Annotated in this window: 102 protein-coding genes, 1 tRNA gene and 1 pseudogene; 42 read left to right on the top strand and 62 right to left on the bottom strand. The window is 61.9% G+C overall.

Annotated elements, in window-relative coordinates:
- Positions 1-484 precede the first annotated feature (484 nt).
- Positions 485-949 carry a hypothetical protein gene (locus K3180_RS09815; RefSeq protein ID WP_221540395.1) on the top strand — a complete coding sequence of 155 codons (465 nt, stop codon included), beginning with the start codon at positions 485-487 and terminating at the stop codon, positions 947-949.
- A gap of 53 nt (positions 950-1,002) precedes the next feature.
- On the opposite strand, the gene K3180_RS09810 is transcribed toward K3180_RS09815, so the two are convergent.
- From K3180_RS09810 to K3180_RS09780, 7 genes are all read right to left on the bottom strand, one after another.
- Entirely contained in the window at positions 1,003-1,824 is an 822-nt protein-coding gene (locus K3180_RS09810; RefSeq protein ID WP_221540393.1) for a TrmH family RNA methyltransferase, read from the bottom strand.
- Between the two features lies 1 nt (position 1,825).
- Positions 1,826-2,104, bottom strand: coding sequence for an HPr family phosphocarrier protein (locus K3180_RS09805; RefSeq protein ID WP_221540391.1), 279 nt, complete (start codon positions 2,102-2,104; stop codon positions 1,826-1,828).
- Positions 2,101-2,526, bottom strand: a complete 426-nt coding sequence (locus tag K3180_RS09800; protein ID WP_221540417.1) for a PTS sugar transporter subunit IIA — start codon at positions 2,524-2,526, stop codon at positions 2,101-2,103. Before K3180_RS09800 ends, K3180_RS09805 begins: the two co-directional genes overlap by 4 nt.
- A gap of 72 nt (positions 2,527-2,598) precedes the next feature.
- Complete coding sequence (gene rapZ / locus K3180_RS09795; RefSeq protein ID WP_221540389.1) at positions 2,599-3,495, bottom strand: RNase adapter RapZ; 897 nt, start codon at positions 3,493-3,495, stop codon at positions 2,599-2,601.
- Positions 3,492-3,950 carry an HPr kinase/phosphorylase gene (locus K3180_RS09790; RefSeq protein WP_221540388.1) on the bottom strand — a complete coding sequence of 153 codons (459 nt, stop codon included), beginning with the start codon at positions 3,948-3,950 and terminating at the stop codon, positions 3,492-3,494. Before K3180_RS09790 ends, rapZ begins: the two co-directional genes overlap by 4 nt.
- Entirely contained in the window at positions 3,947-5,515 is a 1,569-nt protein-coding gene (locus K3180_RS09785; RefSeq protein WP_221540386.1) for a sensor histidine kinase, read from the bottom strand. The genes K3180_RS09790 and K3180_RS09785 overlap by 4 nt, the downstream gene beginning before the upstream one ends.
- Complete coding sequence (locus tag K3180_RS09780; RefSeq protein ID WP_221540385.1) at positions 5,508-6,257, bottom strand: response regulator transcription factor; 750 nt, start codon at positions 6,255-6,257, stop codon at positions 5,508-5,510. Before K3180_RS09780 ends, K3180_RS09785 begins: the two co-directional genes overlap by 8 nt.
- A gap of 183 nt (positions 6,258-6,440) precedes the next feature.
- Here K3180_RS09780 and K3180_RS09775 point away from each other — a divergent pair, with 183 nt between their 5' ends.
- The 4 genes from K3180_RS09775 (at position 6,441) to K3180_RS09760 (ending at position 9,911) form a co-directional block, all read left to right on the top strand.
- A complete protein-coding gene (locus K3180_RS09775; RefSeq protein ID WP_221540414.1) occupies positions 6,441-8,030 on the top strand; it encodes a phosphoenolpyruvate carboxykinase in 1,590 nt (529 codons plus the stop codon).
- A gap of 136 nt (positions 8,031-8,166) precedes the next feature.
- Positions 8,167-8,487, top strand: coding sequence for a hypothetical protein (locus tag K3180_RS09770; RefSeq protein ID WP_221540383.1), 321 nt, complete (start codon positions 8,167-8,169; stop codon positions 8,485-8,487).
- A 13-nt stretch (positions 8,488-8,500) separates the two neighbouring features.
- Positions 8,501-9,022, top strand: coding sequence for a DUF937 domain-containing protein (locus K3180_RS09765; RefSeq protein WP_221540381.1), 522 nt, complete (start codon positions 8,501-8,503; stop codon positions 9,020-9,022).
- Positions 9,023-9,080: 58 nt separating this feature from the next.
- Positions 9,081-9,911 carry a glutaminyl-peptide cyclotransferase gene (locus K3180_RS09760; protein WP_247710463.1) on the top strand — a complete coding sequence of 277 codons (831 nt, stop codon included), beginning with the start codon at positions 9,081-9,083 and terminating at the stop codon, positions 9,909-9,911.
- A gap of 6 nt (positions 9,912-9,917) precedes the next feature.
- On the opposite strand, the gene K3180_RS09755 is transcribed toward K3180_RS09760, so the two are convergent.
- The 4 genes from K3180_RS09755 to K3180_RS09745 all read right to left on the bottom strand — a co-directional run bounded on the left by K3180_RS09755 (position 9,918) and on the right by K3180_RS09745 (position 13,801).
- Positions 9,918-11,045, bottom strand: a complete 1,128-nt coding sequence (locus tag K3180_RS09755; protein ID WP_247710462.1) for a tetratricopeptide repeat protein — start codon at positions 11,043-11,045, stop codon at positions 9,918-9,920.
- A gap of 32 nt (positions 11,046-11,077) precedes the next feature.
- The gene (locus K3180_RS12935; protein ID WP_247710461.1) at positions 11,078-11,485 is read right to left on the bottom strand and encodes a hypothetical protein; all 408 of its coding nucleotides are present in this window, start codon (positions 11,483-11,485) and stop codon (positions 11,078-11,080) included.
- Positions 11,486-11,554: 69 nt separating this feature from the next.
- A complete protein-coding gene (locus K3180_RS09750) occupies positions 11,555-13,393 on the bottom strand; it encodes a DUF885 domain-containing protein (protein WP_221540380.1) in 1,839 nt (612 codons plus the stop codon).
- Positions 13,394-13,429: 36 nt separating this feature from the next.
- Complete coding sequence (locus tag K3180_RS09745) at positions 13,430-13,801, bottom strand: DUF3597 domain-containing protein (protein ID WP_221540377.1); 372 nt, start codon at positions 13,799-13,801, stop codon at positions 13,430-13,432.
- Between the two features lie 120 nt (positions 13,802-13,921).
- Between K3180_RS09745 and K3180_RS09740 the strand changes: the two genes are divergently transcribed.
- On the top strand, positions 13,922-14,131 hold the full coding sequence (locus K3180_RS09740) for a hypothetical protein (RefSeq protein ID WP_221540376.1): 210 nt from the start codon (positions 13,922-13,924) through the stop codon (positions 14,129-14,131).
- Positions 14,132-14,150: 19 nt separating this feature from the next.
- On the opposite strand, the gene K3180_RS09735 is transcribed toward K3180_RS09740, so the two are convergent.
- Both K3180_RS09735 and K3180_RS09730 read right to left on the bottom strand, forming a co-directional pair.
- Positions 14,151-14,828 carry an energy transducer TonB gene (locus tag K3180_RS09735; protein WP_221540374.1) on the bottom strand — a complete coding sequence of 226 codons (678 nt, stop codon included), beginning with the start codon at positions 14,826-14,828 and terminating at the stop codon, positions 14,151-14,153.
- A 161-nt stretch (positions 14,829-14,989) separates the two neighbouring features.
- Positions 14,990-15,646 carry an alpha/beta hydrolase gene (locus tag K3180_RS09730; protein WP_160727370.1) on the bottom strand — a complete coding sequence of 219 codons (657 nt, stop codon included), beginning with the start codon at positions 15,644-15,646 and terminating at the stop codon, positions 14,990-14,992.
- A 180-nt stretch (positions 15,647-15,826) separates the two neighbouring features.
- On the opposite strand from K3180_RS09730, the gene K3180_RS09725 reads away from it, so the two are divergent.
- From K3180_RS09725 to K3180_RS09715, 3 genes are all read left to right on the top strand, one after another.
- The gene (locus K3180_RS09725; RefSeq protein WP_247710460.1) at positions 15,827-16,819 is read left to right on the top strand and encodes a cysteine desulfurase family protein; all 993 of its coding nucleotides are present in this window, start codon (positions 15,827-15,829) and stop codon (positions 16,817-16,819) included.
- A 337-nt stretch (positions 16,820-17,156) separates the two neighbouring features.
- Positions 17,157-18,251: a cysteine desulfurase family protein gene (locus tag K3180_RS09720; protein ID WP_221540372.1), complete on the top strand. Its 1,095-nt coding sequence runs from the start codon at positions 17,157-17,159 to the stop codon at positions 18,249-18,251.
- Positions 18,248-18,574, top strand: coding sequence for a 2Fe-2S iron-sulfur cluster-binding protein (locus K3180_RS09715; protein ID WP_221540370.1), 327 nt, complete (start codon positions 18,248-18,250; stop codon positions 18,572-18,574). Before K3180_RS09720 ends, K3180_RS09715 begins: the two co-directional genes overlap by 4 nt.
- A gap of 77 nt (positions 18,575-18,651) precedes the next feature.
- Here K3180_RS09715 and K3180_RS09710 read toward each other — a convergent pair whose 3' ends face one another.
- Positions 18,652-19,722 (bottom strand): sensor histidine kinase, encoded by a 1,071-nt coding sequence (locus tag K3180_RS09710; protein ID WP_221540368.1) that lies wholly within the window; start codon positions 19,720-19,722, stop codon positions 18,652-18,654.
- 169 nt (positions 19,723-19,891) lie between these two features.
- Positions 19,892-20,239 (bottom strand): hypothetical protein, encoded by a 348-nt coding sequence (locus K3180_RS09705; protein WP_221540367.1) that lies wholly within the window; start codon positions 20,237-20,239, stop codon positions 19,892-19,894.
- Positions 20,240-20,929: 690 nt separating this feature from the next.
- Between K3180_RS09705 and K3180_RS09700 the strand changes: the two genes are divergently transcribed.
- Together K3180_RS09700 and K3180_RS09695 are read left to right on the top strand one after the other, a co-directional pair.
- Positions 20,930-21,172, top strand: coding sequence for a cold-shock protein (locus K3180_RS09700; protein WP_221540365.1), 243 nt, complete (start codon positions 20,930-20,932; stop codon positions 21,170-21,172).
- A gap of 82 nt (positions 21,173-21,254) precedes the next feature.
- Positions 21,255-21,677, top strand: coding sequence for a hypothetical protein (locus tag K3180_RS09695; RefSeq protein WP_221540364.1), 423 nt, complete (start codon positions 21,255-21,257; stop codon positions 21,675-21,677).
- Positions 21,678-21,816: 139 nt separating this feature from the next.
- Here the strand turns inward: K3180_RS09695 and K3180_RS09690 are convergent, their stop codons facing one another.
- Positions 21,817-22,383, bottom strand: coding sequence for a type 1 glutamine amidotransferase domain-containing protein (locus K3180_RS09690; protein WP_221540362.1), 567 nt, complete (start codon positions 22,381-22,383; stop codon positions 21,817-21,819).
- A 101-nt stretch (positions 22,384-22,484) separates the two neighbouring features.
- On the opposite strand from K3180_RS09690, the gene parC reads away from it, so the two are divergent.
- Positions 22,485-24,782, top strand: coding sequence for a DNA topoisomerase IV subunit A (parC, locus tag K3180_RS09685; protein ID WP_221540360.1), 2,298 nt, complete (start codon positions 22,485-22,487; stop codon positions 24,780-24,782).
- Between the two features lie 77 nt (positions 24,783-24,859).
- On the opposite strand, the gene K3180_RS09680 is transcribed toward parC, so the two are convergent.
- The 6 genes from K3180_RS09680 to K3180_RS09655 form a co-directional block, all read right to left on the bottom strand.
- Positions 24,860-25,408, bottom strand: a complete 549-nt coding sequence (locus K3180_RS09680) for a hypothetical protein (RefSeq protein WP_221540358.1) — start codon at positions 25,406-25,408, stop codon at positions 24,860-24,862.
- 255 nt (positions 25,409-25,663) lie between these two features.
- On the bottom strand, positions 25,664-26,839 hold the full coding sequence (locus K3180_RS09675) for a CCA tRNA nucleotidyltransferase (RefSeq protein WP_221540357.1): 1,176 nt from the start codon (positions 26,837-26,839) through the stop codon (positions 25,664-25,666).
- Positions 26,840-26,955: 116 nt separating this feature from the next.
- Positions 26,956-27,549 (bottom strand): CoA pyrophosphatase, encoded by a 594-nt coding sequence (locus K3180_RS09670; RefSeq protein ID WP_221540356.1) that lies wholly within the window; start codon positions 27,547-27,549, stop codon positions 26,956-26,958.
- On the bottom strand, positions 27,546-28,094 hold the full coding sequence (locus K3180_RS09665; RefSeq protein ID WP_221540354.1) for a DUF1285 domain-containing protein: 549 nt from the start codon (positions 28,092-28,094) through the stop codon (positions 27,546-27,548). The genes K3180_RS09670 and K3180_RS09665 overlap by 4 nt, the downstream gene beginning before the upstream one ends.
- A 28-nt stretch (positions 28,095-28,122) precedes the next feature.
- Positions 28,123-28,668, bottom strand: coding sequence for a GNAT family N-acetyltransferase (locus K3180_RS09660; protein WP_221540353.1), 546 nt, complete (start codon positions 28,666-28,668; stop codon positions 28,123-28,125).
- 49 nt (positions 28,669-28,717) lie between these two features.
- Complete coding sequence (locus K3180_RS09655) at positions 28,718-29,902, bottom strand: PQQ-dependent sugar dehydrogenase (RefSeq protein WP_221540351.1); 1,185 nt, start codon at positions 29,900-29,902, stop codon at positions 28,718-28,720.
- Between K3180_RS09655 and K3180_RS09650 the strand changes: the two genes are divergently transcribed.
- From K3180_RS09650 to folP, 3 genes are all read left to right on the top strand, one after another.
- The gene (locus K3180_RS09650; RefSeq protein ID WP_221540348.1) at positions 29,901-30,524 is read left to right on the top strand and encodes a ribonuclease HII; all 624 of its coding nucleotides are present in this window, start codon (positions 29,901-29,903) and stop codon (positions 30,522-30,524) included. The two genes, K3180_RS09655 and K3180_RS09650, sit on opposite strands and share 2 nt — an antisense overlap.
- A gap of 183 nt (positions 30,525-30,707) precedes the next feature.
- On the top strand, positions 30,708-31,844 hold the full coding sequence (locus K3180_RS09645) for a site-specific DNA-methyltransferase (protein ID WP_282098555.1): 1,137 nt from the start codon (positions 30,708-30,710) through the stop codon (positions 31,842-31,844).
- A gap of 329 nt (positions 31,845-32,173) precedes the next feature.
- Positions 32,174-33,286 carry a dihydropteroate synthase gene (folP, locus tag K3180_RS09640; RefSeq protein ID WP_221540346.1) on the top strand — a complete coding sequence of 371 codons (1,113 nt, stop codon included), beginning with the start codon at positions 32,174-32,176 and terminating at the stop codon, positions 33,284-33,286.
- On the opposite strand, the gene K3180_RS09635 is transcribed toward folP, so the two are convergent.
- On the bottom strand, positions 33,283-34,062 hold the full coding sequence (locus tag K3180_RS09635; protein WP_221540344.1) for an SDR family oxidoreductase: 780 nt from the start codon (positions 34,060-34,062) through the stop codon (positions 33,283-33,285). The two genes, folP and K3180_RS09635, sit on opposite strands and share 4 nt — an antisense overlap.
- A 130-nt stretch (positions 34,063-34,192) precedes the next feature.
- Positions 34,193-35,608, bottom strand: a complete 1,416-nt coding sequence (locus tag K3180_RS09630) for a sigma-54-dependent transcriptional regulator (protein WP_221540342.1) — start codon at positions 35,606-35,608, stop codon at positions 34,193-34,195.
- A gap of 201 nt (positions 35,609-35,809) precedes the next feature.
- Here K3180_RS09630 and K3180_RS09625 point away from each other — a divergent pair, with 201 nt between their 5' ends.
- The 15 genes from K3180_RS09625 to K3180_RS09555 all read left to right on the top strand — a co-directional run bounded on the left by K3180_RS09625 (position 35,810) and on the right by K3180_RS09555 (position 49,225).
- The gene (locus K3180_RS09625; protein ID WP_221540340.1) at positions 35,810-35,935 is read left to right on the top strand and encodes an aa3-type cytochrome c oxidase subunit IV; all 126 of its coding nucleotides are present in this window, start codon (positions 35,810-35,812) and stop codon (positions 35,933-35,935) included.
- A gap of 12 nt (positions 35,936-35,947) precedes the next feature.
- The gene (locus K3180_RS09620; RefSeq protein WP_221540338.1) at positions 35,948-37,072 is read left to right on the top strand and encodes a Re/Si-specific NAD(P)(+) transhydrogenase subunit alpha; all 1,125 of its coding nucleotides are present in this window, start codon (positions 35,948-35,950) and stop codon (positions 37,070-37,072) included.
- A 24-nt stretch (positions 37,073-37,096) separates the two neighbouring features.
- Complete coding sequence (locus K3180_RS09615) at positions 37,097-37,381, top strand: NAD(P) transhydrogenase subunit alpha part 2 (protein WP_160727349.1); 285 nt, start codon at positions 37,097-37,099, stop codon at positions 37,379-37,381.
- 98 nt (positions 37,382-37,479) lie between these two features.
- Positions 37,480-38,922, top strand: coding sequence for an NAD(P)(+) transhydrogenase (Re/Si-specific) subunit beta (locus tag K3180_RS09610; protein ID WP_221540337.1), 1,443 nt, complete (start codon positions 37,480-37,482; stop codon positions 38,920-38,922).
- Between the two features lie 3 nt (positions 38,923-38,925).
- Positions 38,926-39,267 carry a hypothetical protein gene (locus K3180_RS09605; RefSeq protein WP_221540334.1) on the top strand — a complete coding sequence of 114 codons (342 nt, stop codon included), beginning with the start codon at positions 38,926-38,928 and terminating at the stop codon, positions 39,265-39,267.
- Positions 39,268-39,321: 54 nt separating this feature from the next.
- Entirely contained in the window at positions 39,322-40,524 is a 1,203-nt protein-coding gene (locus K3180_RS09600) for a parallel beta-helix domain-containing protein (RefSeq protein WP_221540333.1), read from the top strand.
- The gene (locus K3180_RS09595; protein ID WP_221540331.1) at positions 40,521-41,534 is read left to right on the top strand and encodes an SO2930 family diheme c-type cytochrome; all 1,014 of its coding nucleotides are present in this window, start codon (positions 40,521-40,523) and stop codon (positions 41,532-41,534) included. Before K3180_RS09600 ends, K3180_RS09595 begins: the two co-directional genes overlap by 4 nt.
- A complete protein-coding gene (locus K3180_RS09590; RefSeq protein ID WP_221540329.1) occupies positions 41,531-42,538 on the top strand; it encodes an alpha/beta fold hydrolase in 1,008 nt (335 codons plus the stop codon). The genes K3180_RS09595 and K3180_RS09590 overlap by 4 nt, the downstream gene beginning before the upstream one ends.
- A 46-nt stretch (positions 42,539-42,584) precedes the next feature.
- On the top strand, positions 42,585-43,274 hold the full coding sequence (locus K3180_RS09585; RefSeq protein ID WP_221540327.1) for an aspartate/glutamate racemase family protein: 690 nt from the start codon (positions 42,585-42,587) through the stop codon (positions 43,272-43,274).
- 135 nt (positions 43,275-43,409) lie between these two features.
- Positions 43,410-44,537 (top strand): S8 family serine peptidase, encoded by a 1,128-nt coding sequence (locus K3180_RS09580; protein ID WP_247710459.1) that lies wholly within the window; start codon positions 43,410-43,412, stop codon positions 44,535-44,537.
- A gap of 156 nt (positions 44,538-44,693) precedes the next feature.
- Entirely contained in the window at positions 44,694-45,854 is a 1,161-nt protein-coding gene (locus K3180_RS09575) for a deoxyguanosinetriphosphate triphosphohydrolase (RefSeq protein ID WP_221540325.1), read from the top strand.
- Positions 45,847-46,542 (top strand): NAD(P)H-binding protein, encoded by a 696-nt coding sequence (locus tag K3180_RS09570; RefSeq protein ID WP_221540323.1) that lies wholly within the window; start codon positions 45,847-45,849, stop codon positions 46,540-46,542. Before K3180_RS09575 ends, K3180_RS09570 begins: the two co-directional genes overlap by 8 nt.
- A gap of 12 nt (positions 46,543-46,554) precedes the next feature.
- Positions 46,555-47,007 carry an abscisic acid-deficient protein Aba4 family protein gene (locus tag K3180_RS09565; RefSeq protein WP_221540321.1) on the top strand — a complete coding sequence of 151 codons (453 nt, stop codon included), beginning with the start codon at positions 46,555-46,557 and terminating at the stop codon, positions 47,005-47,007.
- A 77-nt stretch (positions 47,008-47,084) separates the two neighbouring features.
- Complete coding sequence (locus K3180_RS09560) at positions 47,085-48,635, top strand: fatty acid--CoA ligase (protein WP_221540319.1); 1,551 nt, start codon at positions 47,085-47,087, stop codon at positions 48,633-48,635.
- Positions 48,632-49,225 (top strand): DUF938 domain-containing protein, encoded by a 594-nt coding sequence (locus K3180_RS09555; protein WP_221540316.1) that lies wholly within the window; start codon positions 48,632-48,634, stop codon positions 49,223-49,225. The genes K3180_RS09560 and K3180_RS09555 overlap by 4 nt, the downstream gene beginning before the upstream one ends.
- Positions 49,226-49,283: 58 nt before the next feature.
- Here K3180_RS09555 and K3180_RS09550 read toward each other — a convergent pair whose 3' ends face one another.
- Both K3180_RS09550 and K3180_RS09545 read right to left on the bottom strand, forming a co-directional pair.
- Entirely contained in the window at positions 49,284-49,433 is a 150-nt protein-coding gene (locus tag K3180_RS09550) for an entericidin A/B family lipoprotein (protein ID WP_221540314.1), read from the bottom strand.
- Between the two features lie 3 nt (positions 49,434-49,436).
- Positions 49,437-49,568, bottom strand: a complete 132-nt coding sequence (locus tag K3180_RS09545) for an entericidin A/B family lipoprotein (protein ID WP_221540313.1) — start codon at positions 49,566-49,568, stop codon at positions 49,437-49,439.
- Between the two features lie 122 nt (positions 49,569-49,690).
- Between K3180_RS09545 and K3180_RS09540 the strand changes: the two genes are divergently transcribed.
- On the top strand, positions 49,691-49,915 hold the full coding sequence (locus tag K3180_RS09540; RefSeq protein ID WP_247710458.1) for a hypothetical protein: 225 nt from the start codon (positions 49,691-49,693) through the stop codon (positions 49,913-49,915).
- A gap of 4 nt (positions 49,916-49,919) precedes the next feature.
- On the opposite strand, the gene K3180_RS09535 is transcribed toward K3180_RS09540, so the two are convergent.
- Positions 49,920-51,443 carry a TadA family conjugal transfer-associated ATPase gene (locus tag K3180_RS09535; protein ID WP_221540310.1) on the bottom strand — a complete coding sequence of 508 codons (1,524 nt, stop codon included), beginning with the start codon at positions 51,441-51,443 and terminating at the stop codon, positions 49,920-49,922.
- 351 nt (positions 51,444-51,794) lie between these two features.
- On the opposite strand from K3180_RS09535, the gene K3180_RS09530 reads away from it, so the two are divergent.
- From K3180_RS09530 to K3180_RS09520, 3 genes are all read left to right on the top strand, one after another.
- The gene (locus tag K3180_RS09530; protein ID WP_221540308.1) at positions 51,795-52,697 is read left to right on the top strand and encodes a DMT family transporter; all 903 of its coding nucleotides are present in this window, start codon (positions 51,795-51,797) and stop codon (positions 52,695-52,697) included.
- 56 nt (positions 52,698-52,753) lie between these two features.
- A complete protein-coding gene (glmS, locus tag K3180_RS09525; protein WP_221540306.1) occupies positions 52,754-54,577 on the top strand; it encodes a glutamine--fructose-6-phosphate transaminase (isomerizing) in 1,824 nt (607 codons plus the stop codon).
- A gap of 171 nt (positions 54,578-54,748) precedes the next feature.
- On the top strand, positions 54,749-57,064 hold the full coding sequence (locus tag K3180_RS09520) for a putative bifunctional diguanylate cyclase/phosphodiesterase (RefSeq protein ID WP_221540401.1): 2,316 nt from the start codon (positions 54,749-54,751) through the stop codon (positions 57,062-57,064).
- A gap of 5 nt (positions 57,065-57,069) precedes the next feature.
- On the opposite strand, the gene purQ is transcribed toward K3180_RS09520, so the two are convergent.
- The 3 genes from purQ to K3180_RS09505 form a co-directional block, all read right to left on the bottom strand.
- A complete protein-coding gene (gene purQ / locus K3180_RS09515; RefSeq protein ID WP_221540305.1) occupies positions 57,070-57,747 on the bottom strand; it encodes a phosphoribosylformylglycinamidine synthase subunit PurQ in 678 nt (225 codons plus the stop codon).
- Positions 57,747-57,980, bottom strand: coding sequence for a phosphoribosylformylglycinamidine synthase subunit PurS (purS, locus tag K3180_RS09510; protein WP_221540303.1), 234 nt, complete (start codon positions 57,978-57,980; stop codon positions 57,747-57,749). The genes purQ and purS overlap by 1 nt, the downstream gene beginning before the upstream one ends.
- A gap of 202 nt (positions 57,981-58,182) precedes the next feature.
- A complete protein-coding gene (locus K3180_RS09505; protein ID WP_221540301.1) occupies positions 58,183-61,059 on the bottom strand; it encodes a M16 family metallopeptidase in 2,877 nt (958 codons plus the stop codon).
- A 162-nt stretch (positions 61,060-61,221) separates the two neighbouring features.
- Between K3180_RS09505 and K3180_RS09500 the strand changes: the two genes are divergently transcribed.
- Positions 61,222-62,103, top strand: a complete 882-nt coding sequence (locus K3180_RS09500) for a diacylglycerol/lipid kinase family protein (RefSeq protein ID WP_221540298.1) — start codon at positions 61,222-61,224, stop codon at positions 62,101-62,103.
- Here K3180_RS09500 and purC read toward each other — a convergent pair whose 3' ends face one another.
- The 7 genes from purC to infA form a co-directional block, all read right to left on the bottom strand.
- Positions 62,104-62,910, bottom strand: a complete 807-nt coding sequence (purC, locus tag K3180_RS09495) for a phosphoribosylaminoimidazolesuccinocarboxamide synthase (protein ID WP_221540297.1) — start codon at positions 62,908-62,910, stop codon at positions 62,104-62,106.
- Between the two features lie 110 nt (positions 62,911-63,020).
- Positions 63,021-64,343, bottom strand: coding sequence for a cation:proton antiporter (locus K3180_RS09490; RefSeq protein WP_221540295.1), 1,323 nt, complete (start codon positions 64,341-64,343; stop codon positions 63,021-63,023).
- Positions 64,344-64,418: 75 nt separating this feature from the next.
- Positions 64,419-64,494: transfer RNA gene (locus K3180_RS09485), tRNA-Phe, on the bottom strand.
- A gap of 88 nt (positions 64,495-64,582) precedes the next feature.
- Positions 64,583-64,762: a DNA gyrase inhibitor YacG gene (locus K3180_RS09480; protein WP_221540294.1), complete on the bottom strand. Its 180-nt coding sequence runs from the start codon at positions 64,760-64,762 to the stop codon at positions 64,583-64,585.
- Positions 64,755-65,702 (bottom strand): Rne/Rng family ribonuclease, encoded by a 948-nt coding sequence (locus tag K3180_RS09475; protein WP_221540292.1) that lies wholly within the window; start codon positions 65,700-65,702, stop codon positions 64,755-64,757. Before K3180_RS09475 ends, K3180_RS09480 begins: the two co-directional genes overlap by 8 nt.
- Complete coding sequence (locus K3180_RS09470; protein WP_221540289.1) at positions 65,695-66,270, bottom strand: Maf family protein; 576 nt, start codon at positions 66,268-66,270, stop codon at positions 65,695-65,697. Before K3180_RS09470 ends, K3180_RS09475 begins: the two co-directional genes overlap by 8 nt.
- Before the next feature lie 6 nt (positions 66,271-66,276).
- Positions 66,277-66,534, bottom strand: coding sequence for a translation initiation factor IF-1 (infA, locus tag K3180_RS09465; protein WP_006833527.1), 258 nt, complete (start codon positions 66,532-66,534; stop codon positions 66,277-66,279).
- A 205-nt stretch (positions 66,535-66,739) separates the two neighbouring features.
- Between infA and K3180_RS09460 the strand changes: the two genes are divergently transcribed.
- Entirely contained in the window at positions 66,740-69,487 is a 2,748-nt protein-coding gene (locus K3180_RS09460) for a TonB-dependent receptor plug domain-containing protein (protein WP_221540288.1), read from the top strand.
- Here K3180_RS09460 and K3180_RS09455 read toward each other — a convergent pair.
- Positions 69,484-70,665, bottom strand: coding sequence for a BaiN/RdsA family NAD(P)/FAD-dependent oxidoreductase (locus tag K3180_RS09455; protein WP_221540286.1), 1,182 nt, complete (start codon positions 70,663-70,665; stop codon positions 69,484-69,486). The two genes, K3180_RS09460 and K3180_RS09455, sit on opposite strands and share 4 nt — an antisense overlap.
- A 1-nt stretch (position 70,666) precedes the next feature.
- Positions 70,667-71,953, bottom strand: a complete 1,287-nt coding sequence (locus tag K3180_RS09450) for an APC family permease (protein WP_221540284.1) — start codon at positions 71,951-71,953, stop codon at positions 70,667-70,669.
- Positions 71,954-72,016: 63 nt separating this feature from the next.
- On the opposite strand from K3180_RS09450, the gene uvrC reads away from it, so the two are divergent.
- Both uvrC and K3180_RS09440 read left to right on the top strand, forming a co-directional pair.
- Positions 72,017-73,984 carry an excinuclease ABC subunit UvrC gene (gene uvrC, locus K3180_RS09445; protein ID WP_221540282.1) on the top strand — a complete coding sequence of 656 codons (1,968 nt, stop codon included), beginning with the start codon at positions 72,017-72,019 and terminating at the stop codon, positions 73,982-73,984.
- Between the two features lie 118 nt (positions 73,985-74,102).
- Positions 74,103-74,924 (top strand): universal stress protein, encoded by an 822-nt coding sequence (locus K3180_RS09440; RefSeq protein WP_221540280.1) that lies wholly within the window; start codon positions 74,103-74,105, stop codon positions 74,922-74,924.
- Here the strand turns inward: K3180_RS09440 and K3180_RS09435 are convergent.
- From K3180_RS09435 to hisG, 7 genes are all read right to left on the bottom strand, one after another.
- Positions 74,921-76,747: a DEAD/DEAH box helicase gene (locus K3180_RS09435; RefSeq protein ID WP_221540278.1), complete on the bottom strand. Its 1,827-nt coding sequence runs from the start codon at positions 76,745-76,747 to the stop codon at positions 74,921-74,923. The two genes, K3180_RS09440 and K3180_RS09435, sit on opposite strands and share 4 nt — an antisense overlap.
- A gap of 188 nt (positions 76,748-76,935) precedes the next feature.
- Positions 76,936-77,832, bottom strand: a complete 897-nt coding sequence (locus K3180_RS09430; protein WP_221540276.1) for an acyl-CoA thioesterase — start codon at positions 77,830-77,832, stop codon at positions 76,936-76,938.
- A 93-nt stretch (positions 77,833-77,925) separates the two neighbouring features.
- Positions 77,926-80,082, bottom strand: coding sequence for a sodium-translocating pyrophosphatase (locus tag K3180_RS09425; RefSeq protein WP_221540273.1), 2,157 nt, complete (start codon positions 80,080-80,082; stop codon positions 77,926-77,928).
- Between the two features lie 149 nt (positions 80,083-80,231).
- Positions 80,232-81,095: a thiamine-phosphate kinase gene (gene thiL / locus K3180_RS09420; RefSeq protein WP_221540399.1), complete on the bottom strand. Its 864-nt coding sequence runs from the start codon at positions 81,093-81,095 to the stop codon at positions 80,232-80,234.
- Positions 81,092-81,544, bottom strand: a complete 453-nt coding sequence (nusB, locus tag K3180_RS09415) for a transcription antitermination factor NusB (RefSeq protein ID WP_221540272.1) — start codon at positions 81,542-81,544, stop codon at positions 81,092-81,094. Before nusB ends, thiL begins: the two co-directional genes overlap by 4 nt.
- On the bottom strand, positions 81,541-82,830 hold the full coding sequence (hisD, locus tag K3180_RS09410; protein ID WP_221540269.1) for a histidinol dehydrogenase: 1,290 nt from the start codon (positions 82,828-82,830) through the stop codon (positions 81,541-81,543). The genes nusB and hisD overlap by 4 nt, the downstream gene beginning before the upstream one ends.
- Entirely contained in the window at positions 82,830-83,483 is a 654-nt protein-coding gene (gene hisG, locus K3180_RS09405; RefSeq protein ID WP_221540267.1) for an ATP phosphoribosyltransferase, read from the bottom strand. The genes hisD and hisG overlap by 1 nt, the downstream gene beginning before the upstream one ends.
- A 44-nt stretch (positions 83,484-83,527) precedes the next feature.
- On the opposite strand from hisG, the gene K3180_RS09400 reads away from it, so the two are divergent.
- Positions 83,528-84,595: a DUF2332 domain-containing protein gene (locus K3180_RS09400; RefSeq protein ID WP_221540265.1), complete on the top strand. Its 1,068-nt coding sequence runs from the start codon at positions 83,528-83,530 to the stop codon at positions 84,593-84,595.
- Here K3180_RS09400 and K3180_RS09395 read toward each other — a convergent pair.
- From K3180_RS09395 to K3180_RS09385, 3 genes are read right to left on the bottom strand one after another with little or no spacing between them, the layout of a single operon-like run.
- Positions 84,592-85,491, bottom strand: a complete 900-nt coding sequence (locus tag K3180_RS09395; protein ID WP_221540263.1) for an alpha/beta fold hydrolase — start codon at positions 85,489-85,491, stop codon at positions 84,592-84,594. The genes K3180_RS09400 and K3180_RS09395 overlap by 4 nt on opposite strands.
- The gene (locus K3180_RS09390) at positions 85,488-86,300 is read right to left on the bottom strand and encodes an SDR family NAD(P)-dependent oxidoreductase (protein WP_221540261.1); all 813 of its coding nucleotides are present in this window, start codon (positions 86,298-86,300) and stop codon (positions 85,488-85,490) included. The genes K3180_RS09395 and K3180_RS09390 overlap by 4 nt, the downstream gene beginning before the upstream one ends.
- 10 nt (positions 86,301-86,310) lie before the next feature.
- A complete protein-coding gene (locus K3180_RS09385; protein ID WP_221540258.1) occupies positions 86,311-87,195 on the bottom strand; it encodes a pirin family protein in 885 nt (294 codons plus the stop codon).
- A 50-nt stretch (positions 87,196-87,245) separates the two neighbouring features.
- On the opposite strand from K3180_RS09385, the gene K3180_RS09380 reads away from it, so the two are divergent.
- Positions 87,246-87,851, top strand: a complete 606-nt coding sequence (locus K3180_RS09380) for a DUF6445 family protein (RefSeq protein WP_221540257.1) — start codon at positions 87,246-87,248, stop codon at positions 87,849-87,851.
- On the opposite strand, the gene K3180_RS09375 is transcribed toward K3180_RS09380, so the two are convergent.
- Complete coding sequence (locus tag K3180_RS09375; RefSeq protein WP_221540255.1) at positions 87,848-88,120, bottom strand: BolA family protein; 273 nt, start codon at positions 88,118-88,120, stop codon at positions 87,848-87,850. The genes K3180_RS09380 and K3180_RS09375 overlap by 4 nt on opposite strands.
- Before the next feature lie 59 nt (positions 88,121-88,179).
- Here K3180_RS09375 and K3180_RS09370 point away from each other — a divergent pair, with 59 nt between their 5' ends.
- Entirely contained in the window at positions 88,180-88,770 is a 591-nt protein-coding gene (locus K3180_RS09370) for a J domain-containing protein (RefSeq protein WP_221540253.1), read from the top strand.
- Positions 88,771-88,791: 21 nt separating this feature from the next.
- On the opposite strand, the gene K3180_RS09365 is transcribed toward K3180_RS09370, so the two are convergent.
- The 11 genes and pseudogenes from K3180_RS09365 to K3180_RS09320 all read right to left on the bottom strand — a co-directional run bounded on the left by K3180_RS09365 (position 88,792) and on the right by K3180_RS09320 (position 95,122).
- Complete coding sequence (locus K3180_RS09365; RefSeq protein ID WP_221540252.1) at positions 88,792-89,541, bottom strand: DUF899 family protein; 750 nt, start codon at positions 89,539-89,541, stop codon at positions 88,792-88,794.
- 3 nt (positions 89,542-89,544) lie between these two features.
- Positions 89,545-90,009, bottom strand: coding sequence for an SRPBCC domain-containing protein (locus K3180_RS09360; protein ID WP_221540250.1), 465 nt, complete (start codon positions 90,007-90,009; stop codon positions 89,545-89,547).
- A 24-nt stretch (positions 90,010-90,033) separates the two neighbouring features.
- A complete protein-coding gene (locus tag K3180_RS09355) occupies positions 90,034-90,711 on the bottom strand; it encodes a glutathione S-transferase family protein (protein WP_247710456.1) in 678 nt (225 codons plus the stop codon).
- The gene (locus K3180_RS09350; protein ID WP_221540246.1) at positions 90,711-91,385 is read right to left on the bottom strand and encodes a dihydrofolate reductase family protein; all 675 of its coding nucleotides are present in this window, start codon (positions 91,383-91,385) and stop codon (positions 90,711-90,713) included. The genes K3180_RS09355 and K3180_RS09350 overlap by 1 nt, the downstream gene beginning before the upstream one ends.
- A 4-nt stretch (positions 91,386-91,389) precedes the next feature.
- Positions 91,390-91,869 carry a VOC family protein gene (locus K3180_RS09345; RefSeq protein ID WP_221540244.1) on the bottom strand — a complete coding sequence of 160 codons (480 nt, stop codon included), beginning with the start codon at positions 91,867-91,869 and terminating at the stop codon, positions 91,390-91,392.
- Positions 91,862-92,488 (bottom strand): glutathione S-transferase family protein, encoded by a 627-nt coding sequence (locus K3180_RS09340; RefSeq protein WP_221540242.1) that lies wholly within the window; start codon positions 92,486-92,488, stop codon positions 91,862-91,864. The genes K3180_RS09345 and K3180_RS09340 overlap by 8 nt, the downstream gene beginning before the upstream one ends.
- 3 nt (positions 92,489-92,491) lie before the next feature.
- Entirely contained in the window at positions 92,492-93,271 is a 780-nt protein-coding gene (locus K3180_RS09335) for a VOC family protein (protein ID WP_221540240.1), read from the bottom strand.
- A complete protein-coding gene (locus K3180_RS09330) occupies positions 93,264-93,917 on the bottom strand; it encodes a glutathione S-transferase family protein (protein WP_221540238.1) in 654 nt (217 codons plus the stop codon). Before K3180_RS09330 ends, K3180_RS09335 begins: the two co-directional genes overlap by 8 nt.
- An 11-nt stretch (positions 93,918-93,928) precedes the next feature.
- Positions 93,929-94,303, bottom strand: a complete 375-nt coding sequence (locus K3180_RS12930) for a DUF1428 domain-containing protein (protein WP_247710464.1) — start codon at positions 94,301-94,303, stop codon at positions 93,929-93,931.
- Positions 94,292-94,651, bottom strand: a pseudogene (locus K3180_RS12925) (DUF1428 domain-containing protein); the annotation flags it as partial. The gene K3180_RS12930 and the pseudogene K3180_RS12925, both read right to left, overlap by 12 nt.
- A gap of 36 nt (positions 94,652-94,687) precedes the next feature.
- Positions 94,688-95,122 carry a VOC family protein gene (locus K3180_RS09320; RefSeq protein ID WP_221540235.1) on the bottom strand — a complete coding sequence of 145 codons (435 nt, stop codon included), beginning with the start codon at positions 95,120-95,122 and terminating at the stop codon, positions 94,688-94,690.
- Positions 95,123-95,191: 69 nt separating this feature from the next.
- On the opposite strand from K3180_RS09320, the gene K3180_RS09315 reads away from it, so the two are divergent.
- A complete protein-coding gene (locus tag K3180_RS09315) occupies positions 95,192-95,875 on the top strand; it encodes a winged helix-turn-helix transcriptional regulator (RefSeq protein ID WP_247710454.1) in 684 nt (227 codons plus the stop codon).
- 56 nt (positions 95,876-95,931) lie between these two features.
- Here K3180_RS09315 and K3180_RS09310 read toward each other — a convergent pair whose 3' ends face one another.
- Complete coding sequence (locus K3180_RS09310; protein ID WP_221540233.1) at positions 95,932-96,267, bottom strand: hypothetical protein; 336 nt, start codon at positions 96,265-96,267, stop codon at positions 95,932-95,934.
- Positions 96,268-96,399: the final 132 nt, after the last annotated feature.

The following is a 96,399-nucleotide window of genomic DNA, read 5'->3' as shown; positions in this document are numbered from 1 at the left end:
GGATATTTGAGGATCTTAGTAGCTACTATTGATGACTTCTTGCCGGAAATCACATTTTGCCTAGACCTTTGTATGGTTTCCCTCGCGGCTCCCGCTTAAACTGGCGTGAGATTAGGAAACGGTCGACTGACTTCTTCCCGCCAATTTATTCTGAGCAGCACCTGAAACGGCGAGGTCTTATTCCTTTCATCCGCAGGCATGGGATTGAGATGGTTCCACGTAGGCCGGGACTAGTGGCCTTAGTTCCGCCAGGAAGTCCTAGCACAGACAAAAACCGACGACTGGCCGAGCATATCCTCCGCACCAATCACCTACGCTCCCTTCGGCGGCTAGCTATAAAGATCATGCGTTCTCGATAGCTTCAAGGTGACGAGTTCTCGCGATCCTCGATTCCACGCATAACGAGCAATTCCGATGTCCGGTTTCCACCCCAAACCGGACAAACGATTTTCCTACACGATGCGTTTCTGCTCCGCCATTGCAGATGCCGAAACCGCCCGCCCATCGCCGCCGCCGCCGCCCGCCGTTCTTCAACCCCGTGCCGCTGCGCACGCGCAGCGATGGGTGGAGCGTTGAGCGGCAATGCGAGTTTCTAGCGGGGCTCTATGTCACCGGATCGGTAGCTGCTGCAGCGCGCGGCGTGGGTATGTCGCGCATGAGCGCCTATCGCCTGCGCAAGCGTGACGGGGCGCAGGGCTTCGCGTATGCCTGGGACCGGGTGCTGTCGCCGCCGGGAACGGGTCATTGTCCGAAGCCGAAACCGGACGGACGGAAGGTTACGAATGCGGAGCTGTTCCGGCGGATGGAAACCGGGCTCGTCCAGCCGGTGATCTATCGCGGGAGGATGGCCGGGATCCGCCGCAAACCCGACGATTCCGCGCTTCTCCGGCTTTTGCGGCGGCACGGAAGGATCGGCTCCTGGCCCGAATTGCAGGGCCTCAGGCGGTGAGGGGAAAGTTTTTATTTTCACCCCGGTCAGCGGTCCACCGATGGTTACAGCCGCTACCCGTCGAGCGCTGCCAGCACTTCATAACCCAGAACCGCCGCCGCGACCGCTGCGTTCAGGCTGTCGGCCCGGCCCTTCATCGGCATGGTGACGCGCAGATCGCATGCCATTTCATACTCTTCGGGCAGGCCGCGGCTTTCATTGCCGACCATGACGAAGCAGGGGGCGGTATAGGGCGCGCCGCGATAGGGCTGTGCATCGCGCAGGCTCGCCGCGATGAGCTGGCCCCCATTCTCTTCGGCGCCTGCGCGCAACCAGGCTTCGAATTCGCTCCACTCCGCCTGGGCGATCCCCTGCGTAAAGACCGCGCCCATGCTGGCGCGCACCGCCTCGACACTGAAGGGGTCGGCACAATCGTCGATCAGGATCAGCCCGCCGGCACCGATGGCATCGCCGGTGCGCAGCATGGTGCCGAGATTGCCGGGATCTCGCAGTGCCTGCGCGACCAGCCAGATGTCGGCACTCGAACGGTCCAGGTTTCCGAGCGAGGTATCGAATTCGGCGAATACTCCTGCGACAGCCTGCGGATTGTCCTTGCCGGTGATCTTGGAAAGGATCTCGGGCGAGGTCTCGATCACCTCGCCCCCGCTGGCCTCGACCGAAGCTTCCAGCGCCGTGAGCAACGGATGCGGATCGCGACGGTCGGCGAGCACCAGTGTCTCCGGCACATGGCCGCATTCGCGCGCATCGGTGAGCAGTCGCAGCCCTTCGGCGAGAAACTTGCCCTCACGCTTGCGGTGCTTCTTCTCGCGCAGCGCCCGCAGCGCCTTGACCGATGGATTGGAAAAACCGGTGATGATCCGGCGATGTGCAGCCATGTCAGGGCTCCCCGAAGCCGCCCTCGACCATGGCGGACAGTTCGGCCATCACCGCATCGGCATTTTCGCCCTCGACGATGATCTCGATCGTGTCGCCTTTCGCTGCGCCCAGCATCATCAGCCCGAGGATCGAGCCGCCCGCGGCCTCGTTGCCGCCTTTGGCCACCCGTACCTTGCATCCGTTGGGGAGTTCGGCAACCGCGCCCACGAATTTGGCGCTTGCCCGGGCGTGCAGCCCGCGCTGGTTGACCACTTCGACCTGTTTGCGCGCTTCGCTCAACTTGCCTTCCGCGCGCTGTCGAGGTCCTGCCCCAGGAATTCGCTGGCGACGGTTATGTAGTTGCGTCCTGCGGTTTGCGCGGCATGGACGGCATCGACCACGTTCATGCTCTTGCGCGCTCCGGCCAGGCGGATGAGCATCGGCAGGTTGATCCCGGCGATGACTTCGATCCGTCCGGCATCGAGTAGTGAAATCGCGAGGTTCGAGGGCGTGCCCCCGAACAGGTCGGTGAGGATGATGGCACCGTCGCCCGTGTCGACAGTGGAGATCGCATCCGCGATATCCTTGCGCCGCTGTTCCATATCGTCATTGGGACCGATGCAGATGGTGGCCACACTTTCCTGGCTGCCGACGACATGCTCCATCGCGTCGATGAAGTGTTCGGCCAGTCTGCCATGGGTGACGAGGATCATTCCGATCATGCGTGAAGTGCGTCCGTTGCGCGTTCCGAAGGTTTCAGGCTCTTTAATCAACCATCGCTTGGTTTGCGAATCTCAGCTGCGCTCGAGCGGATCGGCGGGCCGGTTTCTCAAGTTCCGATGTATGACCGTGGGCGAAAATCCAGCCCCGCGCAAGACCTGGGCTGCCCGTTCCGCACTGTAAACCGAACGGTGTCTCCCCCCGGTACACCCGAAGGCAATGTTGAGATAGCCGCGATCCTGCGCTGCGTAGCGGGGCAGCAGATCGAGCAGGGTCCGCGAAATCTGTGAAAAGGCGGGGGCGAAACCGGGATCCTTCTCGATGTGAGCGGCGACGGCAGGATCGAGTCCGGTAAGCTCTCGCAATTCGGGCACCCAGTGCGGGTTGTCGAGAAACCTCATGTCGAACAACAGGTCTGCCAGCGGCGGCATTCCGCGGGCAAAGCCGAAGCTGGAAACAGTCACCGTCATGTTCCCGGCTCCACCCGTCGAAAACCGCTCCCGCAGCACCTGTTGCAACTGATTGGGAGCAAAATCGCCGGTATCGATCAGCAATTCTGCCCAGTTGCGCAGCGGCTCCAGCAATTCGCGTTCAGCCCTGATGCCTCCCGCCACGGTCCGCTCTCGTGCCATTGGGTGCGGACGGCGGGTTTCGTTATAACGACGTTCCAGCTCTTTGTCGGAGCAGTCGATAAACAGAGTGGTGAGTTCCACGTCGCTTCGGGCACCAAGGGCCTGGCATTGGTCGATGATTTCCGCCGGTACGAAACCACGGGTACGAGAATCGAATCCGATGGCAATGGGGGATTGCTGCTCCGTTTCGGCATCGACGAGACTGGAGAGCAGGCGAACCGGGAAATTGTCGATCGCTTCCCAGCCGAGATCTTCCAGCGCATGCAGCGCGGTGGTCTTGCCTGCTCCCGCCATTCCGGTGACCAGCAGGATGCGCTGGATTGATGGCGATTCGGTCACTGTGCCCCTTCTCGGTCGCCGTGTTCGCCATGCGGGACGGCCATACCGTGTTTGCCGAGCGCGAATTCCGCGCGCAGCGCCTGCGTTGCATCCCCGGGGCGGAACAGGAGGACGGGTACACCGACACCGCCCAGCGTCGTCCTGGCGAGTTCCATCGGATAGCGCGGCGCAAGGGTGGTCAGCTGGAGTACCAACGAGATCGGAGCCTCGCAGGTCGGTAGTTCGACGAGGCCCACATTACGCACCTCCAGCAGGCCGCGCGTAGTCTTGGGCGGGCAGGCCAGCGGATGGCCGTCCACCTCGTCGATGATCAGACCGTCGTCGCCGATCAGCGTTGCGCCGCGGTCGATAAGCGCGAGAGCCAGCGAGGATTTCCCCGCGCCGGACTCACCGGCGATCAGCAGCGCGCGTCCGTCGATGGCAACCGCCGTGACATTGGGCAGCCTGGTCTTCATCGAGGAGCCGCCGGTAAATCGAGCACGAAACAGGCTCCGCTCCGTCCGTCGGGGCGACCTTCGACGTGAAGCGTGCCTTCATGCGCATCGGCGATTGTACGGCCGATTGCCAGTCCGAGGCCGGAATGGTTGCCGAAATCCTCCCCCTCGGGGCGGTCGGAGTGGAAACGGTGGAACACTTTCTCTCGCTTTTCCTCCGGTATACCCGGACCTTCGTCGCAAATCGTCAGGACGCATCGCCCTTCGCGCCGGACGAGCTGCGCGTCAATAGTGCCACCTGCCGGGGAAAAGGACACCGCATTGTCGAGCAGGTTCTCGATGATCCGCTCCAGGCGGATGCCGACACCGGACACGACATGGGCCTCTCCCTTGGTGGTGATGGTAATCTTGCGACCTTCGTTTTCCCCGCGTTCCTCGCGGCTGGCGACGGTGTTTTGCAGCAATTCAGCCATATCGACCCGTTCGAATTCGGTCCGCGACATTTCAGCGTCGATGCGGCTGGCGTCGGAAATTTCGGTAACCAGCCGGTCGATTCGGCGTACATCGTGCGTGGCGATATCGAGCAGTTGAGCGCGCAGTTCGGGATCGTCCACTTTGGCCAGCGATTCGGTCGCGCTGCGCAGCGATGCCAGGGGGTTCTTGATTTCGTGTGCCACATCCGCGGCGAAGCTTTCGACCGCATCGATCCGGTGGCGCAAGGCGGCGGTCATATCGGAGACTGCGCGTGCCAGCATGCCGATCTCGTCGCGCCGGTCGGGCAGCCGGGGGACCTCGACCTGCCGGTCGCGCCCCTGGCGCACGCGCACGGCCGCTTGAACCAGTTCGCGAAGCGGGCGCACGATGGTCTGCGCGAGGAAGAAGCTGAGCAGGGTAGAAACCAGCAGGAACAGAAGCACGACCATTGCAACAGTCGTGCGCGCCTCGCGTACCGATTGCGTGATATCGACCGGATTGCGCGTGATCAGCAGCGTATCGCCGTCGAGACCGACCGGCGCAGCGGCATTGATGACATGGGTTCCGTCGGGCGCGTCGCGGAGCACGATCTGGGTGAGGCTTTCCTCGCGTGCGCGCACCAATTCGGGCCAGGCATCGACACTGTCCATCTCAGGCTGGCGATAGTCGGGCAGTGCGGGCGCGCCAACCACGCGGTCGAACCAGCGATCGGTCCGGAGTGCAAAATCGGTCTGGTCGACTTCGGAGGGCTCGGGCAGGTCGAAACTGGGAGGGGCGAGCTGGAAGCTGTCGGATTCCAGATTACCTGCGGGGCCATAGACCCGAATTCGCAGCCGCTGCTCCTTGCCGATCTGGATCAGCAGGGCTTCCTGCCGCTGCGGCGTGGCGCCTGCCAGGGCTTCAGCGGTAATCTGCGCTTCGACCAGCGCGAGCTTGAACCGTTCGTCGAGCAATTGCTTGCGATAGCTGTCGAGGTAAAGAACTCCGCCGCCCAAGAGCACGAGCGGTAGCACGTTGACGAAGAGGATACGGCTGGTGAGCGACAGCCGCCCTGACCAGCGCAGCTTTTCAAGCCGCGGATCGCCCCGGAGGACGCTCTTCGCTTTAGCCATCGCTGAAGCTGTAACCCGCGCCATAGAGCGTTTCGATTGCGGAAAACTCGCCATCGACACTCCGGAACTTGCGGCGCATCCGCTTGATGTGACTGTCCACCGTACGGTCGTCGACGAAGACGTCGTCCGGATAGGCGGCGTCCATCAACTGGTTACGGCTCTTGATGACGCCCGGATGCTGGGCCAGCGCTTCCAGCAGGAGGAACTCGGTCACGGTGAGTGAGACCGGCCTGTCATCCCAGGTCACATGGTGACGTGCCGGGTCCATGCGGAGCCGGCCGCGCTCGATAACCTCGGCGGGCTTCTCGCCCGGTTCGATCGGCATAGGTCGCCGCGCGTCGCTCCGGCGCAGAATGGCGCGAATCCGGGCCAGTAGCAGGCGCAGGCTGAAAGGCTTTGCGATGTAGTCGTCCGCGCCCATCTGCAGGCCCGCTTCCTCGTCCTGCTCGTCATCCTTGCTGGTCAAAAAGATGACCGGGAGAGGCGAATGTTCGCGAAGGCGGCGAAGCAGTTCCATCCCGTCCATCTTGGGCATCTTGATATCGAAGATGGCAAGATCGGGCGGATTGCCCAGCAGGGCGGAAAGTGCGGCTTCACCGTCGGAATAGACACGTGTGGCGTAGCCTTCCGCCTGCAGCGCAATCGATACGGTGGTAAGGATATTGCGGTCGTCGTCGACCAGTGCGATGACCGTGCGATCGTCTTCCTGCGGCGTAGCGCCCTGTCCGGCTTCACTTTCCATAAGCCAGGCGGTTAACGCAGTTCTTCGGGCAAGACAACGCGAACAGGCGTATGGAAAGTGGATTCCATCGCCGTACATTTGACCTTGCTGCAAGCTGGGACTATTGGCGACGGCGAAGGGCGCGCATTCGTATGCGCGGCGATTCCCGAGACCGAACCCGCTTCATTTGCGCTGGAGATTTCAGTGACTACCGAGCTTTCCCACTCGCTTGCCGCGCAGGGCATCGAGACTGCCGCGACCATCCACCCCAACTTGACGTCGGAAGAATTGACTGCCGCCGCGCTCGAACGGGGCGAAGGCCGCCGCGCCAAGCACGGGCCGCTGGTCGTGGAGACCGGCAAGCACACCGGCCGCAGCGCGAAGGACAAGTTCATCGTCCGCAACGCTGAAACCGAAGACACGGTATGGTGGGACAACAATGCTTCCATGACGCCGGATCATTTCGCCGCGCTGAAGGAAGACTTCATGAAAGCGGTCGCCGAAAAGGCGGAGCTGTTCGTGGCGGATCTTTTCGGCGGCTCGCAGCCCGAATATCGCGTCAATGTGCGCGTCATCAACGAGCTTGCATGGCACAACCAGTTCATCCGTACGCTGCTGGTGCGCCCGACCGCGGCGGAACTGGAAGGCTTTGTGCCCGAATATACCATTATCGACCTGCCAAGCTTCAAGGCCGATCCCGAGCGTCACGGCTGCCGCAGCGAAACCGTGATCGCGGTCAACCTGGAGGAAAAACTCATCCTCATCGGCGGCACGAAATATGCCGGCGAAATGAAGAAGAGCGTCTTCGGCATCCTCAACTACCTTCTTCCGCCCAAGGGCGTGATGCCGATGCACTGTTCGGCCAATATCGGCCCCGACGGCAAGAGCGCAGTGTTCTTCGGCCTGTCCGGCACTGGCAAGACCACGCTTTCCGCCGATGCCAGTCGCACGCTGATCGGCGATGATGAACACGGCTGGTCGGACACGGCGGTCTTCAATTTCGAAGGCGGCTGCTATGCCAAGATGATCCGCCTCAACCCCGAGGCCGAGCCGGAAATCTACGCCACCACGCGCATGGAAAATACCGTGCTGGAAAACGTGGTGATGGACGAGAATGGCGAGATCGACCTCGACGACAACAGTCTGGCCGAGAATACGCGCGGCGCCTATCCGCTGTCCTCGATACCGAACACATCGGAAGAGAACATGGGCCCGCCGCCCAGCAATGTGATCATGCTGACCGCCGATGCCTTCGGTGTGCTGCCCCCGATTGCACGCCTTACGCCCGACCAGGCCATGTACCACTTCCTTTCCGGCTACACCGCCAAGGTCGCCGGTACAGAAATCGGCGTGACCGAGCCCGAAGCGACCTTCAGCACCTGCTTCGGCGCACCTTTCATGCCGCGCCACCCGAGCGTTTATGGCAACCTGCTCAAGAAGCGCATTGCCGAAGGCGGCGTGCAGTGCTGGCTGGTCAATACCGGATGGACTGGCGGCAAGTATGGCGTTGGCCAGCGTATGCCGATCAAGGCCACCCGCGCCCTGCTCAATGCTGCGCTCGACGGTAGCCTGAACGACGCCGACTTCCGCAAGGACCCGAACTTCGGCTTCGAAGTTCCAATCAGCGTTCCCGGCGTGGACAGCGAGATTCTCGATCCGCGCGCGACCTGGGCGGACAAGGACGAATACGACCGCACCGCACACAAGCTGGTGCAGCTGTTCGTCGACAATTTCGAACCCTTCGCTGCGCATGTCGACCAGGGCGTGCGGGATGCGGCTCCCGAAGCCGCTTGACGATATAGCCTGACCATTCGGGCATAGAGTTGGAGAGGAGACCCCCGGCCGCGCTCACGAGTGCGGACCGGGGGCTTTAATTTGGAGCGGCGATGGGTCAGAAGGGGCGTGGGTTGCGATAATCAGGAGAATGACCATGAGCCTTTTCGACCAATTGCTGGGCGCCGCGCACGATCATCCCACGGTCAAGAACATGGCGGAAAAGTTGGGTATCGACGCTGCAACGGCGGAAAAGGCCATCGCTGCACTGGGCGAGGCGCATCATGAAGATGGCGATACGGTCGAGCTGGCGGCTGGCAAGACCGGGCTCGATACCGGCTTGCTGAACCAGATCGTGGGGCAGGTCGGAGGCGAAGGCTCGCTGGCACGCTTTACCCAGATTCTCGATGCCGATCACGATGGCAATCCATTCGACGACATTGCGGGCATCGCCGGCAAGTTCTTCGGAAAGAACTGAAGGAAGCCTTGAAATGAACCTCAGCCAGGTACTCCAGCAGAGCGGCGTGGTCGATTCCATGGCACGCGAACTCAATATCGATCCGGCCACTGCAAAAACGGCAACCGGAGCGCTTTTACCTGCGATCGTCGCCGGCTTCGGGCGAACCACCACGCAGGCCGCACCCGCGGGTGGTGGCCTCGGCGATATTCTCGGCAGTCTGGCCGGCGGTGCTGGCGGCGGGGTGACCGGCGGGCTGGGGGGGCTCGGCGGTATCCTGCTCGACAAGGTGCTGCAGCAGGATCCGACCCCGACCCAGCCGGGTAACGACATTCTGGGCCAGATTTTCGGCAGCAAGGACGTCAGCCGCGGCGTGGCCAGCGAGGTTTCGGCGGTTACGGGCATCGACGAGGCGCTGCTCAAGAAGATGCTGCCGATCCTGGCGATGGCGGTGGCCGGCTATATGGCCAAGCAGGCGGGTGGTGGCTCCGGCTCGCAGCAGGGTGGCCTTGGCGGAATCCTCGGCTCGATTGTCGGCGGGCTCGCGGGTCGCTGACCGAAAAGCCTGTCCGCTTAATCCTGCGCTAAGCGAAAGATTGCAAGGACCGCAGCATATGTTCGGTCGAGCTGTCTTCTCTGTCCTGTGGCTGCTGATGGTGCCTTGCGCGCCTGCAGCAGCCCAGGACACCGACTCTGCGGGCCAAGTTGAAGAAATACCCGCCTATACAGGGCCGGTGGTATTTGCCGCGCGGATCGTGGCCGAATACCCACACGATGATAGCGCCTTTACGCAGGGGCTATTGTGGCACGACGGATCTTTGTTCGAAAGCACCGGCCAGGAGGGGCAGTCGGTTGTGCGCGAGGTCGATCTCGAAACGGGCGAGGCGAAGCAGGAACGCGCCATCCCTGCCGACCAGTTCGGCGAGGGCATCGCCCTGTGGGAGGACGAGTTCGTGACCCTGACCTGGCGCAACGGAGCGATCCATCGCTGGGATGCCGATACGCTCGAGCCCGTCGCTTCCCATGAAGGCTTTCCGCTCGAAGGATGGGGGCTCACATCCTCCGAGGAAGGCCTGATTCATTCCGACGGGAGCGCCACTTTGCGCGTGCTGGACCCCGAGACCTATGAAGTGCGCCGCTCGGTCGACGTGACGCTCAACGGACGGCCCTTGCGACGCCTGAACGAACTCGAGATGATCGACGGGCTGATTTACGCCAACATCTGGATGTCGCCCTTCATTGTGGCGATAAACCCGGAAGACGGGGTGGTGAAGAAGATCGTCGATCTGCAGGACATTGTAGGCTCCGTGCCAGTTTCCGGCACGGACGCGGTGCTCAACGGCATTGCGTGGGATGCCGACAAGCGTCGCCTGTTCGTTACCGGCAAGCTCTGGCCCAGCCTATTCGAGATCAGACTGATCGAGACCGACGCAAGGGTCCGTTAGGGCATCTCAGTCCTCGGCATTGCCTGATTCACCAGGCTTCTCCGCATCTACCACAGCCTTGGTCAAGATGGTCGCACCGGGGTGCCAACTCGTGCCTTCCTCCGCCAGCTCCAGCATGTCGAGATAGTCTTGCGCCTGCTCGGAAAGCGAACCGCCGTGAGGATTGGTCGCAAGCGGTTCCAGCGTGAACTTGGCAAGTCCAATCTTTCCTTCCTCGGCGAGCATCAGGGCTGCGTTCATCGCAAGGCCTTGATCGAAGGGTGCAAGCCGTGAGGCCCATTCGAGTGCATGTCGCGCATTTTCATTGGGAGGGAGGCCACGCTCGACAAAGCTGCGGTAGTAGTAGATCAGCGGTACGGGATGATCGTTCTCGATTTTGTTGAGCGCACTGAACGCTTTCATTGCCTCGCTATATGCAGTTTCGGGATCGTCTGCATTTTCGGCCTTTCGGAACAGCGCATAGCCTTTCTGGACATAGGCATTGGGGCGCATCGGATCGATGGCGATCGCACGGTCGGCCGCCGTTATGGCCGCATCGTCGTTCCCCGCATCGTATTCCGCCTCGGCGAGCGCGGTCAGTACGCCAGGATCGTTCGGGAATCGCGCTGCAATTTCACGCGCTTCAACAACGAGTTCCAACGCCTGTTCCCGGGTAACGCCGCGTTGTGAAACGATGCGGACGTCCATCATTTCCGCCTCGCCTTCCGGAAGTTCACGCAACGATATTGGCCCATATGATATTCTTTCAGGCGGAAGCTTGATGTTGAACATCTTTCGTTGCTTGAGATAACGTTCGACTTCCTTGTCGAGCACATCGATATCGCCGAAAGCCTCCTTGGCGGCTTCAAGCGAGTTTTTCCCCTGCATCACGAGGCCCGCATACTCGTCCAACTGACCTTTGCGTTCTTCGCCGAAGATCAGATAATGATATAAAGCCCAACTCATGCCGTAGAAGGCATCGTATCCCTTCCTCCGACGCTGCTCGTATAATTCTGCATCGAGCAATTCATGCACCGAGACCTCGTCCGCATAGTGCAATTCCCCTGCACGGTGCATTGCTGGACGGCCGATCTGGACGCTGCCGTCCTTGTTGAATCCGGCCGACGCGAAGAATTCCGCCGCCCCTTCGCTCATCCATCGGGGCATCGCGTATCGCGAACTGCCAATCAGGAAGTGGTGTGCGTATTCGTGGAGCAGGATGACTGTCGAGAAGTCCGGATAACGTTACTCCGGTTGCGAATATCCTGCACGAAGGCGCGAGAGGCGCCTGCTCTCGGGACATAAAATCCAGCGATCGATTTGCTGTCCGATCCGGAGAGCTTGCGAATGTCCCGCTGGCTTCCGACCACGAAGATCGTGACGCGGTTGGAGGGACTGGGGGCCTCTACGGAGCGGCCGCTCACCAGTACCATGGCAGAATGATATTTTTCCAGATTCTCTGCGAACTCGCGAATGTCTCTTTCGCTGTCGTCGGCATAAATAACGAAGTGCTCGCTGCTCGCCTCATACCATTTCGCCTGCGCAGGCGAAGCAGCGGCGGCAATCATAGCCAGCAAAGCGACCCGCAATTTCATGTCTTACCCCCCCTTCCAGTATCCGCGTTACCTTAGCAAGCAAGGCGAATACTGGAAGGGGGAAACGGGTTAACTTCGGGTATTGTCGATATACCTGCCCACATTGCGTTCCATCACGTTCATCGGGGCATTGCCGCCGAGGACCACCGCATCGTTGAATGCCTTGAAATCATAGGCGGATCCCAGCTCGCGCTGGGCGCGTTCACGTTGGGAAACGATGCGGCTGTGGCCGAGCTTGTAACCGGTCGCCTGACCTGGCCAGCTGCAATAGCGGTCGACCTCGCTCTGGACTTCCTCGGGCTTGGACCCGTTGCGCTCGATGAAGAACTGGCGGCCTTGTTCGCGGCTCCAGCCCTTGGAGTGAAGACCGGTGTCCACCACCATGCGGCAGGCACGGAAGGCGAGGCTCTGCAGGTAGCCCAGCTGGCCGACCTCGAAGCCGTCGTATGCTCCCAGCTCGTCGGCGATCTGCTCACCATATAGCGCCCAGCCTTCGCTGAACGGGTTGAAGGCCAGGATCGAGCGGATGAGCGGCAGGCGGTTCGAATATTCGCCCTCCCAGACATGGCCCGGAATGGTCTCGTGATAGGTGAGATCGGCGAGATCGTATTTCCGATGCAGGTCGGTGCTGCGCAAATTGATCCAGAAGCGACCTGGGATCGTGCCATCCTTGCTGCCGGCCCCGCCATAGGCGCCCGGAGCCCCGGCTTCCTCGGCGGGCGGTATGCGGACGACTTCGAGATTGGGATCGACCAGCGTATTGAAGGCGCGCGGCATCTGCGCGCGGATCCATTCGATACGTTCGTCGATAAATTCCATGATCTGTTCGCGGCCCGCATCGCCTTCGGCGAATTTGTAGCGCGGGTCTTCCGACAGGGCCGTCATGCGCTGGCCCACGCTGCCGTCGGTGTAGCCGATCTTGCGCAGGATCGGGTCCATACGGGCGTGGAGCGCCTCGAGCTCTTCCAGCCCCTGCCGGTGGACTTCGTCGGCCGAGAGCGTGGTCGTGGTGCTGTTACGCAGCGCCCAGGCGTAGAATTCCTCTCCATTGGGGCGTGCCGAAATGCCCGGATCACCGGTGGCGACGGCACGTTCGGCTTTCAGTTCGGCAAGCTGGCGCGAGAGCGCCTCGGCAATCGGCCCCGTTTCGAGCGCCAGGGCACGATCGGCGTGTGCTTCCGGCAGGCCTGCTTCAGCCAGTTTGCCGCGCAGGTCGGCGGCAAAGAGTTCGCCCTTCCCGGCACTGGCGATGGTCTGCTCCATCTGCATGATCGTCTTGTCGAGCAGGAAGTCGGGCGGCACGACCCCCATTCCACGCGCTGCCCGGATGCGAGCAAGTTCGCCGTCGAATGTCGCAGGGGCCTGTTCGAGCCTTTCGATATAGCTATCGGCGTCCGAAGCATTCTCGACCATATGGGTCGACTGCATGAAGCGCGGCAGGCCAATGTATTCGCCGACGTTCTGGATCACCACATAAGGCGCCGTGCGCCAGTTGCCGACAGGGGTATCGCCATAGGGCAGGGCAAAGCCGTCCAGTGCGAGCTGGTAGGCGCTTTCGACCACTTCGATATTGGTCAGGTTTTCGCTGTCCAGACCGTCGCGAGGGAAGGCGCGCAGGCGCGCGAGATCGCTGCGGAGCGTGTCCGCATAGGCTTGCTGGCCGGCGGGCGACTGGTCTTCGAGCCGGCTGCGCAGGTAAGCGTATTGTCCGGTATCCACGCCCAGACCGGTTGCGCGTTCCGGCTCATGCTCGAGAAGGTTGTAGGCGACATCTTCCAGCAGCGCTTCCGCGCTTTGTGTCCCGGCGCTGCGAGGCATGGTGGCGCAGCCCGAGAGGGTGAGAGCGGTGGTCGCACCAAGTCCGGCGAGAACCTGGCGGCGGCTGGCTTCGAAGCTGTATCTGTTCATGCGGGATGTTTGGGCGACCCGCTTAAACCTGTCAAATCAATCGAGAAACTCGGCCGGAACCTTGCCGCCATTGGCCGACAATTCGCGCATGGTGCGCTTGTGCAGCCAGACATTGTCCTCGGCGCTGCCGGAATAATCTGCCCGGCCCAGCTCCTGTGCCAACGCTTTGCGGTTCTCGTAGCTGGAATCGACTCCGATCAGCTTCATCAGGTCGACGATCGATGTGCGCCAGTTGAGACGATCCGCGCCGGGCATGGCATCGAGGTGGTTCGCAACATCGATAACGGGCTTCGGTTTCTGTTGAGGAGCATCGACCCGCGCCTGATCGGGGCTGGGGGTTTTCGGTGCTTCCTTGACTTCATCGTCCTTACCGAAAATCGCGTTCTTGATGCTGCTGAAAATGCCCATGTATCGTACTCCCGAATGGTACTGCGCCAGAATGCCAGCCTATGGGGCAATAAACGGAAGGTCCAGTCGCAGGTTCCCGGGCATTTCCCGAATCGCCCATGCGCGGCTAGGGAGGCGGTCATGCTCGATGTCGTCCTCTCCATCGTCGTCCTTGCCGCCATCGCGCTGTTCTTCGGCGCCTTCCTGCTGTGGCGGCGCACGGGGAATATGAAGAATGCGATGCTCATGGTGATCCTGGCGCTGGTGGCGCTGGTCAACGTGGCTATCTGGACCGTGCCTGCCGCAGACGGCGAAGCCCCGCTCGAGAAAGTCGAACGGAGCTCGCCGTGACGGGTATTTAAGGCAAGGGCTATTCGGGCAACTGCCAGCGCACGGAAGAACTGTAGCTTCCCGCAACAGGCTCGCCATTGCTGCCGCGGGCCGGCTCGAACCGGGCCCGGCGTTGAACCAGGCTACAGGTCGCTTGATCAAGTTCGGAATGCCCGGTCGATCCGGTGATCCGGCAGCCTGTCACTTTCCCGGTCTGCGAGATGTCGAGCCGGAAACTTGCCACGCCGGTCAGTTCGCGACGGGCCCAGGCCGATTTGTAATCGCGATCGGACAGCCATGCACCCGGATCGTTGCGGGGCTTGGCGGAGATCGGACTGAACGAAGGCACCGGCGCAGGGGGTGCGGGTGGCTTCGTGTCTACGCGCGGCGTGTCGACAATTATCGGACGCTCGACAATCTTCTCGGTCGTTTCGTACGTTGCCTTGGGCAATTCGAAATCGATTGGCGGAGTGGGCTGGGTGATTGGAGGTTGTGAAGCCACTTCGGGTTGCTGCTGTGTCTGGGGCTCCGGTATTGGCTCCGGTTCGGGCGGTGGGGTGGGCCTTACGTCCCAAGTGTCCAAAATCTCTGGCGGTTCAACGACGCCTCCTGCCACAGACAGTCCGGTAATGACGGCTGCACCTATCGCGGCCTGCACGATGACGGCGCTGGCGAGCCCTGCGGGGGATGGACCTCGTCTCTGATCTACGAATGCCATGGTCGGCTCCTCTTCCTTGCGACTCTTATAATCAGAAATGTTACAACATAACAAATTTTAGGCAAGGTTTTTCGGATTTTGCAAAGTCGCGGGTGCATTTTGGGCAAGAAAAAGGGCCCGACATGCGGGCCCTTTAAAACATTTGCAATTACCCGATGGCCTCAGGTGATCGGGCACGCCGGATCGAGACGGAAGTCGAGATAATTGTCGACCGACTTCATCAGTTCTTCCTGCTCGTTTTCGAAGAAGTGGTTGGCACGGGGGATTTCCTCGTGATGCACAGTGATGTGCTTCTGCGTGCGCAGCTTTTCGACCAGCTTGGTCACCGCATTGGGCTGGACCACCGTATCCTGCGCGCCGTGGATGAAGATGCCCGAAGCCGGGCAGGGCGCGAGGAAGGAGAAGTCATACATGCTTGCCGGGGCGCCGATGCTGATCCACCCGCGGATTTCCGGACGGCGCATAAGCAGTTGCATGCCAATCAGCGAACCGAAGCTGACGCCAGCGATCCACGTCACCTGCGCTTCGGGATGAACCTGCTGCACCCAGTCGAGCGCGCTGGCGGCATCGGACAATTCGCCCACACCGTTGTCGAAGCTGCCCTGGCTGCGGCCTACGCCGCGGAAATTGAAGCGCAGCGTGGCGAAACCGCGGTTGACGAAGGTCTTGTACAGACGCTGCGTGATTTGCTCGTTCATCGTGCCGCCGCCTTGCGGATGCGGATGGAGGATCATCGCAACGGGCGCGCGCGGACGCGGTCCGGGAGAGAAACGGCCTTCGAGGCGGCCTTCGGGGCCGGGAAAGATCACGGTCGGCATGGGAGAGGTACCCTGGCAGAAATTTTCGGGGTGCTGGCCCCCAAGGGGGCTTGCACGAGGTTGCGCGCTATATAGGGTTTTGTCTCCGTTTCGCAATTAATTCGAGCACGTCCCGTCCCGACACGCATATATCTCGATCATGCCGCTACCACACCGCTGCGCCCAGAGGCGAGGCGCGCGATGGAAGAAGGCTTCGCGCTCTGGGCCAATCCGAGCAGTCCGCATGCCGAAGGCCGCAAGGCGCGGGCGGCGCTGGAGGATGCACGCGAGCGGGTGAAGCGCGCGCTCGGCTGGGAGGGCGAGGTGATCTTCACCTCCGGCGCGAGCGAGGCGGCGGCGCTTGCGCTGGGTCACGCGAAAGCAGGTGCGCGGCTGGTTTCAGCCGTCGAGCATGACGCGATCCTCAAGGCTGCGGTCGATGCCGAGCGTCTGCCGGTGCGGCCCGACGGTGCGCTCGATTTCGAAGTGCTGGGGGAGGCAGTGCAGCGCGAACGGCCGCTCGTCGCAGTCCAGCAGGTAAATTCCGAAACCGGAAACCTGCAGGATCTCGCCGCGATTGCGGGGCAGGTCCACGAGGCTGGGGGATTGCTGCTCGCCGATTGCGCGCAAGGCGCGGGCAGGTTTGCGCTGCCGCCGTGCGACATGGCGATCATCTCTGCGCATAAATTCGGCGGGCCGATCGGTGTTGGTGCTTTGCTCGTGAAGGATTTCGCCATGCTCGAGCCTGCGGGCGGACAGGAGCGCGGCTACAGGCGGGGTACCGAGAACCTGCCCGGTGTGCTCGGCTTGGCGGCGGCACTGGAGGCTTGTGGCGATCCTTATCTCGATAGGGCCACGCTGGAACCGCTCGAGCAATTGGCGCAGCAATGCCGCGACCTTGGCGGTACATGGCTGTCCGACCGGCTGTCCGATCCGACGCCCTATATCCGCGCCATCGCCATGCCGAAGATGAGCGGCAGCGCGCAGGTCATGCGCTTCGACATGGCGGGAATTTCCGTGTCGCAGGGCTCCGCCTGTTCGAGTGGTACGATGAAGACCAGTCACGTCATGCAGGCGATGCAGGTTGAACCCGAGGTGGCCGACCGGACCATTCGTGCCAGCTTCGGCTGGAACACCGCGCGCGCCGAAGTGGAACGCTTCTGCGAGGTATGGCTCGATCTGGCGAAACAATAATGTCCGTTCGCCCTGAGCTTGTCGAAGGGCTGCACTTTCTCCTAGCGTCGCGCTGGAAGCAAAGCAGGGCAGTGCTTCGACAAGCTCAGCACGATCGGATAAGGGGCTTTGCCCTCAAATTACCGATCTCGATGACCGAAAGAACAATTCCCTTTCCTACAAAGCCGCAACAAGGCAGGTTTTCGGCAATGCCCGATATCACCTCCCCCCCGCTGCATGCCGCAAGTGTCACCCACAACAAATGGGCGAAAAATCAAGCATTTCTGCGGATTTCGGCATACTGGAAACGCGTGACAGGGTGTAAACTTCGTCACCCGCGTACCGGGTGCCGGCGGCGATGATCTACCTCGACTATCAGGCCACCACTCCGCTTGCCCCCGAGGCGCGCGATACGATGCTGCGCTGGCTCGACGGGCCGGGCGGCACCGGCTTCGGCAATCCGCATAGCCCGCACAAGCTGGGCCGACAGGCCAAGGCGGCGGTGGAATTCGCACGCGAGCAGGTGGCGGCGCTGTTCCCGGCAGGGGGGAAGGTCATCTTCACCTCGGGCGCGACCGAGGCGATCAATCTGGCTATTCGGGGATCGGGGAAAGGCGGGACGGTCTCGGTTTCCGCTATCGAGCATGCCGCTGTGCTCGATACCGCGCGCGATGCGGGCGAATGTCATGTCCTCAATGTCGCCAAGAACGGGCAGTGCAATACGAAGCAGGACCTTCCGGCCGATACGCGTCTCGTCTGCCTGATGCAGGTCAATAACGAGATCGGTACGATCCAGCCGACTCTCGAATGGCACAGGAAAGCAAAGGAAAACAATGCACTGTATCTCTGCGATGCGGTGCAGGCCTATGGTAAGATCGAGGTGACCGGCGCGGACATGATCGCGATTTCGGCGCATAAGTTCCACGGGCCCAAGGGCGTGGGCGCGCTGTGGATTCGCGACGGGCTGGACCTTCAGGAAGTCCAGACCGGGGGCGGGCAGGAGCATGGCCTGCGATCCGGCACGCTTTCACCGGCCCTGATCGCGGGCATGGGAACAGCTGCGGCGCTTGCGAATGAAGCGCTTGATCAGGACGCTGAACACATCGAACAACTGTGGAAACGCGCCCGCGAGATTTTCGAGGATTGGGAGCTCAACGGCAGTGCCGAGGCCCGCTGGCACGGCAACCTGAACATCCGTCCGCGAGGGCCCAATGGCGGCGGGCTCGACGTGAATCGCCTGATGAGTGAATGCCGCGAAGTGATGTTCTCCGCCGGTTCGGCCTGCGCCAGTGGATCCGGCCGTACCAGCCATGTGCTCGAAGCGATCGGCCTGCCCAAGAAACTGGCGAAGACTTCGATCCGGCTGGGTTTCGGACGCTACACGACGCTCGAGGAGATCGAGGAAGCGGGCAAGGTGATCAACGAGGCGGCCAGGGCGCAGGGCAGCCTGTGAAGGTCCATTTCATCACTTCCGACGGCGGGCGCGTCGATGCCGAGGCCGAGGCGGGCGACACGCTGCTGCGCGTGGCGCAGGCTGCGGGGATGCCGCTGGAAGGGACCTGCGAAGGCCAGATGGCGTGCTCTACCTGCCACGTGGTGGTAGACAAGGACTGGTTCGCAAGGCTTGCCGAGGCCAGCGAGGAGGAGGAAGACATGCTCGACCTCGCCGCCGGCGTGCGCCGCACCAGCCGCCTGTCCTGCCAGATCGTGCTGGGCGAGGAACTGGATGGACTGACCGTCACCGTCCCCGCCGAAAGTCACGATATGAGCCGCTAGGGGTCAAGGCCGGCTAACGACCCATCGCTGCCGACTGTTTTGCGTCGTGTGATCCTGCGTGCGCGAACTTGACCCGATTATACGGCTTCAACCACCGGCATCGGTTCGACCCCGGGAGTTTCTGCGTCCTCGTGCTGGATCGAAACGTGGGTTCCCGGTTCTGCGTTCGTCATGACGATTCTCGCCTGCAACTGGCGTGCAAGCGCTTCGACTATGTTGGTCCCAAGGCCAGCTACCGCTGCCGGCTTGTCTTCGAGAGGCATACCGACGCCGTCGTCTTCGACTTCCAGTTTCCAGCTGCGCCCGTCTTTCGCGTAGCGGACTTTTATCGTTCCACCGCGATCGGCGGGATAGGCGTGCTTGAGCGAGTTGATCACCAGTTCGGTTACGATCAGACCCATGCTGACCGAGTTTGCCGAAGTGACGCTTCCATCCTCCACATCGACTTCGATGGTCAGGATATCGGGGTCCGCGATCATGGAAATCCCGATGCTGTCGCAAAGCTGCTCCAGATAGGGCCGCAGGCTGACGTCACCCGATCCGGACTGGGAAAGCTGCTTCTGGATCGCTGCGACCGACAGCACGCGGCTCTGAGCCATCTGGAGGTGGGTCCGCGTTTCGTCATTGCTGACGCGGCGGGCCGATTGCATCAGGACTGACGCGATTATCTGGAGGCTGTTCGCCACACGGTGCTGGAGTTCCTGCATCAGCATGACGTTGTTGGCGATAAGCGCTTCCTTCTCCTTCCTGGAGGCCTGAGCTTCGGTCGTGTCGATGACCGTCAGGAGAATGCGAATGCTTTGGGAGCCTTCGTATTCGAGCCGATGTGCAGATAACTCCAGACAGCGCGCATTCCCATTCTTGGGGTCGCGCAGAGCCAGTTCGTATTTCTCGATATCCGCACCGCCCGAACCCGTCGCTCGCAACAGCGACTTCAGTCGTGCGACATCCCATTCGCCATCGCCCATTTCCAGGATCGAACTGCCCGGCAGGATGGCGCAGTCGAGGCCGAAGGCGCGGCAGAACGACAGGCTGGCCGCGATGACCGTCAAGTCCTCGTCCAGCATGATCAGGGGTGTATCGGAATTTACCACCATCGCCTCGGCAAGGCTGGTCACCGGGTCGGGAGCAGAGATTGAACTGGTCATAGGTGCCCCCTTTCAAGGGCAGGCCGGCACATCGCAGATTGCGGGTAATTCCGGGTCGTTCGGCTTGGCCGAAATCTTGCCAGCGACTCATGTGCTGGCGATCAGTCCATCGTCTATATCACATCCTCGGCTTAAACCCGCACGGCATCGTCTATTTGTGAAATCATGATCAAACGGTTCGAAACTGCAGCGCGCGTTCGATCAGGCTCGCCATGTGGCTTCCCGCCTGCACCGTGAGCGGATGCTGAGTGGAACCGGATCGAGGGGCGATATAATCGGCCATTTCGCGTGCAATCGCGATCTGCTTGTCCGAACCTTCGGCCAACATTGCAATCAGGAGATTTTCGAGAGCGATGATTCTTACGCGCAGGTGGACCATCTCGGTGTTGGAGATTTCGGGAATTTCGGTGACCGTCTCAGCCGGAACCGAGGATATGGCCCCGCCTTCGTCATCCCATCTCGACAATGCTCTTTGCCGAGGATCGTTGTCGCCGTTGGCAGGATTGGAATCGGACATATCGTTCTCCTCTTCAAGGCAATGCCGACCGGTCAGTCGATAAGGTGGATCAGGACATCACCCAAAAGAGTAGCGCCAGCGCGGCGAATGTTCCGAGAACTCCGATGTAGTTGGGCTGTTCCGAGGCCGCCGTCATTTCGAAAATCCTGGCGTCCGGTCATGCGTACCCCTGGCTCTTATGCTCGCGAGTGTCGCATAGCTGCGTCCGTCGATGAGGTATGGCTCGCACATGAAGCGCTTGAATCCCGCCTGCGGATCGCGGTCGGGCTCCCTCACTCGGCCCATGGGATCGGAGCGGTGCGAGGATAAATGGGTGTCGGTCGTTTGAGACAATGACTGCCTCCCATGCGTAAGCGGGAGCGCGGGGTCTCTCAGTCGGGGTCGCTTATGATGAGATGCCGCCGATGCTTTCAAGATGGGGTTTCATCGAAGAATTTCAACGGCGGTTGGATCGGCGATCCCAATGCGCATCGACCCTTGTCTAATTTCTTTCCAATTTGACCTGAATCTGGGAAAAAATATTACGCAATTTCATTGCATCACAAATATTTATTCCCATATTCCGTTCAGCTACCAGTCGCGATCGACGGTCCCGAGGGCACTAGACCCTCCCTTCTTTCTTTTCCGCCTCTTAGCCCGCGCACAAGCGGTCGCTTTCGATTGCCTGCGCGAGACCGAAGGGAATTCATCATGACACATTTTGGCACGATCAAGAGCTACGACACCGGCAAGGGTGCCGGAACGATCACTCCCGAAAAGGGCGGCGAGCCTCTCCACTTCGCCAAGGCCGACCTCCAGCAGGAAGGCCAGACGCCCAGTTCGGGTCAGCGGTTCGGTTATGAAACCAGCCAGGTCGATGGCGGCAAGGCACGCGCCGTGAACCTCCAGATGGAGCAGGGCAAGGCCGAGCAGGCCGCAAACCAGCAGGGCTAGGTCCTGAATCTGTCGGGGACGCCAGAAACGGCGTCCCCGATTTGCCTGCCGTACCGCCGAATTTGCCAGCGCGAGGAGAATGATGATGGACCTCAATGAATTGCTGCACGCTCACCAGGTGGAAGTGATGAAAGCCAGCGGATCGGGTGACGATGCGGGCCAGAAAAATCATTACGCCAAGGTCACGCTCTATGCAGAAAAGATTCGCGAACTTCGCGAGTCGCTCCAAGGGTTGGAGCCGCGCCCACTCGCCGGATCCGGTGAAACGGTGATCTATGGAACCTATGTGGACGATCCTTCGCCCAGTCGGAAAATCGCATCGCCCGGGACTTCCGAAAGTGACGAAGTTTCTCGCGATCCGGCCGAAATGCCGTTGCCACCCGGCATGACTTCAAAAGCCCTCAGCCAATATTACGTGGGGGCCTACACCTATTCCGATTTATCTTTGGCGCTGGCCGAGCATACGCGTCAGAAGCTGGCTCCGAATACGGTTCCGCTTTCTTAGGGAGGGTTCCGCGATCCCTGCCGGCTATCGCGGCAAGCTGCCGCGCTTTCCCCCGATCCCCTGTAAATTCGGTTGCGTCTGAAAACCCCGCCACCAGGCTGTGACGGGGCTCATACTGGTATGAAACCGGAGTCCTCTGTCAGGCCGATTCAAGCTCGCGCTTGTCTGCGCTTTCTCCCAGCATCTCGATCAGCGCCTTGCTGAAGGCCGGGATGTCGTCCGGGTTGCGGCTGGTGATCAGCTTGCCGTCGATAGCGACTTCCTTGTCGACCACATTGGCGCCGGCATTCTTCAGATCGGTGCGGATCGAGGGCCAGCTGGTGACCGTCTTGCCCTTGAGCAGGTCCGCTTCGGCGAGCAGCCAGGGGGCGTGGCAGATCGCGGCGATCGGCTTGTCCGACATGCCGAATTCGCGGACGAGGGCAACGGCGCGTTCGTTCATGCGCAGGATGTCGGGGTTCATCTGGCCGCCGGGAAGCAGCAGCGCGTCGTAGCCGGAACAGTCGGTCACTTCGTCGACCGTCTTGTCGACCGATACGCTGTCACCCCAGTCCTTCTGGTCCCAACCCTTGATTTCGCCCTTCTCGAGGCTGACGACCGTCGTCTCGAAACCGGCGTCTTCCAGATTGGCCTTGGGCTTCATCAGTTCGGACTGTTCGAAGCCATCGGTGGCGAGGATCATTACGCGTTTCGTGTGGTGTGTCATGAGAGGGATGCTCCTTGATTTGGTGTTACCCTTGCAACGTGTGGGGATGACGCGCCGTTCCGCGGTGACAGCCGAGCCGTGGCTCTGATAGGGCGGACCTCATGACCACTGCCAAGACCGACGATTCCGGCGCCGATCCCTTCGATGCCATCGTCGATGCACCTTTCGATTCCGCCCTATCCGAGCGCTATCTCGTCTATGCGCTCTCCACGATCACGGCACGTTCGCTGCCCGATTTGCGCGACGGGCTGAAGCCGGTCCACCGCCGCCTGCTGTGGACCATGCGGCAGCTCAAGCTGGACCCGGCGAGCGGGTTCAAGAAATCGGCCCGCGTGGTCGGCGAGGTGATCGGTAAGTATCACCCGCATGGCGACACCGCCGCCTATGATGCGATGGTCCGCCTTGCGCAGGATTTTGCGCTGCGTTACCCGCTGGTCGAGGGGCAGGGGAACTTCGGCAATATCGACGGCGATAACGCCGCCGCCTATCGTTACACCGAGGCGCGCCTGACCAAGACCGCGATGCGGCTCATGGAGGGGCTCGACGCAGGTACGGTCGATTTCATTCCGACCTACAATAACGAGGAAGAAGAGCCCGAGGTCATGCCCGGCCTCTTCCCGAACCTGCTGGCCAATGGGGCCAGCGGGATCGCGGTGGGCATGGCGACCAATATTCCCAGCCACAATGTGGCCGAGATCGTCGATGCGACGCTGGAAGTGATCGACAATCCGCATGTCGAGCATGCGCGGCTGATGGAACTGTTCAAAGGCCCCGATTTTCCCACCGGCGGCGTCGTGCCCGAAAGCGCGGAGACGATCAGCCAGGCCTATGAAACGGGACGCGGCAGCTTCCGCGTGCGCGGGCGGTTCCATGCAGCCGAGGCCGAGAAGCCGGAGGACCGCGAGGCGGGTATCGAGCGGCTAGGCGGCGGCCAGTGGCAGCTGGTGATCTCCGAAATCCCCTACCAGGTGCAGAAGGGCAAGCTGATCGAACAGATCGCCGCCGCCATCGGCGACAAGAAACTGCCCATTCTCGAAGATGTGCGCGACGAAAGCGACACGGAGGTGCGCATCGTGCTGATCCCGCGCAGCCGCAATGTCGATCCGGAGCTGCTGAAGGAAAGCCTCTACAAGCTCACCGACATGGAAACGCGCTTCGGCCTCAACCTCAACGTGCTCGACCACTCGCGCACGCCGATGGTGATGGGGCTGAAGGAACTGCTCGACAACTGGATCGTCAGCCAGATCGGCATCCTGCAGCGCCGCAGCCAGCACCGGCTGGACCAGATCGCCCGGCGGCTGGAACTGGTCGAAGGCTATATTATCGCCTTCCTCAACCTCGACCGGGTGATCGAGATCATCCGCACGGAGGACGAACCCAAGCCACTGATGATGGAGGAGTTCAAGCTCACCGACCGGCAGGCCGAGGCGATCCTCAACATGCGGCTGCGGTCCTTGCGCAAGCTGGAGGAAATGCAGCTTCGCAACGAAAAGGACGAACTGCTCAAGGAAAAGGACGAACTCGACAAGCTGCTCGGCTCGCCCGCCCGCCAGCGCACGCGGCTGAAGCGCGACCTTAATGCGCTGCGCAAGGAATATGGCGAGGACACTGCGCTCGGAAAGCGGCGCACCACCATCGCCGAGGCCGCCCCGGCAGTCGAATTCAGCATGGACGCGATGATCGAGAAGGAGCCGGTGACGGTGATCCTGTCGCAGAAGGGCTGGATCCGCGGGGCCAAGGGGCACCTGCCGCTGGATCAGGACTTCAAGTACAAGGAAGGCGATGGACCGGCCTTCGTGATCCACGCGCAGACGACCGACAAGCTGCTGCTGGCGGCCGACAACGGGCGTTTCTTCACGCTTGGGGCGGACAAGCTGCCCGGCGCGCGCGGTTTCGGCGAACCGGTTCGCAACACGCTGGACATCGAAACCAGCGCGCAGATCATTGCCCTGGTGGTCCATGAAAAGAGCAAGCGCCTGTTGCTGGCTGCCAGCACGGGCAAGGGCTTTGCGGCGGTAACCGACGAACTGCTCGCCGAAACGCGCAAGGGCCGACAGGTGGTGAACCTGCCCGGCGACGCGATCCTGCGCGTTGTGCGCCCAATCGAGCAGGGTCACGATCATGTCGCGGTTGTGGGCGAAAACCGCAAGCTGGTGGTCTTCAACCTGGAGGAACTGCCCCAGATGTCGCGCGGGCAGGGCAACAAGCTGCAAAACTATCGCGACGGCGGCCTGTCGGATGCCACGACCTTCAAGATGGAAGAAGGACTCAGCTGGACCATGGGCGGCAAGGAAGGCCGCACGCGGACCGAAGGAGAGATGTGGCAGTGGAAGGTGGCGCGCGGCGGAGCGGGAAGATTGCCGCCGCAAGGCTTCCCGCGCGACAACAAGTTCGGCTGATACGAAAAGACCGGAGGCGCGTTGCCGCACCCCCGGTCCTTTGCGACCCTGGTTTCCCAGGGAACTCGTAAGATCTCTTATTCGCCTGCGCTGGCACCGCCACCTGCGGGCGCGGTCTGCGCCATGGCTGCTTCGATCTGCGCATTGGTGAGCAGCGCCATCAGGCCATGATCGCCCACGGCGAAATGTTCGCGCAGGAGGGTGACCTTGTCCATTTCGTCACCGCCGCGGGCGATGACGATGTTATCGCCGTCGATCTCGAGGATCGTCCCGAGCGGGGCGTGTTCGGCATCCATCGCTTCGGCACCCACGACGAGCGCGGCATCGAGCTTCGCTTCGGCTTCGGCGACCTGCGCATCCATCATGCTGTCGAGCTGCGCCTTGGTGACGGTGATGGTCGGGCCGGTTTCGCCTTCGCCATACATGTCGATCCCCAGCGGAACCTTGTGCTTGCCGGTATCGAGAATGGCCTGGCCATTTTCGACGGTGACGATCGTGCCGACGGCATTGCCTTCGGGTCCGGATACGGTGGCGCCGACGACGACCTGTTCATTGGCAAGCGCGGGGTTGGCAGCCAGAACGGCAAGGGGGGCGACGGCGGCAACGGCCAGCTTCGCGAGTTTCATGATAATCTCCAAGACACGTTAAACTTACACGTCCGCAACGCGTGGAACACGCCGCAGGCGGATCTGGTGGTTAGAGCGACAACGAGAGTGGATGTCTCGAACTAGCGCCGCGTGCCCCCTCCCGGGGAAGCGGCATGCTCTATGCCAAGAGGATTGCCGGGTGGCAACCGCTATGCCCCGTCTTATGCTGCATTGCAGCTTAAGCGTAGATGAAGGACCCGTTGTAACGGGCCTGGGCCGCGATGTTGCGGTGCATCACGGGGAGGCCAGCTCTTCCTCGAGCAATTGCATCACCCGGGCGCGATCGGGAAAGCCTTCCTCGACCCAGCGCCGCTCCACCGCCTGGAGGGTTTTTGCCACCTGCGGTCCCTTGGCGACACCCCGTTCGACGATCTCGCCGCCCTTGAGGGGCAGTTCGGGTGTTTCCCACCCAGCGAGCGCTGCAATGCCGTGTCCTTGCAGGAGCAGCCGGTCGCGTGCGCTTTCGAGGCCTTCGTAATAGGCGAGACTGGCAGGGTTATCCCCGTCCGCTTGTTTCCGTTCGGCGGCGCAGACGAGCCGCGAGCGCTGCTGGCGCGAGAGACGCAGGCGTGCTGCCACGCTTTCGGCAACGCTCGCGATTGGGGGGAGCAGGGCGGCGAGGCGGCGGACAGGATCGCCAGCGATGCCTTCGCGGCTTTCGGCCTGGACGAGCTGCTGCAGGCACTCCGTTTCGCGCGCCCTGGCCTCGGGCAAGATGACCTCGAGCACGCCCAGTTCGTTCATCAAGGCGATAGTGGGCAAGGGTTCGGGCAGAGCGAGGATCGCGAGCAGTTCCATCGCGACACGTTCGCGGCTCAGGCCCTTGAGGGTCTGCGCCAGTTCGCGGCAGGCGGTAACCGCCTCGTCATCCAGCGCGTCACCGAAACGGGCCTGGAAGCGGAAATAGCGCAGGATGCGCAGGTGATCTTCACGAATGCGCTCGGCGGCATCGCCGATGAAGCGCACGCGGCCCTTCTCGAGGTCTTCCAGCCCCTCGAAATAGTCGCTGATCTCCAGTGTCTCCGGGTGCGCATAAAGCGCGTTGATGGTGAAATCGCGCCGTGCGGCATCTTCGCGCCAGTCCTTGGCAAAGGCGACCGTGGCGCGGCGGCCGTCGGTCGAAATATCCTGCCTCAGAGTGGTGATCTCGACCGGGCCATCGGGCAGGATCGCGGTTACGGTGCCGTGATCGATACCTGTGGGCACGGTCCGGATGCCGGCGGCCCTGCAACGATCGATCACCTCGCCCGGCAGCAAGGGTGTGGCGATGTCGATATCGTGGATGTCCTTGCCGAGCAGTGTGTCGCGCACCGCGCCGCCGACATAGCGCGCGTTGTCGGTGCCCAGGGCGCCGATCAGTTGCGCGAGATCGTCGCGCTTGGTCCAGTCCGCTGAAGGTAAAGTGGCCAACCTGAATTCCGTTCGTGCTGAGCTTGTCGAAGCACTGTCCTTTCCTGCGGATGCAGCGCCTAAGTGAAGTGCGGCCCTTCGACAAGCTCAGGGCGAACGGTTCCGGAGGTTTGCCTCTAGTCGAACCACGCCAGACGCCGCGAGAGATTGATGCAGATCGCCGCGGTTACGCCCCAGATACGGTAGCCTGCGTGGTCCATTTCGTAATAGCGGCGCATCGCGCCCTTCCAGAACACCTCGTTCTCGTTCCAGCGCGCCGGGTCCATCAGGTGATCGAGCGGGGCTTCGAACCAGCTTTCCACCTCGCGCGGGTCGGGCCGGATGGGCAGGTCTGCGGGGACTGTGGCGAGGACGGGTGTGATGTCGAAGCCGGTGCCGGTCTGGTAACGATCGGTGGTGCCGATAACGCGCACTTTCTCGCGCTCGATGCCTAGCTCCTCCCAGGCTTCGCGCAGCGCCGCCTCGACTGCATCCTCGCCCTTGTCGATCTTCCCGCCGGGAAAGGCGACCTGCCCCGGATGATCGCGCATGGTGCGTGGGCGCTGGGTCAGGAGGACGGTGGGATTCTCGCGTTCGGTCACGGCGATCAGGACTGCGGCATCGGCTGTCCGGTCGAGATCGGCGAAGCGTTCGTCCGACAGCAAATCGCCGAGATCGCGCGCGTGGCCCTGCTCGAACAATTCGGTGAGACGGTCGAACAGATTGCTCATTCGGGCAGGAGCGAAAAGCTCTCCCCGCCGCTGGTCACGGTCCAGTCCTCGCCCTCAGCCAGCGCGATCCTGGCGAGTTGTTCGTAGGTCGAACGGTTCAGCCGCGCCTCGCAGCCCCGCCGGACGTGGACGTAAAGCGCAGGCTGCTCGAGATCGCCCGCCGCGCGAATGCGGTTGTCCGGTCCCGCGACCACCAATTCGTCGGTGTTGAGGCGGAAGGCCAGATCGCCGTCCTTGCGGCTCACGTCGGTGGCGATGAAACAGGCGTCCTCCACCTCGATGGAGAGCTTCTGATAGGGCACGACCAGCCAGTAGCTGCCATCTTCCTCGCGGTTGAGCAGGCCGGAAAAGGCGCGCACCATCGCGGGGCGGGTGATCGGGCTGCCGTCATGAAGCCATGTCCCGTCCGCCTGGATCTTCATGTGGCTGTCGTCGACATTGTCGGGGGACCACTGTTCTACCGGAGGCAGGCGGCGTTCGGCCACTGCCTCGGCAATCTGGGCGAGCGACATTCCGGCGAGTTCTGGGGGCGGAGTATAGACCATCGGTAGGAAGACCGATGGCAGAGCGCGGCTATTTCGCCAAGTGCTCGCTCGTCTCCGGCGTCCAGGGACCGAGCATCCCCTCGCGGGGCAGGATCGCCGGGTTCCCGGTGCGCAGCAGCAGCCGGTGGCGCTCGAACGGGCCGGGGCAATGCCAGCCGCCGGTATGTTCGGCGACAAAGCCCCAGCGGTCGTAATAATCCGGATCGCCGATCATCACCTGCGGATAGGGCGGGGCGCCGTCCTCGAACGCCGCGTCGATCGCCCCGAGGCTCGCGGCCATCAGCGCCTTGCCGAAGCCCTCACCCTGCCGGCCGGGCATCACTGCCACCGGTCCGACCATGATCAGAGGATGGGGGCGGCCCTTGGGATCGGTGAGCGCGACCGGCCAGAGCTGGATCGAGCCTGCCAAATAATCGTCCTCGTCCAGCGCGGCGAAGCTGAGGCCGGGCAGCCATTCCACGCTTTCGCGGATGCGGTAGGCGGTGCGCGCATGGCGTCCTTCGCCGAAAGCGGCGTCGAGCAATTGCTCGAGCAATGCGGGATCGACCGCGGACAGGGGAACGAGAGTCGCCATGGGCCGCGCCGCTTAGAAGCGCGGCCCATGGCTGTCGATCAATTTTGGCTTACTCGGGGCGAAGTTCCAGCAGCCGCCCGCCTTCGCCGTCTTCCAGCACCCAGAGCGCTCCATCGGGTCCTTCGACCACCTGCCGGATACGTTCGCCCATGTCATAGCGCGCGACTTCGCGGGCATTGGTGCCGTCGAAGGCGATCCGGATCAGCGCCTGCGTCTTCAGCCCGGCCACGATCAGATCGCCGTCCATGCCCGAGAACAGTTCGCCGCCGTAGAAGATCATGTTGCCCGGCGCGATTACCGGGGTCCAGCTGATGACCGGCTTGGTAAAGCCATCGTCGGCCGAATGGTCTGGAATATCGCTGCCATCGTAATTGATGCCGTTGGAGCGGACCGGCCAGCCGTAATTCGCGCCGCGCTCGACGAGGTTGAGCTCGTCACCGCCCTGCGGACCGTGTTCGATTTCCCACAGGCGTCCCTGATCGTCGAAATCCATGCTCAGGATATTGCGCGTCCCGTAGGCCCAGATTTCGTCCGACGGGCTGCCCTCGCTGGCCAGCGGATTGCCGGCGGCGGCCGAACCGTCGAGATTGAGCCGCACGATGCTGCCGAGCGTGTTCGACGTGTCCTGCGCGGGGGTCATCTTCTGCCGGTCGCCGCTGGAAACGAACATGTACTGTTCGTCGGGGCTGAAGACGATACGATGCGAATAGTGGCCGCGCCCCGTTACCTTGGGCGTCTGGCGCCAGATCACGTCGAGGCCCTGAATGGTGCAGGCATCGGCCTGGGCGCAGACGAGTTCCCCGCGCCCCACTGCCGCTCCGCGCGTATCGCCGGTTCCGGCTTCGGCCCAGCTGAGATAGATCGTCCTGCGGTCCATCGTGGCGGAACTCTCGGAAGGCAGGAAGGCGACATCGCCAAGTCCGCCCTGTCCGCCGTAATCGACCTGCGGCAAACCGCTGACGGTAATCAGCCGTTTGTTCTGCGTATCGTAGATTTTCGCGGTGCCCGGTTTTTCCGTGATGAACAGCATCGAAGTGCCGGGAATGAAGGCCGAAGCCCAGGGTTCGTCGAATGTGCCGTGTTCGGCGATGGCGAAATTTCCATCGAAATCTCCGGAGGGGCTGGGGGTCGAAGTGGCGTCCTCGCCCGATCCACCGGTGGAATAACTGCCTCCGCAGCTTGCCGCCATCAACAGCGGAGATAGAGTGGCAGCAAGGATCGATAGACGTTTCATGTTCGCTTCAACTCCCGAAAATGGACTTCGCGGCGCCCCGCTCGTGGTGGGGGTGGACGAGGCCGGGCGCGGCCCTTTGGCCGGGCCCGTAGTCGCGGCCGCCGTAGTGCTTTGCAAGCCCTGTCCCGGCGGCCTCGATGATTCGAAAAAGCTTTCGGCGGCGCGACGTTCCACGCTGGAGCCGCAAATCCAGCGCCGCTGCGCCTGGGGACTGGCAGTGGTGGGCCCGGAAGAGATCGACAGGCTCAATATTTTCGGCGCGACCATGCTTGCCATGACCCTGGCCACCCAGCGGGTGATCGAGGCGCTGAACTGCGAGCCGGTGGAGGTGCTGATCGACGGAAACCTGACTCCGGCCGGTCGCCGCAGCGAATGGCGCTGGCCGGCGCGGGCGATCGTGGGGGGTGACGGGAAGGAAGCCTGCATATCCGCCGCATCCATCCTCGCCAAGGAGTATCGCGACCGGCTGATGGTGCAGGCGGCCCTAAACCATCCGCACTACGGATGGGACCGGAACAAGGGCTATGGCTCGAAAGAACACATGGAAGCGCTGCGCGTCCACGGCCCGTCGCCGCTGCACCGCCGCAGCTTCGCGCCTGTCAGCCAGATGAATCTTATCTGAGTCCTTAACGCCACACCCCACCATCTGGAGTCCGTCTGCGGCAGGCGGACTCAACATCTGGTGGGGGACTCGTTTCGTTCTCGCATGGTTAACACCATCTTTAGAGAGCGTGCCTAAACAACTGACTTGACCCGGAATCCATTTGGACTCACCCTGTGGATAACTTCAGACGGGGGTATCGGCATGGCGGTCCTTGAGACCACGAAACTGCGCGCCAAGGCGCCGGCAAGACAGAAACAGCTTTCGGTGGAACTGCCCCTCGGGCAGATCCTCGATGGCGATTGCGTGGAAGCCATGCGCTCGATCCCCAGCGGCTCGATCGACCTCGTTTTCGCCGACCCGCCGTACAATCTCCAGCTCGGCGGCGATCTCAACCGGCCCGATGGCAGCCATGTCGATGCGGTGACCGATCACTGGGACCAGTTCGACAGCTTCAAGATCTATGACGATTTCACGCGGGACTGGCTGACCGAGGCGAAACGCATCCTCAAGCCCGACGGTGCGCTGTGGGTGATCGGCAGCTATCACAACATCTACCGCGTCGGCGCGATCCTGCAGGACCTGGGCTTCTGGATCCTGAACGACATCGTCTGGCGCAAGTCCAACCCCATGCCCAATTTCCGCGGCACCCGCTTCACCAATGCGCATGAGACTCTGCTGTGGTGTTCGCAGGGCGAGAAGGCGAAATACCACTTCAACTACCGCGCGATGAAGACCCTGAACGACGAGCTGCAGATGCGCAGCGACTGGGTCCTGCCGATCTGCAGCGGCGCGGAACGTCTGAAAGAGGGCGGGCACAAGGTTCACCCGACGCAGAAACCCGAAGCGCTGCTCTACCGCGTGCTGCTGTCGACGACGGAGCGCGGCGACGTGGTGCTCGACCCCTTCTTCGGCACCGGCACCACCGGCGCAGTGGCCAAGCGCCTGGGCCGCGAATGGATCGGCTGCGAGCGAGAAAGCGTCTATCGCGATGCCGCGTTGAAGCGGATCGAAAGGGAACTCCCCCTCGACGAAAGCGCGCTCACCACCATGCAGGCGGGCCGCAGCGCCCCCAAGGTGGCCTTCGGCGCGCTGGTAGAAAACGGCTTCATCGCTCCGGGGACAGAACTGTTCGACAAGAAACGCCGCTGGTCCGCAACTGTGCGCGCAGACGGCTCACTGGCCATCGGCAAGCAGACCGGCAGCATCCACGGCCTCGGCAAGGACCTGCAGGGCGCCCCCAGCTGCAACGGCTGGACCTTCTGGCATTACGAGACAGGCGGCGAAGTCAAACCCATCGACGCCGCGCGCCAGCTGTATCTGCTGGCGGTGGAGGACTGAGGGAAGGGCAAATCCCTGTCACCCCCGGATCCTGTTTGAGTGAGCGCGCTGTCCTACTCTGCCGCAACACGCTACCGCCAGGGCCATGACCGAAATGCTCTTCTTCCGCCTTGTGGGCGACCATCGCCGCACCCGTTTGCGCATGAAACTGTGCAAGCCGACATGCAGCCCAAGGCAAGCTGTCAGATCGGGTGCACAAGCCGACACCGTCGCGGCGCAAGCCGACGCCTATTTTCACAAGTTGACGGTTTTTCGCACAAGCCGACTGTTTTTGCCCCTGGACAGTGTAACACCCGGTCCATGTCTCGGCTTGCAATAGAGTTCCCCGTATGACCGACCGCATTTACATCCGCCCCATCGGCTTCGTCCTCGGACCGCAATCGGAACATGGCAATGCCATCCGGCTTGGCGGCGGAATGGTTTATGCCAGCCGCTTTGCGGTGGTGCTGCGGCGCGATGGCCGGATTGTCGAACGCTGGCTTGCTGCGCCCGACACGATCGGGGAGGTGCTGGGGCAACTTCCCGACGAGGTGGCGACCGATGCGGAGCAGCAATGGGCCAATCTCACGCTGGCGCATCCGGCGCTCGAGCTGGGGGAGCGCACCATCCGCCTCGACCAGCCGCAGGTGATGGGCATCCTCAACGTCACCCCCGACAGTTTCAGCGACGGCGGCGAGTTCATGGACAAACCCGATGTGCAGCGCGAACAGGCCGCGCGCATGCTTGAAGCGGGGGCTGCGATCATCGACGTGGGCGGCGAAAGCACGCGGCCGGGCGCGAAAGCGGTGTGGGAAGGCGACGAGATCGAAAGGGTCGTTCCCGCGATCGAGATGTGTGCCGCAATGGGTGCTGCGATCAGCGTGGACACGCGCAAGGCGGCGGTGATGGAAGCTGCGCTGGGTGCCGGGGCGAGCCTGGTCAACGACGTATCGGGCCTCACCTACGATCCGCGCTCTGCAGAGGTGGTCGCCAAGGCCGGCTGTCCGGTCATCCTGATGCACGCGCCCGCTAGCGGCGAGGATTTGCACGAGGGCGGAGACTATACGAACGTGGTGTTCGACGTATTCGACGAGCTTCGCAGTCGCCGCGATGCCGCGCTGGAAGCGGGGATAGAAGCGGGCCATATCCTGCTCGATCCCGGTATCGGCTTCGGCAAGAGTCTTGCCGACAACCTCTTGCTCATCAATGCCTTGCCGCTGTTCCATGCACTCGGCCATCCGCTGCTGCTCGGGGCAAGCCGCAAGCGGATGATCGGGGCTTTGTCCAACGAGGCGGGGACAGACCAGCGGCTCGGCGGCAGTGTCGCGCTGGCGCTCAAGGGGATGGATGCGGGGGCCCAGCTACACCGCGTCCACGATGTCCCCGAAACCGTCCAGGCGCGCAATGTCTGGCGGGGCTTGCGCGATGCGGCGCTGACCGATTTCGGGGATTTGCCGAACTAGCCGGGCGAAGCGGCGCTTCCCGCCAGCAATCCGCCGTCGAGCGTGAGTTCGGCGCCGGTCATATAGGCGCTTTCGGGAGAAGCGAGGTAGACGCATAGTGCGGCGACCTCTTCCACCGTGCCGAAGCGTTTGAGCGGCGTGTCCGCAACGAGCTTTGCCATCTTCACGTCGCGATCGGGCCCGTCGCCCAGCATCGGCTCCCAGATCGGGGTGAGGATGGCGGCGGGGTGGACCGAGTTGCAGCGGATTTTCCAGCCCTGCTGCGCGGCATAGAGTGCAACCGACTTGGTGTGGTTGCGCATCGCCGCCTTGCTCGCCGCATAGGCCGCCGCGCCGGGAATGCCGACAAGGCCGGATCGCGAGGACATGTTGATGATCGACCCTTCGCCTTTCGCCTTCATGGCGCGCAGGGCATAGCGGCAGCCGAGGAAGCAGCCGTCGTTGTTGACCGCATGAACCCGGTGCCATTCGGTCAGGCTGGCATTCTCCGGATCGTGCGCGGCGGGGCCGTCCTCGAAACCGGTAATGCCGGCGTTGTTGACCAGCACGTCGATGGCGGGGAAGCGCTCGGCGAAAGCGGCCCAGTCGGCTTCGCTGGAGACATCCAGCTTTGCGAACTCACAGCCAAGTTCGCTTGCCGCTTTCCTACCTTCGGCTTCGTCGATATCGGTCAGCACGACGTGCGCGCCCTCTTCGGCAAACGCGGCACAAACCGCCTTGCCGATGCCGCGGGCACCGCCCGTCACCACGCACAGCGAGTCTTTCAGTTTTTGCATATCGTAACTTTCGGGAGATTCAGGTGTGGCAGATCGGGCCGGTATGGGCCCGGGCAATCTATATCCGCCGGGGCGGTTGCCTTAGTTCACCTGACTCGCTCCTCGAATGCGTGGCAGTATTTTGCCAAGCTCAGGCCGCGTTGTCGATGCCCAGTTCGCTGAGCTTGCGATAGAGTGTCGAACGGCCGATGCCGAGGCGGCGGGCGACTTCGGTCATCTTGCCACGGTAATGGCCGATGGCGAGACGGATGATGTCGGCCTCGATTTCCTCCAGCGGGCGGATATTGCCGTCGTCTTCGTAGAGCAGCACGCCCAGGCCGCGGGCGCGGCTTTCGCCCCGGTCGGCATCGCCGAAAAGCTCGGCGAGATGCGGGAAGCTGTGCGCGGTGAGCGATTCGCGGCGTTCGTGGACGCAGGCCCGGAACAACACGGTCTGCAACTGGCGGACATTGCCCGGCCAGTCGTAGGCCTCCAGCAAGGACAGGCCGCTATCGGCGATCGAATGGTGGCTCATGCCTTCAAGCTCGCCGATTTCGGCCAGGAAATAGCGGGTCAAGGCGGGGATATCTCCCACCCGCTCGCGCAGCGGGGGCATGACGATGCGGGTGGCGGAGAGCTTCTTGTAAAGTGCTGGCGAGAACTGGCTATCTTCGACCAGCACATCCAGTGGCCTGTTCGATGAGGCGATGATCCGTATATCGATCTTGAACCCGTGCGCAGCGCCGGTCGGGCGCACGATCCCGGTATCCAGCACATCGGCAAGCCGATCCTGATGGTCTTGGGCGAGAGTGTCGATCCCGTCGAGCATCAGGGTTCCTGTGTCGCAGGCAGCCAGTGCACCTTCCTGCCGATCGAAAGCTCCGGCAAAGGCGCCTTTCTCATGGCCGAACAGAAGCGATTCCAGCGTGTTATGTTGCAGCCCCTCGCATTTCACGAGGCGCGACGGGGCCTTGTTGCGGGTCGACGAATGCTGGATCGCCTGGATCAGCATTTCCTTGCCGGTACCGCTTTCGCCCTCGACCAGAACATGGCCATGCCCGCGGGCAGCCGTGGCCGCCCTGGCCAGGGCAGTGCGAAAGTGCGTGTCGGTGCCGACCATGGCATCGAATTCGAGGATGGGCGAGAATTTCTCGGACAGCGGCTGTAATTCGTCGCGCGCCGTAGCCAGTCTCGTGGTGCTCTTGAGCGCGACGGCAAGGCGCTCCGGCGTGACGGGTTTGATAAGATAATCGTTGGCGCCGGCCCGCATGGCCTCGACTGCCAGCAGGGGAGAGGTGCTTGCCGTCAGCATGAGAACGCTGACTTCGGGTCGCTGAGATTTGACCCGGCGAATGAATTCGCAGGCATGTTCACCCGGCACGCGGCCGTCGATCAAGACTGTTTCGACCTCCAGTCCTTGCGGGGAGTCGAGCAGTTCGAGCGCAGCATCACAGCTATCTACGGCCAAGGCGTGCCAGCCTTCGCGAGCGGCGAGCGAGGAAATGACGCGGGCCTGGGCAGGCTCGTCATCGACCAGCATCAGCAGGCGTGCTTCGTCTGTCGCCATTGCGCTCTCGCTCCTTCTTGCGCGAACCGAGAATGGCAAGCGCATATCAGTGAAAACGGTAGCGCAGACTGGTAAAGGCAGGATTAACCGCGAGTCCGGCGAGAGGCGGGTGGGGGAAGCCCGAGCCAATGCCCTTGTCGATTTGCAACACGCATTATAGACCCCGCCTGCAAAACCAATCCAAGCAAGGATACTACGCATATGGATTCCGCCAACGACATGAAGGCGCACAAGAAGACCTACAGTTCCTTCATCGACATGCTCAAATGGGCCGTCCCGCTGCTGGCCGTGATCACGGCCGTCGTCGTTATCCTGATTTCCAGCTAAGCACAGGTGCCCATGCGGATCGCGGTGCTCAAGGAGCGTGCGCCCGGTGAAAGCCGGGTCGCCATCACGCCCGAAACGGTGAAGAAATTCGCTGCTCTGGGCGCCACGGTCGCGGTCGAGGAAGGGGCGGGCATTACCGCTTCCATTCCCGACGAAGCCTACCGGGAAGCAGGGGCCGAGGTGGTCCCTGCGCCCAAGGCGGTCGAAGGTGCGGACATCGTGCTCGCGGTGCAGGCGCCCGACGTCATGGCGCTGACTGGCGCGAAGCCGGGTGCCTGGGTCGCGGCGACTTTCGATCCCTTTCGCGAGAAGGACCGGGTCGAGGCTTATGCCAAGGGCGGTTTCGAGGCGTTGAGCATGGAATTCATGCCGCGCATCACCCGCGCACAGAGCATGGATGTGCTTTCCAGCCAGTCGAACCTCGCCGGCTACAAGGCGGTGCTGACCGCTGCGAACGAATATGGGCGCGCCTTCCCTATGATGATGACCGCCGCGGGCACGGTACAGGCGGCAAAGGTCTTCGTGATGGGCGTAGGCGTGGCGGGCCTGCAGGCGATCGCCACCGCCAAGCGTTTGGGCGCGCAGGTAAGCGCAACGGACGTGCGGAGCGCCACAAAGGAGCAGATCCAGTCGCTCGGGGCGAAGCCGATTTTCGTCGAGAATGTCGCAGGCATCGAGGGCGAAGGGTCGGGCGGCTATGCCACCGAAATGAGCGAGGAATACCAGAAGGCGCAGGCCGAACTGGTCAGCTCGCACATCGCCAAGCAGGACATCGTCATCACGACCGCGCTCATTCCGGGGCGGCCCGCGCCGAAGCTGATTTCGGACGCGCAGATTGCGACGATGAAGCCGGGCAGCGTGATTTTCGACCTCGCCGTTGCGCAGGGCGGCAATGTCGAAGGCTCGCAGCCCGACCAGACGGTCGAGAAGCATGGCGTGAAAATCGTCGGTTATTCGAATACCGCCGGGCACCTCGCCGCCGACGCCTCTGCGCTGTTCGCGCGCAACCTCTACAATTTTCTCTCAGCCTTCTGGGACAAGGAGCAGGGCAAGCCTGTGCTGGATGAGGAAATCGGCGATGCCGTCCGGCTTACGCAGGGCGGGAAGGTCGTGAACGAGAGGTTGACCGCGCAATAGATCCGGCCCGGGGAGGGGCCACACATGGACTTCATTTCGATCCTGTCGATTTTCGTGCTGGCCTGCTTCGTCGGTTACTACGTGGTCTGGTCGGTCACGCCTGCGCTGCACACGCCGCTGATGGCGGTGACCAATGCGATTTCGAGTGTGATCATCGTCGGCGCGCTGATCGCGGCGGCTGAGGCGGGCAGCGAAGTCGCCAAATGGCTCGGGCTGCTGGGTGTGGTGTTGGCGAGCGTCAATATCTTCGGCGGCTTCGCGGTAACCGAACGTATGCTCGCGATGTACAAGAAGAAGGAGAAGAAGTGATGGGTTCGCTATTCTCCGTCATCCCAGCGAAAGCTGGGATCGCTGCCTATTTCGCGCGGCGCTTGCCGAGAGCGACCCCAGCTTTCGCTGGGGTGACGATGTGGGCTACACCCGCACATGCGGCAACCGGCGAAGCGGTAAATCCTTGGGTCGCACTCGCCTATCTCGTGGCGGGTATTTTCTTCATTCTCGCTCTGCGCGGACTGTCCTCGCCGTCGACCAGCCGGACCGGCAACCGCTTCGGCATGGCCGGTATGCTGATTGCGGTGGTGACGACGCTGGTCACGCACGACATTGCGAATATCGTCGAGATCGGCATCGCGATTGCCATCGGTGGCCTGATCGGCTTCCTGATTGCGCGTCGCATCGCCATGACCGCAATGCCCGAACTGGTCGCGGCCTTTCACAGCCTCGTCGGCCTCGCCGCCGTTCTGGTGGGCTGGGCGGCCTATCTCAATCCGGGCGCTTTCGGCCTGCTGACACCCGAGGGAAGCATTGGCGCGGTCAGCAAGGTGGAGATGGGCCTCGGTATCGCTATCGGGGCGATCACCTTCTCCGGCTCCGTCATCGCATTCGCCAAGCTTTCGGGCCGGATGAGCGGTTCTCCGATTCTCTTGCCCATGCGGCATGTGATCAATCTGGGCACGCTCGCCGCAATCATCGTCCTTACAGCCTTGTTCGCGATTGCAGGACCTGCGCAAACCATGCCGCTGATCGTCGGGCTGACAGTTCTCGCCTTCCTTATCGGTTTCCTGCTGATCATCCCCATCGGCGGGGCGGACATGCCGGTCGTCGTGTCGATGTTGAACAGCTATTCGGGCTGGGCTGCGGCGGCGATGGGTTTCACGCTCGGCAACACCGCAATGATCATTACCGGCGCGCTGGTCGGCTCTTCGGGTGCGATCCTGAGCTACATCATGTGCCGCGCTATGAATCGCAGCTTCCTCTCCGTGATTGCAGGCGGCTTCGGCGCCGATGCGGGTTCGGGCGGCGGCGAAAGCGGTGAGCAGCGGCCCTACAAGCAGGGCAGTGCGGCCGATGCGGCCTTCATGCTGGAACAGGCGGAAAAGGTGATCATCATCCCGGGTTACGGAATGGCAGTCGCCCAGGCGCAGCACGCGCTGCGCGAAATGGCCGATCTGCTCGAGGAAAAGGGTGTGGAGGTAAAATACGCGATCCACCCGGTTGCAGGCCGTATGCCGGGGCACATGAACGTGCTGCTGGCAGAGGCGCAGGTGCCGTATGAGAATGTCTTCGAACTGGAGGACATCAATTCGGAATTCGCGCAGGCGGACGTCGCCTTCATCATCGGGGCGAACGATGTGGTCAATCCGGCGGCGAAGACCGACAAGTCCAGCCCGATCTACGGCATGCCCGTGTTCGACGTGGACAAGGCCAAGCAGGTGTTTTTCATCAAGCGTTCGATGGGCGGCGTGGGCTATGCGGGCGTCGACAATGACGTATTCTACATGGACCAGACCATGATGCTGTTGTCCGATGCAAAGAAGATGGTCGAGGAAATCGTGAAGGCGCTCGACTGAACCATGCGCAAGACACTGATTGTCATCGTTCTGCTGGCGCTCGCAGGCATCGGTCTATGGGGCGCGCTTGGCGGCTTCGAGCGGGTGACCGCGGGCCGCATCGAAAGTGCGCTGGTCGATCGCGGCGTTCCGCAACCGGTCGCCGCCTGCATGGGCACGCGCATGTCGGAGCGGCTCACGATCTCGCAGCTTCGCGAACTGGAACGCTTGGGTGAAAGGGAAGGCGAAGCAGGTCTTCCCGCCAGCACGGTCGAATTTCTCGAGCGCCTGCGCTCGGTGGAAGACCGCGAACTTATCGAAGTGGTCGGCACTTCCGCCGCGATTTGTTCCTTCTCTGCAGGCTAGGACCGCTTGCAATAGTTTGTCCGCTCGGCACTATGGGCCGGGAGGGAGAGACTCATGATCCGTACTGCCATTTCCGCCATACTTCTCGCGAGTGCTGCACCGGTGCTGGCCGAAACCCACACGATTGAACCGGGTGAGGGCGCGCAGGAGCGTCTTCAGGAAGCATTGATCCTCGCCGCTCCGGGGGACGAGATCGTGCTGGCTGCAGGCCGCTATGCTCTGACCGACGGCCTCAGCCTTGATGTAGAGGGTGTCACCATTCGCGGCGCGGGGATGGATGGCACGGTACTCGACTTTACGTCCCAGCAGGGCGCAGGCGAGGGGCTGCTGGTTACCAGCGACAATGTCACCCTGCGCGATTTCGCGCTGGAAAACCCCAAGGGCGACGGGGTCAAATCAAAGGGTGCGGACAATATCGTCTATCACCGCGTGCGCGTGACCTGGACCCGCGGGCCGCACCCGGAAAATGGGGCCTACGGTATCTATCCGGTGGAAAGCACCGGAGTGCTGGTCGACGGCGTGAAGGTGACCGGTGCCAGCGATGCGGGCATATATGTCGGCCAGTCGAACGGTATTACCGTGCGCAATTCAATCGCCGAGGCCAATGTCGCCGGGATCGAGATCGAAAACAGCCGCAATGCGCTGGTCGAGCACAATGTCGCGACGCGCAATACGGGCGGCATCCTGGTGTTCGACTTGCCCAACCTGCCGGTGATGGGCGGCGGCAATGTGGTGGTCGCAAACAATCTGGTGGTCGCGAACGACACGCCCAATTTCGCGCCGCCCGGCAATATCGTCGCGGGAGTGCTGCGGGGTACGGGTGTCATGGTGATGGCCAATGAAAGCGTGCTGATCGAGAACAATATCCTGTCCGGCAATCCGACCGCCCCGATCATGGTCATCGCCTATCCGCAGCCGTTCGAAGACGAGAATTACGATCCCGTTCCCCGCAACGTCGTGGTGGGAAGCAACCAGATCGCGCAAGGCGGTTACGATCCGCAAATCGATGGGGCCGAGGCGCTGCTGGCAGCTTTCGGCGGAGAACTGCCCCCGCTGATGTGGGATGGGCTGGGAGAAGCGGGAGTGACGCTGAAGGTTGCGTCAGGCATTTCCGGATGGACACTCAACCTTACCGAGCAGGGCAAGGGGATGGCCGGTGCCACGCCTGCGCCCCTTCAGGCTCCGCCGCCCAGCGAGCGCTTTCCAACCGAAGATATCGGAGCGCCCGCCGAATTGGAGGCGCGGCTCGGGGGATGAATGCCAGCTCCGCCCTTCTTGCCTTCGCGAGCCTTGCGTTGGCCGGATCGGTCGCAGTGCGGGCTGAGGTTTTCCAGCCGCTGCCCGCACCAGCTTCGGTCAGTGACAGTGCAGTGACGCAAGGAATGCCGCGCCTTCTGTCCGACTTCGGCTTCTTCGAGGATCCAAGTGCTCAGTTACCCACCGCTGGTGTGTCTCCTTATCGCCTGAACACGCCGCTTTATTCCGACGGGGCGGAAAAGCTGCGCTTCGTCTATGTGCCGGGGGGGCAAAAGGTCGGCGCTTCAGGTGAGGGGTTGCTTGAATTCCCTGTCGGCTCTGCGCTTATCAAGACATTCGCCTTCGAGGAGAATGGCAAGCGCCGCCTTGTCGAAACCCGCGTTCTTCTTCACCGCGCCGATGGCTGGCTGGCGCTCCCCTATCTCTGGAACGAAGAACAGACCGAGGCGACGCTGGCGGTGGCTGGTGCGCGGGTACAGGCGACGACGCCCGCGGGAGAGATGATAAGCTACCGGGTGCCGAACAAGAACCAATGCAAAGAATGCCACGGGCTGGACGGTGATGTCGTTCCCATCGGCCCAAAGGCGCGCAACCTATCAGCTGACTGGCTGGAGGCCACGCTGGGGCAGGTTCCAGATGGAGCAGACACACTACCGGTCTGGGAAAATCGTGCCTCTGCAAGCGTCGATGAGGCAGCGCGCGCCTATCTCGATGTGAATTGCGCCCACTGCCACCGGCCCGGTGCGACCGCGTCGAACAGCGGATTGGACCTGCGCTGGGAACAGGACGATCCGCATGCCATCGGCATCATGAAGCGTCCCGTTGCCGCAGGGCGAGGAGCGGGCAAGCATCTCTACGATATCGTGCCCGGCAAGCCGGACGAATCCATTCTGCTGCACCGCATGCTGAGCGACGATCCCGGTGTCGCGATGCCTGAACTCGGCAAGTCGACGGTTGACGACGAAGGCACCGAAATCGTGCGCGAGTGGATCAAGGGCATGGCCCCGTGAAATGGGTTTGGCGCGGAATGCTGGTGGCGGCGGCGATCCTCGTGATCGCCTTCCTCGTTTTTCGGGTCCCGGACACCGATCCGGCGGAAATGCGCGCCAAGTATGGCGGTAGTCCTTCGCGGTTCCTCATGCTCGAGGACGGCCGCGAGATTCACCTACGGGATGAAGGGCCCCGCGATGCGCCGGTGATCGTGCTGCTCCATGGCTCCAATGCCGATCTCCACACCTGGCAGCCGTGGACCGATCGGCTGAGGGGAGATTACCGCGTCATCCGCTTCGACCAGCGCGGCCACGGGCTTACCGGCCCGGCGCCCGACGATGACTATTCCGCCCAGGGTTTCGGCGCGGATATCGATGCGGTAACGGAGAAACTGGGCATCGAGACCTTCACCCTTGCCGGCAATTCGATGGGCGGCGGGATCGCGATGGCCTATGCGCTCGAGAAACCGTGGCGGCTGGACGCGCTCGTGCTGGTCGATGCAGGTGGGGCGCCGGTGAGACGCGAAGGCAGCGGCAATATCGCGTTCAAATTGGCGGGAATGCCTGTAATCGGCGACATCATGAGCCAGCTCCTGCCGCGTTCGCTGGTCGAGAAGAGCCTGTCGCAAAGCGTTTCGAACCAGGATGTGGTGACGGATGAGGCCGTCGACCGATACTGGGAGCTCGCCCGCTATCCGGGTAATCGCGACGCCACCCGGAAACGCTTCGGCTCGGCGCGCGCCACCTTTACCTCCGAAGAAATCGAGCGCTTGCAGATCCCCACGCTGGTGATGTGGGGAAGGGAAGATACGTTGATTCCTTATGAAGCAGGAGAATGGTACGCCGAGCACCTGCCGCGGGCGACCCTCGTTTCCTACGAGGGCATCGGCCATCTTCCGATGGAAGAGGCTGCGGAGCGGAGCGTGATCGACCTGAAGATCTGGCTTTCGGAAGCGTTGATTCCACCGCAGTTGCCTGTCGAGGAACCGCCATCCACCGAGCCCGTTGTGACTTCTGCATCATGATGGGCCGCACAGGGGCGGCATAACGGTTACAGAGGGAGCGCTACTCTTGCGCACATTGGGTCTCATCGGCGGGATGAGCTGGATTTCCACCCGCGCCTATTACGAACGCATCATCAAGTTGGTTCAAAAGCGTGCGCAGCCCATGGCCAGCGCGCCTATGTTGATCGACAGCCTGGATTATTCACGCATCGCCGGCGCCAAGAATGCCGATGACTGGGACGCCATCGCCACGATTCTGGTCGAAAGTGCCCGCAAGCTCGAGGCGGCCGGGGCCGAAGGCATCGTGATCGCTGCCAATACCATGCACAAGAGCTACGACCGCGTGGCCGAGGCGATCTCCATTCCCGTAATCCACATCGCCGACGCGGTCGGAAAGGCGATGGCCGAGGCGAATTGCCAAAGCGCGGCCCTGCTCGGTACGCGCTTTGTCATGACCGAAAGCTGGTATCGGCAGAGGCTGGTGTCTCACGGCGTTGACCTGCTTCCGCCCGACCCCAACGAGGTCGAACTGGTCGATGGCATCATCTACAAGGAACTGATGCTCGGCCGCGTGACCCGAGATGCGGAACGGGCACTCAAGACCATTATCACGATAAAGGAAAAGCAGGGCGCCAAGGCGATCGTCCTGGCCTGCACCGAACTGGAACTGGTGGTCGATACCGATGCCAACGTCCTGCCGGTCTTCGATTCCACCGATATTCATTGCCGGGCGGCAGCGGATTGGATTTTGGAATGAAACCCAACTGGCAAGTTTTGCGACTTTTTTGTAACTCTCCTGAATTATTCGGGGTATTTTAACTATCTGCGGCTTGCCGTTCGTCCTTGGTCGGGCATTCTCTCCTTCCTCAATCTCATGGGAAGGGACTGAACAATGAAAATGAACAAAGGTCGCCTCGCGACCGCGAGCCTAATCGCGATCGCGGGAGTGGTTGCCGCTGCGCCTGCCGCAGCACAGAAAATCGAAAACCAGTATGTCTGCGTTTTCAACCCCGGCCTTGTAAGCAAGGGTCAGGTGAAGGCGGAAGCCAACCGTTCGGCTCGGGCCGGTGGTGCCAATGTCAAATTCACTTACGAGCGGACGATCCGCGGCTTTGCCGTAAACGCAGCCCCGCAGGCGGTGGCCAAGATGCAGGCGAACAACCCGCGGATCGCCTACTGCGAACAGGATCAGGTCTACAGTGTCAGCGCTCCGCCCCCGGGCAAGGGACCTGGCGGCGGTGGCGACGGCGGAACCCAGCCAAGCGAGTCCACTCCTTGGGGTGTCACTCGCGTCGGTGGCGGCCAGACGGGCGCCACTGGTCGCGCACTGGTGATCGACACCGGAGTGGATTTCGACCATCCGGACCTGAATGTGGATACCAGCCTTGCCGCCAATTTCACGCGCGACAAGAATGCCGATGACGGCAATGGTCACGGCACGCATGTGGCGGGTACGATTGCGGCCATCAAAGGTAACGGAATCGGTGTCGTAGGTGTGGCGCCGGGTGTAACAGTGATCGGCATCAAGGTCCTCGACCGTCGCGGGTCGGGATCGACCAGCGGGGTTATTGCCGGAATCGAATATGCCGCGTCGATCGCAAATTCGGACGATGTAGCGAACATGTCGCTGGGTGGCGGGTTCAGCCAAGCGCTCAACGATGCGGTCATCGCTGCGGCGCAGGGCGGGCTCGAGTTTGCCTTGGCAGCAGGCAACGAAAGTACCAGTGCTACGACCAAGTCGCCGGCTTCGGCCAATCATGCGAACATCTATACCATCAGTTCCTTCGCGCAGGGCGATAACTGGTCGAGCTTCTCGAACTACGGCAATCCGCCGGTCGATTATGCAGAGCCGGGTTCGTCCATTCTCTCTACCTACAAGGATGGCGGATACGCCACGCTATCGGGGACTTCGATGGCAAGCCCGCATATGGCCGGCCTCTTGCTGCTCGGCACACCGCGGAGCGGCGGCACCGTGAACGGTGATCCGGATGGAAATCCGGACACCATCGGCATCAACTGATCGGTTGAGGTCGCATTCCTGAAAGGGCTGCGCCGCTTGAAAGCGCGCGGCCCTTTCTTTTGCCCGATGGAATGGTGCTGCCTGCCGAAAAGCTGCCGAGTTCGTGTTTCGTTCACGTTGTCGTGACAAATCGGCTCACCTAAGCCTCAGCGCTCCATGCATAGAGCTCCCTACGCTGCCGATCCTGCGCATTCGCGCGGACGCGAATTCGCCGAAAACCGCGACGGTGCGCGCGGACCCCGCAGCGAATTCCAGCGTGATCGCGACCGGATAATCCATTCGATCGCCTTCCGCCGCCTTCGGTCGAAGACCCAGGTATTCATTGCCCCCGACGGCGACCATTATCGCACGCGGCTGACACACAGTATCGAAGTCGCGCAGATCGGCCGCGTCATCGCACGCGAGTTAGGGCTCGACGAGGACCTGACCGAAGCGCTGTGCCTTGCCCACGATATCGGCCATCCACCCTTTGGCCATGCGGGGGAGAAGGCGCTGGAACAGGCCATGGAGCATGCGGGTGGTTATGATCACAACGCGCAGGGTATTCGCACGCTGGCGCGGATCGAGAGCCCCTATCCGGATCATGTAGGTCTGAATCTAACCTGGGAAACGCTCGAGGGCATGGCCAAGCACAACGGTCCCGTTGGCGCCCCGAACTGGGCCTTGGCGGAGATCGATACGGCGTATGGTCTCGATCTCGGTGAGTGGCCTTCGCTGGAAGCGCAGATCGCCGCCGTGGCCGACGATATTGCCTACGACAATCACGACATAGACGACGGACTTCGTGCCGGATTCCTCGATCTCGACGATCTGATGGAGATCGAATTTCTGGCCGACCAGTTCAGGCGGGTCGAACAGCGTTTCCCCCATGCGACGCGGGAAACTCAGTTGCGGGAGCTGGTCCGCAGCCAGATCGGCCTGATGGTCAACGATGTCATCAAGCACACACGCTCCAATGTGGCGGGGATGGACAGCATCGGTCAGGTCCGCGGCGCTGGCAGGCAACTCGCCGGCTTCTCGCCCGGGATCGCTGTGGAGGAGCGGCGTTTGAAGAAGTTCATGTACCAGCGTCTCTATTATCATCCGGAGCAAATCCAGACCGCCGAGAAGGCGCGCGACGTCGTGGCGCGACTATTCGTTGCCTACCAGCAGGATCCGGCGACTATGCCAGACGATTGGGTGGCGCGCCTGCCTGCGGACGAACCGCAAAAGAGCCGCCATATTGCCGATTTCATTGCTGGCATGACCGATCGTTTCGCGATCAACCAGTGCCGCCGTATCTATGGTCGTGCGCCCGAAGGACTTTCGAATGTCTGAGGCGCTACGCCTCTGCCTCGTTGGCGCAACCGGCCTGATCGGTGGCAAGGTGATGGAAGAATGCGTGGGGCGAGAGGATATTCGCCTGCAAGCCATCGGGCGGCGCGAGGCCAAGCTGCCGCCGGGAATTCGTATCGAATATTTTGTCGCCGATCCGTCGAAATGGGGCGAAGTCTTCGAGGCGCTGCGTCCCAAGGCGGTCATTTGCGCCTTGGGTACGACATGGAAGAAGTCGGGAGAGAACGAAGCGGCTTTTCGTGCTGTAGATCGGGAACTCGTCCTGTCGACAGCAAAGGCTGCGCTTGCCAATGGCGTGGAGCGGTTGGTCGCCGTGAGCTCCGTCGGCGCGGACACTGCCTCGAAAAACCTCTATCTGCGGGTCAAGGGGGAAACCGAGCGCGAACTTACCAGACTCAGGTTCCCGCGGCTCGACATTCTGCGGCCGGGTCTGCTGGTCGGTCAGCGCGATAACGATCGGCGTACTGCCGAACGGCTCGGGATAGCGACTGCACCGCTCGCCAATCTGTTCATGCTTGGCAAATACCGGCAGTATCGCGGGATCAAGGCGGAAATTGTCGCCAGGGCGGCAATTGCACTCGCCAAGCGCGCAGCGCGGGGAAGGTTCGTCCATGACAACGATGCTATCCGGCGTGCGGCGAACAGCCTCCCGATTTTGATCGAAGAGTAAGGAGATCGAGACGTGTGGGACATCGTTTTCTCTGCGGCCAACATCCTGGCGATTGTAATGTGGTCAGCGCTCATCTTCCTTCCACGCTGGCCGGCACTGCTTGCAGCGGTACTTTACCTCGGCATCGGTCTTTTGTGCCTGACCTATATGCTCGGTCTGGTCGGGATTTTGTCCGGATTGCTCGACCCGGTTGGCGGAGATGGTTCCGGTTTCGATTTCGGTTCGATCGAAGGCATCCGTTCGATTTTTGCGAGCGACGGCGGTGTTGCGATAGGCTGGATCCATTATCTGGCCTTCGACCTGTTCGTGGGGCTCTGGATCGTGCGAGACGCGGATGCGAAGGGCTTTTCGCGGTTGCTTCAGGCTCCAATCCTTGTCGCGACATTCATGGCGGGGCCGCTGGGACTTCTGGTATGGCTGGCAGTTCGCGAGCGCCGCGCGAGGGCCGCCGGGCGCTGGCAGTAGGAGCGTTCCGAAACCGGTTGCGCGATGCAACTGGCGTGGCATGATGTCATCGAAGCTGAAAGCAGCGGAGAGGATATATGGAAGCCACGCAGAAGCTCACATTCGATGAGCTTATCCAGCATTGGGCAGTCGAACGGCCCGATAACGTCGCGCTGGAGCAGGACGATGAAGCGCTCACCTTTGCGGAGCTTGAAGTTCGCAGCCGCAAGATCGTCTCCATGTTGGCTTCACGCGGCGTGGGCAAAGGCGATCGGATCGCGTGGCTCGGCAAGAACTCGCGCCATTATTTCGAACTTTTCTATTCGGCTGCTCGTGCCGGTGTGGTCATGGTCCCTATCGGCTGGCGTCTCGCTGCTCCCGAAATAGCCTATATTCTCGGCGATACAGGAGCGAAACTGGTCTTGCTTGGCGAGGGCTTCGGCGAGTTGGCCGGCAAGGCCTGCAAGCAGATGGAATCCCCTCCGGATATCCTTTCGACCGGTGATGCGCTCAGGGAAATCGAGAACTCCTCCGCCGGCGCGTTCGCTCCTGCTGGTCCCGACGATCCCGCCCTCCAGCTTTATACTTCGGGCACAACCGGAAATCCCAAGGGTGCCGTCCTGACGAACCGCAACCTCTTTGCGCTACGCATGCCGAGCCAGGAGGCGGACCAGCCATGGTCGCACTTCGACGAGGATGAGGCCATCCTCGTCTGCATGCCCTGCGCGCATATCGGCGGGACGGGGCTTGGCATCATGGCGATGGGTTCCGGTATCCGTGCAATTGTGCAGGAGGAATTCACGCCCGATGGCGTGCTGGATGCTTTCGAGCAGGGCATAACCCGCCTGTTTATCGTGCCGGCCGCGCTACAGATGGTCGTTCAGCATCCGCGCGCGAAGACGACCGACATGTCCGGTGTCAAATATGTTCTCTACGGGGCGGCGCCCATTCCGCTCGACCTGCTGCGAGAGGCGGTAAGAACCATCCCGGATGCCGGATTTCTTCAGTGCTACGGCATGACCGAAACGACGGGGACGATCGCAGTCCTTCCACCCGAGGATCACGATCTGGCGGGCAATCAGCGGATGAAATCGGCGGGCAAGGCCGTGCCCGGCGTCGAACTCAAGGTCGTCGGGGAAGATGGGCGAGAATTGCCCCGCGGCGAGGTGGGTGAACTGATCTGCAAGAGCCCGTCGAACATGGCGTGTTACTGGAATCTGCCCGACGCTACGCAGAGCTCGCTGAAAGATGGCTGGATGCACACGGGCGATGCTGCCCTCATGGACGAGGACGGCTACGTCTACATCCAGGACCGGATGAAGGACATGATCATCTCGGGCGGCGAGAACGTATATCCGGCACAGGTCGAAAGCGCGATCTATGGCCATCCCGCGGTAGGCGAAGTTGCGGTGATCGGAGTGCCCGACGACACCTGGGGGGAAGCGGTGAAGGCCTGCATCGTGGCCAAGGCAGGTCAGGAAGTGGATGCAGATTCGGTGATTGAGTGGACGAAGGAAAGGCTTGCCGGTTTCAAGGTGCCAAAGAGTATCGATGTGCTCGAGGTGATGCCCCGCAACGCCAGCGGCAAAATCCTCCGCAAGGATTTGCGGGCCCCTTACTGGGAAGGCCGCGAGCGACAGGTCAATTGAAGCGGACCTCGCCCTCTGCTGCTCGAAACTCTGCTCCGATCGCGGATGTTCTGGCCAAGGAGTTGCCTGAAACCGGGCTCGTGCTGGAGGTCGCCAGCGGGACTGGTGAGCATGCGGTATTCATGGCGGCGCGTTTTCCCGCGCTGCAATGGCAGCCGACCGATCGGGATCCGGCGGCTCTGGAATCGATTGCTTCGTGGGTGAGGCAAACGGGATATGCAAATCTCGCGGCCCCATTGGAGCTGGATGCGAAAGAGGGGAACTGGCCAGTGGTGCGGGCAGACGCGCTGCTATGCATCAATATGGTCCACATCAGCCCATGGGCGGCAACGCAAGGTCTGTTCGAGCGAGCCAGCCAAGTACTCACCACCGGTGCACCGCTCATCCTCTACGGCCCGTCTTTCGAAAATGGGAAAGAAGCCGTACCGTCGAATCTCGCCTTCGATACGAGTCTGCGCAGCCGTGATCCTGCATGGGGAATCCGGTATGTCAGCGAAATGGATGATTTGGCGGAACATACTGGTTTCGTCCGCACGGCCAGACACCATATGCCTGCTAACAATTTGACGCTGGTATACCGCAGAAAATAGAAACGCCCGCCGGTAAGGGCGGGCGTCTCGCCATTCTTCGCAATGTCGTGAGTTGCGCTCAGTCGATCGCATCCTCGCCCGCCTCGCCGACGGATTTAATATCTTCGCCGAGCCCCTTGACAGTGTTGCAGGCTGTCACCCCGAGTGACAATGCTGCTACCGACAGGAGCAGTGCGGATTTACGGAAGAATTCGGGTTTCTTTTTCATGGTTTAGTCGATTGCATCCTCACCGGCTTCGCCGACGGATTCGATGTCTTCGCCAACACCCTTGACCGTGTTGCAAGCGGTGGCTGCGAGACTCATCGTGGTAATTCCGAGGGCGAGCATAAGCTTCTTGATCATGTCTATATCCTTCCCGAAGGGCCCGAACATCAGGCGTTCAACGGGTTAGAACGGGTAAACAATAACCCGGTTCCCTTAACGCCAGCTTGGCAGAAGTTCCGCTGGTACCCATATCGCGCGCCATGCACGAATTCCTGACGTTTGCCAGCGAAGCAGATATGATCGCCCTGTGGGGGGCGAGTTTCCTTCTATGCGCCGGATTTGCGCTTGTGATGGAGCGGCGCCGCGCCAGGCGTGCGCAGATCGACGGGGTGGGGTGGATGCCCTGGACCGGACTTTTCCTGATCTGCGCGGTGATAGGCGGCGGCTTGCTGGCCGTTGCAATTCCGGGAATTATACGCGGTTAGCGAGCTAGAGGCAGGCTTCCAGATAGGCTTGGTCGAAGCCGAACTGGCGCGCCTTTTCCAGCGTGTAGGGGCGCAGGCCAGAGGAACGGAATTCGCCGAGAATCTTGCCGTCGTCGCTCTCGTCCAGATACTCGAACTTGAACAGTTCCTGCGTCACGATCACATCGCCTTCCATCCCGATCACCTCGGTGATGTTGGTGGTGCGGCGCGAACCGTCGCGAAGGCGCTTTACCTGAACGATGAGATCGACCGATTCGGCGATCTGGCGGCTGATGGCTTCTTTCGGGATCTTGATGTCGCCCATCAGGATCATGTTTTCCATACGGCCGAGGCACTCGCGCGGGCTGTTGGCGTGAAGCGTACACATCGAGCCATCGTGGCCGGTATTCATGGCAGCGAGAAGGTCGAAACACTCCGCGCCGCGAATTTCGCCCAGGATGATGCGGTCGGGACGCATACGCAGGGCGTTCTTCACGAGGTCGCCGATGGTGATTGCGCCTTGGCCCTCGAGGTTCGGCGGACGGGTTTCGAGCGGCAGCCAGTGCGGCTGCTGCAGGCGAAGTTCTGCCGCGTCCTCGATGGTCAGCACACGCTCGCCCGGATCGATCATCTTCGACAGGGCGTTGAGCATGGTCGTCTTACCCGAACCCGTACCGCCCGAGATGACGATGTTCATGCGGCATGCGCCCGCGATCTTCAAGGCGGTGCACATCTTGTCCGACATTGAACCGAAGTCGCGCAGCATGTCGAGCGTGATGGGCTTTTCGGAAAACTTACGAATCGAGATCGCGGTGCCGCGCAAGCTGAGCGGCGGTACGATCACGTTCACGCGGCTGCCGTCCTTGAGGCGGGCGTCGGCGAGCGGCGTGGTCTGGTCAACGCGGCGACCGACCTGGTTCACGATGCGCTGGGCGATCTGGAACAGGTGCTGCTCGTCGCGGAAACGGATTGGGGCGAGGGTCAGCTTGCCCTTCTTTTCGATGTAGGTCTGGTCCGGGCCGTTGACCATGATGTCGGACACGTCCGGATCGTTGAGCAGCTCTTCCAGCGGGCCGAAGCCTAGAAGCTCGTCGACCAAGACCTTTTCGAGCGCGAATTGCTCGCGGCGGTTGAGAGTGACCTTCAGTTCGGCCAGCACTTCCATGATGATAGGGCGGAATTCCTCCGACAACTCATCTTTCGTAAGCGTTGCTGCCGCCTCGGGATCGACGCGCTCGAGCAGGCGCGGAAGGACCTGTTCCTTGATTTTGTGGACGCTGGCCTCGAAACCACCGACTTCCGAATCGCCCGAATGGGTCGTGTTCATCCGTTCCGAAAGTCGCGCCATGGCATCGGCACTGGCAGCCGATCCACCGGTGCCGGGAGGAGGAACGCTGTCCTGCGGCAGCGGTGGGAACTGTTCGCCGCCGGCCTGCTTCTTTTCTTCCTTGTCGGGTACGCCGCCATGCATCGGCCGAGCGACACCGAATTGCGGACGCGATCCGGCGCCCATGCCAGCCGGCCCATTCTTCCGCCCGAATGCACTCATTGCCTAAACCCCCGAGGTCGTAATCGTCGTGACGCAACCCAGCTGTCTTCAAGACGGCGAATTCCGCGTATGCAAGTTTGGTGAATAAGTTGGAAACCTTGATTTTTTCCTAACCGGTCCATTCAGCACGACGAAAATGCTGCCACCTTCGTGGCGCCGCAGAAAGGCGCCGGGACTGCATAGATTATGGCATCGAACGATATACTTTGGCACGGAAGCAAAGCGGGATGTGTCCGGGCCAATCCGGTCGAGCGGCTCGTGGGCATCTAGTGTCTTTCCCCGTGGGACAATTGCTGTATGCGCAGCTCGTTCAAGGCCGCGTGATCTCAACCAGGAATTACCCACCTCGCCATGCAACATTCAGAACGTAGCGGTATCCTGATCGCGCTGTGCGGTTTCGCCCTGCTCAGCGTCGGCGATGCAGTGATCAAGACCATGTCGGGGGAATGGTCGCCTCTGGCCGTGGCGGCGTTGCGCTTTGCGCTCGGTTCCGCCGGTCTTTCGGTTCTGCTTGCCGCGAATGAGGGGAAGGCAGCTTTCCGGCCTGGTAATCCAAGGCTGCAGGCCGCGCGGGGATTCTGCCTTGCCGCCGCGTCGCTCTGTTTCTTTTCGGCCATCTTCGTAATGCCTCTGGCGACGGCAATGGCGCTTGCTTTTGTTTCGCCGGTAGTTGTCGCGCTGCTTAGCGGGCCGCTATTGGGCGAGAAGGTGCGAGCTGCGGTCTGGTTTGCATCTCTGGCAGCGCTGGTGGGTGTCGGACTGGTTCTCAGGCCGAACCTTGCCGAATTGGGGTTGGTTGCACTCCTGCCTCTGGCTTCAGCTTTCTTCTTCGCGCTGATGATAATCGCGAACCGTGCGAGTGCGGGGCAAGGCAGCGCCCTGTCGATGCAGGTCTTCGTGCAGATCGGCGCCATGCCGCTCCTGATTCTTGCCGCTGTGGGCGGGCATATTTCGGGGTTCGAGAATCTCCAGATTTCTGCGCCGGACTGGACGATCGTAGCCCGCTGCGCCGTAGTCGCTATTACAGCAAGCAGCGCCCACTGGCTGGCATATATAGGAACCCAGCGTGCGGGCGCAGCAACCATAGCGCCGACTACCTATGTCCAGATGCTGGTCGCGACCTTCCTGGGTTGGTGGTGGTTTGGCGACATTCCCGATCTGCTTACGCTGGCCGGCGCCGCGATCATAATCGGTGCGGGCTTGTTGCTGTGGTGGAGCACACCGCGGGAACCAGTGAACTTAAGTGCCGATTGATCGGCAGACGGAAGGCATTAAGTGTGCTTTCGACAGATGAATAAGGGGTCACGTGCATGTGCGGAATAATCGGTATCGTCGGCAAGGAAGCTGTAGCGGAAAGGCTGGTCGACGGACTGAGGCGCATGGAATATCGCGGCTATGACAGCGCGGGTATCTGCACGATAGAGGAGGGCAGGCTGGTCCGCCGCCGTGCCGAAGGCAAGCTCAACAATCTGGTCGTGGAGCTTGCGAACAATCCGGCGCCTGGCGATATCGGCATCGCGCATACCCGCTGGGCGACGCATGGTGCGCCGACCGCGAACAATGCCCACCCGCATGCGACGGACCATGTCGCGCTGGTCCACAATGGCATTATCGAGAACTACAAGGAATTGCGTGCCGAGCTGCGTGAAGCCGGGCGCAGGCTGGAAAGCGATACCGACAGCGAGGTGGTAGCACATCTCATTTCGCGTCTGGTGGAACAGGGAGAGACGCCGGAAAGGGCTGTCGCCAATGTTCTCCCTCGCCTTCGTGGCGCCTTTGCACTCGCAATCGTTTTTCGCGAGCACCCCGATATGGTGATCGGTGCGCGGCGCGGCTCGCCTTTGGTGGTGGGTTACGGGGATGGCGAAACCTATCTCGGCTCCGACGCGCTGGCGCTCGCGCCCCTGACGCAGCAGATTACCTATCTGGAAGAGGGCGACTGGGTCGTCGTCCGCCGCGAAGGTGCAACCATTTACGACGAGAACGGTGAAGAAGTAGAGCGCGAAATTCGCAGCTCGGGTGCTTCCGCCGCTGCAGTGGAAAAGGGCAATTATCGCCACTTCATGCAGAAAGAGATTTTCGAGCAGCCCATCGTGGTCGCGCAGACGCTCTCCTCCTATTTGCGGCAATCAGACAACTCCGTGGCCTTGCCGCAGTTCGACTTTGACATCTCGAGCGTAAAACGCGTGACGATCGTCGCTTGCGGGACGTCGTTCTATGCCGGTATGGTCGCCAAATACTGGCTCGAGCAATTCGCCCGCGTGCCGGTCGATATCGATGTGGCCTCCGAGTTTCGCTATCGCGAACCGGTTCTCGAAAACGGGGGGCTTGCCCTGTTCATCTCGCAAAGTGGCGAGACGGCAGATACACTGGCGGCGCTCCGCCATTGCAAGGAAAACGGGCAGACTATCGGTGCAGTCGTCAACGTGCCGACAAGTACCATGGCACGTGAGGCGGATCTTTTGCTTCCGACACATGCAGGGCCGGAAATCGGTGTCGCATCCACGAAGGCGTTTACCTGCCAACTTGCCGTACTGGCTGCATTCGCGGCGCACATGGCGGTGAAGAAGGGGCTGATGAGCCGCGAGGAAGAGCAGGAGGTTGTCGCGCACCTGCTCGAGGCACCCGCTGCGCTAAATGCCGCGCTCGATCATGACGAGGATATAGCCAGTATGGCGCATCTGATCGCTCCGGCGCGCGATGTCCTGTATCTCGGGCGCGGCCCGGACTATCCCTTGGCCCTGGAGGGAGCGCTGAAGCTCAAGGAAATCAGTTATATCCATGCCGAGGGCTACGCCAGCGGCGAGATGAAGCACGGGCCGATTGCGCTGATCGACGACGCTGTGCCGGTAATCGTGCTCGCGCCCTCCGGGCCACTATTCGAAAAGAGCATTTCGAATATGGAAGAGGTCCGCGCGCGCGGCGGGCAGATCGTGCTCATATCGGATGCCAAGGGGCTGCAAGAGGCAGGCGAAGGCTGCCTAGCCACTATTGAAATGCCCCGCGTCCATCCGCTGATCGCACCCCTTGTATATGCCATCCCGGTGCAATTGCTCGCGTATCATGTTGCCTGTGCGAAAGGGACCGATGTCGACCAGCCGCGCAATCTCGCAAAATCGGTCACCGTCGAATAGAAATTTCGCAGGTAAATCGGGTTCTTAGGGCCAATTCGGCCAAGTATCGCGAGCGGTTCGGACGGTGCGGAAAATCACCTGCGGTTTACGCGAGAATAACCTTTCGCGACTAAGCCGTTAATCGTGAGCGAGAACGAAATCGTGCCGTCCTCCGCGGACAGGTCGCTGAGCATGCGACAGATCATCGGGCTCGATGCGCCTGAATGCGGAGATTTCGCGCGTCTGCATGGCAGGCAATATTCGATGGTCACAAAGCGTGCGGGTACACGCATCGTCTTGCACCTGTTCGCCGCGCTGGTGGTGGGCTGGATGTGCCGTGGCGCAATCCCGGGTATATTACTTGGGATTTGGGGAGCCGTACTCGCCTCTGTTGTTGCCTTCTCCTACTTTCTCGATCGCCGCCTGGGCGATGCGGAAGAACGCGCTTTTTCGATGGAAGAGCTGCATCGCCACGCCCTGTGGTCTGCCCTCAAAGGGGGAGTCTGGTCCGTAGGTATGTGCATGGCCGTAGTCTTCGGACCCAGTGATCAGGTAGCTGCCCTATGGTCGGTGCTGGCCCTCCTCGTGATGGCGAGTGCTGTCAGCCGTTATGGTGCGCCCCTAAGCACCATCGCCTTTACTCTGACAGTGAGCGCAGGGGCCGTCGTGGCAGCCTTGGCAACTTTCAACTACGGTCTCGCCGCCATCATCATTGCCAGCGCATTCTTTGCCTGTTTCGGCGTGATCGAAACTGCACGCGTAGCACTCGGGGCTCGCGTTGCGGAGCTCGAAATGCACGAGAAGAGCGAAACCGTGTCGATGCTGCTGCGCGAATTCGAGGATGGTCAGGCTGACTGGTTGTGGCAGATCGACACGAACCGGCGCTTGCGTTCGGTCAGTCCCCGCCTCGCATTCGCGATGGGGAAAGACATCGCCGAGATCGAAGGTAAATCGTTCCTTCAGCTGATCTCGGGTGACGGCTGGAAGACGGGCCAGTTTCCTTCCAGCATTCACGAACTGGCTGATCGGCTCAAAGGAAAGGAGAGCTTCTCCAATCTTCTCGTGAAAGCGCTCGTAGATGGCCAGACCCGCTGGTGGGAAATGTCGGGAACGCCCATGTTCGACGAGGATGGCTTGTGGCTTGGCTTCCGCGGCGTGGGCTCCGATGTGACGACACAGCGCGAGAGCAGCGAAAAGATCGAATATCTCGCACGCTACGATACGCTTACCCAATTGCCCAACCGGCTGCAGATCAACGAATCCTTGTTCCAGGCTCTGGCATATGCCGGACAATGGCGCGCTCGTTGCGCGCTTCTGATGATCGACCTCGACCGGTTCAAGGCCATCAACGATTCACTTGGGCATCTGGTGGGAGACAAGATGCTGGCGCATGTCGCATCGCGCCTTAAGTCGTTGATGGGTGAAGGCGAATTGTGCGGAAGGCTGGGTGGCGACGAGTTCGCCGTGATAATCCGCGATGCAAGCGATCGCAGCCGTGTGGAATCTCTGGCGAAAGCAATCATTTCGGCACTTTCTGCGCCCTATCATATCGACAATCAGGTACTTTACGTCGGTGCCAGCGTCGGTTCGGCAATCGGCCCAAGAGACGGCAATACGGTTGAGGAACTGCTTCGAAATGCCGACCTGGCACTTTATCGGGCCAAGGATGGGGGCGGGAGCGGACATTTCGAGTACGAGCCTGCCCTGCACAGCAATGCGGAAGAGCGCCGCAAGCTCGAATTTTCCCTGCGAAGCGCGCTCGAAAAGAACGAGTTCGTCTTGCACTACCAGCCGGTGGTGGATGCCAAGACGGAAGAGATCGTCAGTTTCGAGGCGCTGATCCGCTGGAACAGCGAAGAACACGGCTTCGTCAGCCCGGCCAAGTTCATTCCGCTCGCGGAAGATACCCGCCTGATCGTTCCGATCGGTACCTGGGTCCTGCAGGAGGCCTGTCGCGAGGCTGCCTGCAACTGGCCGGAGAATGTCAAGGTCAATATCAACGTGTCGCCCGAGCAACTGGTTGAGCCTGACTTCGCGGGAACGGTTGTGCGCGCATTATCGCACAGTGGCTTGGATCCCAAGCGGCTCGAGATCGAAGTGACCGAGAGCATCTTCATGCGCGACGCCAATGTGGCACGGAAGGCACTCGAGCAGTGCATGGCTCTGGGCTGTTCGGTGGCGCTTGACGACTTCGGGACCGGCTACTCCTCGCTCGGCTATCTGCGCAAGCTGAAGTTCACCACCATCAAGGTCGATCGAACTTTCGTTCAGGGTGCGGCGCAAAACAGTCCCGAGAGCCTTGCCATTATTCGTGCAGTCGTGGCCATGGCGGACAGCCTCGATATGACGACCACTGCGGAAGGCGTCGAGAATGACGAGGAGGCGGAGATGATCCGCCGGCTTGGCTGCAATAAGATCCAGGGCTTCCACTTCGGTCGCCCCATGCCTTCGGAAGATGTGCGCAAGATCTTCCGGAACCGCGCTTCGGGTACACGCAAAATCGCCTGACCTTCTCAGGCGTTCGCAAGCGCCCTCATAGCCCCATCGAATAATGCCAGTCCGTCTGTGCCGCCATGGGCTGCATCGACAGCGCGTTCGGGGTGGGGCATCATTCCCAAAACATTGCCTGCCTTGTTGAGGATTCCGGCGATATCGCGTCGCGATCCATTACAATTCTCGACGTAGCGGAAAGCTACACGGCCTTCGCCTTCCAAGCGGTCGAGCGTGTCCTCATCGGCGAAGTAGTTGCCATCGTGATGTGCCACGGGAATGCGGATTTCCTGTCCGGCTTCATACCCTTGGGTAAAGATGGACTGCGTAGTCTCGACTTTGAGCGATACAGTCCGGCAAATGAAGTGTTGGCTGGCATTTCGCATCAAGGCGCCGGGCAGCAGCCGCGCTTCCGCAAGCACCTGGAAGCCATTGCACACGCCCAGCACCGGCACTCCCCGGCCGGCAGCGCGGACAACCTCACGCATGATCGGGCTGTTGGCCGCCATCGCACCGGAGCGGAGGTAATCGCCATAGGAAAAGCCGCCGGGCAGGGCGATAAAGTCGAGCCCCTCGGGTAGCTCGGCATCGCCATGCCATATGCGGACTGGCGCGGTGCCTGAAACCTGTTCCAGCGCCACCGCCATATCGCGGTCGCAGTTCGAACCGGGGAAGGTGATGACTGCCGAACGGAAAGCCATCAGCCGAGCTTCTCGATCTTGTAGTTCTCGATCACGGTATTCGCGAGCAGCTTCTCGCACATATCGGTGAGCGCTTCGTCACTGGTGTCATCGGCTACGTCGAGTTCGACAGTACGACCAATGCGGACATCGTCGACGCTTTGGAAGCCGAGTCCCTCCAGCGCATGATGAACTGCACGGCCCTGCGGGTCGAGCACGCCGGGTTTGAGGCTGACGAGAACGCGAATCTTCATGGGCTGCCTTTCGATTGGAACGATGCGGTCGGCATTTGCCGCGCGCCTATGCCGCGAGAGGGCTGCAAGAGCAAGCCACGAGGGAGTTCATGTCTGGCGGGAAGTACTTTGAAACCGACTTTATGAACCGCAGAATTTTTGCCGATCCGGCAAATAGAATTAGCCTGTATCGTCCTCCGGTCTTCTTCTCTTGCCAGGCAGCCTAATTGCGCTGGGCCAGCGACTGGTGCACGATCCGGATACGCAGGGCCTCGGCTTCCGTCAGGTAACGCGCAGCCGCTTCCTGCAACATCTGCGGTGTCACATTCCGCAATCGCGTCTCAAGTGTGCGATAGCGGTCGAGCCGGTCAGCCTTGAGCTGGGCTTCCGAGAGTAATCCGAGCCAGTATGGATTCTGGGTCTTCTGCTGCGCGAGATTTTCCAACATCGGGCGGCGGGCGCGATCCAGAAGGTCGGCATCGACCGGATTTTCGCGCAAGTCCTTCGCGATGGAGTCGATGGTTGCGAAGACCGTGTCGGCATCGCCGGGAGCGACGACCACCGAAGTCGAGAAGGTGCCAAAACCTTCATAGGTATCCGACATAGAAGACGAGGCGCCGGGAGAATAAGACGCGCCCAGATTCTCGCGGATCTCCTCCAGCAGTTCCAGTCGCATGACTGTTGCGAGAAGCCGCATCGTCGCTTCTTCCTGCGCATCGCCATCATCCGTCGTGGGCCAGTAGACCTGTGCCAGCGCCTGATCTTCTGCACCGGCATGAGTTAGCGTGACCGGTTCGCGCCGGGCAGTGAAACTGGCTTGCCTTGCGTCCTCGAACGGTTCCAGCACATCTGCTCGCGCTGGTAGCGCGCCAAATGTACGAGCGACCGCATCGATGATCGTGGCCTCGTCGATTTCGCCGACGACCGCGATTTCGATCGGAGCGGAGCCAAACTGATCGGAAGACAGCGCCCGCGCCTGTTCAAGAGTGACTGCCTCCAGCCTATCTTGAGAGGGAATGCCGAAGCGGGGATTATCGTCCGTCAGGACCTGAGGTAGTTCGAATTGCGAAACCGCCTGCGGGGTCGCATCGGCGCTGGCGAGGAATGGCGGCAGGAGCGCCTGCCACCGGCTCAGAGCCTCTTGGCGGAAACCCGGATCCGTGAGGTATGCTGCGGTTAGCTGAAGCTGTAGCTCGAGGTCGGTCATCGTCGTGCTGCCAGAAGTAGAGAACTTGTCTCCGCCCACATTCAATCCACTTGCTACATCACGACCTGCCATGATCCGGCGGATCTCGTCATAGCTGTGCTTTCCGAGCCCACCCTGCGCAAGCGAGGTGGAAAGGAACAGGCCGGTGCCGATTGAATCATCGGGAAGCGAAAGCAGGCCCGATCCGATGCGGATCGAATAACGCAATTTGCCTTCTTCGAAATCGGTCGACTTGAGGTTCAGACGCACTCCATTGGCGAAGCGGATCTGACGGAAATTCAAGTCCTCGACCACAGTATCCGACACCACCTCTCCCGGCGTGCCGAAATCAGTGTAACCGAAAGTCGCCATTTCGTTACTTGATGGAGCCTCCACCGGCATGGCTTGCGATGTGGCTAGTACATCGAGGATAGCCTGCTCACCGCCTTCGACTGGAGTTTTCGAACTTACATGAACCAGCGCCGGGGAAAGGGCATAGTCTTCGCGGAATACTTCGGCGACGGCTTCCGGCATGATCGTCTCGGCGATTTGCTGGAATATCTCCCAATTGGTCTGGGGCGAAACAAAGAGCCGTCCGGTCTTGGCAGTGCCGAGAATGCCGGTCGCGAGACCCGCGCTCTGACGGGTATTCTGTTGCTGTGCGGAATCCCGGAAACTGCGCGTGAAATTAGCAATCTGTTCGGCAAGTTCCGCTTGGGTAAAACCGTGCTCGATCGCGCGGCGCCATTCCTGTTCGCCGACTGACAACGCCTCTTGCCATTCGCCTTCCTTGGCCTGCAGGGTCAGTGATGCCTGATCGTACAATTCGAAGAAGTCACTTCCCGAGATTCCGCCGGAGATGATCGGGGCATCCGGTGAATTTGCGATCTGTTCGAGCCGGCGGTTGAGCATGGCGCGGCCAAGCTGCGAAAGGAGTGAGCGGCGAAAGTCTGCCGTTGTGCTGTGGGGTTCGCGATAGGGTGCAAAACGGTCGATGACAACGAGATAGGGAACGTCCGGATCGACGAAATTGGCGGCGGCTGGTCCTCTTTTCAGGTCGATCATGCCGCCATCGACGTGTTTGATCGCGGCATCGGGCAAAGTCCAGTCGGCGAACCGCTCTCGCACTTCGGCTTCCACCGCCGCGACGTCGATGTCGCCCACGATCACCAGTGCCGCATTGTCAGGCCGATAATAGCGCGCATAAAGTTCGCGGAGGCGCTGTGCAGGGGCCGCATCGATATTCTCGACCGTTTCGTCGGCGCGGAAACGCCCGGCAAAGCGCGTATCGGGCGCGATGAACTTGAGATAATCCTTGATGCGGCGAATCTGGAAATTGTTGCGCGTGCGCGTTTCGGATTGAATGACGCCGCGCTCTCGATCGACCGCATCTTCGGCAATGGTGAGTTCGCTTGCCGTTTCGCGCATCAGCATGAGCGCAGTTCCCAGCAAGTCGGCATCATTCCGCGGCAGGTCGAGCTTGTAGATCGTTTCCTCGAAACCGGTCGAGGCATTGGTGTCCGCCCCGAAGGCAAGGCCTTCGCGTTCGAGCAGCTTGATCATCTCCCCTTCGGGGACGTTGGTCGAACCATTGAAGGCCATATGTTCGATGAAGTGGGCGAGGCCAAGTTCGTCGTCCTCTTCATCGACCCAGCCAACATCGAAGCCAAAGCGAATGGCAACTGCGCTCTCCGGGGTCTGGTTACGCATGATCGCGTAGCGCATGCCGTTTTCAAGGATTCCGTACCGAACCGAAGCATCGGGTGCGATGTCGTAGATCGGCAGGCCCCAGCCGGTTTCGCTGCGCTGTTGAGCCTCGGTCTGCGCTGGCACCGCATCCTGCGCAGCGAGCGGCGCGACGAGCGCGATAAGAGGCAGCGCGGCAACCGCGCGTGCAACATTCAGTAATTTCATCTGGCGTCCCTTCATTCAGCCGCAATCGCGACCGTCCCGGATGGGAGAGTACAGATTGGGCTGCTGAGGGCAAGGACAGCTGCCCCGCAATCTGCAAAAGTCACTCCCCTTCCGATGAATTGCAGGTTCTATTTTGGCATCAGAAAGGTAGAGGCGGTGGCGATGGCTGCAATCGACCTTGTCTACAACCCGGTTTCGGGGAGCTTCGCGCAAAAGCACCTCACCTCACTCATCATGGCACTGGAGGGGGAAGGCTTCGAAGTCGTGTCGCTGCCTACAACTGCCGAAGGCGCGCGACTTTCCGGGCGTGCGGATATCATCTGTGTGCTTGGCGGCGACGGTACCTTGCGGGATGTCGTGCGGTCTCTTGGCGATAATGTGGAACGCACGCCGATATGCGTTGCTCCTTCGGGAACGATCAATCTTGTTGCAAGGGAACTGGATTATCCCCGCAAGCCTGACGACTTTGCGAAGAAGATCGCCGAAGGCTGGGCGCGCGGTGAAGAAGGATGGGCGCACGCCCCGCTCTATAGGCTGGGTGAACTTCCGATCGTGTCATGCCTCTCCATCGGCCCGGACAGCCACGCGGTCGCGCGCGTTTCGGGAGAACTGAAAAAGCGTATAGGCCGGTATGCCTATGTCATCGCCATGATGCAGCAAATGCGCGAGTGGCCGCGGGCACCGATGATCGTACGCGGGACGACGACCGAAGGGGAGGCATTCGAGGATGAAGCCGAGGCGGTCATCGTATCGAACGCGGCGCTTTATGCAGGGCCTTTCCGCATGAGCCCGGAGGCGGCGTTGCACGCCGATTCTGTCGAAGTGATTACGCTGCGGGAGGGTACCCGGTTCGGTATAATGGCGCTGAGCCTGGCTGCCATGCTCGGCCTTCCTGTCGAACGCTTTGCCAAGGCGAAAGTGCGCAGCTGCCGCCGGGTCGAGTTCGACCGTTGCGTTACCCCCGTGCAGGTTGACGGAGACCACATGCCCGACTGCGCCTACGCCATCGCGCCAAGTGGACTGACGCTGCGCTATATCGTCTGACTATTTCTTCGGCGGTTTGATCGAGGTGCGCAGGCGGGTGCGGTGCGCGCTCATGTCCAGGACTTCGCCCGGGCCGCTGTCTTCATTCTGAAGGATGCCGAGGCGGCGGGCCACTTCCTGATAGGCTTCGCTCTCGCCGCCGAGGTCCCGGCGGAAGCGATCCTTGTCCAGTTTTTCACCGGTGTTGATGTCCCACAGACGGCAGCCGTCGGGGCTGATTTCGTCGGCAAGGATTGTACGGCTGTAGTCGCCATCCCAGATGCGGCCGAATTCGAGCTTGAAATCCACCAGGCGGATATCGATCGCAGCGAACATACCGGAGAGGAAATCGTTGATGCGGATAGCCATGCTGGACATGTCCTGCATCTCTTCGTGACTGCACCAATTGAAGCAGGCGATCTCTTCTTCCGACACCTTGGGGTCGCCCAAGGCATCGTCCTTGAGGCAGTATTCGATCAGGGTGTGCGGAAGCACTTCGCCTTCCTCGATGCCGAGGCGCTTGGAAAGGGAACCGGCAGCGACATTGCGCACCACCACTTCGAGCGGGATGATTTCGACCTGTCGCACCAGCTGCTCGCGCATGTTCAGGCGGCGAATGAAATGCGTCGGAATTCCAATATGCGACAGCCGAGTGAAGACATATTCGCTGATGCGATTGTTGATCACGCCCTTGCCGTTGATCGTGCCTTTTTTCTCGGCATTGAAGGCGGTGGCATCATCCTTGAAGTATTGGATGATCGTGCCCGGCTCGGGACCCTCGTAGAGGATCTTGGCCTTGCCTTCATAGATCTGGCGGCGACGTGCCATCGGTTTCTTCCTTCGCGCAAAACACTTGCGCCCCGGCGGTGGAATCGAAGCGATCCGCACGAGGCCGGGGCGTTCGGTCGGCGCTTACCGGATGGCGGTGACGAAAGCAATCATGCGGGCGGCGGAATGGGGGTGGACTGGGCCTTGTCTTCTTCGACGGCAGGCGCATGTTCGTCCTTCAGCTTCGCGATCAGGCGGCCAAGCGTGGCACGCTGGACGAGCACGCTGAACAATACGGCTGCGAAAGTCGCCGCAAGGATCAGGTCGCGCGTTTCGCCGGGCGGAAGGGAGAGGGCGAGCGCGATCGAGATCCCGCCGCGCAGGCCGCCCCACCACAATACACGCCCAGCACCCTTGTCTTGGAGCCGTGCGGCCGGAATGGTCTTGGTCGAAACGAAAATGCCCACTGCACGTGCCATCAGGGTCAGGGGGATAGCGACTAGGCCGAAGATCAATTCGTCCACGCCGGGGATCAATACGATCATTTCCAGCCCGATCAGCAGGAACAGTACCGAATTGAGCAGTTCGTCGAGCAATTCCCAGAACTTGAGGAGGTAGTCGCGCGTCACGTCGCTCATGGCGTAGGTCACGCCGTGATTGCCGATCAGCAATCCGGCGACCGCCATGGCCAGAGGGCCGGAAATATGGAGTTGGCTGCACAGCGCATAACCGCCCATGACCACTGCGAGAGTGATCAGGACTTCGAGGGTATATTCGTCCATTCCAGCGAGTGCGCGATAACCGATGAACCCGGCAATCAATCCGACCATAATGCCGCCACCAGCCTCGATCGCAAATAGCTGTGCCCCCTCGGCAAGGGAGAAGTCGGTCCCGCTGATGGCAGCGCCCAGCAGGATGATGAATACCACGATGCCGACGCCGTCATTGAACAGGCTCTCCCCCGCAACTGCGCTCTGCAGCGATTGCGGGACGGCCTCTTCCCTGAGCACGCCAAGTACGGAAACCGGATCGGTCGGTGCGATCAGGGCACCGAAAACGAAATACCAGATCGGAGCGATGGGAAGGCCGAGCAGCATCCCGACGCCCCACATCGCGAGGCCGACCAGCACGGTCGAAATCATCACGCCGACGGTGGAGAGAAGCAGCACCGGAAGCCATGCAACCTTCAACCGGTCGAGATCCACATGCAGCGCGCCCGCGAACAGCAGGAAACTGAGCATCCCCTGTAGCAATGTTTCCGTGAAATTCATCTGCTGCAGCGTGTCGGCCACCCAGTCGTCGAGCGTGACGCCTGGAATGAGGGCATTGGCAACCATCAGGCCGATGGCGGCAAGCGCGCCCATCACAGTTAAGCCAATGACATGCGGAAGCTTGATGAAGTGATGATTGAACCAACCGAGTAAGGCAGAAGCCACAACCAGCAAGGCGGCAATATCGAAGGCGGAGAGCGCAGTCGCTGTTTCTTCGTGCATGACGTCAGCGATAGCGCGGCCCGAGGGTCAGGAGAACCCTTCGCGGAGGAGGACGTTATTCCGGAGGCTATAAAGTGGTGCCCGGGGACGGATTCGAACCGCCGACACTGCGATTTTCAGTCGCATGCTCTACCAACTGAGCTACCCGGGCTTACCTTCGCTGCGGCCTCTCGTGGGGCTCTCCAGCGGTTGGAGTGCGCGCCTATGGCGAAGCGGGGGCGGCTTGGCAAGGGGCTATTTCAGTCGTCCTGCGGCGTGACCACTTCGCTGGCGATCTCTTCCGGCAGGGCTGCACGACCGGGCACGGCGTATCCGTCTCCGAACCATTTCGCGAGGTCACGGTCGCGGCATCGATCCGAGCAGAACGGGGCATGCTTTTCGGAGCGCGGCTTCTTGCAGATGGGGCAGGATTTACTCATGCCCCATGATCTGGGCAGAAGCTGCCTCGATGGCAAGGCCGGGTTCGGTCTCTATCCGCAGCGGGCGACCCGTTCTGCGTTCGAGCTCTTCAATCCATTCGGGCTCGAGTTTGGCCTTGAGTGCGGGATGGACTGTAAGAAGCGTGATACCTGCACCCTCGACCAGTTCCGCACGGCGCAATGCCATGCGTGCCGCCATACCAGTGCGCGACGCGGCGAAGCGGTGCAGCAGGGAGGGACCTTCCAGCCGCGAGACGAGCTGCACGAAGCCGAACCCGTTCATCGCCGTGCGCTCATGCGGCCAATCCCACAGCGCCTCTCCGAGAGCGGAGTCCACTGCCTTGCGATCCGCCTTGGCTTCCAGCGTCGGAAAGTCGATCCCGATGGAGCCGCCGAGATCGAACTGCCCCAGCGCGAGTGCGAGCGGCCCGACCGCTGCCAGCGCCAGCGCGCGCGGATCGAGGTCTCCGTCGATATCGACCAAAGTCATCGCAGGGGTGACGGCAAACAGCAGCGATCCGCCGTTGAATTCCACCTCCCCCGAATTCGCGGCGAGCCAGATGTCTTCCCATGTCCCGGCGGGAAAGCGGTGCACGGCTTTTCCGCCGCTGAAGACGTCCGCTGTCTTCGTAATGGTGTCCGCGGGCCGGGCGGAAGGCAGTTTGTAGCGTCCCCGCTCGGTCATGGCGGCACGGGTCACGACGAGGTCGAGCGTGCTTCCTTCGCTTACGTTTCGGGGCAGTTTGTCGACCAGAATCTCGCGGCCCTCGGGAGAGATCGCTGTGCCCCGGACGCCGCGCTTGCTTGCCAACTTTGCGGCGATAGTCTGGCCGGCGTATAATTCGCCGTGCCAGCGGCATTTTGCGGCCAGTACAGTATCGCTATCGAGCAGGATCGCCCGCGTCTCGCCAATCCCTTCCTCGATCAGCCACTCAGGCAATTTCGAACCCTGCCGCTTTCAGAAGCGTTCGTGTCTCGTAGAGCGGCAGACCGACGACACCCGAATGGCTGCCCTGAATGCGAGTGATCAGGCCCTCGGCGACGCCCTGGATTGCATATCCACCAGCTTTTCCGTGCCATTCGCCACTGGCCATATAGGCGTCGATTTCGTGCCCGGAAAGGCGCTTGAACAGAACCATAGTCTCGCTCAGGCGCTCCCGAACGATGCCGTCCGGTGCACGCAGAGCAATGGCCGAAAACACGCGGTGGCGACGGCCCGATAGCAGTTCAAGGCACTGGCGGGCAGTCGTTTCATCCTCGGCTTTCGGCAGGATGCGGCGGCCGGCGGCCACTACGGTATCGCCCGCCAGCACGAACCCTTCGTTGCTTGCAGCAGCTTCAGCCTTTTCACGCGCCATGCGCCTGGCATAGTCGCGCGGCAATTCGCCCTTGGCAGGCGTTTCGTCGATATCGGCAGGATTGATCGCGCCCGGAGTAAGGCCCAGCCGCGCGATGAGTTCGCGGCGGCGCGGGCTGGCGGAGGCGAGGATGAGCTTGGGCGAACCCACGCGGAATTACTGCGGGCCGGGGCCCTGGCCAGGGCCGCCGCGTCCGGGCATGAAGCGGTAGGTGATGCGCGCCTTGGTGAGATCGTAAGGCGTCAGTTCGCACAGCACCTCGTCACCTACCAGAACGCGGATGCGGTTCTTGCGCATCTTGCCAGCCGTGTGGCCCAGCACTTCATGGCCGTTCTCGAGCTCGACGCGGAACATGGCGTTGGGCAGCAGTTCCACAACGCGCCCGCGCATTTCGAGAAGTTCTTCCTTGGCCATTCGTGTCCTTAAGTCATGTTGTTGGTCGAGTAATGTCGCGCGCCCATAGCGGCAGGAGGGATAAAAGGAAAGAGTTTGGCATTCAGCTTACTGCAAGGCAGCCGCGACAATTCGATACGCGGCAAGCCCTTGTCCTTATTTGTCCTTTCGCCGAAGTCATCAAGCGAGGGGGCCTGACGACCGAAAATCGAAAGACCCGAGTTTGATGCGAAGATACGGCAAATCCACGCTTCTGGCGCTGACCGCCATATGGGTATGGCAAATTCCATCCGCAATGGCGCAGGATGACGAGGGCCAGGAACAGCCCGCAGATGATCCGGCCGAACCCGCGGCGGCCGTTCCGGACGCGGATGATGGCGACATCGTCGTCTATGGCACTCGTCTCAAGGGCCAGCTCATCATCGATCAGCCCCCGCTTGCGGAATATGACGAAGCCGATATTGCAGCCTTCGGCGCGGGATCGATCGCCGATCTTATCGAAGCCATAGAGCCTGCGACCAGCAGCGGTGCACGGGGCGGACGCGGCGGGGGCAGGCCCGTCTTCCTGATCAACGGTATTCGCGTATCGAGCTGGCGCGAATTTCGCAGCTACCCTCCCGAAGCCGTCGCCAAGGTAGAGGTGTTTGCGGAAGAGGTGGCGCAGCGTTTCGGCTATTCGCCGGACCAGCGCGTGGTCAACATCGTCCTCAAGCCCAATTTCCAGAGCGTGACCGCGGAAGTGGAATACGAACAGCCAGCGGATGGTGGCTATTCTCGCAATGAACAGGAAGCGTCGTGGTTGAGGATCGGCGAGAAGGGTCGGCTAAACTTCAACGTGGAGGCGGAAGACCGCAGCCTGCTGACCGAAGCGGAGCGGGATCTCGTCCTGACGGAGATCCCCGGCAATGCCCAATTCCGCAGTCTCGTTTCGGACACAATGAGCCTGCAGGCGGAGGGCAATTATACCCGTGCATTCATGGACAGCGGCAGTTCGATCAGCCTCAACGGGACGGTTGGGCACGATGAAAGTCGAAGCCTTTCCGGCCTGGCCATCGACGGTACAACCCCGCTCGAGCGGCGCGGCGAAACCAATAGCTATTCTGCCGGTCTCACCTTCAACAAACCGCTCGGTGCCTGGAACGCGACTTTCACGAACGATTCCAATCACACTCGCTCTCTTACAGAGATAGACCGCAACGATGCGAGCGGTTTCGATACGGCAAGCAGTCGAACCTATACGACCTCGAACAAGCTGACCGTGAACGGTTTCCCGTTGCAACTTCCAGCCGGCGAATTGAGCACCACGCTCGATCTGGGTCTCGACTGGACGAGGCTAGAAAGCGAGGATTCCCGCGCGGATAGCGACATTTCGCTGACACGCAGGCGGCTCAACGGCGGCCTCACCGTGACGGCGCCGATCGCGCGGCGCGGAGATCCCCTGGGCGTTATCGGCGATATCTCGCTTACTGCGACGGGCGGCTTCGAGGACCTGTCGGATTTCGGCACGCTGGCGAACTGGAGCCTTGGCGCCAACTGGTCGCCGTTCGATAACCTCAATCTGAGCGCCACGCGCATCTATCGCGAAGTCGCGCCTTCGCTTGCCAACCTGGGCAATCCGCAGATCGACGAACTCAACTCTACCGTCTTCGACTATCGCAGCGGCGAAACCGTGCTGGCCACGGTCGTGACTGGTGGCAACCCCGACCTCCTGGCGGAAACGCAGACCGACTGGAAATTCAGCGCCAATTGGGAACTGCCCTTCTGGGAAAACTCGCGTTTGAGCGCCGATTACGGCATCAATCGTTCGCGCGATGTGACCGCATCGCCTTCCTTCAGCTCCGCATTCGAGCAGGCCTTTCCCGACCGTGTGACCCGCGACACCGATGGCGAACTGCTGGCCATCGATCGGCGCCCGCTCACTTTGTATGAGACCCGCAGCCGCATCCTTTCCTTCGGCTTCAACACCCGCGGGCAAATCGGGAAGGCACCCGAACGCACCGAACAGCAAAGTGCAGGCGGGCAAGCTGCGACGCAAGCGCCGCAGGGCGGCCAGGGCGGCGGTTTCGATCCCGCGCGCATGCAGGCAGTGCGGGAAGTCTTCTGCAATACGCCGGAAGGCGAGACGCCAGATTTGTCGCAGATCCCGGAGGCTTTCCGCGCGCGACTGCTCGACGAAAACGGCAATCCGGACCCGGCGAAGATCGCGGCCGCGCGTGAGCGGTTCTGCGGAGAGGAAGCGCAAGAACGAAGCGAGCGCTTCGCCGCCATGCGCACAGCAATTTGTGCCGATCCGCCCAATCTGGAAGGACTGCCGGAGGAAATGCTTGCACGGCTGAGAAACGAGGATGGTGAGATCGATCCGGAGCGCTTGAAGGCTTTGCGCGAACGTATGTGCAGCGCTGATGCCGCTCCTGGCGGCGAGTCCGGTCAGGAGGACCGTCGCGCCGGTGGCGGGCGCATGGCCCGGATGATGGGAGGCGGCGGAAACGAAGACACGCGCCCGCGCTACTTCCTCGGCTTCAATCACAATATCGTGCTGGAAAACGAGGTGCTGTTGTCCGAGAATGGGCCGTTGTTTGATCAGATCGACGGCTTCGTGCTCGGGGGAGGGGCCGTTCCGCGCCATAGCTCAAGCCTGCAGGGCGGCATCTTCTGGCAGGGTTACGGCTTCCGCCTTTCGGGCCAATATGTCGGCGAGGCTGTTCTTCGCGGAGGAGATATCCCCGGATCGAGTGATCTGTTCTTCGGCGATCTGGCGACGGTGGATATCCGCCTGTTCGCCGATCTGGGCGAGGCGTTCGACAAGGAGGATGGCTTTCTCAAAGGCCTGCGCGTCTCGGCGATGATGGACAATGTGTTCGACGCCCGCAGGAGTGTTACCGACGAGAACGGGGATGTCCCCGCAGCTTACGAACCGTTCAGGATCGATCCCACCGGTCGCTATTTCGGCATTGAGGTCAGAAAGGCGTTCTAGACGCTGCCCGCGATGGCATCGCCGGCAGCAACACCGCTCGCCCAGGCCCATTGGAAGTTGTAGCCGCCGAGCCAACCCGTCACGTCGACCGCCTCTCCGATTGCGTAGAGGCCGGGGACCTTCCTGGCCTCCATCGTCTTCGACGAAAGTTCGGCTGTCGAGATGCCGCCCACGGTAACCTCTGCCTTGGCGAAACCCTCGCTGCCGGTCGGTCGGAAACTCCAGTGTTTGAGACGCCCTTCCGCCGTGCGTAGTTCCTTGTCGCTCGCATTGCCGAGTTCTTTTTCCAAGCCGAGCTTGTGGGCGAGAATATCGGCGAGACGGTCGGGCAGGGCTTCGCGCAGGATCGAGCGCAGGGTGGCGCGGGGCGTTTCGCGCTTGCGGTCGAGCAGCCAGCTGCCGGTGCGATCCGGCAGGAAGTCGATCGCCACCTCTTCGCCCGGTTTCCAGTAGGAGGAGGCCTGCAAAATCGAAGGGCCCGACAGCCCGCGATGGGTAAATAGCGCAGCTTCGGGAAAGCTCGCCTTGCCCGCGCTGGCGATGACCGGTGCGGAAACACCCGAAATTTCGCGAAACAGCACTTCCTCGCCCCCCAGTGTCAGCGGAACGAGTGCGGGACGAGGTTCGACGACCTTGATCCCAAACTGGCGCGCGAGATCATAGGCGAAGCCGGTTGCGCCCATCTTGGGGATTGAAGGGCCGCCCGTGGCGATCACCAGATTGGGCGCGGAATAGGTTCCGGATTGCGCGACGACCGTGAAACCATCGCCCTGCGTGACCTCGGACACCTCCTCGTTGCAGCGAATGTCGACGGCGCCCCTGGCGCATTCTTCCAGCAGCATCTCGACAATCTGTTTCGATGAGCCATCGCAGAATAACTGACCCAAAGTCTTCTCATGCCAGGCGATGCCATAGCCTTCGACCAGCGCGAGGAAATCGCGCGGCATGTATCGGGCCAGAGCCGATTTGGCGAAGTGCGGATTGGATGAAAGATAGTTCGCCGGGCCCGCGCCGATATTGGTAAAATTACACCGTCCGCCGCCTGAGATCAGGATTTTCTTTCCCGGCTTTTCCGACTTTTCGAGTACCAGTACACGCCGGCCCTGCTGGCCCGCTCGTGCCGCGCACATCAATCCGGCGGCTCCTGCCCCGAGGATTATTGCATCGAAGTTAGACACGCTATTGCGCGGCGAGTGGCTCGACCGGGCGTTCCTGTCGGGCGATAAAATAAAGCAACGTGCCGGCAACAACCAGGCCGCCGAATACTATCCAGCTCTGCGTATCGGCATGGGTTCCGACCCAGATCGTGCTGAGAACCGTAAGAATGGAAACGGAACCGTGGAGAGGATTTATGCCGCCTTCGCGCTTCTCGATCATGGGCAAGGCAAAGGCCGCGATCAGATAGGTCAAAAGCCGTGTCAATGTCCCGGCGAGTGCCAGCACCATGAATCCCTCCCAAAGTCCGAAGGCGATGCTCGCCCCGCCATAGAACAGGATAGAATTGGCCGGTGTCCCCAGCTTCGGCGATACCTTCATGAACCAGCGCGGCAGCATACCGCGTTCGGCCATGCCGTAAGTCATGCGGGGCAGGCTGATACCGCCCGCGAAATTGTTCGCCCCGATGCTGAAGGCCGCCGCAATGACGATGGCGATTGCGCCCGCTGGACCCATCGCTTCGCGAGCGGCGATGGCCAGCGGGTTTTCGGCATCCGCACCTGCCGCCGGGTCGATGGCGATATAGGCCCAGATGACCAGCATGTAGAGTAGCGTAACTGCGCCCAACATTGCTACCAGCGCCAGTGGAACGTCGCGCTTGGGGTTCTTCATCTCCCCCGCAGGCAGCACGACATATTCGAAGCCGATGAAGGCGTAATAGGTCAGCAACACCACCGTCTCGGCATCGGAGAAAGCCGGGAGTACGAGTCCTAGCTGCGGCTCACCGGCGAACAGCCCGGCCACTATCAGGGCGAATAGCGGTAGCAGCTTCACCGCAGTCAAAGCGCTCAGCGTGGCAACAGAACTGCGCAGGCTGAACAGGTTGACGATGGTTATGAAGCCGATGAATCCTGCCACTATCAGCGGGCGTAGCACCGGCCCGTCGAGTACCGGGAATAGCGTGGCAAGATATGAGACCATCACATGGGTGTTGGCCGCCACCGTCACAATGGCGCTGGCATAGCGTGCCCAACCGGCCTGGAAGCCGATGAAACGCCCGAACGCCGCTTCTCCGTAAAGGATCGGCCCGCCCGAATGATCGAATCGGGCAGAAAGCCATGCGAAGGTCAGCGTCAACGGCAGGAACAAGAGCCCGCCCAGCAGCATCATCCAAGGCGCGAAACTGCCTACAGCCAAGAACAAGGTTGCAGGCAGGGCGAAGATACCCGCGCCGATCATTCCGTTCACAGGCAGCAGCGAAGCGCCGAACAGACCCATGGTGCGCGGTGGTGATATCGTTTTCCCGTCCATGGGCGGTGGATGGCGGCAAACACGGCTTTGCACAAGCGCCTCGCGCGCACTATCTCCACCGCCATGTCGCGCAGCAAGGCCGGTTCTCCCAATGATCCGAGAGGAAAGGAGCGTTTCCACGAGGAACGCGCCACCAAGACCGTGGCCAGCGCGCAGCCGGATCTCGAAACCGGGATCAAGGCCATCCGCGACACGGTGAAGACCTTGAAGCCGCGCCCCGGCGTCTATCGCATGCTCGATACGCGGGGCGACGTGCTTTATGTCGGCAAAGCGCGCAGCCTGAAGGCGCGGGTGGCGAATTACACGCAGGTGAAGAACCTTTCCATCCGGCTCCAGCGGATGGTCAGCCAGACCCGGGCGATGGAAATCGTCGTCACCAATTCGGAAGCAGAGGCGCTCCTCCTCGAAGCGCAGCTGATCAAGCGGTACCGCCCGCCGTTCAACGTGCTGCTGCGCGACGACAAGAGCTTCCCTTTCATCCTGCTACGCGCCGACCATGCCTTTCCGCGCATCCAGAAACACCGCGGCGCGCGGCGGGCCAAGGGCAATTACTACGGTCCTTTCGCCAGCGCGGGCTCGGTCAACAAGACGCTTAACGCGCTGCAGAAACTGTTCCTGCTGAGGAGCTGCACCGACAGTTTCTTCAACAATCGCGACCGGCCCTGTCTGCTCTACCAGATCAAGCGTTGCTCGGCCCCCTGCGTCGGCCGGATCGACGAGGCGGGTTACGAAAGCCTCGTGCAGGAAGCGAAGGACTTTCTTTCGGGCAAGTCCGGGGCTGTGCAGTCCAATATCGAGAAGCAGATGGCCAAGTCGGCCGAGAACCTCGATTTCGAGACTGCTGCGATCTTGCGCGACCGACTGCGCGCGGCGACCTTCATCCAGGGTAGCCAGGCGATCAATGCCAGCGGCGTGGGCGATGCCGACGTCTTCGCGCTGGCTGCCAAGGGTGGTCAGATCGGCGTGCAGGCCTTCTTTATCCGCGGCGGACAGAACTGGGGGCACAAGGCCTTCTTCCCGAAGAATACAGCCGATCTGGCCGAGGAAGAGGTGCTATCCGACGTTCTGCTGCAGTTCTACGAAGAGGTTCCGCCGCCCAAGACGATCCTGACCGACCGGGAACTGGCCGAACAGGAACTGATGGCCGAGGCCCTGGCCGAGAAGGCGGGCCATGCGGTCGTGATCTCGATCCCGCAGCGCGGCGACCGGCGCAAGCTGATGCAGCAGGCGCAGCGCAATGCCACCGAAGCGCTAGAGCGGCGGCTGGCAGAGAGTGGGACCAAGGCGCAACGGCTGCGCGAACTGGCGGAATTCCTCGAACTGGAGGAGGTGCCGCAGCGCATCGAGATCTACGATAACAGCCATATCCAGGGCGACAAGGCGCTGGGCGCGATGGTGGTCGCCAGTCCCGAAGGCTTCGAAAAAGGCCAGTACCGCAAGTTCAACATCAGGACCGCGCAGACAAACGACGATTTCGCAATGATGCGCGAGGTCATGGGCCGCCGTTTCCGCAAGCTTGCAGAGACCGACCGTGAAGATGAGAGCGCGCCAAATGGAAAGGGACACGAAGCGATCTGGCCCGACCTGCTGCTGATCGATGGCGGCAAGGGACAGGTTTCGAGCGTGATGGGTGTGCTGGAGGATCTGGGGATCGCGGCCGACGTGCCCGTCATCGGCATCGCCAAGGGCCCGCACCACGGGCGCGAGGGGCGCGAAGTATTCCACTTCCCCGATGGTCGCGAAAAGATACTGCCGGTCAATTCGCAGCTCCTGTTCTATCTCCAGACCTTGCGCGACGAAGTGCACCGTTATGCCATCGGCGCCCACCGCGCCAAACGCAGCCGCGCAATCACGGCCTCTCCGCTCGACGAAATTCCCGGCATCGGGCCATCGCGAAAGCGTGCGCTGCTGCTGCATTTCGGCACGGCGGGCAAGGTCCGCGCCGCTTCGTTACAGGACCTCCAGCGCGCACCGGGAATCAGCGCAGGCGTGGCGCAGCAGATATACGATTTCTATCACGCGGGCGGCTGAGTTTGCGGGTCTCGGCCAGATTGCGCTCGATCAATGACGTGCAGTGGCTGGAAGTGTAAACGGGTACCAGAAGGCTCGGGGAGTCGTCTCTCGAGCCGAGACTGCCTGGAGATTCGCCATGAAATCGATCCTCTTCAATGCCCATCAGGATCCGGGCCACTCAAGGCGATTGGATGTCGTGCTTGACCTCGCACGAGCGTTCGACAGCCATCTGACTCTGCTGACGGCCATGCCTTACGAGGTAGCCGCGAGCAACGATCCCTATGGGGCTGCTTTTGCCGCCATGGTGCCGGTGTGGCGAGAAGAAGTGCGCAAGCTTCGCGAGGAAACCGAAAGGGACCTTGCGAACGAGGACGTTCCCTGGGACTGGGTGGACAAGGCTGGCCCAGTTGCGCTGGCCCTGTTGAAGCGCTCGTCGCTGGCCGATCTCGTGGTCGTGGGCGAACGCGAGCCTCGTGCGGGGGGCGAGGCCCCCTCCTTCACGGCGGGCGAGCTCGCACTGACCGCAGACTGTCCCGTTCTCGTCCTCCCCGATGAATGCACGCGGATGGATTTGGAAAAGCCTGCGCTGGTAGCGTGGGATGGATCGGCCGAAGCCTCCCACGCGCTGCGCGCTGCTCTGCCGTTCCTGAAACGGGCAAGCAGAGTATATCTGGCTACGGTGCAGACGAAGAAGCGGGGCAGCAAGGACAAATTCGACCTGCCACCGATACGCGGTGCGGACTATCTATCTCATCATGGCATATCGAGCGAAATGGTCGAGCTCGAGCAATCCGAGAACGGCACAGCCCAGGCGATCCGGAATGCAGCCGATGTCCGGGGCGTCGGACTAATCGTGATGGGAGCCTATGGCCGCACGCGCCTGTCCGAATGGGTATTCGGCGGAGTCACGCGGGCCATGCTTTCCGACGTGCGGGTGCCCCTTCTGCTGAAGCACTAGGACCGTGGCGGACCTCCCGGTTTGCGCTTTCCGGCGAACGGCTTGCCACCGGGCTTGCCCTTCTTGAACGGAGGCTTCCCACCCGGCTTCTTGCCGCCGGGACCACCGCTTGGGCCCTTGCGCGGTCCCTTGCCGAAGGGCTTCGGGCGCACGCGAGGGCCGCCTCCGTCGCCACCGCCAAATTCGCGACGGTTCTGGCGGGCTTCGACGCGGGGGCCATCGGGGGATTCCTCGATGACGATCGCGTCCTGCTCGTCATCGGTATCGGCCGTACGGGCAATGGCATCGGCGAACTTTGCGGCGGCGGTTTTCGGCACCTGGAACCAGCTTTCGTGCTGGCCGATGCGGATCGCGCCGATTTCATTGCGTGTGATGTGACCGCGGCGGCACAGCAGCGGCAGGATCCAGCGCGGTTCGGCGTTCTGGCGGCGGCCGATGCCGATCTTGAACCAGACCACATCCTCGAAACCGGGACGATGGCGTTCGGCCTTGGCCTTGTCTCGCGCTTCGGGCGTATTCGCGAGCAGTTCTTCGGGATGCGGCATCTTGGCGCGGTGCGCATGGACCAGCGCAGCGGCGATGTCCTCTGCCGAAAGCTTGGCCAGCAATTCTTTGCCCAGTTCGCGGTCCGCATCGTCGAATTCGGTCGGCGCGGTGAGCTTTTCCATCAGCCGCGCCCGGTCTTTCCTGGCGATGGCTTCGGGGGTTGGCGCATCCATCCACTCGGCGGCGATCTTCGCGCCGCGTAGCATGCTCTCGACCCGCTTGCGGCGGTTGTAGGGCACGACGATAGCCGCAGTGCCCTTCTTGCCCGCACGGCCAGTACGACCAGAACGGTGCTGCAGCGTTTCCGCATCGCGCGGAATTTCGACATGGATGACGAGGCTCAGCGTCGGCAGGTCGATCCCTCGTGCGGCAACGTCGGTTGCGACGCAGACGCGGGCGCGGCGATCGCGCAGTGCCTGCAGGGCCTGGTTGCGTTCCGACTGGGAGTGCTCGCCCGACAGTGCCACCACGCCGAAGCCGCGGTTCTGCAACGTCGCATGGAGCCGGCGGACGCTGTCGCGCGTGGCGCAGAAACAGATCGCGGTCTCGGCCTCGTGGAAGCGCAGCAGGTTGACTACTGCGTTCTCGATTTCCGAGGGGCTGACCGTGATCGCCTGATAGGAAATGTCGCCATGTCCGCGGGTTTCGCCCGCGAGAGACAGCCGCAGCGCATTGGACTGATACCGCTCTGCCAGACGCACGATGGCGGGGGGCATGGTGGCGGAGAACAGCAGCGTGCGGCGCTTGTCGGGAGTGGCGTCGAGGATTTCCTCGAGGTCTTCGCGAAAGCCCATGTCGAGCATCTCGTCGGCTTCGTCGAGCACGACACCGGCAAGGCCGGAAAGGTCGAGAGCGCCGCGTTCGAGGTGGTCGCGCAGGCGGCCCGGCGTACCCACCACGATGGCGGGGCCTGTGCGCAGGGCACGGCGTTCCTTGCTCGCATCCATCCCGCCGACGCAGGTTGCGATCCGCAGACCGGCCTTGGCATAAAGCCAGCCGAGTTCGCGGCTGACCTGCAGCGCGAGTTCGCGCGTGGGGGCGACTACCAGCAGCAGCGGCTGTTCGACCAGCGCCAGATTGGCGGTTTCGGCCAGCAGCGTTTCGGACATGGCAAGGCCGAAGGCGACCGTCTTGCCCGATCCCGTCTGGGCGGACACGATCAGGTCGCGTCCGCGTGCTTCGTCCTCGACGACGGCGGACTGGACGGGGGTGAGGGCGGTATAGCCGCGCTCGGAAAGGGCTTCGCCGATCATCGGCGGGAGTGTTTCGAAACTCATGATGCTCACAAACGAAAGAGACGCCGCATCGTTGCGCGGCGCCGAGGGTAGAAGGGGGAAGCGGAAGCCGCACTCGGCGCGGCTATCGGGTCGCTCGCCGGTACTATCGGCAACCACGCGACCTGCGGTTGAGCGGCCCCTACAGTGTTTATGCGCGTTTGGCTTGCGTTATTTTCATCACCCCAAGATCAGCCGCGCCGCGCCTTCCGGACAACACCTTCCTGCGCCACGCTCGCCACCAGTTCTCCATCGCGGTTGAAGATCCGTCCGCGGTTGAAGCCGCGCCCTCCGCCAGACCACGGGCTGTCCGTGGCGTAGAGCAGCCATTCGTCGGCGCGCGCAGGGCGATGGAACCAGATAGCGTGGTCGAGGCTGGCTCCCTTGAGTTCGCCACGCGCCCAGCTCAGGCCGTGGGGCAGGGCAGAAGTCCCCAGCAGGGTGTAATCGCTGGCATAGGCGATCACGGCGCGGTGCAGCGCCGGGTCGTCGGGCAATGCGGCTGCGGCGCGGAACCAGCTGTGAGCGTGGGGCGGTTTCTTGTCCGCATTCATCCAGTGGAGCTTGCCGCTGGTGCGCATCTCTATGGGGCGCGGGCGGGTCATGAGTTCGCGCTGGGCATCGGAGATTTCGCCCATTTCGGCGAGGAATTTCTTCCGCATCTCGGTATCGGACGGCAAATCTTCTGGGGCGGGCACGCTGGGCATGGGGCAATCGTCATGCTCCAGCCCCTCCTCCGGAAGCTGGAAGCTGGTGGTTAGATTGAGGATGGCCGAGCCGTCCTGTCGCGCCACCACCCGGCGGTTGGCGAAGCTGCGCCCGTCGAAATCGGCGGCGACCGCATAGTCGATGTCCACGCCTTCGCGCCCGCCGCGCAGGAAATAGGCGTGGAGCGAATGTGCCTCCATGCCTTCAGGTGCGGTGGCCTGGGCGGACTGGAGCGCCTGTGCGATTACCTGGCCGCCGAAGACGCGGCCTATGCCGCCGGGTTGCTGGCCGCCGGTAAAGGCGTTGTCGCCAGCGGGCATAACGGTCAGCAGGCGGACGAGGCCGGCGACGAGTTGTTCTGGGGTCATGCTATCACTCACGCTGAGGCATGTGCGTTCCGTTTACGTGAGCGTCAAGAAAAAGGCGGCGACACCGGAGTGCCGCCGCCCATTCGAGCAGTGTGATCGAAGCGATCAACCAGCCGCGAGAGCCGCCAGCAGCAGCAGCGCGACGATGTTGGTGATCTTGATCATCGGATTGACGGCGGGGCCGGCAGTATCCTTGTAGGGATCGCCCACGGTATCGCCAGTCACCGCGGCCTTGTGGGCTTCGCTGCCCTTGCCGCCGTGGTTGCCGTCCTCGATGTACTTCTTCGCATTATCCCATGCGCCGCCACCTGCGGTCATGGAAAGCGCGACGAAGATACCGCCGACGATCACGCCGAGCAGCAATGCGCCAAGCGCGGCAAAGCCGTTCTCCTGTCCCGCGATGAAAGTGATCAGGAAATAGACCACGATCGGAGCGAGCACCGGCAGCATCGAAGGAATGATCATTTCCTTGATCGCCGCCTTGGTGACGAGATCCACGGTGCGCGCATAGTCCGGCTTGCTGGTGCCGGCCATGATGCCCGCATCGCCAGCGAACTGTTCGCGCACGTCCTTGACCACGTCGCCCGCAGCGCGGCCCACGGCGGTCATGCCCATCGAACCGAACAGGTACGGGAGCAGTGCGCCGAGGAGCAGACCCACGATGACGTAGGGGTTCTCGAGGCTGAAATCGACGTCCGCGTTCGGGAAGAACTCGGCGAGGTCGGTGGTATAGGCAGCGAACAGCACCAACGCGGCGAGGCCGGCCGATCCGATCGCATAGCCCTTGGTCACTGCCTTGGTGGTGTTGCCCACCGCGTCGAGCAGGTCGGTCTTTTCGCGAACGCTGTCGTCGAGACCGGCCATTTCGGCGATGCCGCCCGCATTGTCCGTTACCGGACCATAGGCATCGAGCGCCACGACCATACCGGCCAGCGCCAGCATCGCTGTCGCCGCATAGGCAATGCCCATGAGTCCGGCGAGCTGGAAGGTCGAGATGATGCCCGCCACGATCAGGATCGTGGGCAGCGCGGTCGATTCAAGGCTGATGGCAAGGCCCTGGATTACGTTGGTGCCGTGACCCGTTTCCGAAGCCTTGGCGATCGACCTCACCGGACGATAGTTGGTGCCGGTGTAGTATTCGGTGATCCAGATGATCAGGCCGGTGATGGCAAGACCGATCAGCGAGCACCAGAACAGGTCCCAGCCGGTGAAGCTGGTGACCTGCTCGGCCGTGCCTTCCTCCGCCAGCGGAGCGCCCACATCGATGCCGGAAATCGCCGCACCGATTTCGGTCCCCATGCCGCCGAGCGATACATTGATCGCTACCCAGATGAGCGGGATCGACAGGACAGCCGTTACGATGAAACCCTTGTACATCGCCCCCATCACATTCGTGCCGCCTTTGCTCAGCTTCACGAAATAGGTCCCGATGATGCTGGTCACGATGCAAGCACCGCCGATCAGCAGAGGCAATGCCATCATCGGCAGCAGCAGCTCGCCCAGCCGCTCGCCGAGCAGCAAGGCGGTGAGAACCATGGTTGCGCCCACGGTGACGACATAGGTTTCGAACAGGTCGGCAGCCATGCCGGCGCAGTCGCCGACATTGTCGCCCACATTGTCCGCTATCACCGCGGGGTTGCGCGGATCGTCTTCGGGAATGCCTGCTTCGACCTTGCCGACGAGGTCGGCGCCGACATCGGCAGCCTTGGTGAAGATACCGCCGCCCAGACGCGCGAAGATCGAGATCAGCGAGGCACCGAAGGCGAGGCCGACGAGACCGTCGATCACTTCACGGCTATTGGGGGCGTGTCCGCCCGGACCGACAAGGTACCAGAAGAACACGGCAATCGCGAGGAGGGCGAGGCCCGCCACCAGCATGCCGGTGATGGCACCTGCGCGGAAGGCGAGGGTGAGACCCTGCTGCAACCCGCTCTGCGCGGCGGCGGCCGTCCGCACGTTGGATCGCACCGAGATATTCATCCCGATGAAGCCCGCGACGCCCGACAGGACTGCCCCAATAACGAAACCGACAGTCGGAATGATGCCGAGGAAAACGAAGACCAGTGCGGCGACGACGACGCCGACGAAGCTGATGGTAGTGTACTGCCGCTTCAGATAGGCCTGCGCGCCTTCCTGGATGGCGGCGGCGATTTCCTGCATTTTCTCATTGCCTGCGCCCGCATTGAGCACCTGGCGGCTGGTGACGAAGCCGTACACGACGGCCAACAGTCCCAACCCTATGGATAGGATTACAAGGTCCACGAAAAACTCCCCTCCCGTTTATATGTTTGATGCGACCCGGCATGGGAGACGCCGACGCATGATGGCGGGAAGGTATAAGGGGCATTGAATTGCTGGCAAGGGGGCAGTCGCGCACATTTCCGCGCCTTTTTCTGCCTCGGCCCGAAAGTTCAGTGCGTAAAGCCCAGATCGCCATGGGGAGGTTCGCCGTCGAGGAGCAGCGCGGAGGGACCTCTTTTCAGGACTTCGCCGATGGGCGTGAGCGGCAATTCTGCCTCCAGCCCGGCGGGTCCGGTGCACAGCAGGACGTAGTCGTCGCCCCAGCGCAAGGCCTCGTCCAGCCTGCCTTGCGGTGCGAGCGGCTCCAGCGCCTCGCGGCTCAGCGATAGCGTGGCCTTGCTGGCATCGGCAATGCGCGATGCGTCGAGCAGAAGTCCGTCGGATACGTCCATCATCGCGCTAACGAGGGGCGCGAGTTTTTCGCCCAGTTCAAGCTGCGGGGTAGGGCGGCGATAGGCGGTGTCATCCTCCTCGCCGTCATCTCGCAGGCTCTCGAATCCGGTCATCGCCTTTCCGATCGGGCCGCCCAGATAGACCGCGTCGTTGGGAAGGGCTCCACTCCGCGACGGCACAGGCCGATGGGTTGCATGCCCTATCGCGGTGCAGCCCCAGACGCGGCGGCCTTCGGCGCGCACGGTGTCACCGCCCAGCAGCGGGACGTCATATGTCTCGCAAATCTCGCGCAGTCCGGCGATGAAGCGGTGATCGTCGTCGCCCAGCATATGCGATACGAGAATGCCCATTGGCTTCGCACCCATGGCGGCGAGGTCCGACAGGTTCACTGCCACCAGCTTCCACGCAATATCTGCCGGGTCCTGCCCTTCGAGGACATGCACGCCGTCGACCAGCGTATCGTGGGTCAGGACCAGTGTCTCGCCGCCAATCTCGATGACTGCGGCATCGTCTTCCAGCCCGCGCGCTTCGGGAGTCGTTGCCAGCGCACGCAGGGCGGAAATGAACTCGCGCTCGTTCAGCGTCCCGCCTCTTTGGCCACAGCATCGAGGATGCCGTTGACGAACTTGGCTTCGCGGTCGTCGAAGAAGGCCTTGGCGACATCGACATATTCGCTGATGGCGGCGGCCTTGGGCACGTCGCTGCGCGCAATGAGCTCATAGGTGCCGGCGCGCAGGATCTGGAGCATGGTCTTGTCGAGCCGTGCGAGCGTCCAGCCGGAGGCGAGCCGCGCTGTCAGCAATTCGTCGATCTCTTCGCGGCGCGCATCCACGCCTCTGACCAAATCATCGAAAAAATCGACGTCGGCATCGGCATATTCGTCGTCCTCGATCACCTTGCCAAGGCGGTGCTGGTGGAACTCGTTCAGCAGCTTCGCAGTCGCGGTTTTTTCCATCTGCTGCTGGTAGAGTGCCTGCACCGCGCCAAGGCGGGCGGCGCTGCGGGACTGGGAACGGGGATTCTGGCTCAAGCAAGCCTCCTGGAAATCGAAAGGGCATGCGCGGGGAGGCCCTCGGCCTCGGCAAGGCGCACGGCGGCGGGGCCGATGGCCCGCAGCGCATCTTTGGACGCGCCGATGAAGCTGGTGCGCTTCATGAAATCGAGCACCGACAGACCACTGGCGAAACGTGCACGGCGGCCGGTGGGCAGGACGTGGTTCGGGCCGGCGATGTAGTCGCCCACCGCTTCGGGCGTATTGCGGCCGAGGAAGACGCTGCCCGCATGCCGCAGCTTCGCAAAGATCGCCTCGGGATCATCGGTCGCGATTTCGACATGCTCGGCGGCAAGGCGGTCGGACAGGGCGGGCGCCTCGTCGAGGCTGTCGACGATGACGATCAGCCCGTGATCGTCCCAGCTTGCCTTGGCGGTCTTCGCGGTCGGAAGGTTTAGAAATTCCAGATCGATCGCATCCTCGACCTGTGCGGCAAGCCTGCGGTCATCAGTGATCAGGATCGACTGGCTGGTAGGGTCGTGCTCGGCCTGGCTCAGGAGGTCGGCGGCGATCCACTGGGGATCGTTGTTACCGTCGGCGATGACGAGGATTTCGCTGGGCCCTGCGACCATGTCGATGCCGACCACGCCGTAGAGCTGGCGCTTGGCTTCGGCGACCCAGGCATTGCCCGGTCCGGTAATCACGTCGACGCGTTCGATCCGCTTCGTGCCATAGGCGAGGGCGGCCACCGCCTGCGCGCCGCCGACACGCCAGATTTCGTCCACGCCCGCGACATGCGCGGCAGCGAGTACGAGATCGTTCGCTTCGCCCTTGGGCGTGGGCGTGGCGACCACCAGCCGCTCGACGCCCGCGACCTTGGCGGGAATGGCGTTCATCAGCAGCGAGGATGGATAGGCCGCGCGTCCGCCGGGGACGTAGAGACCGGCAGCTTCCACCGCATTCCAGCGCGCGCCGAGCCGCATTCCGATATTGTCGGTATAGTCGCGGTCCTCGGGCAGCTGGCCTGCGTGATAGGCGCGGATGCGTGTCGCGGCGGTTTCGAGCGCTTCGCGCAGTTCGCCGTCGAGCCGGTCGTAGGCTGCCTTGCACTCCTCCATTGAGATCGACCAGTCGGTGTCGCCGGTGAGATTATGCTGATCGAAACGCTTGGTATATTCCACCAGCGCGCTGTCGCCTCGCTCGCGCACCTCATTGAGGATGTCGCGGACATCGCGGCCCACCTGTGCATCGCTCTCGCGCCGGTCGCGCACGACACGCTCGAACTTCGACTCGAAATCGGCGTCGGAAGTGCGGAGCAACTGCATCAGGCGGCGCTCCGTTCGTCGCTGATCGCGCAAAAGGCCTCGACCAGTGCACCGACCCGCGGATCGGTTTTCAGCGCAGCGCGGTTGACGATCAGACGCGCGGTGATGTCCATGATGCGGCTGGTTTCGACGAGCCCGTTTTCGCGCAGAGTGGTACCGGTCGACACGAGGTCGACGATCCGCCCGGCGAGGCCGAGTTCGGGAGCGATCTCCATCGCGCCGTTCAGCTTCACGCATTCGGCCTGGATACCGCGCGCCTCGAAATGGCGGCGGGTCAGGTTGGGATATTTCGTCGCGACGCGCAGGTGGCTGGCCCCGTTGGTCGCCCGTGCGCCCGCAGGTTCGGCCACCGAGAGATGGCAGCGGCCGATATCGAGATCGACCGGCGCATAAAGTTCCGCATAGTCGAATTCCTCGATCACGTCGGAACCCACGATACCCAGCTGCGCTGCGCCATGGGCAACGAAGGTCGCCACATCGAAGGCGCGCACGCGGATCAGGCGCATGTCTTCGCGCGTAGTAGCGAATGTCAGCGAGCGGTTCGCCTTGTCGTGAAAGGCATCTTCCGGCACGACGCCCGCGCGCGCCATGACGGGCAGCGCCTCTTCGAGGATGCGGCCCTTGGGAATGGCAAAGGTAAGACTGTCGGTCATTGCGGTGCGGCAGATAGGGTCACGGACGAAAAAGGGCAACGGATATGGCCGATCACGGCGTGATGGATATGGTTTCGGTCCCCGAAGCGATCGAATGGCAGGCAGAGCACGCCGAAAAGGCAGGCGCACCGGGTACGGCGCAGGTCATCCGCGCGCTGCTGGCATTGGAGGACAGTCAGGCTGCCACCGCACGCCGGATATTCGCCTGGCAGGGCCTGGGACTGCGTGACGCCATGCCGCTCAGGATTGCGGGCGGGATCCACAACCTGCTGCTGACGGGCGAAGAGCCCCGGCTGGAGGATGTCTACGCAGGCCGTGTCGCATCGCAGGACGATGTCGACGCGCTCATTCGCGAAATCGTGGAAGCCTATGACGCGCAGCTCATGCCATGGCTCGACGGGCCGCCGCAGACAAACGAGGCCGGGCGATCTGCCAGTTTCGCCGCAGCGCTGCTATGGCTGGCGGATGGCCGCACGACGGGGCAGTTCGAATTCCTCGAGATCGGGGCGAGCGCCGGCATCAACACGATGATGGGCCGTTATCGCTATAATCTCGGCGGCGTGGCCACTGGCCCGAGCACCAGCCGGATGCAGATCGAGCCCGAATGGCGCGGCCCGCCCCCGCCTGCCAGCGACATCGGCTTCACCGATGCCCGAGGCAGCGACATCTCGCCGGTCGACCTGACCGATGAGCGGCAGGCGCTGCGTCTCAAAAGCTATGTCTGGCCCGAAGCGACCGGCAGGATGGCCCGCATCGACGCGGCGATTGCACTGGCCGAGCGCATGCCCCCCGAGATCGAGCGGATGGATGCCGGCGACTGGGTCGAGAAGGAACTCGCGGGCAAACAGGACGGGGGCGCGACGCGCGTGATCGCGCATTCGATCATGTGGCAATATCTGCCCGATTTCACGCAGGAGCGGATCGAAACGGCATTGCAGGGGGCGGGAGCCGAAGCGACTTCGGAAAGGCCGTTGGCGCATATCGCACTCGAAACCAATCGTGAGACCTTCCAGCACGAGCTCAAGGTGCGATACTGGCCCGGAGGCGAAGAGGCAGTGCATCTCGCCAATGCGCATCCCCATGGCGCATGGGTGGAGTGGCTCGGCGGCTAGGCCGTCCGCTCGAGAAATTCTTCTATTGCCGCGTTGACCGGCCCGGGCGCTTCCCACGGCACGAAATGGCCGCAGTCCGGCACTTCGACGAGCGTCAGGTTCTCGACATGGTTGCCGAGTTCGGCGGTGTTCTCCGGCGGCAGGGCAAGATCGTCCTGCGCCCAGATGACCAGCGTGGGAATGCGCAGGCGCGGGAAAGGCGGGGGCGACCAGTCTTCGGGCAGCTCGAAGGGCGCATCCATCGGCGGAATATCGATCGGGCTGGCGCGGTACCAGTTGAGCATCGCGAAGGCGGCATCGCGGTCCTGCCATTCTTCCAGCAGGCGTTCGCGCTCCCCCGGCTCCATCTTGTCGGGCGGGTCCCACTTGATCTCCTGCATCAGCAGGCCGCCAAGACCATGTTCGTTTACCAGCGCATCGTTGGCGGGATCGCGGAAGCCGCGCATATATTGGCTCGCCTCGCGCTGCACGGGCGAGGTGTAGAGCAGCTTCTGGAAGACCGCGTGGTGCGGCGCGTTGGCGATAATGGCGCACTTCACGCTGCCCATCTCCTGCCCCGCCATGGCCACACCCCAGGCGATTGCGCCGCCCCAGTCGTGGCCGACCACCGTGAATTCCTTCACTCCCAGGGCGTCGGCCAGCAGGAAGATGTCACCCACCAGCTTGTCCGGAGTATAATTCTCCACCCCCTCCGGCTTGGACGATCCGCGATAGCCGCGCTGGTCGGGCGCGATGCAGCGATAGCGATCGCTGAAATGCGCGATCTGGTGCCGCCAGGTCCGGTGGCTTTCCGGAAAGCCGTGAAGGAAGATTAGCACCGGCGCGCTGCGCGGACCGGTATCCACGCAATCGAGTTCGATCCCGTTGGCGAGGGTGACGCGGATCTGCTCCATCATTCGGCCTGCATCTTTTCCATATACCATTTCGCCACCATACCGGCGACCTGGTCGAACAGCTGGTCCGGCGTGCGGCGCATCTCGCCCATCGCTTCTTCCATACCTTCGGCCACGATGATCTCGCGCTGGTTGAGCTCGATCGCATCGACGATCCGCTTGGCGGCATCTTCGGGCGCGATGCCGTTGTCGATCACCTCGTCGCTGCGCCCGCGCTTGGTTCCGTCGGATGTAAGCGCGTTGCGGCTGACATCGGTGGCGACCGAGCCGGGGCAGATGACGTGCACGTCTATCCCGCTTTGCGACAGCTCTCCGCGCAGCGCGTCGGCATAACCGATCAGGCCGTGCTTCGCCGCGCAATAGGCAGTGCGCATGGGCACGCCCACCTTGCCCGCGATGGAGGAGACGAACACCAGCCTCCCGCTGCCGCGCCCGGTCATGTGCGGAAGCAGCGCCTGCGTCGCGGCGATCTGCGCGGTGAGGTCGATCTCGATGATGTCGCGGTAGACCTGCATGGCGGTGTCGACTGCCGGGCTGCGCTGCGAAATGCCGGCGTTGGCGACGAAGATGTCGATCCCGTCCTTCCAGCCGATAGCGGTGTCCGCAGCTTCACTCATCGCCTGGGAGTCGCGGACATCGAAGGGCAGGGTAAGCGTCTCCGTTTCGAGCCGTCCTGCGACCGCGCTCAGCCGACCCTCGTCGCGGCCCGACAGGATGATGTTTGCGCCCCGGCTGGCCCATTCTTTCGCCAAGGCAGCCCCGATGCCGGAGGATGCGCCGGTGATCCAGGCGGTCTTGCCTTCGAAACTCATGGGATTTCCTTCAGGGATAGGTGACGGTCTTGGGCTCGCCTTCGGGCAGGGGAATGCGCTCTTCGCTGTCGCCGGGTACTTCGGGGAAGCGTCGTTCGCGCCAGTCTTCCTTCGCCTGATTGATCCGGTCGCGGCTGGAGCTGACGAAGTTCCACCAGACATGGCGCTTGTTCTCGAATGCCTCGCCGCCCAGCAGCATTACGCGGGCGCCCGATTTGCTTTCCAGCGTCATGTCGCGCCCGGGCTGGAGCACGGCGAGTTCGTAAAGCTTAAGCTCGTGCCCGTCGACGCTGGCCTCGCCGCCCACCAGCATGACGGCGCGTTCGTCGGCATCTTCTTCAAGCGGGATGGCGCCGCCTGCACCGAGAACGATTTCGGCGTAGATCGTATCGGCATGGGTGGTGGTGGGCGCACGTTCGCCCCACAATTCGCCCATGATGACGATAGCCCGCGCCCGGCCATCCTCGACGATAGGAAGATCCGTCACCGCTTCGAACGCCGGGTCGATTTCCTCGCGCCCGTCGGGCAGGGCGAGCCAGGTCTGCATCCCATAGAGCCGCGGACCGGCGTTGCGCTCCGCCGCCGGGGAGCGTTCGGAATGGACGATGCCTTTCCCCGCCGTCATCAGATTGACCTGTCCTGGCCGGATGGTGGCGAAGCTGCCGATACTGTCGCGGTGATCGATCGCGCCTTCGAACAGCCAGGTGACCGTGGCGAGGTTGATGTGCGGATGCGGCCGCACGTCCATCCCGCTGCCGAGATCGAGCTGCGCAGGGCCGAACTGGTCGACGAAGATGAAGGGGCCGACCATCGATCGCTTCTTGGCCGGGAGCACGCGTCGGACCTCGAACTGGCCGAGATCGTGGGTGGTAGGAGTTAGTATGTGTTCGATCATGTTTCTCGCCGAATTGCGTTAGCGATCCCTACCCATTAGCACTGCAGACCATGACAACCTCTTTGATCGTAGTCGATGATTTTCTTGCCCATCCGGAGAAGACGAGAGAAGAAGCGCTGGGGCTTGACTATCCCGATTTCGAAGGGCCTTTCCCTGGGCGCAATTCGTTGCAGCGTCTCGAACTGCCCGGGCTCACGAATGCGGTGATGCAGATAACTGGCGAGCGGCTCAAACCGCTCGATCCCCCCATGAGCCATATGAAATGCCGTATTACGTTGGCAAGTGATCCCTTCGATGCTCAGGTCCACATCGATCCCGGATACTGGTCAGGCATTCTTTATCTGTCACGAGACGAAGACTCTCGGGGTGGCACGCGGTTTTTTCGTCACAAAAGAACCGGTAGCGAACGCGCTCCGTTGAACCTTCAGGAATGTGAAACAATGGGGTTCCGCGATGCTAAAGCGATGCAGATTGGCATGGTTGAACAGGATGGCCGTGATCCGCAGAAATGGGATCAGATTATGGAAGTCCCGATGCGATTTAACCGGCTGGTGCTGCTGAGACCCTGGCTATGGCACACTGCGGGGCCTGGGTTCGGAACAAGCCTTGAGAATGGTCGGCTGATCTATGTGATGTTTTTCATGCCCGATCGTTAGGGCTTCGGTGCCGAAGCCTGAATGGCAAGGGCGTGCACCCGCTCGCCCGGAATGTCGCCCAGCGCGCGGTTGACCATGCGTTGGCGTTCCAGCCTGCTTTTGTCGGCAAAGGCGGTGGCTTCGATCACCACTGTGAAATGCGATTCCCCGCTGCCGTCGTCCCCGGCATGGCCGTGGTGCTTGGCGCTGTCGTTGATCACGTCGAGCCGCGTGGGGCTGAAGGCCTCGGTCAAGAGACGTTCCATTTCCTGCTGGACCGTTTCGGCCATTCGTTCGAATCTCCCTTCGGGTCTTTCCATACAGGGTTTCGCACCCCATCCTACAACGAATGCGCCAGTCAAGGTTTCACGGAAGATACGAAGATACCGGTAGGGTGTGCGATCACCCCTCCTGCAACGAGCCGGGAGAGTTCCGCGCGCCGGGCAGCGGACACCGCTACGACGGGCCGGGCCAGTGGCGCTGGATGTGCCTGGATCACGTGCGAGAATTCAACGCGGGCTACGACTGGTTCGAAGGGATGAGCGCGGAGGAAATCCTCGATGCGCAGGGTCCCACGAGCGGTTGGCGCACGGAAAGCCCGACTTTCAGACCCACTGCCGGCGTCGACGGTATGCCACGCTGGGCGGATTACGACGATCCACTCGACGCGATTTCGGCGCGTGCCGGCGGTATCAGGAGCCGTGCCCAGCGCGAAGCGGAAATGGCGATGGACGGCCGCTTCAGCCGCGAGGAGGCCGAGGCGCTGGAGGTGATGGGGCTTGGCACCAACATCGACAAGGGCAGGTTGCGGCGCCGCTACACCGAACTCGTCCGTCGCTATCATCCCGATCGCAACGGGGGCGACCGGCAATTCGAGACCCGGCTGAACCGCGTTGTCGAAGCCTACCAGACGCTGCGAAGGTCACGTGCCATCGGCTGATCCCGATCTTGCCGTGTCGCGCTAGCCTACCGCATCGGCAGGATAAGTTACCTTAGGGAAGTAGTCGGTCCCGCGCCCTTCGGGGGTCGTATCGAGCAGTCCCCACAACGAATCGAAGAAATCGAGGCCTCGATGGTGCTGACCGGGATCCTCCGGGGCATAGACCAGCTCGCTCCCCCAGAAATGGCGCACCTTGTCGCCATCCCGGCGAAACACGTTGAGCATCGGCTCATCCCAGTTCTCGTCGTCCGCGTAGCCGCGCTCGGCGCGCATCGCTGGGGTGAGGCCGGCGGTGTAGCCGTAGTAATCTCTGCTATAGTCGTTGCCTGCGGTGGACAGCATCTGCAGGTGGTTCCAGCCGCGCGAATGCGCCCAGGCGGAAAGCCTGGCGATGGGCGAACGGGAAACGACATAGAGCGGCGCGCGGTATGGCAGGTGCCGCGCCGCGCCTTCGGCGCAGTCGAGCAGATGGGTGCAGCCGGGGCAGGCGGCATCGCGATCCGGCCCGTACATCAGGCTGTAGAGCATGATCGACGGAAACTCGCCGAACAGTTCGGACAGTCGCACCTTCTCCGGGCGGGAAAAGGCTCCGATGCGTTCGAATACATAGTCCTCAGGCACCTCGCCGCCAGGCGGTAGCGCGCGGCGCATTTCCGCCACCGCCTCGGTCTGCCGCCGCAGCGCGATCTCTGCAGCGAGCAGCGTGTTGCGCGCCTGACGGTATTCGGGGCTTTCGCCGGGGTAGTGCATGCGGGCAAAGTCGTCGGCCACGGCTCAGCCTCCTTCTTCGCACAGTGCCTTGAGCTGGTCGGCGCAAGCGCCCCAGCCTTCCTCAAAACCCATTTCCTCGTGCTGCTTCTTCGCTTCGTCGGTCCAGTGTCGCGCACGGGCGGTATAGCGTGTGCCGGTACCCCCATTCACTTCGGCGGGAGCGATCTCCCATATGCCGATCATGAACGGCCCTGCGGGTTCGAAATCGCCGGTTACCGCGTCGGTGGTCACGAAGCGTTGCCCTTCGTCCCAGGCGAGGTAGATCCCGTTCTGCGGCATCTTCTCGCCGTCGGGGCCGTAAAACGTCATATCGCAGCGCCCACCTGCGCGGCGATCCTGATGGTCGATCTCGGCGCGCCACGGCTTGTGGCACCACCACTCGGTCTGGCGGTTCGTCATCACCTCCCACACCGTTTCCGGCGGGGCGTCGATCAGGCGGGTAATGGTCAGTTCCTTGGTGTCGGTCATCAGAAAGTCCTCTCCTCGATGAAGTTAGTCCCGGTCTGGCGCGCCGTAAGGGAAAAGGGGACGATAGGGGCGGGCATCGTCGATGCAGCGCGCGACTTCGGGAAGGGTGAGCAGTTCGGCGCGCAGCGCGGAAAGACGTGGGCAGGAACCGGGAATGCGCTCGACCCAGTCGGCGTAGAATAGCGCGGGCGCGGCGGCGCAGGTCACCAGGCTGACATGCGGCGGCAGTTCGTTTTCGCAAAGCCACCGTTCAAGCCAGGCATAGCTCCGGCGCAACCCGGCTTTACCCGCGGCAATTTCGGGTACGTACGGTTCGTCCCGCAGCCCGCCTGCGCCGGGATCGTCCTTGTCGACGAAATAGGCCGCTATGACGCGCTGCATATTGCCCATCACGTAATTGTCGAACACGCGGTCGAGCATCCGCGCAACAACGGCTTCGGCCGGGTCGGTCGGGATGAGCGGGGCCACACCGGGGTGGTGAACCGCCAGATGCTCGACGATGCTGGTCGCTTCGACCACGATGGCCTCACTATCGACGAGCACCGGGAATTGCCCGGAAGGGTGCGCCTTGCCGGTGAAGCTCTCGAACTTCGGCAAGGTAGGATCGACCTGGCGGAACTCGAACGACGTTCCGTTCGCATAGAGCGGGATCAACGCTTTCCAAGTATAGGACGAGAACGGGTGTCCGTGGAGTACGAGCATCACCAATCTCCCGCTTCCATCCGCGCGCGGCGGGCCAGTTCGCGTTCGCTGGTAACCGGGATGGGACCTTCGTCGGGATAGGGGGGCAGCGTTCCTCCGGGGCGGTAGGTGGCGACGACCGTGCCCTTGTCGGTCACCCGGTGGTCGGTCATCTCCAGCCTGTCTGTGGGTGTGCCTTCCCCGAACAGCCTCTTCCCGCTGCCGAGCAGGACGGGATAGGTCATGGTGATGAGCGTATCGATCAGCCCTGCGGCCAGCAGTGCCGGATAGATCGTGCTCGACCCCTGGATGATCAGGTCCGCGCCGTCTCCTTCCTTGAGCGCGGTGACATCCTCTACCCCGGAGAGGCGGTGGCTGTTCTGCCATTCGAGCGGCTGATTGCCGCGGGTAAGTACGTATTTGTTCGCGCGGTCGAAGGCTTCGCCCATCGGTTTTTCATCGCCTTCGGCATAGGGCCAGTAGGCGGCAAAGATGTCATAGGTCCGCCGGCCCAGAAGCAGGTCGTAATCGCCTGAGAACAGCGATCCGAGCGTTTCCTCGATTCCCTCGTCCCACAGCTTGAAGACCCAGCCGCCTTCCTCGAATCCTCCGGTCGGATCCTCGGTCGACCCTCCGGGGGCCTGCATCACCCCGTCGAGCGAAAGGAAGGCGGCGCCGGTGATCTTGCGAGGCATAGCCTCAACCTCCCTTGCGGGCGGCGTCAATTGCAGCGATGTCGATCTTCTGCATCGTCATCATCGCCTCGAAGGCGCGGCGGGCTTCATCGCCGCCTGCCATTTGCGATTCCAGCAGCGTGCGCGGGGTGATCTGCCAGCTGAAGCCCCATTTATCCTTGCACCAGCCGCAGGCACTTTCCTGCCCGCCATTGCCGACAATCGCGTTCCAGTAGCGGTCGGTTTCGGCCTGGTCCTCGGTCACGATCATGAAGCTGACGCTTTCGTTGGGCTTGAACATGTCCCCGCCGTTGAGACCGGAAAAGCTGCGCCCCATCACTGTGAAGTCCACAGTCAATGCGTCGCCCTTCTTCCCGCCGGGAAAATCGGAGGGTGCGCGGAAGATGTTGCCTACCGAGCTATCGGGAAACGTGTCCGCATAGAACCGCGCGGCTTCTTCCGCGTCGCCATCGAACCACAGCACGGTGGTGAGTTTCTCAGCCATTCTTGCTCTCCTCGATCAGTTGGTTGTCGATCGCCTTGGCCTCCTTGTAGGCCTGTCTTTCCTTGCACCTGTCGGCATAGGCCACGATCGCATCACGCTTGGGCAGCGTGCCGAAGTCGGTGCCCCAGATTGCCTGACTGCCGACATAGACATCGGCCATGGTAAAGCGTTCTCCGCAGACATAGTCGCGGTTGAGCAGCAGCGTTTCGAGCGCATCGACCGTGCGTTCGTAACTGCCGAAACCCGCCATGCCCTGCTGTTCCTCGGTCGGCTTCCATCCCATCGAATGCGCGGTGATCGCCTGCTCGACAGGCCCGGCGGCGAAGAAGAGGAGGCGGAAATAGTCTGCCGTTTCCTCTGGCTTTGGCATGAGGTCAGGTGCCTGCATGGCGGCCAGGTAATGGCAGATCGCCGCGCATTCGGTGACGACGTGGTCGTGGCCGTTATGGTGATGGACCAGAGTCGGCACTTTGCCCATCGGGTTGGCGTCGAGCAGCGCCTGCGGCTTGTCCTGCCAGTCGACGATTTGCGTGTCGTAATCCGCCCCCGCTTCGTGCAGTGCCCAGCGCACGATCTGGCCACGGCTCATGGGATTGGTGAAGAAGGTATAGTCGGCCATGGCTCAGCCTCCCTTCTTGCCGATGATGCTGAACATCGCGCCCTGCGGATCGATGGCGTTGAAGACGTACTCGCCGCCGGGAATTTCCATGGGTCCGTTGATGACCTGGCCGCCATTGGTCTTCACGTAATCCACCGCAGCATCGATTTCGGGCACGCGGAAATAATAGCTCCACATGCTGGCGGGCATTTCGGCGGTTTTCTGCATGATCGCGCCGAGCGTATAGTGGTCGGTGCTGTATATGTCGTAAGAGCCCATTTCGCCCATATCCATGCTATCGGCCTTCTCCCAGCCGAACAGTGCGGTGTAGAATGCGTGGGCGCCGGCCTGGTCGGCGCTGACCAGCTCGTTCCAGGCGCAATGGCCTTCGCGCGGTTCGTGCTTGGCAAAAGACTGGCTGCCTTCGCCTTCGGGCTGCATGAGATAGAAAGGCGCACCCTGCGGATCGGCGACCATCGCCATGTGGCCCACGCCATCGAGGTGGTTCGGCCCCATGAAGAGCTGTCCGCCCTTGTCTTTCAGCGCGGCGAGCGAAACGTCGATATCGTCGACCGCGATATAGCCAATCCAGGCCGGGCGCGCGCCGCCCTTGGTCATGTCCTCGGTCAGTTCGAGCAGTCCGACCACTTCAGTGTCGCCCTTGCTGCCAAGCCGGTAATCCATTCCCGGTGTGCCGCTGCCCGCGAACTTCCAGCCGAGCAGGGGTTCGTAGAACGCCTGCGCCGCGTCTGCATCGCTTGTCATCAGTTCGTACCAGACGAAATCGCCTTGCTTGTCAGCCATGTGAAACTTCCTCTCTTTTTGCGTCTGCGGCCGCGAAGTGGGCCATCTGGTCGGCGTGCGCCTTGCGGAAGGCGGGCCGGTCGGTCATTCGTGCAACATAGGCTTCGCTCGCCGGGCGATTGCCGTGCTTGCGGATCAGGTCGACACGCAGGACGTCGGCCATCATCAGGTCCGCTGCAGTGAAGCGATCGCCCACCAGCCATTCGCGTTCGGCGAGCACGGCCTCCATCTGGTCCAGCCGCTTGTCGAGCCAGTCGGTAATGCCGGGAAGCTCCTGCTTCGACCATCTCAGGACGATCCAGGGCATGGACACCATCTCGATCGAGTTCAGCGCTGCCATGATCCATTGCAGAACCTCGATCTCTCCGGACGGCTCTTGCGGGATCAGCCTGTCGCTTTTGCGCGCCAGGTGCATCAGGCAGGCTCCGCTTTCGAACAGGCGCAAATCGCCATCTTCCAGCATGGGAACCTGGCCGAAGGGCTGGGTATCGAGATGGTTGGTATGCCGGTCGTCGAAGCCGACCGTTTCGATGCGATAGGGAATGCCCGATTCCTCGCACGCCCAGCGTAGGCGCAGGTCGCGCACGAAGCCGCGCGGGCCGCCGGGCACCCAGTCGAGGGTCCAGATGATTACGGGTTCAGTCACGGCGGCGCTCCTCAAAGATCGACGATCGGGCGGAAGCCGCCCCAGAACATGCGTTTCCCGTCGAAGGGCATGTCATCGCCGGGGCCGTCCTTGTGATCCTCCATCATCTTTGCCCAACCAGCGTCGCGCGTTGTCTTGTCGGGCCATTCGACGAAGGAAAATACGACGTTCTCGCCGCTTTCGGCCTTAACCGCGCGCTTGAAGTCGGTAACCTTGCCGTCGGGCAAATCGTCGCCCCAGGCCTCCAACACGCGGGTGGCGCCGAGATCGCGGAAGACAGGGGCCATCTTGGCGGCCAGCACACGGTACTCTTCCTTCTTTCCCTCGGGCACGGGAACGAGATATCCATCCGCATAGTCGCCGCCGCCTTCGCCTTCGTCGACCAGCGTGTCGAATCCGCCAAAGATCATCCGCTTGCCGTCGAAGGGCATGGGGTTCTTTTCCGCATCCATGCGCGGGTCCTTCATCCACTCTTCGGAGCGGGCCATGACCGCGTCGCGGCTGGCCTTGTCAGGCCATTCGATCCAGCTGAAGACGACCGTTTCATCCTCCTTCGCCTGCACGGCGCCCTGGAAATCCGTGACTTTGCCCTTGGGAACATCGTCACCCCAGGCTTCCACTATGCGTGTGGCACCTTGGTCCTTGAACACGCCGTCAGCCTGACCGGCGTGCGCGATGAATTCTTGCCGATTTGCGGTGGGAACGGGAATTACGAAACCGTCGAAATAGCTCATCGTCTCTCTCCTCGGATTGCGAATGGTAGCAGGCGATTATTGCGCTATCGCTTCGGCGGACGGCCCCTCGACGGCGGCCTGCATGTCCATCCAGTGCGGCTCCCAGATATGGCCGTCGGGATCTTCGAAGCTGCGCCCGTACATGAAGCCGAGATCCTGTTTCGGATTGCAGTCCGGTGTACCGCCGCTGGCGGCTGCAGTTTCGGTGAGGGAATCGACCGCTGCCCGATCCTCGCAATTGATCGCCAGCATCAGCTGCGCGCTCTTTTTTGCGTCGGGGATCGCCTTGGTAGTGAAGGTGCTCCACTTCTCATGCGTCAGCAGCATGACATAGATCGCGTCCGACAAGACCATGCAGGCGGCGGTATCGTCGCTGAACATCGGATTGTTGGTGAAACCGATGGCTTCGTAAAAGGCTTTGGACTTTTCAAGATCTGCCACCGGAAGGTTCACGAAAATCATCTTGGTCATTGGTCCTCTCCTTGCTGCCTGCGACTCGGGACTTGTGTTGTGTGGCGCATTGAGTTACTAAAAGCAACTATGCAGTTACAAAAAGAAACTGAAGCCGGTTCAGGCGTGCACGGCAAGTGGTATAACGATGCCTGCGGCACGGCCTTCGGCATGGAACTGGTTGGCGAGCGGTGGTCGCTGCTTGTGGTCAGGGAATTAATGTTCGGGCCGCTGCGCTTTTCCGCGCTGCGGGCCAACCTGCCCGGAATTTCGGCCAAGGTGCTGACCGAACGGCTGGAGAAGCTGGAAGCGGCCAATGTGCTGGCGAAGCGAACCTTGCCGCAGCCCTCGAGTGCGCAGGTCTATGAACTCACCGAATGGGGCTATGCCGCCGAGCCGCTGATCCAGGAACTGGGTCGCTGGGCCGCAAAAAGCGCGCAGCACGATCCCACGCTGCCGCTATCGCCCACCAGCTTCATGCTTTCGCTGCGTACCATGCTCGACCCGGCGAAAGCGGGCGACTGGCGCACGCGCATCGGTTTCCGATTTCCCGAGGTCGGCTTCGTGGCGGAACTTGTGGAGGGCCGTATGCCCGTGCAGCGCATAGAACCGGAGGAATGCGACGCGATCTTCGTTGCGCCCGCCGGGCCCTCGCTCGCTGCGATGTTCTATGTCGGCGTTCCGGCAGAGGAGGTGGGTGTTCGCATCGAAGGCGAGTTGGCTGCTGCCGAAAGGTTCATGACGCTGTTCGAACTACCTGAGAAGATCGGGTAAGAGATTTCAAGTTTCTGTCAGCGCATAAAGGACTGACTTGGGGTGGCTAGCTGACGCTAGAGAGCTTGAATGACGCCAATTATTTGCACATATGATTTCTTACCAGCTTGTTCCAATGAGCGTTGACCACAAAAATAGGCCGCTGGAAGGACTACGACCTGAGCGCCACCTTTTTTCAAAGCAGCAGAAACGTTGTCGAGCGCTACTTTTACTGACGTCCAGTGCACGTTCTCGTCGGTTGCTTGGGAATAGCATATCGAGAACGCCCGCAGATTGGATCCGGACCAAGAAGCGACGACTTTGTCCATGAACTCAATTTGAGCGGGCGGAAGTTCGCCATTCCTGCCAGGAAAAACAAAATAGGGGCCTGGGTTTGGATCGTAGAAATCCAAAGGGGGAGGGGGAGTGCCTAGATGCTCTTGGGGATGAGCCTGAGAAAACCCAGCACCCATTGCAATCAAGGCGAACGCTATGAGACGAAATACACTCTGCATAGCGCTAAGCTACAAGATTGAAATATGACT

It is taken from the genome of Qipengyuania huizhouensis (assembly GCF_019711635.1).
GTDB classification, from domain to species: domain Bacteria; phylum Pseudomonadota; class Alphaproteobacteria; order Sphingomonadales; family Sphingomonadaceae; genus Qipengyuania; species Qipengyuania huizhouensis.
The sequence above is the reverse complement of the archived record's forward strand: the minus strand, read 5'-3'. Positions and strand labels throughout refer to the sequence as shown.

Excerpts from the sequence above, each read along its gene's own strand:
- K3180_RS09815 (WP_221540395.1), top strand. The coding sequence starts at position 485 with ATGCCGAAACCGCCCGCCCATCGCCGCCGCCGCCGCCCGCCGTTCTTC.
- K3180_RS09810 (WP_221540393.1), bottom strand. The coding sequence starts at position 1,824 with ATGGCTGCACATCGCCGGATCATCACCGGTTTTTCCAATCCATCGGTC.
- K3180_RS09800 (WP_221540417.1), bottom strand. The coding sequence starts at position 2,526 with ATGATCGGAATGATCCTCGTCACCCATGGCAGACTGGCCGAACACTTC.
- K3180_RS09790 (WP_221540388.1), bottom strand. The coding sequence starts at position 3,950 with ATGAAGACCAGGCTGCCCAATGTCACGGCGGTTGCCATCGACGGACGC.
- K3180_RS09785 (WP_221540386.1), bottom strand. The coding sequence starts at position 5,515 with ATGGCTAAAGCGAAGAGCGTCCTCCGGGGCGATCCGCGGCTTGAAAAG.
- K3180_RS09780 (WP_221540385.1), bottom strand. The coding sequence starts at position 6,257 with ATGGAAAGTGAAGCCGGACAGGGCGCTACGCCGCAGGAAGACGATCGC.
- K3180_RS09770 (WP_221540383.1), top strand. The coding sequence starts at position 8,167 with ATGAGCCTTTTCGACCAATTGCTGGGCGCCGCGCACGATCATCCCACG.
- K3180_RS09765 (WP_221540381.1), top strand. The coding sequence starts at position 8,501 with ATGAACCTCAGCCAGGTACTCCAGCAGAGCGGCGTGGTCGATTCCATG.
- K3180_RS09760 (WP_247710463.1), top strand. The coding sequence starts at position 9,081 with ATGTTCGGTCGAGCTGTCTTCTCTGTCCTGTGGCTGCTGATGGTGCCT.
- K3180_RS09755 (WP_247710462.1), bottom strand. The coding sequence starts at position 11,045 with ATGAGCGAAGGGGCGGCGGAATTCTTCGCGTCGGCCGGATTCAACAAG.
- K3180_RS12935 (WP_247710461.1), bottom strand. The coding sequence starts at position 11,485 with ATGAAATTGCGGGTCGCTTTGCTGGCTATGATTGCCGCCGCTGCTTCG.
- K3180_RS09750 (WP_221540380.1), bottom strand. The coding sequence starts at position 13,393 with ATGAACAGATACAGCTTCGAAGCCAGCCGCCGCCAGGTTCTCGCCGGA.
- K3180_RS09745 (WP_221540377.1), bottom strand. The coding sequence starts at position 13,801 with ATGGGCATTTTCAGCAGCATCAAGAACGCGATTTTCGGTAAGGACGAT.
- K3180_RS09740 (WP_221540376.1), top strand. The coding sequence starts at position 13,922 with ATGCTCGATGTCGTCCTCTCCATCGTCGTCCTTGCCGCCATCGCGCTG.
- K3180_RS09735 (WP_221540374.1), bottom strand. The coding sequence starts at position 14,828 with ATGGCATTCGTAGATCAGAGACGAGGTCCATCCCCCGCAGGGCTCGCC.
- K3180_RS09730 (WP_160727370.1), bottom strand. The coding sequence starts at position 15,646 with ATGCCGACCGTGATCTTTCCCGGCCCCGAAGGCCGCCTCGAAGGCCGT.
- K3180_RS09725 (WP_247710460.1), top strand. The coding sequence starts at position 15,827 with ATGGAAGAAGGCTTCGCGCTCTGGGCCAATCCGAGCAGTCCGCATGCC.
- K3180_RS09720 (WP_221540372.1), top strand. The coding sequence starts at position 17,157 with ATGATCTACCTCGACTATCAGGCCACCACTCCGCTTGCCCCCGAGGCG.
- K3180_RS09710 (WP_221540368.1), bottom strand. The coding sequence starts at position 19,722 with ATGACCAGTTCAATCTCTGCTCCCGACCCGGTGACCAGCCTTGCCGAG.
- K3180_RS09705 (WP_221540367.1), bottom strand. The coding sequence starts at position 20,239 with ATGTCCGATTCCAATCCTGCCAACGGCGACAACGATCCTCGGCAAAGA.
- K3180_RS09700 (WP_221540365.1), top strand. The coding sequence starts at position 20,930 with ATGACACATTTTGGCACGATCAAGAGCTACGACACCGGCAAGGGTGCC.
- K3180_RS09695 (WP_221540364.1), top strand. The coding sequence starts at position 21,255 with ATGATGGACCTCAATGAATTGCTGCACGCTCACCAGGTGGAAGTGATG.
- K3180_RS09690 (WP_221540362.1), bottom strand. The coding sequence starts at position 22,383 with ATGACACACCACACGAAACGCGTAATGATCCTCGCCACCGATGGCTTC.
- parC (WP_221540360.1), top strand. The coding sequence starts at position 22,485 with ATGACCACTGCCAAGACCGACGATTCCGGCGCCGATCCCTTCGATGCC.
- K3180_RS09680 (WP_221540358.1), bottom strand. The coding sequence starts at position 25,408 with ATGAAACTCGCGAAGCTGGCCGTTGCCGCCGTCGCCCCCCTTGCCGTT.
- K3180_RS09670 (WP_221540356.1), bottom strand. The coding sequence starts at position 27,549 with ATGAGCAATCTGTTCGACCGTCTCACCGAATTGTTCGAGCAGGGCCAC.
- K3180_RS09665 (WP_221540354.1), bottom strand. The coding sequence starts at position 28,094 with ATGGTCTATACTCCGCCCCCAGAACTCGCCGGAATGTCGCTCGCCCAG.
- K3180_RS09660 (WP_221540353.1), bottom strand. The coding sequence starts at position 28,668 with ATGGCGACTCTCGTTCCCCTGTCCGCGGTCGATCCCGCATTGCTCGAG.
- K3180_RS09650 (WP_221540348.1), top strand. The coding sequence starts at position 29,901 with ATGTTCGCTTCAACTCCCGAAAATGGACTTCGCGGCGCCCCGCTCGTG.
- K3180_RS09655 (WP_221540351.1), bottom strand. The coding sequence starts at position 29,902 with ATGAAACGTCTATCGATCCTTGCTGCCACTCTATCTCCGCTGTTGATG.
- K3180_RS09645 (WP_282098555.1), top strand. The coding sequence starts at position 30,708 with ATGGCGGTCCTTGAGACCACGAAACTGCGCGCCAAGGCGCCGGCAAGA.
- folP (WP_221540346.1), top strand. The coding sequence starts at position 32,174 with ATGACCGACCGCATTTACATCCGCCCCATCGGCTTCGTCCTCGGACCG.
- K3180_RS09635 (WP_221540344.1), bottom strand. The coding sequence starts at position 34,062 with ATGCAAAAACTGAAAGACTCGCTGTGCGTGGTGACGGGCGGTGCCCGC.
- K3180_RS09630 (WP_221540342.1), bottom strand. The coding sequence starts at position 35,608 with ATGGCGACAGACGAAGCACGCCTGCTGATGCTGGTCGATGACGAGCCT.
- K3180_RS09625 (WP_221540340.1), top strand. The coding sequence starts at position 35,810 with ATGGATTCCGCCAACGACATGAAGGCGCACAAGAAGACCTACAGTTCC.
- K3180_RS09620 (WP_221540338.1), top strand. The coding sequence starts at position 35,948 with ATGCGGATCGCGGTGCTCAAGGAGCGTGCGCCCGGTGAAAGCCGGGTC.
- K3180_RS09615 (WP_160727349.1), top strand. The coding sequence starts at position 37,097 with ATGGACTTCATTTCGATCCTGTCGATTTTCGTGCTGGCCTGCTTCGTC.
- K3180_RS09610 (WP_221540337.1), top strand. The coding sequence starts at position 37,480 with ATGTGGGCTACACCCGCACATGCGGCAACCGGCGAAGCGGTAAATCCT.
- K3180_RS09605 (WP_221540334.1), top strand. The coding sequence starts at position 38,926 with ATGCGCAAGACACTGATTGTCATCGTTCTGCTGGCGCTCGCAGGCATC.
- K3180_RS09600 (WP_221540333.1), top strand. The coding sequence starts at position 39,322 with ATGATCCGTACTGCCATTTCCGCCATACTTCTCGCGAGTGCTGCACCG.
- K3180_RS09595 (WP_221540331.1), top strand. The coding sequence starts at position 40,521 with ATGAATGCCAGCTCCGCCCTTCTTGCCTTCGCGAGCCTTGCGTTGGCC.
- K3180_RS09580 (WP_247710459.1), top strand. The coding sequence starts at position 43,410 with ATGAAAATGAACAAAGGTCGCCTCGCGACCGCGAGCCTAATCGCGATC.
- K3180_RS09575 (WP_221540325.1), top strand. The coding sequence starts at position 44,694 with ATGCATAGAGCTCCCTACGCTGCCGATCCTGCGCATTCGCGCGGACGC.
- K3180_RS09570 (WP_221540323.1), top strand. The coding sequence starts at position 45,847 with ATGTCTGAGGCGCTACGCCTCTGCCTCGTTGGCGCAACCGGCCTGATC.
- K3180_RS09560 (WP_221540319.1), top strand. The coding sequence starts at position 47,085 with ATGGAAGCCACGCAGAAGCTCACATTCGATGAGCTTATCCAGCATTGG.
- K3180_RS09550 (WP_221540314.1), bottom strand. The coding sequence starts at position 49,433 with ATGAAAAAGAAACCCGAATTCTTCCGTAAATCCGCACTGCTCCTGTCG.
- K3180_RS09545 (WP_221540313.1), bottom strand. The coding sequence starts at position 49,568 with ATGATCAAGAAGCTTATGCTCGCCCTCGGAATTACCACGATGAGTCTC.
- K3180_RS09540 (WP_247710458.1), top strand. The coding sequence starts at position 49,691 with ATGCACGAATTCCTGACGTTTGCCAGCGAAGCAGATATGATCGCCCTG.
- K3180_RS09535 (WP_221540310.1), bottom strand. The coding sequence starts at position 51,443 with ATGAGTGCATTCGGGCGGAAGAATGGGCCGGCTGGCATGGGCGCCGGA.
- K3180_RS09530 (WP_221540308.1), top strand. The coding sequence starts at position 51,795 with ATGCAACATTCAGAACGTAGCGGTATCCTGATCGCGCTGTGCGGTTTC.
- glmS (WP_221540306.1), top strand. The coding sequence starts at position 52,754 with ATGTGCGGAATAATCGGTATCGTCGGCAAGGAAGCTGTAGCGGAAAGG.
- K3180_RS09520 (WP_221540401.1), top strand. The coding sequence starts at position 54,749 with ATGCGACAGATCATCGGGCTCGATGCGCCTGAATGCGGAGATTTCGCG.
- purQ (WP_221540305.1), bottom strand. The coding sequence starts at position 57,747 with ATGGCTTTCCGTTCGGCAGTCATCACCTTCCCCGGTTCGAACTGCGAC.
- purS (WP_221540303.1), bottom strand. The coding sequence starts at position 57,980 with ATGAAGATTCGCGTTCTCGTCAGCCTCAAACCCGGCGTGCTCGACCCG.
- K3180_RS09505 (WP_221540301.1), bottom strand. The coding sequence starts at position 61,059 with ATGAAATTACTGAATGTTGCACGCGCGGTTGCCGCGCTGCCTCTTATC.
- K3180_RS09500 (WP_221540298.1), top strand. The coding sequence starts at position 61,222 with ATGGCTGCAATCGACCTTGTCTACAACCCGGTTTCGGGGAGCTTCGCG.
- purC (WP_221540297.1), bottom strand. The coding sequence starts at position 62,910 with ATGGCACGTCGCCGCCAGATCTATGAAGGCAAGGCCAAGATCCTCTAC.
- K3180_RS09490 (WP_221540295.1), bottom strand. The coding sequence starts at position 64,343 with ATGCACGAAGAAACAGCGACTGCGCTCTCCGCCTTCGATATTGCCGCC.
- K3180_RS09480 (WP_221540294.1), bottom strand. The coding sequence starts at position 64,762 with ATGAGTAAATCCTGCCCCATCTGCAAGAAGCCGCGCTCCGAAAAGCAT.
- infA (WP_006833527.1), bottom strand. The coding sequence starts at position 66,534 with ATGGCCAAGGAAGAACTTCTCGAAATGCGCGGGCGCGTTGTGGAACTG.
- K3180_RS09460 (WP_221540288.1), top strand. The coding sequence starts at position 66,740 with ATGCGAAGATACGGCAAATCCACGCTTCTGGCGCTGACCGCCATATGG.
- K3180_RS09450 (WP_221540284.1), bottom strand. The coding sequence starts at position 71,953 with ATGGACGGGAAAACGATATCACCACCGCGCACCATGGGTCTGTTCGGC.
- uvrC (WP_221540282.1), top strand. The coding sequence starts at position 72,017 with ATGTCGCGCAGCAAGGCCGGTTCTCCCAATGATCCGAGAGGAAAGGAG.
- K3180_RS09440 (WP_221540280.1), top strand. The coding sequence starts at position 74,103 with ATGAAATCGATCCTCTTCAATGCCCATCAGGATCCGGGCCACTCAAGG.
- K3180_RS09435 (WP_221540278.1), bottom strand. The coding sequence starts at position 76,747 with ATGAGTTTCGAAACACTCCCGCCGATGATCGGCGAAGCCCTTTCCGAG.
- hisD (WP_221540269.1), bottom strand. The coding sequence starts at position 82,830 with ATGCAGTTGCTCCGCACTTCCGACGCCGATTTCGAGTCGAAGTTCGAG.
- hisG (WP_221540267.1), bottom strand. The coding sequence starts at position 83,483 with ATGACCGACAGTCTTACCTTTGCCATTCCCAAGGGCCGCATCCTCGAA.
- K3180_RS09400 (WP_221540265.1), top strand. The coding sequence starts at position 83,528 with ATGGCCGATCACGGCGTGATGGATATGGTTTCGGTCCCCGAAGCGATC.
- K3180_RS09395 (WP_221540263.1), bottom strand. The coding sequence starts at position 85,491 with ATGATGGAGCAGATCCGCGTCACCCTCGCCAACGGGATCGAACTCGAT.
- K3180_RS09390 (WP_221540261.1), bottom strand. The coding sequence starts at position 86,300 with ATGAGTTTCGAAGGCAAGACCGCCTGGATCACCGGCGCATCCTCCGGC.
- K3180_RS09385 (WP_221540258.1), bottom strand. The coding sequence starts at position 87,195 with ATGATCGAACACATACTAACTCCTACCACCCACGATCTCGGCCAGTTC.
- K3180_RS09380 (WP_221540257.1), top strand. The coding sequence starts at position 87,246 with ATGACAACCTCTTTGATCGTAGTCGATGATTTTCTTGCCCATCCGGAG.
- K3180_RS09375 (WP_221540255.1), bottom strand. The coding sequence starts at position 88,120 with ATGGCCGAAACGGTCCAGCAGGAAATGGAACGTCTCTTGACCGAGGCC.
- K3180_RS09370 (WP_221540253.1), top strand. The coding sequence starts at position 88,180 with ATGCGCCAGTCAAGGTTTCACGGAAGATACGAAGATACCGGTAGGGTG.
- K3180_RS09360 (WP_221540250.1), bottom strand. The coding sequence starts at position 90,009 with ATGACCGACACCAAGGAACTGACCATTACCCGCCTGATCGACGCCCCG.
- K3180_RS09355 (WP_247710456.1), bottom strand. The coding sequence starts at position 90,711 with ATGCTCGTACTCCACGGACACCCGTTCTCGTCCTATACTTGGAAAGCG.
- K3180_RS09350 (WP_221540246.1), bottom strand. The coding sequence starts at position 91,385 with ATGCCTCGCAAGATCACCGGCGCCGCCTTCCTTTCGCTCGACGGGGTG.
- K3180_RS09345 (WP_221540244.1), bottom strand. The coding sequence starts at position 91,869 with ATGGCTGAGAAACTCACCACCGTGCTGTGGTTCGATGGCGACGCGGAA.
- K3180_RS09340 (WP_221540242.1), bottom strand. The coding sequence starts at position 92,488 with ATGGCCGACTATACCTTCTTCACCAATCCCATGAGCCGTGGCCAGATC.
- K3180_RS09335 (WP_221540240.1), bottom strand. The coding sequence starts at position 93,271 with ATGGCTGACAAGCAAGGCGATTTCGTCTGGTACGAACTGATGACAAGC.
- K3180_RS09320 (WP_221540235.1), bottom strand. The coding sequence starts at position 95,122 with ATGACCAAGATGATTTTCGTGAACCTTCCGGTGGCAGATCTTGAAAAG.
- K3180_RS09315 (WP_247710454.1), top strand. The coding sequence starts at position 95,192 with ATGCAGTTACAAAAAGAAACTGAAGCCGGTTCAGGCGTGCACGGCAAG.